Origin of the sequence: Curtobacterium sp. NPDC090217 (assembly GCF_044746705.1) — a bacterium.
Lineage (GTDB): Bacteria > Actinomycetota > Actinomycetes > Actinomycetales > Microbacteriaceae > Curtobacterium.
On the sequence record NZ_JBIVCR010000001.1, the window covers coordinates 168,078 to 282,268 of the forward strand.

The following is a 114,191-nucleotide window of genomic DNA, read 5'->3' on the forward strand; positions in this document are numbered from 1 at the left end:
GGATCACCGTCCGCATGAGGTAGATCCGCCAGAGCGCGCCTGGCAGGGTGTGTGCCCCCACACGGGCCCAGAGCTCCGCCACGGCCTCGATGCCGTGCACGTCCGTGTAGGTCACGAGTCGCTCGACCACCGCGGGATCCGGGTCCTGCCGGACGCGGTGGAGCAGCGCGTTCGCGGTCTCGTGCGCGACACGGTTCACCAGCGCAGGGTCCTCGCCACCCTGGATGGCGGCGAACTCGGCGTCGGTGAAGTGGACGGGACGGTGGTGATCGCGAGGCACCGCAGCAGTGTAGGCGCCGCCGGTGACACGCCCGCCCTCCGTTCGCCCCGAACGGACAGCGGCGGTGACGGGTACCGTGCTCGTGCGTAAGGGAGGCACTCCTCCTGGACGTGGAAGAGAGGAACCCCGTGAACGCCCTGCTCATCATCCTGGCCGTGATCGCCGTCATCCTGCTGTTCGTCGGCGGGTTCGCCGCGAGCCTGAAGTTCTTGCTGTGGGTCGGCGTCGTGCTGCTCGTCATCGCGATCATCGCCTGGCTGCTCCGGACCTTGACCGGTCGTCGGAGCTGACCTCGCCGGCACCCGACGTGGTGCCGGTCTGAGATCGAACGAGTGCGCAGTAGCTGGGGGCTCCCATCGCGTGGAGGCCCCAGTACTGCGCACTCGTTCGTTGTCGGCGCGCCCGTCCCGGTAGCCTGGACACCGAGGGCCTCTAGCTCAGTTGGTAGAGCACCGGACTTTTAATCCGAGGGTCGTGGGTTCGAGCCCCACGGGGCCCACCGAGGCAACGAACGGCCGTCCTCGTCAGGGCGCGACCGACGGATGCGATGGACCACGGCGGCACCGCCGGTGACAGCAGCGACTGCCAGGATCGCCGTCCACAGCTCCCAGGAACCGGGCGGTTGCCAAGCCGGAGCCCGGAGCATGGTGCCCCACTCGCCGTTCGCTCCGACGGCGTAGCGCCGCGCGACCCACAGGAACGTGTGGACGTGCATGAAGGCGAGCAGGAACGTGCCCGCAGCGGCCATCACGACCATCCTCGGGGCCGCGAACGCGTCTGGGAAGGCCGCGTCGAGTGCCGAGCCGGCGGCGAGCATCAGACCGAGCAGCAGGGCGATGTTGTACCGTCCCTGCCAGATCAGGCCGAAGTCGTGTGCGGTCCGCCCCTGGACGACTGCTGGTACCAGGACGAGCGCAGCGGCCATCAGCACGGTCGTCCGCCACGCTCGCCCGCGACCGAAGACGATCGCCGCGCCGACGGGCAGCAGGAACGCTGCTCCCCACGCCACCGTCGTCCCGGTCGGGATCGTGGTGTCGAACCACCCGAAGATCCCGACGTAGTCACGGATGTAGTCGAGTGAAAGCCCCACCATGTAGACGAACGCCCGCGGGAACGACATCCCTGCGCCCGGGCCCGGATGGGAGACGGAGAGGGAAGCAGTGGAGATCGTCCACGCTGCCGACCCCGCGACGGCAGCGCCGATGACGAGCACACCGCCCCAGAACACCCGGCTCCGGACGAGCATGCGGATGACGCCGAGGTCGGCGAGCGTCGCGACGATGAAGACGGCCAACCACGCGATCGCGATGGGCCGGGTGTTGACGAGCACGATCGCGGCACCGACCACGCACGCGACCTCCCGCCACGGGACCCTGCCGAGCCGAGCCGAGCGAGCCAGCTGGTGCAGCCAGGCGAACGCCATCGCGGCGGAGGCGAACTCGGTGCCGCTCGGGTTGACCGCTCCGCTGAGGAACAGCACCATCGGAGAGACCCCGACCGCGAGCGCGAGCAGCGTGAAGCCGCTGGACCGGGTGCGGGTCACGGCGACGACGGCACCGGCCAGCAACAGGGCGCTGATGAGACAGGAGACGAGGCGCATCGCGTAGATCGCCGCGGGACCCGAGAGCCAGAGACTGGGGAGACCGACCGCGGCGTAGTACAGCGGGTTGTAGGTGCCGGCGGTGGTGCGTGCTCGGACGAGCTCGGCCGAGTGGGTCAACGGCGCGGCGCAGGCGGCGCTCACTTCCGGGTGCTGCGCGAAGCAGAGTTGCGACTCGGCGCGCTCGACGTACTCGGGCACCTGGACGTACTTCCAGCTCGGATGCGTGCCGGGTTCTCCGGTGAGCTGACCGCGGACCACCGCCGCGGCGTGGATCGTGTGCGACGGCTCGTCGGGCACGGCCATCAGCGGGGACACCATGGCCCAGCTCATCGACAACCCGAGGAAGACGGCGAACGCCGACAGGAAGACGCGCATCCACGGAGTGGCGGAGCCATCACGATGGCGAGCGACGATCACTCGGGGATGCTAGCCGAGATGGACGCCGCTCCTGGGTCCGTCGCCAGTCGTGTCACGTCGCGCCGATGTCGCCCCCACGTGCCGGGGTACAAGGCGCCCACAGCGAGCTCATGGCGTTCGCACTGCACAGTCCAGGTCTCGTTCAGCGCTCTGTTGGGATGCCGCCGATAGTGTCGTTCCCGCATCCACTCCTCGTGGATCGCCAGCACCACCTGAAGCAGAACGAACGGGGTACACCGTGATCGAGCACATCGACGCCACGCAGTCCAGCACCAGCGGAGACGCGCGCCGCATCGTCGAGCTCGCAGCAGCGACCAACACCACGATGAGCGACCAGCTGCTGCTGGACACGCTCCGCCGGAACGCCCAGGTCACCACCCGGCACATCCGCAAGGACTTCGTCGAGGTCGCGACCGCCTCCAGCGTGCTCGGCTACGTGTGCCGGCAGCGCAAGCAGTTCATCGCCCTCCGCGGCGACGACCCCGCGTGGGCGCACGAGATCGGGCGCTACGGCACCGAATCGCTCGCGGTGGAAGCCCTGCGGATGCGCCGCGGCTGATCAGCCCGCGAGGGTCAGGACCAGACGCGGCGGATGCCCCAGGAACCGGTCCAGGTCTCGTCGGGTTCGAGCCATCGGAGCCCCTCGCCGGAGTTCAGGGCATCGGCGGGCGCGGTCATCGGCTCGACGGCGACGGCCAGACCCTTGCCGTCGCCACGCGGGAACTCCCGCGACGTGAACACCTGCACGTAGGGGAACGACTCGTCCTGCCAGAGCTGGACGCCGTCACCCTCCGGCCCGTGCATGGTCGTGCGCCGGACCCCGTCGGCGTCCGGCGTCACGTCGGTGTACGCGGTGTCGAGGTCCGAGTCACCCGCACGACGACCGACGCGGAGATCGACACCGGTGCCCGCCACGGGCTCGGTGCCGTTCGGGATGCGCTTGTCGTCGACGGTGAACGCCGTCGCGGCGTCGAGCGTGATGACGAGGTCCTCTGCCGGGGTGTCGCCGGCGCGCAGGTACGGGTGCGCCCCGACCGCGAACGGGGCACGCACGCCGGAGCGGTTCGTGATCTCGTGCGTGATGCGGATCCCGTCGTCCACCAGCTCGTGGTGCACCCGCGTCTCGAGGGTGAACGGCCAGCCGTGCTGCGGGTGGATCGTCGCCTCCTGCAGGACGCTGGTCTCCGTCTGCGACACCACGCGGTACGGCGAGAACCGGAGCAGCCCGTGCGAGGCGTTGCCGTACTTCGGCTCGGAGACGTCGAGCTGCTGGGCCGTGCCGTCCAGCTCCCACTTCCCCCCGGCGACGCGGTTCGGCCACGGGACGAGCACGATGCCGTTCGCACCGGCCGGCGCCTCCGACGCCGGGAAGGGCTCGGTCAGGTCGAACCCGGCGACCCGGAGTTCGCGGATACCGGCTGCGACCTCGGTGACGACCGCCTCGACGACCCCGTCCGGGCCGGCGTGACGGAGGTGGTACTGGCCCCCGGTGGGTGCTGCGGTCATGCGCTGTGGTTCCTTCCCGATGCGGTGGTGTCCGACTGTCCGCCGTCGGCCACGACGACCTCGACCCCGGCGGCACGCACCGGCTCGACGAGCTCCGGTGGCGCTTCCGCGGTCACGACGACGTCGATGTCCCCGAGGCCGCTGACGACCCCGACGTGGGCGCGCCCGAACTTCGAGCCGTCCGCCACCACGACCGTACGCCCGGCGTGGGCGGCGAGCATGCGCTTCGCCTCGGTCTCGGGCAGGTTCACGTTCGTCAGCCCGTGCTCGACGTCCACGCCCGTCCCGCCGAGGAACACCACGTCGGCGGCGATCATCGGCAACAGGGTGTTGTTGAAGGGTGCGACGAGCGAGTGCTGGAGCGGGCGGAGCGTCCCGCCGGTGACGATGACCGTGAACCGGGGGACGGCGCGTTCGAGTGCGAGGGCGGTCGTCAGCGAGTTCGTGACGACGGTGACGTCCACGAGGTCCTCGCGCGCGACCAGTGCCTCGGCCACGGCGGCCGGGGTGGTGCCGACGTCGAGCACGACGCACTGGCCGGACCGCACGAGCGCGGCCGCGGCGCGGCCGATGGCGGCCTTCGCGACCTGGTGCTCGACGGCGGTCTCCTCGAACGGCCGCTCGCCGGAACCGACCCCGAGGCGGAGCGCGCCGCCGTGCACCCGCTTGACCCGAGCCTCCCGGTCGAGGACCGCGAGGTCCTGGCGGACGGTCACCTCACTCGTGCCGAGCGCCGCGGCGAGCGCCGTCGTGCGCACCATGCCGGGTGCGCCGTCGACGATGGCGACGATGCGCTCCTGGCGCAGTGGGGCCGGCATCGTGCCGGCGAGGAAGAGGTCGTCGTCGCTCACACGGGTAGTTTCGTCTGCTTCCGATCACTTTCGCAATCCTTCGTTCATCGAGTAGGCTCGTCCGGTGATCACCAAGCGCGCGACGAAGCTCGCGGACGGCCGCGACCTCATCTACTTCGACGATGCGGACACGACGCTGCCCGCCGAACGTCGCATCGACGAGCGGACACTCGACCCGCGTCCGGCGACCGCGCAGATGCGCCAGGACGTCCTCACGGGCGAGTGGGTCTCCATCGCCAGCAGCCGGCAGAACCGCGTGTTCCTGCCCCCGGCCGACCAGGACCCCCTCGCGCCCCAGTCCGCGGCGAACCCGTCGGAGATCCCGAGCGTGTACGACGTCGCGGTGTTCGAGAACCGGTCGCCCTCGTTCGGTCCGGCGCTGCAGGCCGACGACGCTCCTGGCTCGCTGGACTCGCTGGACTCGCTGACCGAGGTCGGCCTGAACCGGACGTTCCGGTCGGTCGGTCGGTGCGAGGTCGTGTGCTTCTCCCCCGAGACCGCCGGGTCGTTCGCGTCCATCTCCGAGTCGCGGGCCCGCACCGTGGTCGAAGCGTGGGCCGACCGCACTGCTGCGCTCTCCGCGATGCCCGGCATCCAGCAGGTGTTCCCGTTCGAGAACCGGGGCGAAGCGATCGGGGTCACGCTGCACCACCCCCACGGGCAGATCTACGCGTACCCGTACGTGACACCGCGCACGCAGCGGCTCCTCGACTCGATCGAGCGCTTCGGCCCGGACCTGTTCGAGCAGCACCTCGCGAACGAGCGCGACTCCGACCGGGTCGTCCTCGCCGGCGAGCACTTCACCGCCTTCGTGCCGTTCGCCGCTCGCTGGCCGCTCGAGATCCACATGCTCCCGCACCGCCACGTGCCGGACTTCGCCGGCCTGACCGATGCCGAGAAGGACGAGCTCGCGCACATGCACCTGCGGCTGACCCGCGGGATGGACCAGCTGTACGGCGACCCCACGCCCTACATCGCCGCGTGGCACCAGGCCCCGGTGCACACCGCGCGTGACACCGTGCGGCTGATGCTGCAGATCACGTCGCCGCGTCGGGCGGAGACGAAGTTGAAGTTCCTGGCCGGCAGCGAAGCCGCCATGGGGGCCTGGATCGGGGACGTCGTCCCCGAGCAGCAGGCCGAGTTCATCCGAGGAGGGATCGAACGAGCATGACGTTCCAGCAGGTGTTCGGGTACGAGCCGACGGTGCGGTACTCCGCCCCGGGGCGGGTCAACCTGATCGGTGAGCACACCGACTACAACGAGGGCTACGTCCTGCCGTTCGCGATCGACCGTCGCACGACGGCGTCCATCGCTCCGCGGACCGACCGGGTGCTCCGTGTCGCCTCGGCCTTCGACCCGGAGTCCGTCGTCTCGCTCGCACTCGACGACCTCGAACCGGACGCGATGAACGGCTGGTCGGCGTACGTGCTCGGCATCGCGTGGGCCCTCCAGGAGCAGGGAGCGGATCTGTCGGACAAGACCGGCTTCGACGTCTTCATCGAGTCCGACGTGCCCGTGGGTGCTGGCCTGTCGTCGAGCGCCGCGATCGAGTGCGGCGTCGCGCTGGCGTTCAACGACCTGTGGGAGCTCGGCCTCGACCGCAAGCAGCTCGCACGCGTCGGGCAGTACTCCGAGAACCACGCGGTCGGCGCACCGACCGGGATCATGGACCAGTCCGCGTCGCTCCTGGGCGAGCGCGACGCCGTCGTGTTCCTCGACTGCCGCACGCTCGACACCGCCGTGGTCGACATGGCGCTGTCGGCGAACGGACTCGAAGTGCTGGTGATCGACACCCGCGTCGAGCACGCCCACGCGACCGGCGGGTACAAGGCCCGTCGGGAGTCCTGCGAGCGAGGCGCCCAGGTGCTCGGCGTCGAGGCACTCCGTGACGTGACGGTGGAGGACCTCCCCCGTGCCGCTGCGCTGCTGGACGACGAGACCTTCCGCCGTGTGCGCCACGTCGTCACCGAGGACCAGCGCGTCCTCGACACCGTTCGCACGCTCCGCGAGCACGGCCCGCGGGCGATCGGTGAGCTGCTCGTCGCATCGCACGCGTCGATGCGCGACGACTTCGAGATCTCGGTGCCCGAGCTCGACCTCGCCGTGGCCACCGCGATGGCGAACGGAGCCGTTGGGGCACGCATGACCGGCGGTGGGTTCGGGGGCGCGGCGATCGCGCTCGTCGATGCCGCACAGCGCGAGGCGATCGGCGCCGCGGTGACGGCCGCCTTCGCCGAAGCCGGGTACCGGGAGCCCTCGGTGTTCACCGTGCACGCGGACCAGGGCGCGCGCCGAGACGGCTGAGCGGCGCGTCAGCGGGTCATGTGCCCCACGGTGACGGTCGCGCCGCCCCACGGGAAGGACGTGAGCGGCAGCGTCTGGCGCTGGACCTGTTCCAGCACGAACTCGGACTGCCAGAACGAGTACACCCCGACGCCGACGAAGACGAGCACCGGGATCGCGACGAGGGCCACGACCCGGACGATCCGGCCGGCGCGATCCCGGCCGTACCGGGCGAGCGTCGCCGGGAGCGTCACACCGAGGACACCGGCGAGCACGATCAGCACGAGGACGAGCGGCGACGCGTGTCCGACCACCGACACCGATGGTGGGGCGCTCGGCACGACGGCACCCTGCGCATCGATCCAGTGCCCGTCTGCGTCGACGCCGCCGTAGTCCGCGCTGACGCTCCAGACCGAGACGGCACGGAACACGAACACCGCGACGACGGCGACCGCCGCGACCATCCATCCGCGGATCCGGAATCGACGCCCCTCGACGGACATGACCGGCGCGGTCACCAGTTGCTCCCCCATGGCGCGACGCTAGCACGCTCGTGACCACGCGAAAGCGACAGTTCCCGGCCGGAATGCGGCGGGGAACTGTCGCTTTCGCGGGACGGACCCGGCGCGCCTACTTCAGGTGGCGCTCCGCGGCCTCGACCACGTTCTTCATCAGCATCGCGCGGGTCATCGGTCCGACGCCACCCGGCGTCGGGGACAGGAACCCGGCGACCTCTGCGACCGCGGGGTCGACGTCGCCGCGCAGCTTCGCCTTGCCGGTTGACTCGTCGACCACACGACTGATGCCGACGTCGATCACGGCCGCGCCCGGCTTGACCCATTCCGGCTGCACGAGCCCGGCGACACCGGCGGCCGCGACGATGATGTCGGCGCGACGGCACTCTGCGGCGACGTCCTCGGTCAGGGAGTGCGTCAGGGTGGCGGTGGCCTCGAGCCGGGTGAGCAGCAAGCCCAGCGGCCGGCCGACCGTCAGCCCCTGCCCGATGATCGTGACGTGCTGCCCGCGGATCGGGACGCCGTAGGCGTCGAGCATGGCGACGATGCCGCGCGGGGTGCACGGCAGCGGGGCGTCGATCGTGCCGGCACCACCGGGGACCGCGAGCACGAGCTCACCGAGGTTGGTCGGGTGCAGGCCGTCGGCGTCCTTCGCCGGGTTCATCAGCTCGAGCATCGGGATCGGGTCGATGCCCTGCGGCAGCGGCAGCTGCACGATGAACGCGGTGACCCGGGGGTCGTCGTTCATCTGCAGGATCGCCGCCCGGATGTCCGCCGGGGCCGCCGACGACGGGAGGTCGATGCGGACCGAGTCGAGTCCGATCTGCGCCGAGTCCCTGTGCTTCCCGGCCACGTAGGACACCGAGCCCGGGTTCTCGCCGACCATGATCGTGCCGAGCCCTGGCCGGAACCCGTGGTCGTGCAGCCGGTCGATCCGGACCTTCAGGTCGTCGAGCGTCCGGGCGGCGAGGGCGGTTCCGTCGATGCGGACGGCACTGCCCTCACCCGCCCAGAGCACCCGCGGCAGGTCGGTCACGGCGCCGCTCACGCGTAGAGCGGGAACGCGTCGGTCAGCGCCTTCACCCGCGCGGACAGCGCCGACACGTCCGGGTTCGGCATGAGCGTCAGCGCGATGATGTCGGCGACCTCGGTGAACTCGGCGTCCCCGAAGCCGCGCGTCGCGAGCGCCGGGGTACCGATGCGGACTCCCGAGGTGACCATCGGCGGGCGCGGGTCGAACGGCACCGAGTTGCGGTTCACGGTGATGCCGACCTCGTGCAGCAGGTCCTCGGCTTGCTTGCCGTCGACCTCGGATTCGCGCAGGTCGACGAGCACCAGGTGCACGTCGGTGCCGCCGGTGAGCACGTCGATACCGGCCGCGCGCGCATCGGGCTGCGTGAGGCGCTCCGCAAGGAGGCGAGCACCGCGGAGCGTGCGCTCCTGACGGTCCTTGAACTCCGGCTGACCGGCGAGCAGGAACGCGGTCGCCTTGGCGGCGATCACGTGCATGAGCGGGCCGCCCTGCTGGCCCGGGAACACCGCGGAGTTCAGCTTCTTGAAGAGCGACTCCTCGTTGGACAGGATGATGCCGGAGCGAGGACCGGCGAGCGTCTTGTGCACCGTCGACGACACGACGTGGGCGTGCGGCAGCGGCGACGGGTGGAGGCCTGCGGCGACGAGCCCGGCGAAGTGCGCCATGTCCACCCAGAGGAACGCACCGACCTCGTCCGCGATCTCGCGGAACTTCGCGAAGTCGAGCTGGCGCGGGTACGCCGACCAGCCGGCGATGAGGACCTTCGGCTGGTGCTCGATCGCCTTCGCGCGGATGTCGTCGTAGTCGACCTCGAACGTCTCCGGGTCGACGCCGTAGGACACGGCGTTGTAGATGCGACCGGAGAAGTTGAGCTTCATGCCGTGGGTCAGGTGGCCGCCGTGAGCGAGCTCGAGGCCGAGGATCGTGTCGCCGGCGGAGGCGATGGCGTGCAGGACCGCGGCGTTCGCACTGGCGCCGGAGTGCGGCTGCACGTTCGCGTAGGCGGCACCGAACAGGGCCTTCGCCCGGTCGATGGCGAGCTGCTCGGCGACGTCGACGAACTCGCAGCCGCCGTAGTAGCGCTTGCCCGGGTAGCCCTCGGCGTACTTGTTCGTCAGGACGGAGCCCTGCGACTCGAGGACGGCGCGCGGGACGAAGTTCTCAGACGCGATCATCTCGAGGGTGTCGCGCTGGCGGCCGAGCTCGTTCTGCAGGACCGCGGCGATCTCGGGGTCGACCTCGGCGAGCGGGGCGTTGAAGGTGGACTGCGCGGTGTTCGACGGAGCGGACGGCGCGGGCAGATCGGTGATGGACACGGGACTCCTACGGTGTGCGGACGACCATGCGGTCGTGCTCGGACGGTCGGTGCGCGCTGCCCAGGCGTACGGCAGCGCACCGTGTCAGGTGTCGCTTCCCGATGGTGACCCATCCAACGCCAGTCGCGACGTGACGATCGTACCGAGCCGCCCAGCCTGTGTCACCCTGGAGACATGACCATGCTGTCGCCGGACGTGGACGAAGCCACGAGCACGCGCGCCGACGTGCCGTGGGTCACCGTGGTCTGGGACGACCCGGTGAACCTGATGTCCTACGTCACCTACGTCTTCCAGAGCTACTTCGGGTTCCCGGTGGCCAAGGCGGAGCGGCTGATGCACCAGGTCGACTCCGAGGGACGGGCGATCGTGGCGACCGGCCACCGCGAGGAGATGGAGCGGCACGTCGAGGCGATGCACGGCTACGGACTCCAGGCCACCGTCGACCGGGCGCCCGAAGCGTGAACGGGTACCGCGCGTGATCCCGTTCGTTCGGCGCCGGGACGGCATCCACCTCGGCCTGGCGTCCGGCGAGCGCGACGTGCTGATGAGCCTCACCGAGCAGCTCCGGCAGATCCTCGACGGCGACATGGACTCCGACCCGGTGACGCTCCGGATGTTCCCGGACGCCTACCCGGGCGATCGGGCGGCGAGCGCAGAGTTCCGCCGGTACACGCAGAGCGACCTCCGGACGGCGAAGTCCGCGAACGCGCAGGTCGTCCACGACTGGCTCACGGGTGCGAAGGACGGCGCGCTCACCGCGGCCGACGAGCAGTCCTGGCTCCGGTGCCTGACCGATCTGCGACTGACGATCGCGGACCGGCTGGGGATCGTGGACCAGGCGACGGAGGACGCGACGCGCACGTCGGCCGCCGCCGTCGGCCTCCGCGACGTCTACGACTGGCTCGGGTACGTCCAGGAACACCTGGTCACGACGATGACCGACAAGAGATGACAGGCCAGCGGTGACGCTCACCTTCCGCGCGTCCACGGGATCCGACCTGGAGGCCCTGCTCGCCTTCTCGACGTCGGAACCGGTCGCGTGGACCGTGGCGGACCGGTACCGGCAGGAGTCGGCCGCGCGGAACCACCGCCCGGGGTGGTCGTTCCTCGCTGAGCGCGACGGTCGCCCGGTCGGGCGGGCGATCTGGTGGGGCGGTGCCGACGGGGGAGCGCCGAGCACGCTCGACGACGTGATCGTGTCCGCGTCGGAGCACGGCGACCGCGTGGCGATCGCCGCGGGTCTGATCCGGACGGGCGCGCAGGCGTTCGGGGTGCTCCCGGAGTGGATCGTCGACGTCGCGGTCGACTGGCACGACGACCCGTCCGCCGTCGCCGCGGTCTCGTGGCGGGCGGACGCAGCGCAGGCGGCAGGACTGGTCAGGACGACCGAGCGCGTGAGCGTCGCCTGGACGCCGTCGGCGGGGGTGCCGGACACCGGCCCGTTCCGCTTCCGCGAGGGCGACGACGCCGAGTTCACGGACCTGTTCGCCCGGGTCACGGTCGGGTCGCTCGACGCGCACACCGTCGCCACCGTCGAACGGCTCGGCGCCAGGGGCACCGCGGCCGACGACCTCGACTTCTACCGGTCGCTGCCCGGCCGGCGCGAGGACTGGCGGATCGCGGTCGACACGGACGGCCTCACGGTCGGGTTCGTCCTGGCCACGCGGACGGCCTACGACGCCGCGATCAGCTCCATCGGCGTCCTGCCACAGCACCGGGGGCGCGGGGTGGTCGACGCGCTCCTCAGCGAGGGGCTCCGGGTCCACGCCGACGCCGGGGAGACCCGGGTGGTCGGCACCACGGACGCGGCGAACACCCCGATGCGCCGGGCGTTCGAGCGCGCCGGGTTCGTCGTCACGAAGCGCCGGATCGTCTTCGACACCTGAGCTGCCGCTCGTCAGGCGTTCGCGATGAGCAGCGACGCGAACACTGCGATGATCGCCGTCGAGTAGGCGAAGGCGACGACGGAGTGCACGGTCGCCAGGCTCCGCGCCGATCGCCGGACGAGTTGCACGTCCGACGAGGAGAACGTCGTGGACATCTGCACGGCCAGGTAGACGAAGTCCCGGAACGAACGCTCCTCGGCCCCGGGGAACGCGATGCCGTCGTCCTCCGCCCACGACCGCATGTACTCGACCGCGAACACGGCCACCATCACCACCCAGGTGCCGATGACGCCGAGCACGCAGATCCCGACGAGCCACAGGCTCTGCCGGGCATCGTTGGCCGTGAGGACGACCACGGAGACCAGTCCGGCGACGATGACGAGCATCGCCCATGACTTCGGTCCGGCCAGGAGTAGCATCCGCACGGCCCGACTCCGTTCGTCGGTGCGGACGAGGAGCGCGCGCAGCCGGTACCCCTCCGCGTCCCGGAACGCGAGGTACGAGAGCACCAGGAACACCGGGCCGTAGATCCCGAAGAGCAGCGACGTGACGGCGCTCGAGGCCCGACGCGTGACGTCCGGATCATCGGTCGTCACGCCGGCCAGCACGATCAGGCCGAACGCCACGGCGAGGGCGATCACGCTCGCCACCGTGTGCCGGACCACTTCGCGCTGCAACCATCCAGTCATACGCGACATGCACTCACCGTAGACAACGGCTCCAATGCGCGCGCGATCAGAAGGCAAACTTGCAAGTTCGCCTTCTGAAGCGTACCGTCGGCGACGTGGACAGGCGTGTGGAGACCGAGACCGACCTGGCTGACGAGATCCTCGCCATGCACGGCCGGATCCGCCGGACCCTCATCGCCGGGAAGGCCGACGACGTCACCGCGTCACAGTCGGCAGCCCTCGGACGGCTCGTCCGCGACGGCGCCTCCACGACCGCGGCACTCGCCCGCGCCGAAGGGGTCCGCCCGCAGTCCATGGGCGCGACGGTCCAGGCGCTGGAGGACCTCGGGCTCGTCGAGCGCACGCAAGACCCGACCGACGGCCGTCGCACGATCGTCAGCGCGACCGACGCCGGGCACGCTGCCCGCAGGGACTCCCAGCGTTCCCGCACCCGTCTGCTCGCCGAGCGCCTCGCCGCGCTCGACCCCGACGACCGCGCGACCGTCGCGCGGTCCCTCACCATCCTCGGAACCCTCGTCGAGCGGTGACCGCCCGCCAGGCGTGACGGGCGTCCCCGACGCGCGCCGAGCCTCCAGGCCGCACCTCCCCGACCACGTCGAAAAGGCACCCCACCACGTCCACCGCAACCGCTCCCACCCCCGTCTCCTCGGCGCGCGGACCGAAGGGCTCCGGCTTCGGGCCGAAGCTCCTCGTCCCGATCCTCGTCGGACCACTGCTCAACCCGATCAACACGACGATGGTCTCCGTCGCCCTCGCGCCGATCTCCCGCGACCTCGGGATCGGCGCGTCGCAGGCGATCTGGCTCGTCGCGGCGCTGTACCTGGCGAGCGCGATCGCCCAGCCGACGATGGGGAAGCTCGCTGACCGGTTCGGGCCGAAGAAGGTCTTCATGGCAGGACTCGTCGTCGTCGGGATCGCCGGCGTCGTGCCCGAGGTCCTGACGGGGTTCGGCGGCGCGGTGTTCGCGCGCGTGCTCATCGGCATCGGGACCTCGTCCGCGTACCCGGCGGCGCTCACCACGCTCCGGCAGCACTCCGCCCGGATCGGCAAACCCACCCCGCCGCTCGTCCTCGGTGCGCTCTCGATCACCTCGCTGGTCTCGGCCGCGGCGGGGCCGCCCCTCGGCGGGGCACTCATCGCGGCGTTCGGGTGGCACGCGATCTTCCTCGTGAACGTCCCGCTGGCGGCGTTCGGCCTCGTCGTCGCCGGGCTCTGGCTGCCGGCCGACCGGCTCCGACCCCGCTACGACGCGGACGTCCCGGTGCTGACGGCGCTCGACCCGTTCGGCATGGTCCTCATGACGGGCACGGTGTCGGCGCTCCTGGTGTTCCTGCTCGACATCTCGGCCGGGCTCTGGTGGCTCCTCGGTGTGGCGATCGTGCTGTTGGCGGCGCTGATCGTCTGGGAGCTCCGGGCGGCGAAGCCGTTCATCGACGTGCGGATGCTCGCGCGGAACGGGGCGCTGTCCCGCACCTACGTCCGGCTGTTCCTCGTCTACATGCTCGCGTACACGATGACGTACGGGTTCTCGCAGTGGGTGCAGGACGTCGCGGGGTACTCGAGCGACCAGGCCGGGTACATCCAGCTCCCCGCGGCGATCGTCGCCGGGATCGTGTCGTTCCTCGTCGCCCGGAAGACCGCCGTCCGCGGGCCGCTCGTCGTCGCCGCGGTCGTACCGATCGTCGGCGGGCTGCTGCTCCTCGGGCTGCACACCGGATCGCCCGTCGTGCTGCTCGCTCTTGCGCCGGCGCTGTTCGGCATCCCCCAGGCACTCGCGTCGGTGTCGAACCAGGCGGCGCTGTACAAGATCGTCCCGCCGGAGTCGATCGGCACCGCTGCCGGGCTCTCGCGCACGAGCGTCTACATCGGGGCGATCGCCGCGTCGTCGCTCATCGGCGGGGTGTTCGGCCAGGGTCCGACCACGGCGGACCTGCACGTCCTCGGGTGGGTCATCGTGGGGATCGCGGTCCTGCTCACCGCGCTGACGGTCTCCGACCGCGCGCTGGGGTCCCGCGCAGCGCGCTGAGCGCAGCGCGCTGCGCCGCGCGCGCCGCGGGCGCGAGCCGGGGGGCGCCGGGCCGCCGCCCGCGCGCCGGACCCGCACCGAGCCTCCCGTCCGCACCGCGCAGCGGCCCCGCCCCGGTACCCTGAACCGGTGACCGACCCGACGCCCGCGAGCACCCCCACGCACTGGACCCTCACGCTGGTCTGCGACGACCAGCCCGGGATCGTGCACGCCGTCTCCGGGGCCGTCGTGCAGGCGCAGGGCAACATCACCGAGTCGCAGCAGTTCTCCAGCCACGACACGAACACGTTCTTCATGCGCCTGCAGGTGATGGCGCCCGTCGACCGCGCGACCTTCGAGCAGGCACTCGCCCCGGTTGTCGAGCGGTACGGCATGCGCGTCCAGCTCGACGTCGTCGGCCGGCCGATGCGCACGCTCGTCCTCGTGTCGAAGGCCGGGCACTGCATGAACGACCTGCTCTACCGGCAGCGCGGCGGCCAGCTCCCGATCGACGTGCCGCTGGTGCTGTCGAACCACGCGGACCTGTCCGAGCTCGCGTCGTTCTACTCCGTCCCGTTCGAGCACCGTCCGGTCACCGACGCGGCCAGCAAGGAAGCGATGGAGCGCCGTATCCTCGAGGCGGTGGAGGAACACGACATCGAGCTCGTCGTCCTCGCGCGCTACATGCAGATCCTGTCGCCGGAGCTCTGCGCCGCACTCCAGGGCCGCGCCGTCAACATCCACCACTCGTTCCTGCCCGGCTTCAAGGGTGCGAACCCGTACCGGCAGGCACACGCCCGCGGCGTGAAACTGATCGGTGCGACGGCGCACTTCGTCACGAGCGACCTCGACGAGGGGCCGATCATCGAGCAGAACGTCGTCCGCGTCGACCACACGAAGGACCCGTCCGAGCTGGTGTCGATCGGCCAGGACGAGGAGTCCAGGACCCTCACCCAGGCGGTGCGCTGGATCGCGGAGGACCGCGTCCTGCTCGACGGCGCCCGCACGATCATCTTCAAGTAGGCACCATGAGCAACGCACCGCGCTCCCCCATGGACTGGGGCGACACGCCTGACCCGTCGGCGATCGGCAAGCCCCGACGCGAGTTCGACGCCTGGAAGGTGCTGCGGGTGGTCGTCTGCACCTTCGGTCTGCTCTCCCTGGCGTACTGGGGCTACATCGCGTGGCCGTTCCCGATGCCCGGGATCCTGTTCATGATCGGCGCGCCCGTCTTCGCGATCGTCGTCTGGTACCTGTTCCGGTCGCCACGGTCCCCGATCGAGACGGACGCGGTCGGCAAGACCATCGTCGAGGTGGCCCTGATCGTCGCGGCCGGGGGCTGCTGGATCTCGATCGGGCACCCGGTGGTGGGTCTGGTCTTCATCGTCGTGGCCGCGGTCTCCGGGATCGTCACGTTCCGGCGGGAGACGCGGTGAGCGGCGGGTCCGGCGCATCCGGCCTGGAGGCTCGGCGCACGCTGGTCCGCGCCCGTCACGTCGTCGACGTGTCCGGGTCCACCGCCGACGGCTGGGTCCTGGTCACCGGTGACACCGTCCACGCGGTCGGCTCCGGTCCCGAAGCACCTGCCGCGGACGAGGTCGTCGAGCTCGGCGACGCGATCCTGACCCCCGGGTTCATCGACCTGCACGGGCACGGTGGGGCGACGGAGTCCTACGAGGACGACTCGTTCGCCGAGTCGCTCGCGATGCACCGGTCCCACGGCACGACCCGATCGGTACTGTCACTCGTCGCGAACCCCGTCCCGGCCATCGCCGACTCGCTCGCACGGATCCGCACCGTGATGGACGCCGACCCGCTCGTGCTCGGTGTGCACCTGGAAGGGCCGTTCCTCTCCCCGCACAACAAGGGCGCCCACAACGAGTCGTTCCTGATCGACCCGACCCCGGCCGCGGTCGACGAGCTGCTGTCGGCCGGCGACGGTGTCGTCCGCCAGGTCACCATCGCACCCGAGCTGCCCGGCGCCCTCGACGCGGTCCGCACCTTCGTGTCCGGCGGCGTGGTCGTCGCGGTCGGGCACACCGTCGGCACGTTCGACCAGGCACGCGCCGCGTTCGACGCCGGCGCGACGGTGCTCACCCACGCGTGCAACGCGATGCCGGGCCTGCACCACCGCGCGCCGGGTCCGATCGGGGCCGCCGTGGCGGACGACCGTGTGACCCTCGAGCTCATCCTCGACGGCGTCCACGTGCACCCCGTCGTCGCGGAGACCCTGTTCCGCGCGGCCCCGGGGCGGGTCGCACTGATCACGGACGCGATGGGGGCCGCCGGCGCCGCGGACGGTTCCTACACGCTGGGATCCCTCGACGTGACCGTGACGGACGGTGTCGCCCACGTCGCCGGGACGGAGACCATCGCGGGGTCGACGCTCACGCAGGACGTCGCGCTGCGGAACGCCGTCACCCTCGCCGGGCAGCCGCTCCCCGCTGCCGTCGCGGCGCTGACGAGCGTGCCCGCCGCGGCGCTCGGGATCGGCGACCGCCTGGGCCGTCTCGCACCGGGGTTCGCCGCGGACCTCGTGGCGCTGTCGCCGTCGTTCGAGGTGCAGCGGGTGTGGGCCGACGGGCAGCCGGTAGACACGGCATAAGCGCAAAAAAGAAGCGGGGAGCGGCCCGAGATCGGGCGGCTCCCCAGCTTTAGCGTGTGGGTCCTGTGGACAAGCTTCATGGTACACGAATCGTCCGCAATGATGGCGTGGTGATCTCACCTCCATCCGTGTCCGACGAACCTGCGCTCTTCCGCGCACGACTCAGTGAGCTCGTCGATGACACTGCTCCTTGGCCCCGACGGGTATGGGGTGCAGGAGCCGTGCTCTCGCTTCGCGAACTGCACTCGGCCATCACTTGGGCGGGCCAGAAGGTGTTGTCACCAGCGACGGCAACATGGCTCGCGCGGGATGTCGAGGCGGACGTGGGGAGGGATCGTGGACTCGGCGATCGCGAGCTTCGAAAGCAGCTCACCGCGGGGCTCCGCGCGAAGCCGACGAGTGGTAATCATGCCCACCGCTCGCTCGCGCGACTCACAGACCTTGTCGATGAGACCTACCTTCTCCGCTGGGCGGATGCGGCGCGCTCCGACCAAACCCCGTCGATCGAGCGCATGAGCCGTGCGATTGCGACACATCTGCTCGATGCTGGATATCACATCGACTTTCTTCACGATTGGGTGAGCGCTCTCGGGGATGCTGACCCGGCGACCGTGGCCGAAGCCGCTCACGCGCTGGCTTCCGAGCCCGAGTACTCATGGTCGGTCTTCGTGCCGTTCGTCGCCATCCCAGCGATGGATGGCAATCGCGACAGCGCTCCAGGATGGATTTCGCCCGGGAAAGTAGCCGGATGGCTGGCAGCATCAAATGTCGAGAGCACGGTTCGCCACAACGGCGGATTCCTCTACGAGGTAAGTGCCCACGACCCGCACGGCGCGGTGGAGAGCGTCAGTGAGATCGTCGATCGCATGACTGCTCGCGCGCGGTACAGCCGCAAGCGTGTCGAGCTTGAGCCGGCTGGCGTCGCGATCGTGGCGGAGCACGGCGAACTCCCACTGCGAACGCGGCGCCGCCACGCCTGCGTCCTGTCTTTGTTGGCGGAGAAGCGTCTGTACGACGTCGGAAGCAACTCGCTCCTCGATGCCGCACTGGAGCTCGCAGCACCGCTCAACGACGGCCCAGCTGGACCGGCGATCTCGGGTGCCTGGGCAGCCATCGAGTCACTTCTCCTCTCGTCAGTCGACGAAAGCGAGGAGGGAAGAGGCGTCCTCGCCGCAGATCGAATGGCTGCACTCATCACTTGCTCTTGGCCTCGCGCGGAACTCACCGCCCTCTCCTACAAACACAGAGCCGACCCGGCGGACAGACTTGCTGTCCAGCTCCGGAACGCAGAACTCAATCGGGATCGCGCCCGGGCCGTCGCGGCCGCGATGCGCCGGGACAGCACACTGAGCCTCAGGCGAGGGAGAGACAAAGCGGCGGAGCACCGCCTCCTTGAACTGGTGCACAGGCCCCGACTGACCCTGCGTGAGATCGAGACGCACATGCAACGCGCAACTCGTCGTCTCTACCGTCACCGTAACCTCTTGATGCACGGAGGAGCGGTCGATGTCGTCAGTCTGCCGATGACACTCAGAACCGTGGCACCTCTCCTGGGGGCCGGCCTCGACCGAGTCACGCATGCGCACCTCACGACCGCTCTCGCACCGCTCGACCTCGCTGCCCGTGCGCGCACCAGCATAGATCTCGCCGGGAGCCCGGATGGACGCGACCTTGCCGACCTTCTGGAGTGAGACAGGCATCGAAACACGAAGCGGGTCACCGCCCGATCGGAACGGCGCCTGGAACGAGGGTCACACGCGATCGCGCACGGGCAGAGCGGAGTCCCGGCGCAGACGGACGACGCTCGCCAACGTCGACGCGGCCATCGCCACCAGGATGACCACGAGCGACACCCACGTCGGGATCTCCGGCGCCCAGGCGAAGCCGTCCCCGCCGTTGAGGAAGGGCAGCTCGTTGCCGTGCAGTGCGTGCAGCACGAGCTTCACGCCGATGAAGGCGAGGATGAACGCGATCCCGTACTTCAGGTAGACGAGCCGCTCGAGGAGTCCACCGAGCAGGAAGTACAGCTGCCGCAGGCCCATCAGGGCGAACACGTTCGCGGTGAACACGATGAACGCGCTCTCGGTGATGCCGAAGATCGCGGGGATCGAGTCGAGCGCGAAGAGCAGGTCGGTCGTGCCGATGGCGATCAGGACGACGAGCAGCGGTGTGAAGTGCCGGACGCCGTCCTTCGTGGTGCGGAACTTCATCCCGTCGAAGGTGTCGGTGAGGCGCACGCGTCGGCGCAGCAGCCGGACGACGAGGCCGTCCTTCTGGTCGTCGCCGTCCTCGTCCCGGAGCTGCTGGATCGCCGTCCAGATCAGCCAGGCGCCGAAGAGGTAGAAGATCCAGGAGAAGTCCTCGATCAGCTGGGCACCGACGAGGATGAAGACGCCTCGGAGCACCAGCGCGATGATGATCCCCAGCATGAGGACCTCTTGCTGGATCTGCTTCGGGACCGAGAACCGCGCCATGATGATGACGAAGACGAAGAGGTTGTCGATGCTGAGGCTGTACTCGGTCAGCCATCCGGCGACGAACTGCCCGGCGGGCTCCCCGCCCGCGAAGACGAACATCGCCACGGCGAAGACCAGCGCGAGCCCGACGTAGAGCCCGACCCAGATCGCCGACTCCTTGAGCGTCGGCACGTGCGGACGACGGGCGACGATGAGCAGGTCAGCGAGCAGGATCGCGACGAGGGCGATCATCGAGCCGACTTCGAACACGACAGGAAGTTCCGGCATGCCTCCAGTCTGAGGCACCGCTCAGCACATCGCGACCACGGTGCGAGGATGAGTCCCATGAGCGTCATGGTCTCCGTGTTCGATGCCAGCCGGTCCCGCACGAGCGAGAAGTACACCGCCTACCCGCCGGACGTGCTGCCGATGTTCGTCGCGGAGATGGACAGCATGCTCGCTGAACCCGTGCGGGACGCCCTCGTGGCCGCCGTCACCGCCGGGGACACCGGGTACGTCGGGCACGGCAGGGCCCTGCCCGAGGCGTTCGCGGACTTCGCAGGCGACCGCTGGGGATGGAAGGTGGACCCCGACATGGTCCGGACCACCACGGACGTGTCCGTCGCCGCGGTGGAGGTGCTCCGCCGGGTGATCGAGCCGGGCGACCAGGTCGTCATCATGCCGCCCGTGTACCCGCCGTTCTGGGAGTACGTCAGCGAAGCCGGCGGCTCCGTGACCGAGGTGCCGCTCATCGCGCCGGACGGCCACGCGGACCCGTTCGACACCACGGCCGGGTGGCGGATGGACCTCGACGGCGTCCGTCGTGCGTTCGCCGACGGCGCCCGGACGGTCCTGCTCTGCAACCCCCACAACCCGCTCGGACTCGTCCACGACCGCGCGTCGCTCGAGGCACTCGCGCAGCTCGCCGCGGAGTGGGACGCCGTGGTCGTCTCCGACGAGATCCACGCACCGCTCGTGCACGCCGACGCGACGTTCACCCCGTTCCTCGACTCCTGCCAGGAGGCAGCCGCGCTCGGCGTCGCGTTGACGAGCGCGAGCAAGGCGTGGAACCTCGCCGGGACCAAGTGCGCGCTGATGGTCGGCGCGTCGGACCGGGCACGCGGGTGGTTCGACGGGCTCCCGGGCGAGGTCGTCGAGCGCACGGGCATCCTCGGGTACACCGCGAGCGTCGCCGCCTTCCGCGAGGGCGGTCCGTGGCTCGCGTCGCTGCTCGCCGAACTCGCCGCGAACCGGCGGATCCTCGCCGAGGAGCTCGGGACCGCACTGCCGGGAGCAGTGCACCGGCAGCCGCAGGCGTCCTACCTGTCGTGGATCGACCTCGGGGCGCTGCCGTGGGGGGACGACCCCGCAGCCGCACTCGTCGACGAGGCGAAGGTGGCGCTCGCCAGCGGACCGGCGTTCGGGCGGCAGGGGCGCGGGTTCGCCCGGCTCAACTTCGGGTGTTCGGCGGAGACACTGCGCGAGGGACTCAGCCGACTGCACTCGGCGTATGCCGCCCGATCGGTGTGACGCCTACTCGAACAGCTGCCAGGACGGCTTGTTCGCGTACGTGTACTTGTAGTAGTCCGACAGCTGGAGTCCGGCGGCTGCTTCCTCGTCGACCACGACGGTCGCGTGCTCGTGGAGCTGCAGCGCACTGCCGGGCACGAAGGAGCTGAGCGGCCCTTCCACCGCGGCGGCGATCGCGTCGGCCTTCGCCGACCCCTGCGCCACGAGGACCAGCTGCTGCGCCTCGAGGATGGTGCCGAGCCCCTGCGTCATGCAGTGCGTCGGCACCTGGTCCAGACTGTCGAAGAACCGGGCATTGGCCGCACGCGTGGACGGCGCCAACGTCTTGATGCGGGTCCGCGACGCGAACGAGGACGTCGGCTCGTTGAAGCCGATGTGCCCGTTCGCCCCGATCCCGAGGATCTGCACGTCGATCCCCCCAGCAGCACGGATCGCGGCGTCGTACTCCTTCGCCGCGAACTCGATGTCCGCAGCACGACCGTCCGGCACCCGGACCCGCGACGGGTCGAAGCACAGCGGCGCCACCACGTCACGGGCGATGACGGACGCGTAGGACTCGGGGTGCTCCAGCGGGATCCCGACGTACTCGTCCAGGGCGAACCCGCGTGCCTCGGCGAAGGAGATCTCCCCCGCGTCCACGCGGCGCTGCAGGTCGGTGTAGATGCCCTGGGGGCTGGACCCGGTCGCGAGACCGATGACGGCTGACGGCTTCTTCGCCACGACCGAGGCGATCTTCGCCGCGGCGACGCGACCGACCTCAGCGGGCGTGGGCAGGATGATGATCTCCACGGGCACATCCTACTGGTCATGACCAGTCCGCGACAGGGCCGATCAGTCCTCCAGCGCCACGAGCTCCGGCGTCGACCCGAGCGCGCGGAGCGCACCGCGGAGCGACCACGCCGACACCGCCACGATCAGCACGGCGAGCACGAGCACGACGATCCCGGCCGACCCGGCGAACGCCTCGAGGGCGGCGAGCAGCACACCGACGCTGACCCCGAGCACGTGGACCAGGACGGTCGCGGGGAGCGCGGTCTGCTGCACCCGGGCGAACCGCACGAGTGCGCGGCGGTCGGCGGGCTCGACCGACGACGCGTGCCCGTCGGCGATCGCCTGCTGCACCCGTCCGAGCCGTTCCGGGTCGACGTCGGTCGGGGCGACCCGACGACGATCCGCCATCGTCCAGAGCACGAGTTCGACCGCGACGACGAGGTACGCCAGGAGCGCCGCGGTCCCGATCAGGACAGCGACCGAAGCCGGCGACGCGGACCCGCGGACGAGTCCGACGACGACCGCGACGACGAGCCCGACCACCACGAGACCGAGCGAGACGAACAACGCGATTCGCCGACCCGGGGTCACGGCGCGCACCACCCCGGCGAGCGCGAGTCGCCATCCTGCGGCCCAGACCCCGTGGTCCGCCCGCACCTCGAGCGCCCTGCTTGCGCGTGCCATGGTCCGAGCGTATCGACGCATCGGTAGCGTGGTCGCATGCCGACGCCCGACTTCGTCTTGTCCCTGCGCGAGAAGATCGGGAACGCCCCGCTCTGGCTGACCGGCGTGACGGCCGTCGTCACCCGCGGCGAGGGGGACGACCGCGAACTGCTCGTGGTCCGCCGGGCGGACAACGGCGCCCTGACCCCGGTGACCGGCATCGTCGACCCCGGTGAGGAGCCCGCGGTCGCGGTTGAGCGCGAGGTCCTCGAGGAAGCGGGCGTCGTCGCGGTCGCCGAACGCCTGGTGTGGGTGCAGACCCTGCCGGAGACGACCTACGCGAACGGGGACCGTGCGCAGTACATGGACCTCGTCTTCGCGTGCCGGTGGTCGTCCGGTGAGCCGTACCCGGCCGACGGCGAGAACACCGAGGCGTTCTGGGCCCCGGTCTCCGCGCTGCCGGCGATGTCCGAGAACATGCGGGAGCGTGTGCGGGTCGCCCTGGCGGGCGAACCGGAGGCGCGCTTCCAGCGCTGACCGGCACCGCATCGGACGGGAGGCTCGGGGCGGGCCCGCACCGAGCCTCCCGTCCGGCGGCGGTCGCCACCAGAGCCGCGGAAGCGACAGATCGTGCCCAGATTCCTGCGGCATTCTGTCGCTTTCGCGACCCTGGACCTGGCCCGGACCGCGGACAGTCAGGCGATCGGTGCGATCGCGACGGGTGCGCCGAGGAGGCGCACGGCGACGGCGTCGCCGGTCGCGTGGCGGTCGCCGACCTCGTGCTGGACCGTGACGACGGTGTCGTCGTCGAGGCGGACGGTGGTCCGTCGGATCGATCCGAGGAAGCTCGACGAGACCACGGTGCCGGTGACGCCGTCCGACGCGAACGCGATGTCCTCCGGCCGGACGTAGGCGAGCACCGGGCCGTCGGCGGCCGACTGGTCGAGCGCCGGCACGCGGAACCCGTACACGAAGACGTCTCCGCCGCGGAGGTCCCCGCGGAGCCGGTTCGACTGCCCGACGAAGTCCGCGGTGAACGCCGACGACGGCGAGCGGTAGAGCGCTTCGGGCGTGCCGATCTGCTCGATGCCGCCCGCGTTCATCACGGCGATCCGGTCGGAGACGGCGAGCGCTTCCTCTTGGTCGTGGGTGACGAACACCGTCGTGATGCCGAGGTCGGTCTGGATGCGTCGGATCTCGTCGCGCAACGACACCCGGACCTTTGCGTCGAGGGCGGACAGCGGCTCGTCGAGGAGCAGCACCCGCGGCCGGGTGACGAGCGCACGCGCGAGAGCCACACGCTGCTGCTGCCCGCCGGAGAGCTGGTGCGGGAAGCGGTCCGCGAAGTCCGCGAGGTGCACCATGTCGAGCGCGTCGACCACACGGGTCTTCCGTTCGCCCGTCGGCACGCGGCGCATCTCGAGGCCGAAGGCGACGTTCTGGCGCACCGTCATGTGCGGGAACAGCGAGTACTGCTGGAAGACCATCCCCATGTCGCGCTTGTTCGCCGGGGTGCTCGCGACGTCGGCGCCGTCGATGCGGATCGCGCCGGCGTCGATGCCCTCGAGTCCGGCGAGCGCGCGGAGCGCCGTCGTCTTGCCGCAGCCCGACGGGCCGAGGAGCGACAGGAACTCCCCCGGCTCGATGCGGAGCGACAGCCCCGCGAGGGCGAGGTGGGTGCCGTAGCGCTTCTCGACCGCCTCGAGCTCGACGACGGCGCCGGTCGCTCGGAGGGACGCGGGTGCAGCGGGGGCGATGGCGGTCATGCGGACTCCTTGGAGGTGCGGCGCGTGCCGATCCGGCCGATGGCGACGAGCAGCACGAACCCGAACACCAGGGCGCCGAGCGAGAAGACCGCCGCGACGTACGGGTCGGTCTGCTGCACGAGCACGAGCCCGGTCTGGAACGTCGTGCGGGAGAGGAACGATGCGAGCGTGTACTCGCCGAGGACGACGGTGATCGTCAGGAAGCACGCCGCGAGGATGCCGCGTCGGAGGTTCGGCAGGAGGACCCGCCAGGTCACCGTCCACCACGAGGCGCCGAGCGAGCGTGCGGCCTCGGACAGGGTGGTCATGTCGGTCGCGGTGATGGCGGCGGCGATCGGGCGGAACGCGAACGGCAGCGCGATGATCCCCACCGCGAACGCCAGGGTCCAGGCGCCGGAACCGAAGACCTGTGAGACGACCTGGTAGACGGGCACGAAGCCGACGACGAGGACCACCGCGGGGACCGTGATCGGCACGATGCAGACGAACTCCAGGATCCGGCGGAGCCTCGGGTACCGCAGCGCGGTGATGATCTGCGCGGGCAGGAGCACGAGCAGAACGATCGCCACGGTGATGAGCGCGATCACGAGCGAGGCGCCGAGGCCGTCGAACACCGGCTGGTAGGTCGCCCGGTTGACCGGGTCGGCGATGGCGGCGTAGTGCGCGCCGGTCAGGGCACCTGAGGGCCCCTGGCGGAAGGTGAACTGCACGAGCGCGGCGATCGGGACGGCGAAGACCACTCCGATCACGGCCAGGACGATCGCGGCGGTGACCCGGGACGGGGCGGCGCCGAAGCGTGCCGTGGTGCGCCGCGACCGGCGCTGGCCGGTCTGCGTGACGCGGGGCGAGCCTCCCGTCCTGGTCATCGCTGCCACCTGGATGCGCGACGCTGCAGGAGCGAGTACGCGCCCATCACGACCGCCATCACGACGACCATGCCGAACGCCAGCACGCCGGCGACGTTCTGCAGGCCGATGATCGTCTCGCTCGTGAGCTGGGCGCGGATCGTCAGCGGGACGATGCCGCCCTGCGAGATGAGCGCAGCGGCCGTGGCGAACGACGAGAAGCCGTTGGCGAAGAGCAGGAGCAGCGATCCCCAGAACGCCGGTGCGAGGACGGGCAGGGCGATCCGGCGCCAGTAGGTCCAGCGGCTCGCCCCGAGGGTCGCGGCGGCTTCGCCCCACTGGGTCTTCACGCCCTCGAACGCCGGCATGAAGGTCAGCACCATCAGCGGCACCTGGAAGTACACGTAGGGGAGCACGAGACCGGGGACCGTGTAGAGGAACGCACCGCCGGAGTTGATGTCCCAGTGGAACGTCGACGCCAGCCACGTCGTCACGAGACCCTGGGCGCCGATCGTGGCGATGAACGCGAAGGCGAGCATCACGCCGCCGAACTGCGCGAGGACGCTCGCGGCGGAGTCGATCATCGAGCGCACGATGCCGTCGGGGGCGAGCGACGACATCGCCCAGCAGACGATCGCACCGACGACCGCACCGACGATCGCGGAAACCGCGGAGAGCCCGAACGATGCGCCGAACGCCCGGAGCACGCTCGGGTCCGCGAACGCGGCGAGGTTCGCCGGCGTCGGGCGTCCGGTCGCGTCGAAGAACCCACTGCCGACCGCGATCACCGCGGGGACGGCGAGGAAGAGCACCACGTAGGCGGCGAACGGGGTGAGTCCGAGCCACGCGACGCCGCCGCGGCGCCGGACACGGGGTCCGGCACCGCGGCGGGTGGTGGCATCGGCGTGCTCGCTCGAGACGAGCGTCGCCGCGGGCGTGATGCTCGCGGCGGCCGGCGCGCCTGGTGCCGATGCGGTGGTCATGCTGGTCAGGAGCCCATCGTGGCGGACCACTTGGCGGCGAGGACCTTCGATGCCGCTGCGACCTGGTCGTCCGTCAGCTCGACGTAGTCCTTCGGCGCACCGCCGGCGGCGTCGAGGGCGTCCTGGTCGACCTTGCCCGACTTCTCGAGTGCGGCGAGCGTCGACGGGAAGGCACCGGCCTGCAGGTAGAGGTTCTGCACGTCGGCGCTTGCGATCCACTCCTGCCACAGGCGGGCTGCCGCGGGGTGCGGGGCGTCCTTGTTGATGGCTTGCGAGTAGTAGGAACCGAGCGCCTGGCCCTTCGGGACGACGGTCTTCCAGTTCTTGTTCCCACTCGTCCCCGCAGCAGGGCCCCACGCCAGGTTGTTGTACGACCACTGGACCACGACGGGGGTCTCCCCAGAGGCGACCGTGGCCTGCGTCGGCAGCACGTTCTGGAAGTTGCCGGCCTGCTTGAGCTTGCCGAAGTACTCGACGCCCTTGGTGATGTCGTCGGCCGAGCCGCCGTTCTCGAGCGCCGCCAGGTACACGGCGGACGCTGCCTGGTTCGCCTGCGTCGGGTCGCCCGAGATCGAGACCTTGCCCTTGTACTCGGAGCCGAGCAGGTCGTCCAGGTCCTCCGGGGCCGACTTGATCTTCGAGGAGTCGTAGCCGATCGACATGAGGCCCGTGTAGTCACGCGTCCACTTGCCGTCCGCGTCCTTCAGGTTCGTCGGGATGTCGCTCCAGTTCGCGACCTTGTAGTCCGTGAGCAGGTCGAGGTTCTGCTGCATGACGGCGTTGCCGAGGTCGAGCACGTCCGGTGCCGTCGACTGGCCCTTCTGCGACTTCACGGCGGCGACCTCGTCGGCGCTCGACCCGTTCGGGTTCGCGGAGTTGACCGTGATACCGTACTTCTTGGTGAAGCCGTCGATGATCTTGCCGTAGTTCGCCCACGACGGCGGCAGCGCGATGACGTTGAGCTGCCCCTCCGCCTTCGCTGCCTTGACGAGGGCGTCCATGCCGCCGGCGCTCTCGGCGCTCGTGGCGGTCTTCCAGTCGGCGTCGCCGCCGCTGCCGGTGGACGCGGAGCTCGTCGCGGAGCAGCCGGCGAGGGTGACGACTGCGGCTGCGGCCAGGGCGAGGCCGGCCAGGGTGCGCTTGTACTGCACGGAGAGGTGCCTTTCGGGTGGCGTTCGGTGTGACGTCGTGTGGTGCGCCGGCGTCGCGTTCGGTGCTGCGGCCGGCGCCTCGTTCGGTGTTGCGTTCGGTGTTGCGTTCGGTGTTGCGTTCGGTGTTGCGTTCGGGATGATCGTGGACGCGGCCGGTTTCGCGTTCGTGCTGCGACGGTGAACGGTGGCGGAACGTCGGGGAGCGGTTGTACGTTCTGCCTGTGGAGTTCACGACGACGGTGCTGCAGGCACGCAAGACGGCGACGGGCCTGCCCGTGCCGGCCGAGGTCATCGACGCGCTCGGCTCGGGGAAGCGCCCGCCGGTGGTGGTCACCCTGAACGGCGGGTACTCCTACCGGTCGACGGTGGGCGTGATGAACGAGCAGTTCCTCGTCCCGCTCTCGGCCGAACACCGCGCGGCATCCGGCCTCGCCGCGGGTGACACCGTCACCGTCTCGCTCGTGGTCGATGCACAACCCCGGACCGTGGACCTGCCGGAGGACCTGGCGGCGGCGCTGACCGAGGCGGGCGTCCGTGCGGCGTTCGACACGCTGTCGAACTCCCGGCAGCGGGCGCTCGTCGACCCGGTGGTGCAGGCGAAGGCACCGGAGACCCGACTCCGGCGCATCGAGAAGGCCGTGGAGTCACTGCGCGCCTGAGTGGTGCGTGCCGCGGGGGTGGATCAAATCGCGCGTAGGAGGCCGAATCGCGCGTAGGAGGCCCGATGTTTCGGCTCTCTACGCCCGATTCAGCTTTCTCCTACACGCGCGATGGGTTCGGTCGCGCGCTCGGGCACCTGTCGGATCGTTCAGGGAGAGTCCTGCTCCCGCCGATCACTCGCGAAGGACCCCGTGACCGACACGCTCGAGCAAACCCCCGCCCGCCCGACCCCCAGCACCGTCGAACGCCCCACGCGCCCCGCCGCACGCGCGATCGGTTCGTTGATCTTCCTGTCCCGATGGCTGCAGGCGCCGCTCTACCTCGGGCTCATCGTGGCGCAGATCGTCTACGTCGTCGTCTTCATGGTCGAGCTCTGGCACCTCGCCGAGACGGTCATCGCCGACCCGTCGCACATCGACGAGGCGACCATCATGCTCTCGGTGCTCGGGCTGATCGATGTCGTGATGATCGCGAACCTGCTCATCATGGTGATCATCGGCGGCTACGAGACGTTCGTGTCCCGCGTCAACGTCGACGGGCACCCGGACCAGCCCGAGTGGCTCTCGCATGTGAACGCGAACGTCCTCAAGGTGAAGCTCGCGATGGCGATCATCGGCATCTCGTCGATCCACCTGCTCAAGACGTTCATCGCGGTCGGCGACCTCGGCCGCGCGGGCGGCGGAGCGCTCGCCGGCGAGAGCTACACGTCAGAGGGCGTGCTGTGGCAGGTCGTCATCCACATGGTGTTCATCGTCTCCGCGGTCGCCCTGGCGTTCATCGACCGGATCTCCCGCCCGAAGGCCCACTGACCCGGCCCGACGACGCACCGATCCGACCCGACGGCGCCGGAGTCGGCGTGCGTCCGGCGACATCGCGAGCACTGTGAACGGGTCGCGCCGGGCAGGGCAGGCCGGCCGCACGAAGCCGACCGGTCAGCGCGTCGAGATCGAACAGATCGCGCCATTCGAGCCGGACCACCGTGCGCACCCCTGGCACCGTCAAGAGGTCTTCGTGACGCCGCTTCTCGTCGATGAAGACCTGATCCGGTGTCCGGCCGTTGCGGAAGGCGGCATCCGTGTACTTGGCGCGACCGTCGATCTCGATGACGACGCCCTGTTCGGGGAACCAGAAGTCGACGGCGTAGCGATGCCCGCGCACCACGAACTCCTGTTGGAGGACCGGGGAGGGCAGGTTGAGCTCACGGAACACGACCCGTGCCAGCGATTCAGCCGGCGATCCCGATCGCCCGTCGGCGAGTTCGATCGACAGGCTTGCGGCGAGACGCCCCCGGTGGTGTGGCAGTCCGTTCACGGACTGCGTCAGTTGTCGCTTCGTGACGCCTCGCCGAAGGGCTGCGTCCGCCACCATCACGGTCTGGCGGATGTCTCCCGTGAGGGCGATGTCCGCGACCGTCCGTGACAGGCTCGTCACCGAGAGCCCCTCGTGCCGAACGACATCGTCGGATGTGATCGGTCGTGTGTGGAGCGCGAGTGACACGGTTCTGGCCCGGTACTGGTTCTTCGGCACCGTCAGGTGCACGTCCTCTGGCCACGGACCGAGCCAAGGGAGCCCGTGGATGGCGGCCGCGGACGCGTGCGACGCCACCGCCGCTGCACTTCGCCGCCCGAGTCTGGCGTAGACCCGCGTGACGTACCGCCGACGTGCTCCGGCCGCATCCCACTCGGCACCGCGCACGAACGCGTTCGGACCGACGCGAACGAGGCGGTCGGGCCCGTCGCCCGCGGCTCGTCGGCGCATGGCGGAACCCGATCGTCCGGGTTCGCGCATCTCGTTCGCACGGAAGATGGCGAGTGGTCGTTCCATGCCCCCACGATCGCGGCCGGACACGAGGCGGACCGCACAGAACGCGCCAACTGTGGACGAGCCTCCAGGTAGGCGCCTCTGTGCAGGGATGACGTTCCTGCCCATCGCCCGGGCGATGGAAAGCACTTTCGCGCGTAGGAGGTCGGAACAACCGACCTCCTACGCGCGTTTCGGCCTCCCACGCGCGAAACAGCTGCCTACGCGCGAAACGCCCCCACGCACGCGGAGCTGCCACTCCGCGCGACACGACGCCGGACGAGCGCACCCGTGCCCGTCCGGCGTCGCGGTCCCTACGCCCGCTGCACCCGCAGCGTGACGATCTCGAACGGCCGCAGCGTCAGCGCCACGGGCGAGCCCGCGTCCCACGACGTACCGAGCGGCCGTTCGAGCAGGTCCACCTGGGCCACCGAGGCGACGTCGAACCCGAAGTCCACGCCGACGTCCGTGGCACGACCGCCGAGTCCCTCGTAGAGCCGCACGATGACGTCCCCCGACCGGTCCTCGGCGAGCTTCACGGCCTCGACGAACACCTGCGGCGACGACACGACGACGAGCGGCGACACCGGGGCCGAACCGGCGACCGTGCGCACCGGCAGGTTGAGCCGGTACCCGGAGTCGGCGGCGTCCAGCACCGACTCCCCGACGCGCAGCACCGTGCGGAACACGTGGTGCCCCTGGTCGGCGTGCGGATCCGGGAACGTCGGGCCGCGGAGGAGCGACTCGCGGACGAGCGTCGTCGTCCCGCCGTCGGCACGCGTCGACCGGGTGATGTCGTGCCCGTAGGTCGAGTCGTTCGCGACGGCGACACCGAACCCGGGCTCCGCGACGTGCACCCACCGGTGCGCCGAGGTCTCGAAGCGGGCGAAGTCCCACGACGTGTTCTGGTGGGTCGGCCGGTCGATGTGCCCGAACTGGATCTCGCTCGAGGCGACGCTGGCCCGCACGTCGAGCGGGAACGCCAGCTTCAGGAGCTTCTGCTGCTCGTGCCAGTCGACCTCGGTCTCGATGGTGAGCTCCGGTTGCCCGGCGACGGCCGAGTAGCGCGTGGTCACGGTCGACGAGCCGACCGGACGGACCACGACGAGCGAGTCTCCCTCGACCGACACCGACGTGGCCGACAGGGCGTTCCCGTTGCGCTGGTACGCGCGGTCGATGTCCCACGCCTCCCACTGGTTCGGGGTGTCGCGGAACACGGTGTACTCCGCGGCGACCGTCCCGGGCGCGATGGCGTCGCGTCCGGAGGTGTGCTCGATGAACGACACGACGTGGCCGGCCGCGTCGACGGTCGCCACGACCGCGCCGGTGTCGAACACGAAGTGGTCGCCGGAGCGGACGGGAGGCACGGCTTCCGCCTCCGACCCCAGGGAACCACCCAGGGCGGTTGCGTCCCCCGCACTGACGGGCGACGCGTTGAACCGCACGACGGTCCCGTCGGTCGAGCCGCCCGCGAGCGCGGTCGTCGCGGTGCCGATCAGCCCCTCGAGCGTCTCGGCGACGAGCCGGTAGTTCTCCTCGGCGTTCTCGTAGACCCACGCGATCGAGGAGCCGGGCAGGATGTCGTGGAACTGCTGCAGCAGGACGGTGTGCCATGCCGCTTCGAGCTGCTCGTAGGGGTACTCGAGCCCGAGCCGCACGGCAGCGGTCGCCGCCCAGAGCTCGGCCTCGCGGAGCAGGTGCTCGGAGCGTCGGTTGCCCTGCTTCGTGCGGATCTGCGACGTGTAGGTCCCGCGGTGGAACTCGAGGTACATCTCGCCGGACCAGACGCCGGGGACCGGGAGCTCCTGCTCGAGCTGCTCGAACACCTGCGCCGGCGTCCCGAGGTCGACTCGGGGCGAGCCGTCCAGGTCGTGCTGACGGTGGGCTGCTGCGACCATCTCGCGCGTGGGACCACCACCGCCGTCGCCGAAGCCGTAGAGCAGCATCGACGTGTTCGCGGTGCCGCGCTCCTTGTTCTGCCGCTCCCCGCGGTGCAGGTCGGCGGGCGAGACGTCGGAGTTGTACGTGTCCGCCGGGGGCAGGTGCGTCAGGATGCGGGAGCCGTCGATCCCCTCCCAGTGGAACGACGTGTGCGGGATGACGTTCGTCTCGTTCCACGAGGGCTTCTGCGTGACGAACCACTTCGACCCGGCTGCCCGGACGATCTGCGGCAGCGCCCCGGTGTACCCGAACGAGTCCGGGAGCCATGCCTCCGGGGTGTCGATGCCGAACTCCTCGAGGAAGAACCGCTTGCCCGCGACGAACTGCCGGGCGAGCGCCTCACCGCCGGGCAGGTTCGTGTCCGACTCGACCCACATGCCGCCGACCGGGATCCACCGTCCTTCGGCGACCCGCTGCTTGATGCGCGCGAAGATCGACGGGTACTCGTCCCGGATCCACGCGTACTGCTGGGCTGAAGAACACGCGAAGGTGAAGTCGGGATCGCGGTCCATCAGGTCGAGCACGTTCGAGAACGTCCTGGCGCACTTGCGCTTCGTCTCGCGCACCGGCCAGAGCCAGGCGGAGTCGATGTGGGCGTGCCCGACGGCGATCGCCCGGTGCGCCGCTCCACTCGCGGGGACGGCGAGCACCGGTGCGAGCACCTCGCGGGTGGCTGCGGCCGTCCCGGCGACGTCGTCCGGGTCGAGCGCATCGGCGGCACGCTCGAGCGCCCGGAGGATGTCCGCGCCACGGGTGCCGTCGGTCGGCAGCTCCGCCATGAGCCCGCGGAGCACCCAGAAGTCCTGCTGGAGCTCCCACACCGTGTCGTCGCGCTCGACGACCTCGAGCGCGCGCAGCCGGTAGATCGGCTTGTCGCCGGCGGTCGTCCGGGAGCCGAGCGGCGTCGCGCCCTGGAACGAGTCGCCGCCGATGTCCGGGTTCGCTCCGGCCTCGACGTAGAGCTCGAACGACTCCCCTGGTCCGACGGCGAGCGGCACGGCGTTGTTCCGCGGCTCGATGGCCTTGATCGTGGTGCCGTCCGGCCGGTACGCGAGTCCCTCGGCCTGGAACCCGGGGTGGCGCTTCGTGAACCCGAGGTCGACGAGCAGCTCGACGGTGGTGCCGTCAGCGGTGCCGAAGTCCTCGGGCACCGTGCCCGTCACCTTGAACCACGTCGTGCCCCACGGACGGCCGCCCCACGCCGAGCCCACCGTGAACGGCGTGAACTCCTGCGTGACGGCGTCGGCGAACGGCACGGGTTCGTCGGGCACCTCCCACGCCGTCACCGTCACGGGTGCCGACCGGCGGTGGACCGCCGGGTCGATCCGGTCGCGGACGAGGCGGGCGATGCGGGCCTCGACGAGCGGTTCGTCCTTGTGCATGGAGTTGCTTCCTTTCGCAGGGAGTTCGATCAGCCCTTGATGCCGCCGGCGAGGGCGTTGCCGCCGCCGAGGCCTCGAGAGACGACCACGTAGAGCGCGATCACGGGCACGGAGTAGAGGATCGAGAACGCCGCGAGCTGCCCGTAGGCCACGGCGCCGTACTGCCCGAAGAAGTTGAAGATGCTCACCGCGGCGGGCACCTTGTCGGGCGACAGGAGCAGGACGAAGGGGACGAAGAAGTTCCCCCAGGCCTGGATGAACACGAAGATGAACACCACGGCGATCCCGGGGCGCATGAGCGGCACGACGATGCGCGTCAGCGTGGTCATCATCGAGGCGCCGTCGGTCCACGCCGCCTCCTCGAGCGAGATCGGCACGGAGTCCATGAAGTTCTTCGCCATCCAGATCGCCATCGGCAGGCTGGACGCGGCGAGGAAGAAGATGCAGCCCCACACGTTGTCGATCAGGTTGAGCGACACGAACAGGCTGTAGACGGGCACCATCATCGCCGTGATCGGCAGGCAGGTGCCGAACAGGATCCCGTAGAGGAACGGCTTGTTCACCCGCATCTTGTACCGGGACAGCGGGTACGCCGCCAGCAGCGCGACGACCACCGTGATGAGCGCGCACCCGCCGGAGAGCAGCAGGCTGTTCGCGAGCGGGATGAACGACAGCTCCGGTGTGAGCACCTTCGTGAAGTTGTCGAGCGTGAACTGCGACGGCACCTTCACCGACAGTGAGGCGTTCGCGTCGACCGATGCGAGCACGAGCCACAGCAGCGGCACCGCGAAGCAGATCGCCACGATGAGCAGCACGATGTTCGACACCCAGCGCATGGTCCGCCCGCGGGGCGAGGTCATGTGCAGCGCACCGGGAGCGGTCACGGATCGGGTGGTCGTGTCGGGACGAGCAGCGGTGATCGCCATCAGTCCACCTCCGGCTTCAGCGCCCGGATGTAGACGATCGAGAAGAGCGCCCCCACCACGAGCAGGATGGTCGCGATCGCGGTCCCGAAGCCGAGCTGCGAGAACTTGAACGCCTCCTGGTACGCCAGGATCGGCAGGGTCGACGAGTCCGTTCCCGGACCGCCGGCGGTCATCACGTAGATGAGGGTGAACACCGACAGCGTCTGCAGCGTCGTCAGCATGAGGTTGGTGGAGATGGACCGCCGGATGACCGGGAGCGTGATGTAGACGAGGCGCTGCCAGCCGGTCGCGCCGTCGACCTCGGCCGACTCGGTGATCTCCTCGGGGACCTCCTGGACGGCGGCGGAGTACACGAGCATCGAGAACGCGGTGCCGCGCCAGATGTTCGCCAGGATGATGCTGAGCATCGGGAGCGCGTACAGCCAGTTCGGCCCGGTGATCCCGATCAGCCCGAGGAACGAGTTGAGCGTGCCCTTGTCGTTGAAGAACGCGTACGCGGCGAACGCGGCGACGATCTCCGGCAGGACCCAGGCGGCGACGACGAAGGTGCCGACGAGCCCGCGGATGACCCTGTTGGCGTTCCGCATGAGGAGCGCGAGCCCGAGGCCGACGACGTTCTGGCCGACGACGGCCGAGGCGATGAGGAAGACCAGCGTCAGGACGACCGACTTCGGGAAGTCCTTGTCCTGGAACAGGTCGATGTAGTTCTTGAAGCCGATGAACTCCTGGTTCGCGGCGCCGGCGCCGGTCAGTGCGGAGTTCGTGAACGACCCGTAGAACGACGAGATCACGGGGCCGAGCAGGAAGATGACGAGGAGGACCACCGCGGGGAGGAGCGGGACCGCTCGTCCCACGTTCCGCAGTGGGCGCCGCTTGCGCGGCACGGGTGGGTCGGTGCGCTTCGGCGAACCGGGCGCCGACAGCGTCGGCGCGATCGGGGTGCTGGTCATGCGGGTGCCGCCTTCATGGGGTGCTGACGGAGCTCAAAAGGGGAGAGACGGACTGGAGGCTCGGGGCACGTGGCGAGCCGTGCCTCCAGTCCGTCATGTGGTCACGTCAGCCGACGTCGACCGTCTTGTCCTTGCCGACCACGCCGATCAGGGACTGGTCGTACGTCGCAGCCGCCTGTTTCGGCGTCTGCTGGCCGGTCATCACCGATTCCATGGCGACCTGGATGGCGTTCGAGATCTGCGAGTAGTCACTCGTCGCCGGGCGGAAGTTCGTGTGTTCCACGAGCCCGGAGAAGAACTTGAACGTCGGGTTGGACGCGTCGTACTTCGGGTCCTCGGAGACGTCCTTGCGAACAGCGATCTGCGAGTTCTCGATGTCGTACTTCATCGAGCCGTCCTTGTTGAGGAACGTCGAGATGAAGTCGAAGGCGGCCTGCGGGTTCTTCGAGTTCTTGCCCACCGCGAGCGTCCAGCCACCGGACATGCTGTTGTAGCCGGGAGCCTGGCCGTTCTGCGTCGGCATCGGCGCCTGGCCCATCACCGTCGACCAGTCGGCCCACGGAGCGGTGCCGGACTTCAGCCACGTGCCGGACTGCCACGACCCGTCGAGGTCGATCGCGAGCTGGCCCTTGGGGAGCCAGGTCTGCGCGATCGTGGTGCCGACGTTGGTGTCGAGCGCCTGCTGCGGTGTCGGGCCGAGGCCGCCCTGGTAGACGTCCTTGATGAACTGCAGGGAGTCCTCGAACTGCTTCGAGCCGGTGACCCACTTGCCGTTCTTGTAGAGCGTGTTGCCCTTGCCGTCGGCGCCGTACAGGAGCATCTCGAAGCCCTGCATCGTCGACGCCTCACCCTGCGGCTTGCCGGAGTAGACGTTGAACGGGATGACGTCTGGCTTCTTCTCCTTGATGGTCTTCGCCGCCGCGAGCACGTCGTCCCAGGTCTTGGGCTGCCACGGGACGGGGAGGCCGACCTCCTTGAAGATGTCCTTGTTGTACCAGAGCGCACGGGTGTCGGTGCCCATCGGGACGCCGTAGATCTTGCCGTCGTCGCCCTGACCCGCCTGCTTGGCGTTGTCGTAGAACTGATCCCACTCCTTCCACTTCGCCGTGTACTTGTCGAGCGGCAGGAGGTAGCCGGCCTCGGCGTCGGCCTTCACGAGGAAGGTGTCTTCGTACATGACGTCGGGAGCGGTGGCCGGGGCCTTGTTCATCAGCGCGAGCTTCGTGTAGTAGTCGTTCTCCTGCGCCTGGATCGGCACGAGGGTGACCTTGACGCCAGGGTGCTCCTTCTCGTAGGTCTTCTTGACGACCTTCATCTGGGCGTCGAGCTGTTGGAAGGAACCGAACTTCTGGTACGCGATCTTGATCGTGTCACTCGAGGCGGACCCCGAGCTCGAGCAGCCCGCCAGGCCGAGCGCGGCGACTGCCACGGCTGCGAGTCCGGCGATGATTCGGGTGCGTTTCATCGGTGCTCCTTTGCACAGGTGATGTGTGCGCGGGCCCCATCGCTCGCGTACAGGGGTTACTCCAGCGTATGGACTTATTGCTTGTCAAGGGGTTCCCAGAGATTGACGCACGGTTCGTGACCGAGGGTGCGCTGTCTCGCGCAGGGCCGGAGGGTCGAATCGCGCGTAGGAGGTCGAATCGCGCGTAGGAGGTCGGTTTTTCCGACCTCCTACGCGCGATCTGGCTTCCTATCGCAGGCGTTGTGGGCGAGTTCGCGCGTCAGATCGGGGTCGCGCCGCCCCGGACGGTGATGCCGCCGGACGCGGGGACGTCCACGTGCAGGATGCTCGGGCGACCGACGTGGCGGCCCTGCCGGATCACGACGTGGTCCCCGGCGCCGGCCTTGCCGATCGCGCGGAGGTAGGCGCCCGTCGACGCCGCAGCGGATCCCGTCGCGGGGTCCTCGGTGATGCGGCCGACCGGGAAGAGGTTCCGCGCCTCGTACTCCCCCGGGCCTGTCGGGTGCAGCACGGTGACCGTGCCCGCCCAGCCGCGCTCGCGCTTGAGGTCGGCGAGCGCCGCCGGGTCGAAGCGGAACTGGTGGAAGCGCTCCGCGTCGTCGAGCACCACGACGGGGTGCCAGTTGCCGGCGTAGGACTCGAGCAGCGGGTACCCGTCGGCGACGTCGTCCGCGGTCAGGCCGAGCAGCTCGAGGAGCGCAGTGGGATCGAAGTCCCGGGTGGCCGGTTCGACGCTCGTCATCGCGACCTGGACCGCCCCGTGCTCGTCCCGCGTCGCGTCGAGAGCGATGTCGCCGGCGATGGTGGTGAACGTCCGCGGGCCGGTACCGTGCCGTTCTGCGAGGGCCACCGCGAGCGCGACGGTCGCGTGGCCGCAGAACGGGACCTCGGCGCCCGGCGAGAAGTACCGCACGCGGAGGCCGTGTGCGGTCTCGCCCGTGACGAACGCGGTCTCGGGATACCCGACCTCGGCAGCGATCGCGAGCATCTCCTCGGCGGACAACGCGCTGGCGTCGAGGACCAGTCCGGCGGGGTTGCCGCCCCCGGGTTCGGAAGCGAACGCGGTGTAGCGGAGGACGTCTGGCTGCATGCTCCCAGCGTGCCACGGACCGGTCGCTCGGGCTGGCTGGCCGAATTGCGCTTGGGAGGCGGAAACGCGCGTAGGTGGCCCGAACTTCCGACCTCCTACGCGCGTTTCGACTTGCCAGCGCGAGCGACGCTGGCGCGGCGGCGGCGCACGATCAGCACGCCGGCACCCGCGGCCACCAGCAGCAGGGCCGCGGCGATGCCACCCGTCAGGTCGGCACCCGTGAACGCCAACGCACCCGTCACCGGGTCGATCGTGATCGTCGTCCACCCGATCAGCGTCCCGTCAGCAGCCGTCACCACGATCCGGTGCGACCCCGCCGGCGCGTCCGCCGGGATCGTCACCCGCACGCTCCCGTCAGCCGCGACCGTCACCGTCCCGAGCAACGTCGGCGTGGAGAACATCCACACGTTCACCCGCTGCCCCGCGTACTGCGTCCCCACACCGATCGTGATCGTCTCCCCCGGACGCGCCGACGACGGCGCCGTGACCGTCCCACGGTTCGCATCCGTCAGCGACGACTCCGACGGAGCAACCGGCGCCGAACCAGCACCAGGAGTCGGAACGGGCGTCTGACCGGCACCCGGAACCGTGCCAGGATCCGACGGGCCGGTCGGGTCCATGCCGGGGTCGGTCGGCGCCGTGCCACCGTCGTCGGTGCCCGGGTAGGTGCCCGTCCGCAGCGAGAACCCGTCGGTGTCGTTGTCGTCCGCGTAGAACGTCCGCCGGACCCCGTCGGTGCTGCCGTCCGTGATCGCGAAGCCCTCGTTGGCGAGCGTGCGGTCGGCGTTCGCCGGCGCCTCGTACACGGTGTCGAGCGTGAAGACGCCGTTCTGGTCGCTGTACAGCGCGGTCCGGCCGGCGCAGGCGTCGTCGCAGACCACCCAGAGCGCGTCGAGCGTCGGGTCGAACTGCACGTCGGCGACGACCGCGAACGGCGAGGCGATCGTGGCGACCCGCTGGAACGAGCCGTCTTCCATCAGGGCGTAGGCGTAGGTGCTCGCAGTGCCCTCGACGCCGACGAAGAAGAGTCCGGCACCGTGCCCGGCGTAGGTCGCCGGGGAGTACGCCGCGCCGGTGTGCTCGTCGGTGAAACCGTGTGCGGTGAGCCAGGCGTCGGGGATCCAGCTGACGCCCTCGAGGCCGGAGTTCGCACCGAGGCCGGGGAAGTCGGCCGCGAGGTTCCACTCGTCCGTGGCGTTCAGCGTCCGCTCGGAGCCGTCGGACGTGGCGAAGCGCAGGACCGCCGGACGACTCGTCGAGGACACGTCGTTGTCGCGCTCCGTCGAGACGTAGACGGCGCCGGGGTCGTCCGACGTCACCGTGACGCCCTCGGCGTCGGGCGTCCCGGAGCCGTCGGCGTAGTGCAGCGTGGTGCCCGCCGCGTTCGACGGCGCCCAGCCCCCCGCGCCGTCGGAGACCATGCGGTAGAGCAGGCCGTCGCCGTTCTGGACACCCCAGAGCACCCCGCCGTCCTTCGCGGTCGGAGAGGGCTGCCAGTCGAGGCCGCTCAGGTCGCCGGAGAAGGTGTCTTCGTCGTCGAGCACCGTCTCGTCCGGGCTCCCGGGCCAGGCCTTCGCCGTGATGACGCCGGCGAACTCGTTCGCGGCGCCCTTCGTCGGCGAAGCGGTCACGGCGAAGTCGCCCGTGCCGTCCGGGTTCCGGCCGTAGGTCGTGGCGGCGTGCGCGGTCCACGAGTACGAGTCGACGAGCGCGCCGGTCGGGCCGAACAGCCGCGCGGAGTCGGCCTTGCCGAGCCCGAAGCCGAAGTCGGCCTCGTCGAGGACGGTGAACCCGCCGGCGGCGATGGTCGTGCCGGCCGGGATCGGGTAGCCGTGGGAGTCGTCGTCGTCCTTGAAGACGTACCCGCCGAGGTCGACCGAGGTCGTACCCGTGTTCGTCAGCTCCACCCAGTCACCCGGGACACCGTCCTGCGACTCGACCTCGTTGATGCGCACGGGCGACGAGCAGTCGTTCGCCGCACCCTTGGTCGACTTCGTGGTGTCGACGAGGGCGCCGGTGCCGTCCGGGCAGCGGCCGTACGTGACCTTCGCGTGCTGCTGGTATGCGTAGTCGAGGACGAGCGCGCCCGTGGTGTCGAAGATCCGGACCTCGTCCGGGTTCCCGAGCCCGAAGTCGAAGCCGTCCGCGGTGGTCGACTTCCCGTTGAGCACGAAGTACCCGCCGGGTGCGACGACCGATCCCGCGGGGCGCACGTAGGGGGTGTGCGCGTCGCTGTCGTCGAGCATCGAGTACCCGCTGATGTCGATCGCTGCGGCCGAGGTGTTCTTCAGCTCCACCCAGTCGACGTCGTCGCCGTTGGACTCGACCTCGTTGATGACGAGGCCGTCGGGTGCGGCGGCAGCAGTCGGCGTCGCGGCGGGGGCAGTCGGCGTCGCGGCGGTGCTCGGCGTCGCGGCGACCGCCGGAGCGCTGGCGAGGACGCCGGCGACGAGCACGGCACAGGTCGCGGCTGCTGCGCCGAGGCGGAGGACAGGGGTGGGCATGCAGGATCCTTCGAGCGGGACGGCGGGGACCTGCACGACTGTTCAGCACCCGGGCGTCCGGCCGGTGTCGCGGCGGTGAACGACAGGTGTCGCCACGAACGCCTCGGCAACGGACGTACCGGGCGCCCGCGCGTCAGCGCCGGAAGGACCAGGCCCCCGTCAGCGCCGGATGAGCAACGCGCTCGCCCGCGGCGACAACGCGGCGTCGAGCACCAGGCAAGCGGCACCCACCGCGGCGACGTCCGCCCCACGGTCGCTCTCCACGACGGTGACCGGGTGCTTCGGGACGAGGAGCGGCGACCCCGTGATCGCCGCACGGGCAGCGGGCAGCGCAGCAGCCGAGATGCGGGACCAGAACGGCCCGCCGAACACGACGCGGTCGATGTCGAGCAGGTTCACGATGAGCACGGCAGCGCGCCCCATGACGGTGCCGGCGTCGGCAGCGAGCTCGAGCGCCGTCTGGTCGCCGTCGTCGATCGCCGCCGCCAGCGCGTCCCACGCGCGGTCGACCGCCTCGACGTCCGACGGTGCGACGGCCCCGAGGTCGAGCCCTCGCGATGCGGCGATGCCGACGAGACGCTCTGGCGCGACGGCGGATCCCACCTCGCCCCGGTCGGCAGCGCTGTCCGGCGTCCCGCTGAGGACACCGAGCTCGACCATCAGGTGTCCGGCGTCACCCGCGTTCGCGCCGGTCCCGCGCACGGGTTCGTGGTCGATGACGAGCCCGACGCCGAACCCGGTCCCGAAGTACACGAACGCGAAGTTCCTGGCCGACGACTCCCCCGCCAGGAACATCTCGCCGACCGCGGCCGCGGTGACGTCCTTCTCGAGGAGCACGGGGTGTCCGGTGGCCTCGGCGAGGGCGTCCCGCAGGGGCACGTCCCGCCACCGGGGCAGGAACGGCGGGTCGACGACGATGCCGGCGTCGATGTCGATCGGACCAGGACTGGCGATGCCGACACCGAGCACGGAGTCGCGATCCACCTCGGCGTCCGCGATGAGGCGGTCGACCGCCGAGGCCATCGTCCGCACCACCTGCTCGGGGTCGTCCGCGGTCGGGGTGGAGGTGGTGGTCGACCCGACGACGGTGCCGGCGAGGTCGAGCAGGACGTAGGTGACGACGGCCGGGTCGACGTGCACACCGACCGCGAACCGGCTGCCCGGTTCGAGCCGGAGGATGGTCCGGGGCTTGCCGCGCCCGGACACGATCGTGCCCGACTCGACGATCATCCCCGCGTCGATGAGGAAGCGCGTGACGTTCGACACCGTCTGCGCGCTGAGTCCGGTGCGACCGGCGAGCTCCACGCGGCTCAGCCCGTCGGGCGACCGTCGGACCGCGTCGAGCACGACGGTGCGGTTGAACCCGCCGATCGACGGCAGGTTCGCGCCGCGCCGGTGTTCCGCCATGTCTGGACCATATCGTGCCGACTCCGCCGTGCGACCCACCGTGTCGCCGACCCCCTCCGCCTCACCCGGGACGGGCGACCCACTGGCCCCCGCACGGGTACCACCGTTAGCCTGACCGCATGACGGACCTCCGCCTCGAAGAACTCTCCGCAGCGACCGCCGCCGCGGCCAACTCCCTGACGCTCAAGCCGGGGCAGGAGCAGTTCGTGCAGCCCACGACCTACGGCGTCGCCGAGTCCGACGTCAAGCCGAGCGCGTCGTGGCCCCGTGTCGTGCTCGACGGCGACGAGGTCGTCGGACTGATCATCGGCAGCTTCGACGCCGAGAACCCGCAGGAGGAACTGCAGGCGTGCATCTGGCGTGTCAACGTGTCCGCCACCGCACAGGGCAGGGGCATCGGGCGTTTCGCGGTGCACGGTCTCGCGGACGAGGCCCGCAGCCGCGGCTTCGAACGCCTCACCGTCGTGTACGAACCCGGCGAGGGCAGCCCGGAGGAGTTCTTCCGCGCGGTCGGCTTCGACCTCGTCCGCGAGACCCAGTACGGCGACCACTTCGCGGTGCTCTCGCTGTAGTGGAACCGGCAGCACCGCTGGAACCGGCAGCACCGCTGGAACCGGCAGCACCGATCGACGACTTCGGCATCGCCGTCGCCGAGGTGGTGCGCACGATCCCACCGGGTCGCGTGATGACCTACGGCGACGTCGCCGCAGCCCTCGGCTCGAAGGCGTCCCGCGCCGTCGGCAAGGTGATGGCGCACGAGGGCGCAGACCTGCCGTGGTGGCGCGTGGTGCGGTCCGGCGGGCTCCCGCCCGTCCACCACGAGGCGCGCGCGCTCGAGCAGTACCGGGTCGAGGGCACGCCGCTCACGTGGCGCGACACGACCTGGAGGCTCGACATGCGTCGGGCGCGCTGGTCACCCGACACCATTGGTCGCGACGAGCGCGACCCGAACTTCCCCCGCGACCCGTTCTAGAGGTCGAAGCGGGTGCCCTTCGGGTTCGACGGCAGCAGGAACATCACGAAGAGGACGAGCGACCCGATGCCGGGGAGCACGTGCAGGAACTGCCAGAAGCCGGAGCGGTTCGCGTCGTGGAGCCGGCGGGCACCCAGCGCGAGGGAACCGACGAGCGTCGCGAGCGCCCAGAGCACGAACAGGTACGAACCGACCGGGTTCTCGAGCATCGCGGTGTCCGGCGTGAAGATCTGCGGCACGAGCTGCAGCACGAGGCCGATGGCCAACGACGTGATCCACCACCACCAGAACTCCGCGCGCGACGCCCGCCCGGTGAACACGGTGTACTTCCGCCAGAAGCGCCGGACGGCCTCGGCGAAGGGCGCTCCGTAGAAGGGGTCGCGCAGGGCCACGCCGCCGGGCTGCGGACTGTCGTTGGTCATCCCCCAAGCCAACCACGTCCTCCAGCCCGGCAGCGCGCTACACCAGCGAGTCGCGCCAGGCCGCGTGCAGCTGGGCGAAGCGCCCGGTACCCGCGATCAGGTCGTCCGGCGTGCCGTCCTCGACGATCTTGCCGTACTCCATCACGAGCACCCGGTGGGCGATCGCCACGGTCGACAACCGGTGCGCGATGATCACCGCGGTCCGGTCGGCGAGCAACGTCTCGAGGCCCTCCTGCACGAGCCGCTCGGACGGGATGTCGAGCGACGCCGTGGCCTCGTCGAGGATGAGCACCTTCGGGTCCGCGATGAACGCCCGGGCGAACGAGAGCAGCTGCCGCTGGCCCGCCGAGACACGACCGCCGCGCTTGTTCACGTCGGTGTCGTACCCGTCTGGGAGCGCCATGATGAACTCGTGCGCGCCGACGGCCTTCGCCGCGGCCTCGATCTCGTGGCGCTCCGCCCCCGGCTTGCCGAGCGCGATGTTGTCCGCCACGGTCCCGGAGAACAGGTACGCCTCTTGCGTCACCATGACGATCGCACGGCGCATGTCCCGCGAGTCGAGGTCGCGGAGGTCGACACCGTCGAGCTTCACGGACCCCTGCGACGGGTCGTAGAAGCGCGCCATCAGCTTCGCGAGCGTCGACTTCCCCGCACCGGTGGACCCGACGAGCGCGATGGTCTGCCCTGCCGGGATGTGCAGGTCGAACTCCGGGAGCACGACCTTGCCCTTGTTGTAGGCGAACACGACGTCGTCGAAGTCCATCTTGCCGTGGGCGTCGGCGAGCTTCGTCGGCTTCACGGGCTCCGGCACGCTCGGCCGTTCCTCGAGGACGCCGGAGATCTTCTCCATCGCCGCCGATGCCGACTGGTACCCGTTGTAGAACATCGCGAGTTCCTGCGCCGGGTCGAAGAAGCGCTTGGCGTACAGCGCCACCGCGAGCAGCGCACCGACCTCGAGCGTCCCGCCGACGACCCGGAAGCCACCGACGATGACCACGGCGGCGAGCGTCGCGTTGCCGATGAGCACGAGCACCGGGTCGAACGTCCCGAACAGGTTGAACACCTTCGTGTTCGCCACCCGGTAGTCCTCGACGTAGCCGCCGTACTCGTCCCGGTTGCGCGACTCCTTGCGGAACGCCTGCACCGCCCTGATGCCGGTCATCGTCTCGACGAAGTGCACGATCACCCGTGCCGAGGTGACACGGGTCGCCCGGAACAGCGTCTGCGAGTTCGTCTGGAACCAGCGGATCAGGAACCAGAGCGGGACGAGCGACACCGCGAGCACCAGCCCGGACGTCGGGTCGAGCGAGACGAGGGCCACCGCGGTGAAGCCCATGTAGAGCACGCCCTGGATGAGCTGGTTCAGCCCCGAGTCGAGGAGCTCGCGGATGGAGTCCAGGTCGCTCGTCTGGCGGGAGATGATCCGGCCGGACGTGTACGTCTCGTGGAACTCGAGCGACAGCCGCTGCGTGTGCAGGAACACCCGCTTGCGGAGGTCGAACAGGATCGCCTGGCTGATGCGCGCCGCGAGCACGGTGTACCACGCGGTGAGCACCGCGCCGGCGATCGCCACGACGATGTAGGTCGCGACGACTCCGAACGCCGGCACCCAGTCGTTCTGGTCGAGCACCGCCGGCAGGGCGTTGTCGATGCCCCAGGCGATGAGTGCCGGGCCGGCGACCTGTCCGCCCGTCGACACCACCACGACGATGCCGAGCAGGACGAGCCGGAGCTTCAGCGGAGCCGCGAGCGACCCGAGCAGGGCGAGGGAGCGGCGCCGCAGGCGCTTGCTCTCCGCCTTGGTGAAGTCCTCGCGCTCCTCGCCGCGCACGCCCAGGGTGGTGATGGATGCGGTGATCGGCGCGGCAGTCTGCGTGTCCGCAGCGTCGTCGCTGACCGGTGCCGTGCCTCCAGGCAGGTTCTGGTCGGTCTGCTGGCTCATGCCATCGCCTCCTCTCGGGTGTTCGCGTCGTCGTCGTCGAGCGACGAGATGACGTAGCGGTAGTGCTCGTTGGTGGCCATCAGCTCCGAGTGGGTGCCGACGGCGGTGATGACGCCGTTCTCCATGAGCGCCACGCGGTCGGCGAGCGTCACGGTGGACGGACGGTGCGCGACGATGAGCGACGTGGTCTCCGCGAGGACCCGGCGGAGCCCCGCCTCGACCCTGGCCTCGGTGTCGACGTCGAGCGCCGACAGCGGGTCGTCGAGGACCAGCACCGACGGTCGCGCGGCGATCGCGCGGGCCAGTGCCAGACGCTGCCGCTGCCCACCGGACAGCGAGAGCCCCTCTTCCCCGACGCGGGTGTCGACGCCGTCCGGCAGGTCGTCCACGAAGGACGCCTGCGCGATGTCGAGCGCCTCGCGCATCAGGACCTCGGCTTCCTCACCCTCGACGTCGGGGCGACCGAGCAGCACGTTCTGCCGCACCGTCGTCGAGAACAGGGTGGCGTCCTCGAACGCGACACCGACGTGGCGACGGAGTTCCTCGCGGGTCAGGTCGCGGATGTCGACGCCGTCGATCGTCACCGACCCACCCGTCACGTCGTAGAGCCGCGGCACGAGCGACAGGAGCGTCGTCTTGCCGCACCCGGTCAACCCGACGAGCGCCATCGTCTCGCCGGGCTGCAGCTGCAGCTCGACGCCGTTGATCAGGTCCGCGTACTGCGGCGGCGAGTCCTGGTACCGGAAGTGCACCGCGTTGAACGACAGCGCCCCGTGCGGCTCGGCGATCGTCTTCGGTTCCTTCGGGTCCGTGATCGTGTTCTCGGAGTCCATGACCTCGAAGAAGCGGTCGACCGCCGTGCGGGTGTCGAACGTCATCGAGAGCAGGAAGCCGATCGACTCGATCGGGAACCGCAGCACCGTCGCCGTCGCGAAGAACGCGAACAGCTGCCCGACGCTGAGCTGCCCCTGGCTCGCCAGGTAGATGCCCGCGAGGAGGCACAGCGCGAACGCGACGTCCGGCACGAGCAGCAGCCACAGCCAGATGCTCGCGATGGCCTTCGCCTTCTTGATCTCCGTGCCGCGGAGCGCCTCGGCCTGCTCGCTGAACTCCTCGAGCTTGTAGCCGCCGCGACCGAACGCCTTGAGCACGCGGATGCCGTGCACCGACTGCTCGACACTGGTCGCGAGGTCACCGACCTGGTCCTGGCTGCGGCGCGCGACGACGGAGTACCGGCGCTCGAACAACAGCCCGTTGATCCAGAGCGGGATCGAGGCGATGAGGAAGATCAGCCCGAGCAGCCACCCGAAGGTGAACAGCACGACGAAGCCGACGACGATCGTGACGATGTTCACCACGAGCAGCACGACGCCGAACGCCAGCCACCGACGGATCAGTGACAGGTCGGAGACTGACCGGGACAGCAGCTGCCCGGACTCCCAACGGTCGTGGAACGCCACGGGCAGGTCCTGCAGCTTGGCGTACAGCGCGTTCCGCATGCTGGTCTCGATGCGGGTCGACGGGCGCATCACCATCCGGCGGCGCGAGGCGATGAAGAACGCCTCGAGCACGCCGAGGGCGAGCACGCCGAGGCCGGCCGGCCAGATCTGGGCGGAGTCCTTGGAGGACAGCGGCCCGTCGACGAGCCACTGCAGGACGTAGGGGATTGCGAGCGCCACCAGGGAGGCACCCATCGCCGCGGCCATGCCGGCGATGAGGCGGCCCTGGTAGGGCTTCACGTAGGGGTAGATCCGCGCGATGGCACGGAAGGTGGACGGGCGCGCCGTGGTGGGCGACTTGGACATGCGTTGCGTCCTCATGCGTCTGCCGAGACGGGCAGGTCGGTCCGTCGGTTGCTCGGATCCGGCCTGGAGGCTCGGTGTGCGTTGCGTGGTCATCATCAGCCGGGCGCGTGGTCGCGCGCCACCGCCGTCGCTTCCGTGACGTCGGTCGGGCCGGTAGGCGCCGAGGGACACCCGTCCCCCGGGTTCTCAGCGGGGTGGTTCGCGGTCGCCGAGCTGCTGTCGTGTGCAGGTGCGGCGCCGCGAGGCCGTGGGAACGGCCTGGCTAGGCGGCGGCCGCGGCCCGTCGGGGTCGCGGAGCGGGAGTGGTCCCCACGAGGGACACGAGACCTGCCCGGGCAGCCGTCGCCACTGTTCCGGTCGTCGTGTTCATCGTCACTCCAGTCGTCGTCTTCGTCACCGTTGTGTCCGCGGTGCCGCCGGCTCCTGGGAGTCGTCGGCGTGCCTGTCGCGGAGCCTTACAGAGTATTCGCAGCGACTCTCAGCGCGCAATAGGCTTCGTCCGCTTTTGCCAAATCCGTGGACGAAACCCCGCCCTGCCCGCGCTGCCCCGGAGGCCTGACTGGTCACAACACCCCGCTCACCTCTGCGGAGTGGTCACGATCCGTCGCTCCCACGCCGCGCGCGCGACGATTCCTGACCACTCGACGACGCACACGCGGGGTGTCGTGACCAGTCGGTCTCAGTGGAAGAAGTGGCGCTCGCCCGTGAAGTACATCGTCACGCCGGCGGCCTTCGCAGCGGCGATGACCTCCTCGTCGCGGACGCTGCCCCCGGGCTGCGCCACCGCACGGACGCCGGCGTCGAGCAGCACCTGGAGCCCGTCGGCGAACGGGAAGAAGGCGTCGGACGCGGCGACCGACCCGGCAGCGCGGTCCCCGGCACGGTTCACGGCGAGGTGGCACGAGTCGACCCGGTTGACCTGCCCCATGCCGACACCGACGGACGCGCCGGCGTTCGCGAGCAGGATCGCGTTCGACTTCACCGCGCGCGAGGCCTTCCACGCGAACGCCAGGTCCGCCAGGGTGGCGTCGTCCGCGGGCTCGCCCGAGACGAGGTTCCAGGTGGACTGGTCGAACGTCGTGAAGCGGTCGGCATCCTGCACGAGGAACCCACCGGAGATCTGCTTGACCTCCCGCGGGGCGAGCGCGAAGTCCGCGGGCAGCGTGAGCAGGCGGATGTTCTTCTTGCGCGAGAGGATCTCGAGCGCCTCGGGGTCGAACCCGGGTGCGACGACGACCTCGGTGAAGATGTCCTTGACCGTCTCGGCCATCGCGACGGTGACGGGACGGTTCGCCGCGATCACCCCGCCGAACGCCGACAGCGGGTCGCAGGCGTGCGCGGCGGCGTGGGCGGCGGCGATGGGGTCCGCCGCGTCGACGGGTGCGATGGCGATGCCGCAGGGATTGGCGTGCTTGATGATCGCCACGGCTGGTGTGTCGAAGTCGAACGCCGCGCGGACGGCCGCGTCGGCGTCGACGTAGTTGTTGTAGGACATCTCCTTGCCGTGCAGCTGCGTCGCCTGCGCGATGCCCGTGCCGCCGTCGGAGGTGTACAGCGCCGCCGCCTGGTGCGCGTTCTCGCCGTAGCGGAGGGTGGCGTGCAGCGAACCGCCGAGCGACAGCGTCTCGTCGAACGCTCCGGGGGTCTCGATGTCGTGACCGGCGGCTGCGACCACGTCGGACGCGAAGTACGACGCCACCGCGGTGTCGTACGCCGCCGTGTGCGCGAACGCCTGCGCGGCGAGGCGCTTCCGGAGCTCGAGCGAGGTCCCGCCGGCACGGACGGCCTCGACGACCTCGGCGTAGGAGGACGGTGACACGACGATCGCCACGTTCGGGTGGTTCTTCGCCGAGGCGCGGACCATCGCGGGGCCGCCGATGTCGACGTTCTCGACGACGGTCGCGGTGTCGGCACCGGACGCGACGGTCTCGACGAACGGGTACAGGTTCACGACGACGAGCTGGAACGGCTCGATGCCGAGCTCACCGAGCTGCTGCTCGTGCGACTCGAGGCGCAGGTCGGCGAGGAGCCCCGCGTGCACCGACGGGTGCAGGGTCTTCACCCGACCGTCGAGCGACTCGGGGAAGCCCGTCACGCTCGCGACGTCGGTCACGGCGTAGCCCGCGTCACGGATCGTCTGCGCGGTGGACCCCGTCGACACGATCTCGACACCGGAGTCGGCGAGGGCTCCGGCGAGCTCGAGCAGGCCGGACTTGTCGCTCACCGAGATGAGCGCGCGACGCACGGGCACGACGTCCCGGTCGCGGTACAGGCTGGGGTCGGCTGCGTGCACGCTCATGCGCTCGTTGTGCCCTTCAGGTCGGTGGTGCCGTTGGCGATGTCGAGGATGGTCTGGATGAGCAGGCGCCGCTCGACCGGTTTGATGCGGTCGTGGAGCGTCGACTCGGAGTCGCCGGGGAGCACGGGGACGCGCTCCTGGGCGAGGATCGGGCCGCTGTCGACGCCGTCGTCGACCTTGATGACGCTCGCGCCGGTCTGCCCGACCCCGGCCGCCAACGCGTCACGCACGCCGTGGGCACCGGGGAACTCCGGCAGGTACGCGGGGTGCGTGTTGATGATCGCGGGACCGAACTCGGACACGACGGCCGGCGGCAGCAGGCGCATCAGCCCGGAGAGGACGAGGAGGTCTGGCGACCAGGGCCGGATCTGCTCGGCGAGCGCCTGACCCCACTCGGCACGGGTCTCGTACCGGGAGAACGGCACCGTGAAGGTCGGGATCGAGTACTCCTCGCCGAGACCGAGTCCCTCGGCGTCACGGTCGGCCCCGATGGCGACGACCCGCGCGGGGTACTCCGCATCGCGGGTCGCTTCGAGCAGGGCCCGGAGGTTCGATCCGGCACCGGAGATCAGGACCACCAGTTCGAGCACGGGGACAAGCCTACCGGCGGTGCTGCGCTGCTACGCCCGGTCGTCCTTGGGACGGCGCCACCACGGCAGTTCGTCCTCGGCGATCTGGTCGGTGGCGTCCCACCGCGGCTTCGCGGGCGGTGCCACCGGGACGGCGGGCTGTTCGTCCACGTCATCGCGGCCGGCGACGAACTCCTCGGTGCTCCAGGGGAACGCCGGCTGTTCGTCGCGTGCGCCGGCGACCTCAGGCCGCTCGGGACGGTGCCGGTCCGGGCGGTCGTCCGGTGCGCTGTCCGGCCGCTCGGCATCCGCACCCGTCACCCGGTCGCGCAGGTCTCCGGCTCGGTCGCGGATCCCGCTGGCCCGCTCACGCAGGTCGCCGGCACGTCCGCGGACGCCGTCGGCAGCGCCACGCAGGCGGTCGCGGATGCTACTGCCTCGGCGGAGCGGCTCGGACGACGCCGGCGCGGTCGTCGGGGACACGACGGCACCGGTGCGCGCCCACTCGGGGATCTCCACATCGGCATCAGCGTCGTGTTCCGGGGCCGACGCCGGACGGGAGGCCCGTGGTCCGTCCGCCTCGCCCCGCACGTCGTCCTCGATGGTCTCGGTCACCGCATCGCCCGGCTCCGGCGCTCCGGCTCGCGACGGCACGTCCGCGGGGCGCGCACCGTCGTGCGCTTCCTCGACCACGAAGCGGTGCACGTCGGTCGTCCGCCCGGCGCCCGCACGATCGAGCGCGTCGAGCAGCGAGCCCTCGGCCTGCACGGATGCAGCGTCCTGGTCGTCCTCGGACTCGTGCCAGCGCTCGCGGGTCCAGGTGCGCTCGGGCATCCGCACGAGGTCCTGCCCGACGGCGAGGGCCACGATCGCCGGCACGCCGACCTCGAGCGCGGCGAGCGAGCCGACGACCAGCGCGTGCGGTCCCACGTCGGCCAGACGCCCCGGCCCGAACGACCCGGACGACAACCAGGCGACGAGACCGGTGAGCACACCGGCGACGATCCCGGTCGCGAGCCCGCCGGCAGCGCGGTGCAGCGCGCTGTCCTCGGACCCGAGTGCGCGGACCAGGCGCGGTCGCAGCAACCCGCCGACCGCGAACCCGGCGAGGACGGGGACGAGGACCCACAGCAGACCGAACGTGTGTCCTGACGACGGCAGCGCACCGAAGACGGGGATGCTCGGGATCGGCCCGAGGGTGGTACCGATCGGCGAGACGCTCGAGCCGGTGCCGATCGCGAACCCGGGGCCGACGAGCCACGAGGTCGCCCAGCCGACGAAGTCCGGCAGGAACGCCAGCTGCCCGATCGTCAGCGAGATCCCGCCGACGACCCCGGCGTGCGAGCGCTCGTACAGGGTGATGACCTCGGCGAAGGAGCCGAAGAGCAGGAAGCCGACGACGACCGCGGCGGCGGCGACGACCATCGCGCTCGCAGCGGTACCGGCTCGCAGCCCGAAGCCCGCGACCGAACGCCACACCGCCGGCACGCGGTCGAGCTGCCCGATGACCCACGCGGTGACCGGATCGGCCGGCATGGAGCGACGACGACGACAGACCTCTGCCGCGACGAGCGCCGGGATCCCGAACCACAGCGCCGGGAACACCACGGCCTGCCACACGGTCGGCTGCGTCGCCGCGGACGTGGAGGACAGCGCGAGGCCGAGCCCGAGGGCGGCGACCACCCCGGTGCCGACGAGCACGCCCGTGACGCGGTGTTCCGTCTCGGCGAAGCGTCGTCCGGCACGGCCACCGAGCCATGCCGTGACGAGTGCGAACCCGAGTGCCGCGAGCGTCACCGAGATCGGGTCGGCAGCACCGCTGACCCCGGAGGCCTTCGCGGTGGCGGCCCCGAGCACGAACGTCACGTCGACGCCGTGCCCGACGAGCCACACGCTGCCCGCGGCCTTCCAGAACACGTCCCAGTCGACCTGCAGGCCGTACTCGAAGCCCCAGAGCAGCGTCAGTGGCACGAGCGCGATCCCGACGCCCACGCCGACCGTCACGATCGCTTCGACAGCGGCGAGCAGTGCGGTTCCCAGGCGGTTCATCGCAGTGAGAATACGTGGCGATCCGTGACCGACGGGTGAGCCGCGCGGCTCCTGTGGAGAGTCAGCAGCGTGTGGACACCTGTGGAGCGTCAGCGCCGTCCGGTGAGCGACCAGACCTGCGCTGTCACCACGGCGACGATCGTCGCGAGGCCGTACGCCTCCACCCGTCCGACGGCGAAGGCTCCGCACACGAACAGCGTCGCGAACCCGGCGACCACGGCGACCACGACCGAGATGGGCGTCGTGTTCGTCCGACCGGACACGTCCGTGACGTACCCGGCCCTGGGCTCGTAGTCCGCCGGGTCGTAGATCGCCGGGTCCCGTGGCATCGACGTCGCCTCGGGGTCGAGCGGGACGTCACCCGCACGACGGGGTCTGGCGATGACCGCGTAGACGACGAACCATGCGCCGGTCGCCAGCAGGACGACGGCGAGGAACCACACGGGCACGTTGCCGGTCACCGACGACCGCAGCGGAGAGACGAGGGCGGCGAGTGCGATCACGCCCGACGCCGCACCCGCCACGATCCACGGCCGGGCGGGACCCGGTCGACGCGCGCGCTGCTCCCCCACGCCGCGATGCTACCGGTGGCCGGGAACGACGGGAGGCCCGGTGCGGAACCCGCACCGAGCCTCCCGGCAGTCCTGACGTGGACGCGACCCGCTAGCGGGCGGCGACCACCTCGCGCAGCAGCGCAGCCGTCTCGGACGGCGTCTTGCCGACCTTGACACCGGCTGCCTCGAGCGCCTGCTTCTTCGCCTCGGCCGTGCCGGCCGAGCCGGACACGATCGCGCCCGCGTGGCCCATCGTCTTGCCCTCGGGCGCGGTGAAGCCCGCGACGTAGCCGACGACCGGCTTCGTGACGTGTGCCTTGATGTAGTCAGCCGCACGCTCCTCGGCGTCGCCACCGATCTCGCCGATCATGACGATCGCCTCGGTCTCGGGGTCGGCCTCGAACGCGGCGAGCGCGTCGATGTGCGTGGTACCGATGACCGGGTCGCCGCCGATGCCGATGGCGGTCGAGAAGCCGAGGTCACGGAGCTCGTACATCATCTGGTAGGTCAGGGTGCCCGACTTCGAGACGAGGCCGATCGGGCCCTTGCCGGTGATCGTCGCCGGGGTGATGCCGACGAGCGACTCCCCCGGGGTGATGATGCCGGGGCAGTTCGGACCGATGATGCGGGTCGTCCCGCCCTTCGCCTTGGCGTGCGCCCAGAACTCCGCCGAGTCCTGCACGGGGATGCCCTCGGTGATCACGACGACGAGCGGGATCTCCGCGTCGATCGCTTCGAGCACGGCGTCCTTCGCGAACGCCGGCGGGACGAAGACGATCGAGACGTCGGCACCCGTGGTGTCGATGGCCTCGCGCACCGAGCCGAACACCGGCAGGGTGACGTCGCCGTGGGTGACGGTCGTGCCGGCCTTGCGTGCGTTCACGCCACCGACGACCTGGGTGCCGGCCTTGAGCATGAGGGCGGTGTGCTTCGTGCCCTCGCCACCGGTGATGCCCTGGACGATGACCTTGGAGTCCTTGTTGAGGAAGATCGACATGGTCAGTCCCTTCAGGCCGCTGCTGCAGCGAGTTCGGCGGCCTGCTCGGCCGCATCGTCCATGGTCGCGGCGACGGTGACGAGCGGGTGCGCCGCCTCCGCCAGGATCCGGCGACCCTCTTCCACGTTGTTGCCGTCGAGGCGCACGACGAGCGGCTTGGTGGCCGCGTCGCCGAGGATGCCGAGCGCGGCGACGATGCCGTTCGCGACGGCGTCGCAGGCGGTGATGCCGCCGAAGACGTTCACGAAGACGCTCTTCACCTGCGGGTCGCCGAGGATCACGTCGAGGCCGTTCGCCATGACCTCTGCCGATGCGCCGCCGCCGATGTCGAGGAAGTTGGCGGGCTTCACACCGCCGTGACGTTCTCCGGCGTACGCGACGACGTCGAGCGTCGACATGACGAGCCCCGCGCCGTTGCCGATGACGCCGACCTGGCCGTCGAGCTTCACGTAGTTGAGGCCGTGGGCCTTCGCCTTGGCCTCGAGCGGGTCCTCGCTCGCGGTGTCCTCGAGCGCCTTGTGGGCGTCGTGACGGAAGTCCGCGTTCTCGTCGAGGGAGACCTTGCCGTCGAGCGCCAGGATCTGGCCGTCGCCGGTGCGGACGAGGGGGTTCACCTCGACCAGGGTGGCGTCCTCGCCCTTGTAGACGTCGTAGAGCTTCACGAACACGTCGGCGACCTGGTCGCGGAGCGCCTCGGGGAAGTTCGCCTGCGTCGCGATGTCGAGCGCAGCCGCCTTGTCGATCCCGGTCAGCGGGTCGACCTCGACGCGTGCGAGCGCCTCGGGCTTCTCGACCGCGAGCTGCTCGATCTCCATGCCGCCCTCGACGCTGACGAGCGACAGGTAGGAGCGGTTGGCGCGGTCGAGGAGCACCGAGAAGTAGAACTCCTCGGCGATGTCCGCACCCTGCGCGATCATGACGCGCTTGACGGTGTGGCCCTTGATGTCGAGGCCGAGGATGGCCTGGGCGTGCTCGAACGCCTCGTCGGGGGTCTTCGCGACCTTCACGCCGCCCGCCTTGCCGCGGCCGCCGACCTTCACCTGGGCCTTCACGACGACGACGCCGCCGATCTTCTCGGCCGCTGCCCTCGCCTCCTCTGGGGTGTCGGCGATGATCCCCTGCAGAACGGGGACGCCGTAGGACTCGAAGAGGTCCCTGGCCTGATACTCGAAAAGATCCACGCTGTTCTTCTTCCCGCACTCGTCGTGCGATCGGCATCGGTTTCGCAGGTCGCAGCGCTCAGCATCGAGGGTCGCTCGATGTCGAGACAACGGCCGTGACAGAGCCTAGCGCCGCCACATGGACGTCGAGACAACGGACAGCACCAGCCCGCACAGACAGCAACGGGTCGCCACATGGACGTCGAGACAACGGACAGCACCAGCCCGCACAGACAGCAACGGGTCGCGACATGGACGCGCGATCCGGGGGACGGCATCCCGGAAACCGTCCCAGGCATGGGACGGCACGGTGGTCCGGTGCACGATCGACTCCGAACCCGAGCCGCCGAGGTCTTCGGCTGGCACCTCCACCCCGATCAGGAGACCGTCGTCGACGCGGTCCTCGACGGCAGGGACGCCCTCGCGGTGATGCCCACCGGCGCCGGCAAGTCCGCGATCTACCAGGTCGCCGGCCTCGCCCTCGACGGCCTGGTGGTCGTCGTCTCGCCGTTGGTCGCCCTGCAGGAGGACCAGGTGGTCGGTCTCGCCGAGCACCCGGACGCTCCTCGAGCCGTGACGGTGAACGCCACGAAGGGCACGCGCGACCTGACCGAGGCGTGGGACGACGTCGCCGCCGGCGCGGTCCGGTACGTGTTCCTCGCCCCGGAGCAGCTCGTGAAGGACACCGTCATCGAGCGACTCCTGAAGGTCGGCGTGGCGCTGGTGGCCGTCGACGAGGCGCACTGCGTGTCGTCGTGGGGGCACGACTTCCGCCCGGACTACCTGGCACTCGGCGAGGTGGTCGAGCGCCTCGGCCACCCGCCAGTGCTGGCGCTGACGGCGACGGGCTCCGGCCCCGTGCGTGACGACGTCGTCGAGCGGCTCCGGATGCGCGACCCGCTCGTCCTCGCCACCGGCTTCGACCGCCCGGAACTCCGGCTCGAGGTGCGCCGCCACGGGGACGACGAGGGCAAGCGGGAGGCGGTCGTCGACCAGGTCGCCGGCCTCGAGGGAACCGGCATCGTCTACGTCGCGACCCGTGCGGAGACGCTCGTGTACGCCGACGAGATCGTCGAGCGCGGCCGGGTCGCCAAGCCGTACCACGCCGGACTGCGGGTGGCGGACCGCGAGCAGGTCCTCACCGGGTTCCACGACGGATCGGTCGAGGTCGTCGTGGCGACGAGCGCGTTCGGCATGGGTATCGACAAGCCGGACGTGCGCTTCGTGGTGCACGCCGACGTACCGGAGTCGGTCGACGCCTACCACCAGGAGATCGGCCGCGCCGGGCGGGACGGTGCGCCGGGGCTCGCCACGCTGCACTACCGCGAGGAAGACCTCGGGCTCCGTCGGTTCTTCGCCTCCGGCAGCCCGCGTCCGGCATCGCTCCGCTCCGTGTTCGACGCGGTCCCGGCCACCGGGTCGATCGCCCGCGCCGACCTGGCGGACGCGTCCGGACTGTCGGCGCGCACCGCGGGACGGGCGGCGAACGCGCTCCTCGACGCCGGTGTCCTCTCGGACGACGGCGAGGGGCTGGCGCGCGCGGCCGACGCTCCGCGCGACGCGTCCGCTGCCGCGAAGGCCGCACGGGACCGCGCCGCCCAGCTCGTGACGATCGAGGAGTCCCGCATCGCGATGATGCGCCGGTTCGCCGAGACGTCTGGTTGCCGCCGCCAGTTCCTGCTCGGGTACTTCGGCGACGAGCTCCGCGAGCCATGCGGGAACTGCGACACCTGCTCAGCCGGGACCGCGGACGCGACCACGGGCGTCGACGGTGCACACGACGCCGAGTGGCCGCCCGACGCAGCGGTGGAGCACACCGAGTGGGGTCGGGGTGTCGTGATGAGCACCGAGGACGACCGGCTCACCGTCTTCTTCGACGACGCCGGGTACCGGACCCTGGCCCTCGCGGACGTCGCCGAACGGCACCTGCTCGAACGGGTCTGAGTCCCCCACATCCTGGGCGACCCGCCAGGGCCCCTGGCGTACACCAGGAGGCCCGACGGAAGGAGCGCCATGACGGCGGAACAGAACCAGCAGGCACAGGAACGACTCGGCGAGATCCTCGAGGCGCGCGCGTTCGACCGGTTCAGCGAGGTCTGGGCCGAGGACGTCGTCGACCACGACCCGGCGCCGGACCAGGCACCTGGGCTCGCGGGCATCGTGGACTTCTGGACCGAGTTCACGACGGCGTTCCCCGACCTCTCGCTCGAACCGGACCCGCTCGTCGTGACGGACGACTACATCACCGCCGTCTTCACGATCCGCGGGACCCACACCGGCCCGTTCCAGGGCCACGAGCCCACCGGCCGCGACTTCACGGTGCGCGGCATCCAGGTGTCGAAGTTCCGCGACGGCAAGATCGTCGAGCGCTGGGGCTCCACCGACGAGAAGGGCCTGGCGGAGCAGCTGCGCCTCGGCGAGCACGACACCAAGTTCGTCAGCGCCTGACCCCGGCACGACCCGACCACGAAGGAGCAGCACCATGACCGATCCCGGCATCAGCCCGATCGACGACTTCGACGCAGAGGAGCGCCGCGACGACGACGTCGACCGCGAGCACGTCGGCCCGTACGAAGTCGACGAGACCGACGAGTCCCTCGAGACGGTGACGAACGACGCCGTGGCCGGCGAGACCGTCGAACCGCAGCCGGGTGACGGCACCGACGACGGCCCCACCGGCGGAGCGCCCCGCGAGGGCTCGCCGGACCTGTGGGAGCACGACGGCGACTCCGAGCTGCCCGACCTGGGCAACGACCTCGGCACGAAGCCGCTGTAGCCAGCACCGCCCAGCACCACATCGACCACGGAGCACGGCTCGGTACCATCGAGCCGTGTTCCGTCGTGTCCAGGCCAGTGTCCACGGCATGCCAGCGGTCGCACGGCTGCTGGCGATCGCGTCACTGCTGCTCGTGGCCGCCTCGGCGCACACGGGTGTCCGCTCGGGCGTGACCGCGTGCGGCCCGTCCACCTACGGCCCCTCCTGCGGCACGAACCTCCTCTGGTTGCCCCTGCTGATCGGCGGAGTGCTCGTCGCCGTGGTCGCCGCGACGCCGTCGCACTGCTGGCCGCTCCCCGCGATCTGGCTCGTCGCGACGCTCGTCGCGATGAGCACCGGCCCGGTCGGCAGCGTCGCCTTCGTCGTCACCGCGCTCGTCGGCGGCGCAGCCGCCCTGGCCGGCGCCGTCGCGATCGACGTGGTGCCGCGCCGACGCGAGCGGGGCACGAGACGGTGACCAGCGAACGGACGGGAGGCTCGGCGCCGGACGTGCGCCGAGCCTCCCGTCCGCCCCGTGGTCGGGACCGGGTGCTCGACCGGTTCCTGGCGGACAGCACCCCCGTCGTCGCCGGCGGGCGTGCGATCCTGCTGCAGATCGCCGATCCGGTGGTCGCGGCCGGCGTCCACCGGCACTCGGACTTCGCGCGACGGCCGCAGCAGCGGCTCGCCCACACGCTCATGTACGTCTACGCCGTGATGCTCGGCTCGCCCTCGGACGCGGCGATCGCGACGTCGTTCGTGCACCGCGCGCACGCACCGGTCACGGGCGCGGACGACGCCGACCGGCAGCTCTGGGTGGCGGCGACGCTGTACGACTCGGCGCTCCGGGCGCACGAGGCGTTCGGTGACCCGGTGCCGCCGGAACTCGCCCAGCGCGTGCTGGCGGCCTACGAACCGCTCGGGGTGGCGCTCCGGGTGCCGGCGGGACGGTGGCCCGACTCCGTCGCCGCCTTCGAGGAGTACTGGGCCGGCACGCTCGCCGGGCTGCACGTCACCGACGACGCGAGGGCCGTGGTTCGCGACCTGCTGCACCCGCGGTTCGCGCCGTTCTGGGTCCGTGCTGCGATGCCGCTCGTGCGGATCGTGACCGTCGGCATGCTCCCCGATGCCGTCCGCGCGCAGTACGGCTTCGCGTGGGGCCCGCGCGAGCGACGGCGGTACGCACGGGTGACCGCGGGGCTCCGGCGCGTCCGGGCCGTCGTGCCGGGACCACTGCTCCGCCTCCCCGGCCCGCTGCTGCTCCGGCAGATGCGACGGATCGCGAAGCGGTACTTGTCACACTGACAATTACCGTGCTACGGTCGGGTCATGGCAGTCGAACTCACCACCCGGAACGCTTCCGGAACCAGCGTGACCCCGACGTTCTCCACCATGCGGTTCCCCGCTGGCGAAGCACACGTCAAGGTCGCGAACGACGACGCCGACACGGGGGAGACGACCGAGATCGCGACCCTGCGGGGCGCGAGCGGCGACGACCTCCTCATGCTCGGCATGTGGGCGGACGCCGTGCGACAGCGCGGCTCGAAGTCGGTCGCACTCATCCCGTACCTCCCAGGCGCTCGGCAGGACCGCGGACTCCCCTTCGGGGCGAAGGTCTACGCGGACGTCATCAACGGCTTCGGCATCGACCAGGTGATCGCCTTCGACCCGCACTCGCCGGTCATCGTCGGGCTGGTCGACAACCTGACGGTCGTCACGAGCGAACGGGTCGTCCGTGACGCCGTGGTCGCCGGTTCCGACTACGTCGGCATCATCGCCCCGGACAAGGGCGCCGTCGCACGGGCCACCGCGGTCGCCGACGCCTGCGGTCTGCCGGTCTACCGGGCCGAGAAGCACCGCAACCCCGACACCGGCAAGCTCGACGGGTTCACTTGCGAGCCCCTCCCCGAGTCTGGACGGCTGCTCGTGGTCGACGACATCTGCGACGGCGGCGGAACGTTCATGGGCCTCGCCGGCGCGACAGGCCTTCCGAAGGAACGCCTCGGCCTCTGGGTCTCGCACGGCGTCTTCTCCGGCCGGGCACCGGCACTCGCCGAGCACTTCGGCGAGATCGTCACCACCGACTCCTACCCGGCGCAGAGCGACGTGCCCGGGCTCACGACCGTTCCCCTGACCCCCTTCCTGACGGAGCAGATCCGATGACCACCACCGACACCACCGCGACCGGCACCTCGACCACCGCCGACATCGAGCCCCGCATCACCGGCCCGAGCCCCATCGCGCCGCTCCTCGCCGTCGACGGGTACAAGCACTCGCACCGGCAGGTGTACCCGCAGGGGACCACGCGGATCCTCATCAACTGGACGAACCGCTCGAACGCACACATGCCCGAGTCCACGCACGCCGTGGTGTTCGGCCTGCAGGCGTTCATCCAGCGCTCCCTGGTCGAGGCGTGGGCGCCGTTCTTCGCCGCGGACGAGGACCTCGTCGCCGACCTGTTCCAGCAGGCGCTCGAGGGGTACTTCGGCCCGAACCACATCGGCGTCGACCACGTCCGCGCCCTGCACCGCCTCGGGTACCTCCCGCTGACGATCAAGGCCCTGCCCGAGGGGACCCTCGCGCCGATCGGTGTCGCCACGCTCACGGTCGAGAACACCGTCGACGAGTTCTTCTGGCTGCCGAACTACATCGAGACCGCCCTGTCCGCGTCGATCTGGCACCCCTCGACCGTCGCCACGAAGGCCCTGGAGTACCGGGACCTGATGGAGGACTGGGCGGCGCGCACCGGTGCCGTCCCGGAGAGCATCGACTTCGCCGCGCACGACTTCTCGTTCCGCGGGCAGTCCAGCATCGAGTCCGCAGCGGCCGGTGGCGCCGGACACCTGCTCTCGTTCCTCGGCACCGACTCGATGCCGTCGCTCGACTTCATCGACCGGTACTACCCGGGCGACAACGGACTCGTTGCGGCGAGCGTCCCGGCGACCGAGCACAGCGTGATGTGCGTCCGCGGGGCCGACGGGGAGCTCGAGACGTTCGAGCAGATCCTCGACGTCTACCCGACGGGCATCGTGTCGGCGGTCAGCGACGGCTTCGACCTGTTCAAGGTCATCACCGAGACGCTCCCGCAGCTCGAGGACCGGATCACCGGGCGCGAGGGCAAGCTCGTGATCCGCCCGGACTCGGGTGACCCGGTCGACATCGTCACCGGCACCGTGCACGGGGTGGGTGCCGACGCACTCGCCGACCCGGCCCGCAGCCACGAGGAGAAGGGCGTCGTCGAGCTCCTCGACGAGATCTTCGGCCACACCGTGAACGACGCCGGGTACAAGGTCCTCGACCAGCACATCGGCGTGATCTACGGCGACAGCATCACCCTCGACCGGGCGCGTCGGATCTACGAGCGCCTCGAGGCCAAGGGCTACTCGAGCGACAACATCGTGCTCGGCATCGGGTCGTACACGTACCAGTTCATGACCCGCGACAACCTCGGCAGCGCGGTCAAGGCGACGTGGGCGCTGGTGGACGGCGAGCCCGTCGACATCCAGAAGGACCCGAAGACGGGCAGCGGCAAGAAGAGCGCGAAGGGCCGCATCGCCCTGCACCGTGACGAGACCGGCGAGATCCGGCAGAGCGACCAGGCGAGCGCGGCGGACGAGGCGACGAGCCTGCTCCAGCCGGTCTGGACCGACGGCCGGTTCCTCGTGCACCAGTCCTTCGCCGACGTGCGTGCGACGCTCCGCCGCGAACGCGCCGAACGCGCCGACCGTGCCGCACGCCGGGCGGCATCGGCGTGACCGACGGCGCCGTGGCGGCCCGCGACCAGCCGCTCATCGCGATCGACGTCGTCCCGATGTCGTTCACGGCGGGCGACGGCCTGCTGGTCGCCACCGCGCGCCGGCCGTACGACCCGTACGCCGGACAGGAGGCACTCCCCGGCGTGCTCCTGGACGGTACGGAACTGCTCACCGACGGGGCGCGGCGCGCGCTCCGCACCAAGACCGGGATCGACGACGCGTCGATCCGGCACCTCGCGCAGATCGGCGCGTTCGACGGACCAGAGCGGGACCCGCGGTCGACGGCGATCAGCATCGCGTTCGTCGCGGTGGTGGCGGGATCCGATCGCGGCGCCGAGTCGTCCGCCGGACCCGGCGGGGGCCCTGGAGTCGCGTCGTCGGCGGTCTGGCGCGACCCTGCCCAGGCCGAGCCGGGCCTCCCGTTCGACCACGACCGGATCATCCAGGCCGCGCTCGACCACGTCCGCACCCGGCTGTGGCGGGACCTGCCGCTCACCCGCGCCCTCCTCGGAACGCGGTTCACGACGGCGGACGCGAGCCGGCTGCAGACCGCGGTGACCGGCGTCGCCCCCGATCCCGGCAACCTGAACCGGGCGCTGCGGACCAACCCGGCGCTCGTCCGGGCGGCGGCGACCACGACGTCGGGCCAGCGTGGCGGACGTCCCCCGGTCTCCTGGACGTGGGCGGACTGACCGGGGTTGGCTGAGGGGATGCCAACCGCACCCCTCTCCGGCGACCCGTCGTTCGCGTTCCCCGAGTTCACCGATCCGCCCGCCACGCCGATGGCCGCCGCGCGGGCCTGGCTGGCGACGGCCGACGACGTCTCCGAACCGCTGTCGATGACACTCGCGACCGCGGCGGACGGGGTCGTCAGCGCCAGGACCGTCGACGTCAAGCGGCTCGACGACGAGGGGCTCGTGTTCGGGTCGTCCACCGAGAGCCCGAAGGGACGGCAGCTCGCAGCCAACCCGGCGGCCGCGCTGCAGGTGTACTGGCGCGAGACCATGCAGCAGATGCGGTTCGAGGGGGTCGTCGTGGTGCTCTCCGACGACGAGTCCGACGCCCTCTTCGCCGACCGGTCGCCGAAGTCCCGGGCAGCGACGGCTGCAGCACACCAGTCCGAGCCGCTCGACGGCACGTTCGACGACCTGCTGTCCGCTGCCGGGGCCCTCGGTGACGATGCCTCCCGTCCGGCGTCGTGGGTCGCCTACCGGCTCGAACCGGTCGTCGTGGAGTTCTGGCACGGCAGCCGCGACCGCATGCACCGACGCCTGCAGTACCGCCGGTCGGATGACGGGTGGACGACACGCGTGTTGCAACCGTGAGCCATCTTCGGACAGGGCGCGCGGGTGGTGATTCGCTGAGGTGACCGAGGCAGACGATCCGGTCTGCCCCGGCCGGACATCGTCGTCATCGTCACTGTCACCGTCGCAAGGAGCGTCATGAGTTCCGAACGTCCCGTCGCAGCATCCACCTCCGAGCAGATCGTCGAGGACGCCCCGGCGCGCTCCGCGATCCAGCTCTACGCCGCCGAGTTCTTCGGCACCTTCCTGCTCGTCTTCGGCGGGCTTGGCACCGCGCTGTTCGCCGCCGCGTTCCCGGATGCCGGCAACGCGCTCGGCGTCGGGTTCCTCGGCGTCGCCCTGGCGTTCGGCCTGACCCTCGTCGCCGGGATCAGCGCAGTCGGACACATCTCCGGCGGCCACTTCAACCCCGCGGTGTCGCTCGGGCTCCGGTTCGCCGGGCGCACCGACGCCAAGCACCTCGCCGGGTACTGGATCTCGCAGATCGTCGGCGGTGCGGTGGCGACGAGCATCCTCGCGGCGATCTTGGCCGGCAAGCCAGGGGCGTTCTCGGCAGCGCACGACGCCGGCTTCGCGTCGAACGGCTACGGCTCCGCATCACCAGGCGGCTTCGGGCTCTGGTCGGTGTTCCTCACCGAGGTGGTGCTGACGGCCGTGTTCCTCGGGGTGATCCTCTCCGTGACGGCGAAGCCCGAGTACCGCGCGCTCGCGCCGATCGCGATCGGACTCACGCTGACGCTGATCCACCTCATCTCGATCCCGGTCAGCAACACGTCGGTGAACCCGGCGCGGTCCATCGCGGCGGCGATCTACGGCGGCGGGACCCCGCTCGCGCAGCTGTGGGTGTTCATCGTGGCGCCGCTCGTGGGCGCGGCGATCGCCGGGCTCGTCGTGCGGGTCGGCGGCCGGAGCGTTGTGCGGTAGCGGGCGCGCGGCGCCCGCGCCGCGCGCCCGCGCCGCGCGCGGCCGCGCCGCGCGCGGCCGCGCCGCGCGCGGCCGCGGCGCCGCGCGCCCGCGGCGCCGCGCGCACCGTTTGCGCCCCCACACGAACATCGCGCCCCGTCACGACGGGGCGCGATGTTCGTCACGGGGCGCGATCCCGGTGGCTCGGTCGACCCGACCGGCGAGCCCGCCGCCCGCCCTACGCCCGCGCGACGGGGTTCGGCATCGACCCGGCGCGGATGAGCGACGACGACTGGTCCGCCAGGTCGACCATCGACAGGGTGTTCCGCAGCTGCAGCCGGTTCAGGCAGGAGTGCTCGAACGTCGGCGCACGCAGGTCGAGCGGGCGGCGCCGGTCCGGATGGGCCGCAGCGTGCCGGTCGATGCACGCGCCGACGAGCTCCCAGAAGCGGGACTCCGGCAGGACTCCGTCGTCGTCGAGGATCGCCGCGACGAACCGCAGCACCCCGTCGAACACGTCCGTGAACACGGCGAGGGCCGCCTCGTCGTCGTCGACCGGGTGCACGATGCGCTCGATCCCGGCCGGCACGGCGACCGGAGCGAGCACCGCGACCTCTTCCCCGATGTCCTTCATGACCGCGCGGACCACGACACCGTCGCGGAGCACCAGCACGAGGTTCTCCCCGTGCGGCATGAACACCAGGTCGTGCACGGTCAGGCAGTGCACCACGGGGAGCAGGTACGCGTCGAGGTACCGCCGCACCCACTCGTCCGCCGGCAGCCCCGACCGGGCGACCAGCGCCGAGGCCACCGCCGCACCGGAGGCATCGCGGTGCAGCAGCGCCGCCATCGTCATGAGCTGCTCGCCGTCGGACAGCCGCGGCACCGGGCTCTCCCGCCAGAGCGCCGCGAGCATCTTCCGCTGCGGCGACGACACGTCCACCCGGTGGTACGCGTCGCCCGTGTACCCGATCGCCGCGTGTTCCCGCAGCACCTCGAAGCCCGCTGACCGCAGCGTCGGGTCGGCCGAGACGATCCCGGCGACCCAGTCGTTCACTGCAGGGGTGTTCCGCATGTACGCCGGCGACATCCCACGGAGGAACCCCATGTTCTGCACCGCCAACGCCGTCTTGACGTACGACCGCGTCGGGTCCGTCCGGTCGAACGCCGTCCGGATCGACTGCTGCGGCTGGTGCTCGTCCGGCCCCTCCCCGAGGTCGACGAGGTCCTGTCGTCCGAGGTCCGGCGCGAACGTCACGGCGATCCGGTGCTGCCACTGCCACGGGTGCACCGGCAGCCACACGTAGTCGTCCGGGTCGAGCCCGCGGCGTGCCAGCGTCTGCCGGAACCCGTGCACGGTCGCCGCGGGCAGCTCGGCCGCCCAGTGGGCGTCCTCGGTCCGGTCCGCGGCGAACGCCAGGTGCGTGTGCTCCCGGCGTGCCGCGAGCCACCGGTACCGGAACGTCCGCCCGGACTCCGGCGCGTACGCCCGGTACTCGTCGAGCCCGAACCCGATGCGGCCGTTCGACGCCACGAACGCCGGGTGCCCCTCGGTCATCGCCGCCTCGGTCGCCTGGAACGCCGCGACCGCATCCGCTCGTCCTCGCGCGAGCTGGGCAGCCGAGGGCCCGCCCCGTCGGTGCTTGGCGGCGGCACTGGCGAGGGTCGAGGCGATCTCCTCGAGGTACGTGCCGAGCAGCTCGTCGGGGATGCCGAGGAGGTCGCGGAGCTCGAGCACGAGGTCCTGTGCGCTGAGCGGCACGGCGTCGCCGTCACGGGTCCTGGTCAGCGAGGCCTCGTCGATCGACCAGTGCTCGAGCGCGTGCAGCCGCGCCCGGAACCGGTAGGTCGACGGCCCTGCCGCAAGGCGCCAGCCGTCGCCGTCGGCCACCGGTGCGATCAGACGCTCGTGGGTGAACTCGGCGATCGCCTTCGCCACGAGGTGCCGCTCCGCGACGTCGAGGTGCTCCGGCCGCAGGTGCGCAGCAGGGCCGTCGTCGTCCGACACCCCGATCCGGTCGGTGTCGAGCACCGAGAGCAGCGCGCGCTTGCCGTCGACGTCGACCTCGCGGAGCACCCGGAACCCGACCTCGGCGTTCTTCGCGTGCACCGCGGTGTTCCGGACGTCGGGCTCGACCACGACGCGACGTGCGCCGAGGGCGTCCCGACAGTGCTCCACCACGGTCCGCATCACCGCGCTCGTGAGTCCGTGCACCCGCCCGTCGGCAGGCGGCGGTGCGACGAGCAGGTGCATGCCGACGTCGCCGGGTTCGGCCGGCCAGACGTCGGTCAGCAGCACGGCACCCGGGTTGTAGGTCTCGGCGAGGAAGCACGGCTCGCCGTCGTGGCGCCCCAACCACGCGGCCTGCGCCGGGTCCGCCTGCACGCCGGCCAGGTACGCGCGCACGGCGTCGACGTCGAGGTGGCCCATCTCCCACCAGCTCGACGCCGGGTGGGCGAGCCACGCCTGCACGACGGCGGCGTCGCGATCCGGGTCCACGGGTTCGACGGACAGGAGGCTCGGGGTCGCGCCCGCCTCGCGGGGCACGTCGAGCAGGACGGTTCCGTTCTCGGTCATGCGCGCACCTCCGCGCGCTCGGCGCCGCGCCGTTCCGGCGCGGTGCCCGGGGCCCCGGGCTGCCGTGTGGCGGGCAGGCCGAACTCCTGGAAGGCGATCCGGTCCTCCAGTCCGTGGACGGGGCGACCCGTGACGGACCGGATGATCGACGCGTTCCGCCACGCACCCATGCCGAGGTCGGGGGCGGTCAGCCCGTGCGTGTGCTCCTCGGCGTTCTGCACCCAGATCCGACCACCGATGGTGTCCACGTGGTGGTCGCGCGCAACGGCGAACCGACCGCGGGAGTCCCGCGCGACGAGGTGCTCGACCGGGTCGAGGAACCGCGTCGGGCGCGGGGCGTACCCGGTCGCGAGGACGAGCCGCTCCACCTCGTGCTCGTAGGTCTCGCCGAGCTGCTCGTGCCGGAGGGTCAGTCGGTACCTGCCCCGGTCGGTGAGCCAGGACGCGTCCACGACGCTCGTCTCGGTCCGCAGCGACGTCGGGATCGGGCCGCTCGCGCTGATCCGGTACAGCGCGTCGTAGAGGTCGTCGACCAGGTCGGCGCTGATGCCCTTGTACAGCCCGCGCTGTTCGCGTCCCAGGCGGTCGCGGAGGTCCTCGGGCAGCCCGTGGAAGTGGTCCGTGTACTCGGGGCTCGTCATCTCGAGCGTGAGCTTGGTGTCCTCCATCGGGAAGAACCGCGGCGAGCGGGTGATCCAGTCGAGCGCGTAGTCGTGCGTGCGGATGTCCTCGAGCAGGTCGCGGTAGACCTCGGCGGCGGACTGCCCGCTGCCGATCACCGCGATGCTGCCGGCGCTCCGGAGCGCGTCGCGGTTCGGTACGTACTCGGCGGAGTGGATCACCGGGCCCGGCAGGTCGCGGAGCGCCGGCGGGACGGACGGCGCCGAGCCGACGCCGATGACGACGTGGCGGGCGCGGTACGTCTCCGGGCCGTGGTCGGTGTCGGCGTGCACGGCGAACAGGTCCGTCGCCTCGTCGTGCTCGACCGCCGTGACCGTCCGGCCCCAGCGCAGGGTGTCGAGGCGCTCGGCGGCCCAGCGGCAGTACGCGTCGTACTCGCTGCGGAGGGGGTGGAAGTCCTCGCGGATGTAGAAGGGGTAGAGCCGGTTCGTCTCCTTGAGCCACGCCAGGAACGAGAACGGGGACGTCGGGTCGGCCATCGTGACGAGGTCCGCCATGAAGGGCACCTGGATCGTGGCGTCGTCGAGCATCATGCCGTGGTGCCAGGCGAAGCCGTCCGCGGCGTCGAGGAACACCGCGTCGAGGTCGTCGAGGGGGTCGGTCAGGCAGGCGAGGCCGAGGTTGAACGGGCCGATGCCGATGGCGACGAGGTCGAGGGGGTCGTTCGTGGTCGTGGTCATCGTGCTGCTCCTGCTGTTGCGGCTGTCTCGGCTGCGGCGGCTGCTGCGGTTGTGGCGGCCGTTCTGGCCACGTGGTCGAGGGAAGCCCGCATCTGCTCCGCGGTGGTCTCCGGGTTCAGGAGCGTGAGCTTGTTGCACGGCCGCCCGTCGATCACCGTCTTGGCGACGAGGACCCGCCCCTCGGCGAGGAGCGCTGCCCGGAGCGGTGCCACCAGGGCATCGGCCTCGGCGTCGGACATCCCCGCCGGCTGCCAGCGGAACAGCACCGTGCTGAGCTGCGTCGGCGCGACGAGGTGCAGGTCTTGGTGGTCGGCGACGATGGCGTGGGTGGCCTCGGCGAGGTCGATGACCGCGTCGAACGCTCGGCCGATCGCGTCAGCGCCCGTCGCTCGGAGCGTCGCCCAGAGCTTCAACGCGTCGAAGCGCCTCGTCGTCTGCAGGGACTTGTCCACCTGGTTCGGTTCCGCCGCGTCCTCGGGGTTCAGGTAGTCGGCGTGCCAGGCGATCCTGCGGAGGTCGGCGGGGTCACGGACCAGCAGGGCACTCGAGGAGACCGGCTGGAAGAACGACTTGTGCAGGTCGGTGGTCACGCTGTCGGCCCGCTCGATGCCGTCCAGCAGGTGTCGTCGGGTGGGCGAGACGAGCAGGCCGCAGCCGTACGCGGCGTCGACGTGCAGCCAGACGTCCTCGAGGTCGCAGACGTCGGCGACGGGTTCGAGCGGGTCGATCACACCGCGGTCGGTCGTGCCGGCCGTGGCGACGACGGCCATCGGGGTGCGGCCTGCGGCGCGGGTCTCCGCGATCGCCGTGGCGAGGGCGGAGGGGAGCATGCGACCGGCGGGGTCGGTGGGGACGGTCACGACTGCGTCGAGGCCGAGGAGCCGGGCGGACTTGGCGATGCTGAAGTGGGTCTCCGCCGTGGTGAAGACGGTTCCGGTGCCCCGTCGCTCCCGCGCGATGAGGAGCGCCTGCAGGTTCGACTGCGAGCCGCCCGACGTGAAGATGCCGTCGCCCGCCGCGAAGCCGATCCGGCGTGCCAGCCAGTCGACGACGTGTCGCTCGATCTCGGTGCCGATCCGCGACTGGTCCCAGGTGTCGACGGACGGGTTCACCGCCGCGAGCACGGCCTCGGCAGCGACAGCGGGCAGGGCCACCGGACAGTTCAGGTGTGCGAGGGAACCGGGATGGTGGAACCACACGGCCTCCCGGACGAACAGCTCGTCGAGCTCCGCGAGCGCCCGATCCGTCCCGAGCGGTACGCCGTCGAGATCGATCCCGGCCACCCGGTCCCGGAGTTCGGCGGCGGAGGTGCTCGTCGTCGGCGTCGTCACCCCGGCGACGCGGTCGGCGAGACGGTCCACGGTCGATCCGACGAGGTCTCGGTAGCGGGCGGCGGTGGCGTTGGTCAGCATTTCGATCACAGGTGTCACGTTAGGTAAGGCTAACCTCACCTCCGTTCGGCTGTCACCCGAACAGGGGCCCGGGCGTGGCGGCGGCCAGTTGCGGCATCATCGTTGGATGAACAACCCCGTGGTCCGTCCGGCGAACGTCTCGGATGCCGACCGCATCGCGCGCGTGCACGTCCAGGCCTGGCAGGAGGCGTACGCACACCTGTTGCCGGCGCCCTTCCTGGCGGCACTCGACGTCGATGCGCGGGCGGATCGATGGCGGACGATCATCACCGACCCGCAGACCGACGTGCTCGTCGCCACGATCGACGACGTCGTCGTGGGCTGGGCCTCAGCCGGACCGGGACGCGAGCCCGGGGCTCCACGCGACCGGGAGCTCGAGGGCATCTACGTGCTGGCGTCGACGTACGGCTCCGGTGCCGGGCAGGCGTTGCTCGACGGGGCCGTCGGCGACGCGCCCGCGTACCTGTGGATGGCGGACGACAACCCGCGCGCCGAGGCGTTTTACCGGCGCAACGGGTTCCACCGGGACGGCGCGGCGAAGCGCGAGCGCCTCGGCCCGCACCCGCTCGATGCCGTGCGGTTGGTGCGCTGAGCGGTCGGGTACCGCCGAGCGCTACAGCTTCTCGATGGGGGCGATCTTGATCAGGAGCTTCTTCCGCCCGGCCGAGTCGAACGCGATCTCGGCGATGCGCTTGGCCCCCTGACCGGTCACCGCCGACACCGTGCCCTCACCGAAGTCGACGTGCTTGATGCGGTCGCCGGATGCGAGCTCCATGTCGCCGTTGTCACGAACCTGCCCGGAGACACGGTTCGCCCACTCGGTCTTCGGCCGGGTCTTCGCCGCCGCCGCAGCACGGTCGTAGGAGCCGCCGCCCCAGCCACCACCGCCGCGGTAGCCGCCACCGCCGCCTCCGCCACCGAATCCACCGGGTCCGGCGCCGTCACGCTTGGCGTTGAGCGCACGCGGCTGCGTCCCACCACGGCTGTTCGCCATGCCGGGTGACTGCTTCCACTCGATGAGCCCCTCGGGGATCTCCTGCAGGAAGCGGGACGGCATCGCCACGTTGACGTCGCCGAACTGCGCACGGGTCATCGCCAGCGACAGGAACAACGACTTCTTGGCACGGGTGATGCCGACGTAGAACAACCGGCGTTCCTCGGACGGTCCGCCTGGTTCGTTCGCCGACATCCGGTGCGGCAGCAGGTCTTCCTCGACGCCGGTCAGGAACACCGCGTCGTACTCGAGGCCCTTCGCCGTGTGCAGTGTCATGAGCGACACCGTTCCGGAGGAGTCGTCGAGCTCGTCCGCCGCGGCGACCAGGGAGACCTCGGTCAGGAAGTCGCTCAGTGTGCCGTCTGGGTTGTTCTTCTGGAACTCCCGCGTCACCGCGACGAGCTCGTCGATGTTGTCGGCGCGCGCCGAGTCCTGCGCGTCCGGGGACTTCCGGAGCTGTTCGAGCAGTCCGGACCCGTCCAGGAGCTGCGTGAGCGTGTCGACGACGGGCTGGTCCTGCGCCTTGGCGGACACCTCGTCGAGGAGCGCCGCGAAGGCCGTGATCGCGTTCCGGACCTTCGGCCCGAACCCGAGCTCGTCCGCGTGCCGGAGCGACTCGCGCATGGTGACGTCGTGCTCGTCGGCGTAGCGCTGCAACGTCGTCTCGGTCACCGCGCCGATGCCCCGCTTCGGGACGTTGAGCACACGGCGGAGCGCCATCGGGTCTGCAGGGTTCGCGACGGTGATCAGGTACGCCATCGCGTCCTTGATCTCGGCACGTTCGTAGAACTTCGTGCCGCCGAGCACCCGGTACGGGATCGCCGCGCGGATGAAGATCTCCTCGAGTGCACGCGTCTGCGAGTTCGTCCGGTAGAACACCGCCATGTCGCGGTAGTCCGTGCCGTCCTCGTGCAGGCGCTGGATCTCGTCCGCGACGAACTGGGCTTCGTCGTGTCCGGTGTAGCCCGTGAAGCCGACGATCTTGTCGCCGGCGCCGACCTCGGTGAACAGGTTCTTCACCTGGCGGTCGAAGTTGTTCGCGATGACGGCGTTTGCCGCGTCGAGGATGTTCTGCGTCGAGCGGTAGTTCTGTTCGAGCAGGATCACCTTGGAGTTCGGGAAGTCCCGCTCGAACTCGACGATGTTACGGATGTCGGCGCCGCGGAAGGCGTAGATCGACTGGTCGGAGTCGCCGACGACGGTCAGCGACGCACCGGCGATCGAGCCGTCCGCCTCGCGCATCCTGGCGACGTGCTGGCCTTCGTCCTCGAGCCGGTCGACCTGCTCCACCGGGACCGGACGCGTCAGCTCGCGGATGAGCGAGTACTGCGCGTGGTTCGTGTCCTGGTACTCGTCGACGAGGATGAACCGGAAGCGCCGCTGGTAGAGCGCAGCGACCTCGGGGAACGCGCGGAACAGGAACACCGTCTGGCCGATGAGGTCGTCGAAGTCGAACGCGTTGGCGCGACGGAGGTCGTTCGTGTACCGCCGGAACACCTCGGTGAACATGACTTCCTGCGGGTCGTTCGCGTTGATGTTCCGCGCGTACGAGTCGATGTCCTGCAGTTCGTTCTTGAGCTTCGAGATCTTCGACGCCGCCGCACCGACCGTCAGACCGAGCGAGTCCGCTTCGAGGTCCTTGATGATCCGCTTGAGCAGCGCCCGCGAGTCGGCGGAGTCGTAGATGGTGAACGACTGCGGGAACCCGAAGCGCTCGGCTTCACGACGCAGGATCCGCACGCATGCCGAGTGGAACGTCGAGATCCACATGCCCTCTGACGCCTGGCCGACGAGGGCACGGACGCGCTCGCGCATCTCGGCGGCCGCCTTGTTCGTGAACGTGATCGCGAGGATCTGCGACGGCCATGCTTCACGGTTCGCGAGCAGCAGGGCGATGCGACGCGTGAGGACGCTGGTCTTGCCGGAACCGGCGCCGGCCACGATGAGCAGGGACTCGCCGCGGTACTCGACGGCTTCCTTCTGCTGGGGGTTCAGACCGGCGGTGAACGGGTCGTCGTACGGGCGGGCCCCGGCACCCGGCTCGGGCGTCGAGTCGAATGGGTCGAGCACGATCGTCATGTCCGGGACAGTCTAGGCCGGACCCCCGACACCGGCACCCCGCTCCTCGACCAGCGAACGCGCCCGGACCGCGAGGTCGGTGTGGTCCGCGAAGACCCCGTCGACCCCCGTCCGCACCACCGAGGTGAACCACCGCTCCCAGTCGCCGTGCGCCGCGACGTCCCCGCCACGCCGGAGCGGCGCGGGCAGGAACCGGTTCTCCGGCCGGAGGGTCCACGTGAAGACCGCGAGGCCGACCGCCTGCGCACGCTCGACGACGTCGGACCGCACCGGTCGGGGGTCGTCGAGCGCCACCGGATCGGTGCCGGCCATCAGCGTCTTCAGGTCGACGCTGATCCCGTCGAACTCCTCGGCCAGCCGCGCGAGCGCGCCGTCCGTGCGCTCGTCCGCATAGGTCGGAGCCGCACGTCCGTGGGACGCGACCTCGTCCGCGGCGCTGCCCCGGGCCTCCTGGAGGTACACCAGCCGACCACCGGCGCCACGCGAGCCGATGTCGCGGAGGACGCCCTTCTCGAAGCACTCGACCGTCAGTCGTTCGTCACCACGCCACCCGGCTCCCCCGATGACGCCGTCGACCAGCTCCCCCATCGGCAGCCCGATCGAATCGAAGTACGTCGCGTGCTTGACCTCGGCGACGAGCGCGACCGGGCGGGGTGTCGCGTCGAGGATGGCGAGCAGGTCCTCGAGCCGTAGGACCGGGTCCTCGCCGTCATGCTCCGCGGACCGCGGACGCAGCGCCGGAAGCCGCTCGCGCGTGCGGAGCGTGGTGAGTTCGTCCCACGTGAAGTCCTCGGTGAACCAGCCGCTGAGCCGGTTCCCGTCGACGACCTTCTTGGTGCGCCTCGCCGCGAACTCGGGGTGGTCGGCGACGTCCGTCGTGCCCGAGATCTCGTTCTCGTGCCGGAGCACGAGCACGCCGTCCTTCGTGGGGACGAGGTCCGGTTCGATCGCGTCGGCACCGAGGTCGATCGCGAGCTCGTAGGCGCTGCGGGAGTGCTCCGGGCGGTACCCGGAGGCACCGCGGTGGGCGATCACGAGGGTCATGCGGCCGACCCTACTGGGCGGGAGTTGCCGGTCCGTGGGCATCGTGCGCACCGCAGGACGCCCGCACCACGAGCTCGGCCGGGAACTCCCGGTGTTCGGTCTCCGGCTCACCGAGCAGTCGCCCGACGGCAGCAGCGGCCATCGGCACGACCGGCTGCCGGACGGTGGTGAGCGGGGGCCACGTGTACTCGGCTTCCCACGATCCGTCGAACGCGACGACCGCGACGTCGTCGGGGACCCGGACGCCGCACTCGTGGAACGCACGGAGGACTCCGACCGCGGTGCGGTCCGAGGCGGCGAACACCGCATCGGGACGATCGCCCTCGTCCGCGATCTGCAATCCGGACACGTAACCACCTTCGCGCGTGTACCCGCCGTCGTAGACCCGGCCTGGAGGCACGCCCCACCGCTCGCAGGCAGCTCGCCATCCACGATGGCGGGGTTCTCGGGCGTTCGGCTCGCCGACGAACGCCACCTGCTGGGCACCGTGGCCGAGCAGGTGCGCCGTCGCCTGCTCGGCACCGGCCTGCAGGTCGGTGCCGACGCTCGCGACACCCGCTCGCGCCGATGAGACGTTCAGTTCGACCCACGGCAGGCCGACCGGGTCGATGGCACCCGGGTCGGCCGCTCCACTGGAGAGTACGAGCACGCCGTCGACCATGCGCGCCGCGAACTCCTCGAAACGTGCGCGGAGTCGGTCTGGCTCGAAGCTCGTCGCCGTCGTGTAGAGCGCGTACCCGCGCTCCCACGCGGCAGATTCGATCGCCGCCGCGTACTCGGCGAAGAACGGGTTCGCGAACACGGGGTCCTCGCGATCCGGCACGGCGAGCACGAGCGTGCGGGCAGAACCGGATCGGAGGGCCCGCGCGGCCTGGTTCGGCCGGTACCCGAGCTCGGCGACGGCCGCGAGGATCCGTCGCCGAGTCTCGGGAGCGACCGGCGCTCCACCGTTCAGCGCGTAGCTCACGAGCGCATCCGAGACCCCGGCGAGCCGGGCGACGTCCCGCCGCGTGGGCTTCCGGGGTCGCTCGTCGCTCGTTCCGTTCGTCACCGGTCGATCATGACACCCGATCGGCAACGGGCAGCGCCTCACCGACGGCGACGGGAGCGTCACCCTGGTCCGGGACCGGCAGCCGTTCCCCGTCCCGCCGGGCGGACTCGAGTGCGATGAGCCCGGGCAACGTGTACCGCGCTGCCTGCCACGCGTTCACCGGGGGCAGTACTCCGTCGTTGACCGCACGGACGAAGTCGTCGACCAGCAAGTGGTGCGACCCTTCGTGCCCGTTCGGTGCGAACGCGAACTCCTCGGGCAACCGGTCCGTCAGCGCGTCGTGCACGGGCGCGTGTCCGGAGATGAACGAACTGCGGAGCGCCGGGGAGACGTCCGCCAGGCGCGGGTCGTCCTCGGACATGGTCGGACGCGTCGCGATCTGGTCGGAGACATCGGTGACCCCGTCACGGTCCTGCCAGACGGAGTTCGTCACGAGCTGCTCGAAGCTGCCGTCGGTGCCGAACCACCGGAATCGGCTCTCGCGGATGTACGACGGGAAGCCGACGCGACGGAACTCGTTGATGCGCATAGAGCCGCCGCCGTCGAGTTCGAACAGTGCCGTCATGTTGGAGTAGTCGTTGTCGAACATGCTGACCTCGGTGTCGAAGACCCCGTCGCCGCGGTCGTCGTGCACCCCGATGCAGCTCACACTGACCGCGTGCCGCGGCACCGCACCGAGGACACCGCCGATCGCGTGGGTCGGGTACCACATGGGCGGGTAGCTCGCCGTGGCCTTCCATCCGTCGCCGCCGCTGTACTTGTAGGCGTCGTAGAAGCCGAGGTCCATGTCGTGGACGTAGTCACCCTCGGCGTAGAACACCCGGCCGAACGCGCCCTGCTCTGCCTTCTGCCGCGCGAACACCGTCGCCGGGTTGTACTGACTGGTCTCGCCCATCATGTAGGTGAGCCCGGTCTCCTGCACCGCGGCGATGATCGACTCGATCTCGGTCACCGCGGTCGCCATCGGGACGGCCGAGTACACGTGCTTGCCCGCACGCAGCGCCTGCAGCACGAGCGGCCCGTGTGTCCAGCGCTGGGTGAAGATCGCGACGGCGTCGACGTCCGGGCTCGCGAGCATCGCCTCGAAGCTCGGGAAGGTCCCGGCCAGGGCGAGATCGTCGACGAGCTGCTCGGCGCGCTCCGGGATGACGTCCGTGGCGTAGACGTCGGAGATGCCGGGGTGCTTGTCGAACAGGGTCGCGAAGTGGCTGGCGAACTGGCCGGCTCCGACCATGCCGAGGGTGAACGTCATGCTGGCTCCTTGGGTGGGTGTGCGTCGTTGCTCGACCATTGTGGCCATGCGGGTTTACTCGTGTCAACGGCCTTTCCTCGATGTGCAGGGCCATGTAACCGCGGGCACATGTGGAGGAGTGGGCACCCCGGATCCCAGCCGGCGGCGGGACCATCCCGCCATGGCCGATCGATCCCTGTCCACCGCCGTCGAGTCCCGCATCGACCGCGCCGCCCGCCGCGTGCTCGACGCCGGACGGCAGCCCCGGACGCCGATCCGCGAGTTCGTTACCGAGTTCCTGGTCTTCGGCGCGAAGCAGGCGTGGGCGTGCACGTTCGGGGCGCTGCTGCTCGGCGTGATCGCGCTCGCACGCATCGCCTGGCCCGATGACGCCCCGGTCGCCAGGAACGACGCCCTGACGATCGCCGCGATCGCCATCCAGGTCGCGATGCTCGTGTTCGGACTCGAGGCCGTGCGCGAGCTCCGTGTCGTGCTGCTCTTCCACGTCGTCGGCACCGTCATGGAGGTCTTCAAGACCGACGTCGGCTCGTGGGCCTACGACAGCGGTGGCCTGCTGCACGTCGCCGGCGTCCCGCTGTTCTCCGGCTTCATGTACGGCGCGGTCGGTTCGTACATGGTCCGCGTGTACCGCCTCTTCGACCTCCGGTTCTCGCGCTACCCGGCGCAGTGGCACACCGCAGTGGTCGCCGCAGGCATCTACGTGAACTTCTTCGCACATCACTTCGTCTGGGACGCGAGGTACGTGCTGCTCGCGCTCGTGGTGGTGCTGTTCGCCAGGACGACGATGCACGTGCGCGTCTACCGTGCGACGATCCGGATGCCGATCCTCGTGGCGATGGGGCTGGTCGCGGTGTTCATCTGGGTCGCCGAGAACATCGCGACCTGGGCTGGGGCGTGGTCCTACCCGGCACAGGTGGCCGCCTGGCACCCTGTCGCATCGACGAAGATCGTGGCGTGGCTGCTGCTCATGACGATCTCGGTCGCACTCGTCACCTGGCTCTCCCCACCGCGCCCGTTCTCGGCCCGCTCGGTGAACTCCCGACCCGCACCGACCCATCCCGCAGCCCGCGCCCGTAGAGTGCATGCACGGATGCCAGCACCGGCGTCCGCTCGCCGCGAATCCTCAGCCTTTCGGCGCGACGCACACCTAGGCTGAGAGGACGCGAAGGAACGGTCCATCGTTCCCGCTCGACGACCCGAATCCAGAGGAATCACGAGGACACCATGGCTTTCAAGCCCGGTTTCGACCAGTCCCCCGCCTTCAATGACGCGGGCCGGAACGCTTGGGGCGCCGGCGCCAACTCGCAGCAGGCCGGATGGGGCCAGACCCCGCAGCAGTCGGCGGGCATGACGCCCGAGCAGCTGCAGCACATGTACGACCGTCCGTCGGCGAGCACGGTCGACACCGACCGCATGTCGTACGAAGACACCATCGTCAAGACGCTCATGGCGTTCGGTGTGCTCATCGTCGGCGCGGTCGCCGGGTGGAACCTCCCCCCGATCGTCTGGATCGCGGGCGCGATCATCGGGTTCGTCTTGGCGCTCGTCAACACCTTCAAGAAGAAGCCGTCCGGTGGCCTCGTGCTCGCGTACGCCTTCTTCGAGGGACTCTTCGTCGGCGGCATCTCCGGTGCCTACAACTCCATGTGGGACGGCATCGTCACGCAGGCAGTCTTCGGCACCCTCGGCGTGTTCTTCGTCACGCTGCTGCTGTTCCGTTCGGGCAAGGTCCGTGCGACCCCGAAGATGACGCGGTTCTTCCTCGTCGCGATGGTCGGGTACATGGCGTTCTCGCTCGTGAACCTGGTCCTGATGTGGACCGGCGTCACCAACACGGCGTTCGGGCTCCTCGGCACGAAGGTGTTCGGTATCCCCCTCGGCGTCCTGATCGGCATCTTCGTTGTCCTGATGGCCGCGTACTCGCTCGTCCTCGACTTCGACCAGATCAAGACCGGTGTCGAGCGCGGTGCCCCGCGCATCTACGGCTGGACCGCGGCGTTCGGCCTCATCGTGACGCTCGTTTGGCTGTACCTCGAGATCCTGCGCATCCTCGCCATCGTCGCGAGCAGCTCCCGCAACTAGCGGCAGCGCACACACGAAGGGCCCCGGCACTCGCCGGGGCCCTTCGTCGTGGTGGTCCTCCGCGTGCCGCCCGTCGCGCGCCGCCCGACGCCCGACGCCCGACGCCCGACGCCCGACGCCCGACGCCCGACGCCCGACGCGCTGCCCGATGCCCGACGCGCTGCCCGACCGGTCACAACTCCCCGCTCAGGTTCGCCAACCGGTCACGAAACGTCGTTCGGAGCGCCGACGACCGACGGTCTGTGACCACTCCACGAACGTGAGCGGGGTGTTGCGACCACCCGGCACGGGGCGCCCGGCACGCGGACACCCGGCACCGGGCCCGGGGGCACGGGGCACCCGGTACGCGGGCACCCGGCACGGGGGCACGGGGGCACCCGGTACGCGGGCACCCGGCACGGGGGCACGGGTCACCCGGCACGGGGGCACGGGGGCACGGGGGCACGGGGGCACGGGGGCACGGGGGCACGGGGCACGGCACAGGCACTGCGGCATCCGGGGACAGGGGCACCCGCACCCGCGGCGCGCCCCACGCACGACGAAGGCCCGCCGAGCACTGCTCGACGGGCCTCCGACGTCAGGGGAGCATCACTCCCACTCGATCGTCCCCGGCGGCTTCGACGTGACATCGAGCACGACCCGGTTGACGTCGCGCACCTCGTTCGTGATGCGGTTCGAGATCTTCGCGAGCACGTCGTACGGCAGACGCGTCCAGTCGGCGGTCATCGCGTCCTCGGACGAAACCGGGCGGAGCACGATCGGGTGCCCGTACGTGCGCCCGTCGCCCTGGACGCCCACGGAGCGGACGTCCGCGAGGAGCACGACCGGGCACTGCCAGATCTCGTCGTCCAACCCCGCTGCGGTCAGTTCTTCACGCGCGATCTTGTCGGCCGCGCGCAGGATCTCCAACCGCTCCTTGTCGACGGACCCGACGATGCGGATGCCGAGACCGGGGCCGGGGAAGGGCTGGCGGCCGACGATGACCTCGGGGAGCCCGAGCTCGCGGCCGACGGCACGGACCTCGTCCTTGAACAGCGCACGGAGGGGCTCGACGAGCTCGAACGTCATGTCCTCGGGCAGACCACCGACGTTGTGGTGCGACTTGATGTTCGCGGTACCGGAGCCGCCACCGGACTCGACGACGTCCGGGTACAACGTGCCCTGCACGAGGAACTTGACCTCGGCGTCGCCGTCGGACGCGCGGGCTTCGAGCACGAGTGCCTCGGCGGCGGCCTCGAACGTGCGGATGAACTCGCGCCCGATGATCTTGCGCTTCTGCTCCGGATCGCTCACGCCGGCGAGGGCGTCGAGGAACTGCTGCTCGGCGTCGACCGTGATCAGGCGGACGCCGGTCGAGGCGACGTAGTCCTCCTCGACCTGCTTGCGCTCGTCGGCACGGAGGAGCCCGTGGTCGACGAAGACGCAGGTCAGCTGGTCCCCGACGGCCTTGTGGACGATCGCTGCGGCGACGGCGGAGTCGACCCCACCGGACAGCCCGGCGATGACGCGGGAGGACCCGACCTGCGCGCGGATGCGGGCGACCTGCTCCTCGATCACGTTGGACGAGTTCCAGTCGCCGGGGAGCCCGGCGGCCTTGTGCAGGAAGTTCTCGATGATCTCCTGGCCGTGCTCCGAGTGCTTCACCTCGGGGTGCCACTGCACGCCGTAGAGCTTGCGCTCGTCGGACGCGAAGGCCGCGACGGGAGTGGACGCACTCGACGCGAGCACGTCGAAGCCCGCAGGCGCCGCCGACACGGAATCGCCGTGCGACATCCAGGTCGTCTGGGCGGCCGGCTGTCCACCGAGCAGGACGGAATCGGTCCCGCTCACCTCGACGGAAGTGGCGCCGTACTCGCGGAGACCGGTGTTCGCCACCGTCCCACCGAGCGCCGATGCCATGGCCTGGAAGCCGTAGCAGATGCCGAGGACCGGGACGCCGAGCTCGAGGATGTCACCGTCGAGCGACGGTGCGCCGTCCTCGTACACGGACGACGGTCCGCCGGACAGCACGATCGCTGCCGGGGCCTTCGCACGGACCTCGTCCGCGGTGATGGAGTGCGGGACGATCTCGCTGTAGACGTTCGCTTCCCGCACGCGGCGAGCGATGAGCTGCGCGTACTGGGCTCCGAAGTCGACGACGAGGACGGGACGCTGTTCGGTCTCGCTCACCGAGCGGCCTCCTTCTCACGCGCCTGTTGCGCGGTCAGCTCGTGGTAGGTGTCCATGGCGATCTTCTGCATGCGGTGCTCGACCACGAACGACATGAACGGGATGATGCCCCCGAGGGCGATGAGCAGGAACCGGATCGGCTTCCAGCGCATGATGCTCCACAGACGGAAGTCCGTGAACAGGTACAGCACGTACAGCCACCCGTGGGCGATGAGGATGCCGATGGACAGGTTGAAGGTGCCGGGATCCTTGCCCGCAGTGCCCTCCGGCACGAAGAACGCTCCGCCGCCGAGCTGCATCTCGAGGTGCAGCGGCGTGTACTTGATGACCATCTCGACCACCAGGGCGAGCAGCAGCACACCGGTGATGTACGCCGAGACGCGGTACCACTTCACCGCTCCCGGGATCTTCGGGATGTCGCGGGTTCGGACGGTCAGAGCCATATCGGCCATCCTACCGTCGTGCGAGCATGACCTCTTCGTCCTCGTTCTCGCGCTCCCAGGCATCCTTCACGAAGCGCCACCAGAGGAACACGGCGAACCCGGCGAAGACGACCCACTCGACCGCGTAGAACAGGTTCAGCCAGTCGAACTGGACGTCGCGGGTCGGTGCGCGGTCGGCCACGGTGGACAGGTCCGCTGCCTTCGCCGTGGTGCCGTCCGCGACGACGTAGCCGCCGTACATGCGGTCGTCGAACGCCTTCCACGTGTTCACGAACCGCGCGGGTGCGACGGCCGAGTACTCGCTCTGCTGGAAGGAGTCCTGGTCCGGGGACTCTGACGGGTAGTACCGCCCCTGCACCGTGACGGTCGCACCGTCCGCCAGGCGGTCACCGCCGGCGACGGCGGCTGCCTTCTGGTCGGACCAGCCGATGACGACCGGGAGGCTCGCCCCAGTGGTCGTGTCGACCATGTGTCCGACGGTCTGGTACTTCCCACCCCCGCTGCGCCCGGTCAGGACCGTCGTGTCACCTTCCACGAAGCGGCCGGTGACGGTCACCTTCTGACCGGCGAGGCTGTCGCCCACCCCGCGCTCGGGCTTCGACACGTCCGACAACACGTGGCGCGTCTCGGTGGTGGCCGGGAGCGGCTTGCCGTTCTCGATGCTGCGTTCGAGTTGCCACTTACCGAGGAATGCGAACACCGCTGCGAGGACCAGCGCGAGCAGCAGCAGCGCGATCCATCTCGGTCGTCGGGCTACGGCCCACATGCGTATCAGTACTCCGGATCGCGCTGGCGTGCCGGGCGTTCGGGGCGCTCGGCGGGGATCTCGACCGACGACGTCCCCGTGCTCACCGTCTCCGGTTCACGCTCGGATGTCGTCTCCGGTCGACCATTCTCGCGCTCTTCGCTGCCAGCAGCCTCCACGAGGGCGATCTCCTCGGCGAACCGGGCATCGCGTTCGGCCTTGCGCGCAGCCGCTGCCTCGGCGGCGGCGCGCTCGCGCCCGCGCAGTTTGCGCACCCGGGCAGGACGGACCACGAGGCGGCCGATCCGGTCCGAGTTCGAGGCGAGCAACGGCCCGAGGATCGCCATGATGAGGACGTACAGGCCCGCGAACGCGGTGATCCGTGCCTCCAGTCCGGCGGCAGCCGAGAGCGTCGCGAGGATCAGCGCGAACTCGCCACGGTTCACCAGGATCACCGCGGTGTTGATGCCCTGCTGGACGGAGAAGCCGTTCATCCGGGCGACGAGCTGCCCTGCGACGGCGTTCAGCACGACCGTCATGCCGACCGCCGCGAGGACCGGCCAGAGCACCTCGCCGAAGGTGGCGATGTCGAGACCGAGCCCGAAGTTGACGAAGAAGAACGCCGCGAAGACGTCACGCATCGGGAGTGCCAGCTGCTCGATGCGGTCGCGGTAGCGCGTCGCGCCGCAGAGCAGGCCGATCACGAACGCGCCGATCGCGTCGGTCACGCCGAGGAGCTCCCCGATGCCACCGAACATCACGGCGAGGCCGAAGAACAGGATCGTGAAGAGCTCGTCGTCGCGCGTCGCGAAGATCCGCGAGACCTGTTTGCCGCCCCACCGCGCCAGGCTGAACATCACGATGAGGAACCCGAACGCCAGCCCGAGCTTGCCGATCACGCCCCACACGTTCGTGTCGCCGGACAGCACGACGGAGACGATCGCGAGGTAGATCGCGATGAAGACGTCCTCGATCACGGTCACGCCGAGGATCATCGGGGTCTCGTCGTTGGCCAGACGACGGAGTTCGATGAGCAGCTTCGTGACGATCGCGCTGGACGACGTCGCCGTCATCCCGGCGATGATCAGGGCTTCCCGAGTGCCCCAGCCCAGGGAGAACCCGAAGGCGAACCCGACGCCCATGTTGATCGCGACGTACGTGCCGCCGGACACCAGGAGTTTGCCGGCGTTGCCGTAGAACTCTTCCTGGTCGAACTCCAGCCCCAGGTTGAACAGCAGCAGGATCAGGCCGAAGGTGGCGATGAGCTCGATCGTGTGCGATTCGACGCTCAGCCCGATCCACGGCGTGTGCGGGCTCGCGATGAGCCCGACGATCATGTAGATCGGGATGGCGGGCAGGCCGATCAGCTTGCCGAGGCGTCCGAGGACGTAGGCGATGAGGAACAGGCCGCCGATGGTGAGCAGCTCACCACCCAGGTGCATCCGCGCTACCTTCCGGGCGGGGCCTCGGCAGCTGCTGCCGCCGCGAGCTCACCGCTGCGGTAGAACGAGAAGGCCTTCGCGACCTTCTCGGGAGCGCCGGCGACGACGATCGTGTCACCCGGGAAGACGACGAAGTCCGGTGACGGCGCCGGGTTGGCGCTGTCGCCACGGACGACGGCCACGACGGTCAGGCCGATGAAGCCCGAGTCGTGCAGGTCACCGAGCGGCTTGCCGGCGATCGCGTCGTCGTAGTCGACCGAGAACCAGTCGATCGACAGCCCGGGGATCTCGTCGAGCTTGTCGAGCCCCTCGGTGATGCGGGTGCCGCCGAGCAGCTCGGCGAGGGTGTGCGCTTCGTCCTCACTGAGGCGCAGCGACACCTTCTCCGACTTGTCGGCGCCGTCGGAGACGTCCGCGAAGGAGATGAGGTCGGAGTGTCCCGACCGGTGCGTGATGACACCACACTTGCCACCGTCGTCGGTGTAGAAGCTGTGCAGCACGCCGACTCCGGGGAGTTTGACGCGGTGAACGTCGACCATGATGGCTCCCTTTTCGAGTACGCCCATGCTAACCACCGCGAGTGCCCGCGCATTCCACCTGTGGAAAGTCCGTCAGCGCAGGATGCCGAGGCTGCGGGCTGTGGAGACCGCCGCCGTCCGTGACGTCACCCCGAGCTTGGAGAAGACGTGCACGAGGTGCGACTTCACGGTGGCGTCGCTGATGTAGAGCGCCGCAGCGACCTCGCCGTTCGATGCGCCGTCGGCCACGAGCCGGAGGACCTCGATCTCGCGGGTGGAGAGGCTGACCTGCGGGGCACGCATGCGTTCCATCAGGCGCCCGGCGATCGCCGGCGCGAGTGCGCTCTCCCCGGCAGCTGCAGCACGGACGGCCGCGACGAGTTCGTGGGGCGGGGCGTCCTTCAGCAGGTATCCGCTCGCGCCGGCCTCCACCGCGCCGAGGATGTCGCCGTCGGTGTCGTAGTTCGTGAGCACGAGGACGTAGGGCGGTGCGTCGAGCGCCCGGATCCGCCGGGTGGCGTCGGCACCGGTGCGTTCGTGGCCGAACTGCAGGTCCATCAGCACGAGCTCGGGGTTGAACGCCGCCGCGTACTCGAATGCTTCGTCCGGGTCGCCTGCTTCCCCGACGACCTGGATGCCGTCGGCGGCGTCGAGCAGCGCCCGGAGTCCGGCGCGGACGACGGGGTGGTCGTCGGCGATGACGATGCGGATCACGCGGTCACCTCCAGCACGGCGACGAGCGTGGTCCCGCGCCCTGGCGCGGAGTCGACGTCGAGCGTGCCGCCGAACTGCGCGACGCGTTCCCGCATCGCGCGCAGGCCGAACGAATCCGACCACCCGGCGTCGCTCGCCACGGTGACCGGGTCGAATCCGGAACCGTCGTCGGTGATGGTGAGACGGGCCGCCTGTCCGGACGTGGTGAGCTCGATGCAGACCGACGTGGCGCCGGCGTGCTGCACCACGTTCGCAACGGCCCCCTGCGCGATCCGCAGGAGTGCGCTCTGCACCGTCATCGGCAGCTCGACGTCGTCGGGGACTTCAACCCGCACGGAGAGTCCGTCACGTCCCGAGGACTCCGCGAGCCGGTGGAGCGCCGCGGCGATCCCCTGGTCGAGCGTCGGTGGGGAGAGCTCGCGGATGAACCGACGGGTGTCGGCGAGACCATCGGCAGCGGTCTGCCGGGCGAGACGGACGTGCTCGATGCCGGGCCGGTCCCCGTCGACCATCTCGGCCGCGTGCAGCAGCATCTGGATGCTCGAGAGCCCCTGCGCGACGGTGTCGTGGATCTCGCGGGCGAGGCGGGACCGCTCCGCGAGGACGCCCTGCTCGTGCTGGGTGGCGGCGAGCTCGCCCTGCGTCGCCAGGAGCTGGGCGACGAGTTCCTCGCGCTCCGCTGCTTCACGTGCGAGGGCCCGGTACCCGAGCCCGATCAAGAGTGCGACCCCGGCGCCGACGAGCGGACCGATGACACCGCCGACCGTGAACCCGCCGTGGAACCCGAGCGCGACGATCGAGACGCCCGTCGCCACGATCACGGCGACGGGCCCGACGATGCTCGGGAGCACGTGCAGGTACAGGAAGAAGAGCGGGAAGACGAGGTAGGCGGCTTCCGGCACGAGGACCAGGAGCGCGATCCACACCACCGAGAGCGCGACGAGCCACACGGCGCCGGCCAGGGCACGACGATCAGGCCCGGCCGCAGCGACGCGGCCGCCGACCACGTAGACGGCGGCGAAGACCACCACGAGCGCCAGCGCGATCCACATCGACGGCGCACGGACCAGCAGGACACGGACGACGACCAGGACGGTGAGCGTGGCGAAGAGCACGTGCAGCCCCGTCCGGAGCCCTACGAAGACCGGGGTGAGCGTGCTGTGCGCCATTTCCCCACCAGCGTACGGAGCGCCCGAGCGGACGGGATCAACCGAAAGTTCGATCCGAGGACCAACCCCGGCGACGATGCCCGCGGAGCGGTGTCCGGCGAGGCTGATGACTGCGCCGCGGAGGGTCCACGGCGCGGGAAGGAACAGCGTGTTCGTCGCCTGGCGCGATCTCCGGCACGCCCGCGGCCGGTTCGTGCTCATCGCCGCCGTCGTGGCACTCATCACCCTGCTCGTCGGGTTCCTCGCAGGACTCACCGGCGGCCTCGCGTCCCAGAACGTCTCCGCGGTCCTCGGCCTGCCGGGCAGCAAGCTGGTCCTGCAGGCACCGTCGGACGGCACCGCCTCGTTCTCCGAGTCCGCGATCTCGCCGCGCACCGTCGCCGTCTGGCAGGACGCCGACGGGACCGACGACGTGGTCCCGATCGGGATCGTCCAGGGCCGCGCGCACGGCGTGGTCACCGGGTCGGGTGCGTCGGGGTCGCCGGTCGGGGTCGCACTCTTCGGCGTCCCGGACGATGCCGCGCGCTCGGACGATGCCGCACGCCCGGACGATGCCGCACGCTCGACGGTGTCCGACCTCGCGCCGACCTCCGACGCCGAGGTCGGCCTGTCCGCCGGTGCCGCCGACGACCTCGGGGTGACGACCGGCGACCGCATCACGATCACCGGGACGACCTACCGCGTCGCGAGCATCGGCGGCGACGCCTGGTTCAGCCACACGCCGGTCGTCGCGATGACCCCGACGGCCTGGGCCGCGGCCGACCACCGACTCGGCGGCGACGGTGACGTGACGGTCCTCGCCGTGAGCGGTCAGCCCGACTGGGACGCCGTCGCGGACGCCACCGACACCTCGGCCGCGTCGCCGCTGCTGAGCCTCGGCGCGCTCGAGACCTTCAAGTCCGAGGTCGGGTCGCTCGCACTCATGATCGCGATGCTGTTCGGGGTCTCCGCACTGGTCGTCGGCGCGTTCTTCACGGTGTGGACCATGCAGCGGTCAGGAGACGTCGCCGTCCTGAAGGCGCTCGGAGCGAGCACGGGGTCACTCGTCCGCGATGCTCTCGGGCAGGCACTCGTCGTGCTCGTCGTCGGGATCGGGGTCGGCATGCTCGCCGTCGTCGGCCTCGGCGCACTCGCCGGCGGCGCACTGCCGTTCCTCCTCAGCCCGCTGACCACCCTGGTGCCGGCGCTCGCGATGGCCGTGCTCGGCCTCGCCGGCGCAGCAGTCGCGCTCCGCACCGTCACCGCCGCAGACCCCCTCACCGCACTCGGGAGCAACCGATGATCACCCTCGACGACGTCACCCTCACGTTCCCGGACGGCACCGCCCGGGTCACCGCGGTCGACCACGCCACGCTCCGAGCAGAGGCCGGCGTCGTGACCGGCATCACCGGGCCGTCCGGTTCGGGCAAGTCATCGTTGCTCGCGGTCGCGGCGACGCTCATCCGTCCCGACTCCGGTCGGGTGCTCATCGGTGAGGTCGACGCCGCCGGGCTCTCCCGCGACGAGGCCACCACGCTCCGCCGCGAACGGATCGGCATCGTCTTCCAGCAGTCGAACCTGCTGCCGTCGCTCACCGCGCGGGAACAGCTCCTGGTGATGGCCGAGCTCGGCGGTGGTGACCGAGGACGTCGTCGCCGCATCGCCGAGCGCGCCGATGACCTGCTCGACGCCGTCGGTCTCTCCGAGCACGCGGGGAAGCGTCCCGCGCAGCTCTCCGGTGGACAGCGCCAGCGCGTCGCGATCGCCCGGGGGCTCGTCCACGATCCCGACGTCCTGCTGGTGGACGAACCGACGAGTGCCCTCGACCGGGAACGCGGGGCGGCGATCATGGAGCTCGTCGCGCGACTCACGCACGAACGCGGGACGGCGACGCTGCTCGTGACCCACGACCTCGTGCACCGTGGGTCGCTCGATGACCTCGTGACGATCGTCGACGGCAGGATCACCGACCGCGAGACCGCGGCGGTCTGACGCGGGATGACCGCAGACGACCGCTGGCGTGCGGTCAGGCGATCTCGGCTCCGGCTCCGGCACCGCGAGCCGCCGTCAGGAGCGTTCCGTCGACGACGAGCTCGACCGCCGCGGCGATCTCCGGCGCCAACCACCGATCGTCGCCAGGACCGGCCACGCGTTGCCGGAGCGCGGCCCGGACCGCGCCGGTCACGGGTGCCGACGATTCCCCGCGGAAGTCCGCCGCCCGAGCCGCGGTCATGATCTCGATCGCGAGCACACGCCCGAGTCCGTCGACCGCGCGACGGAGCTTCCGCGCGGCGCCCCAGCCCATCGACACGTGGTCCTCCTGCATCGCGGACGTCGGGATCGAGTCCACCGACGCCGGCACCGCGAGCCGCTTCAGCTCGGAGACGATCCCGGCCTGGGTGTACTGCGCGATCATGTGCCCGGAGTCCACGCCGGGGTCGTTCGCCAGGAACGGCGGCAGCCCTCCCGACCGGCTCGCGTCCAGGAACCGGTCCGTCCGTCGCTCCGACATGCTCGCGACGTCAGCCACCGCGATCGCGACGAAGTCGAGCACGTAGCCGACCGGCGCCCCGTGGAAGTTGCCGTTCGACTCCACACGCCCGTCGATCGTCACGACGGGGTTGTCGACCGCCGACGCGAGCTCACGCGAGGCGACGAGCGCCGCGTGGTCGAGGGTGTCGCGCGCCGCTCCGTGCACCTGGGGTGCGCACCGCAGCGAGTAGGCGTCCTGCACCCGGGTGAAGCCGGACGAGCGATGTGCGGCGATGACGGGTGACGCGTCGAGGGCGGCCCGCATGTTCGCTGCCGACCGCGCCTGGCCCGGGTGCGGCCGGAGCGCCTGCAGATCGGCGGCGAACACCGTGTCCGTCCCGGCGAGCCCCTCGACGCTCATGGCGGCGGCGAGGTCGGCGGTGGCGACGAGGTCCCGCAGGTCTGCCAACGCGAGGAGGAGCATCCCGAGCATGCCGTCGGTGCCGTTGATGAGCGCGAGCCCTTCCTTCTCGCGGAGGACGAGCGGCTCGATGCCCGCGGCGACGAGTGCGTCGGCGGCCGGCATCGGGACGCCGTCGACTCGCACCTCGCCCTCGCCCATCGCGGCGAGCGCACAGTGCGCCAGCGGCGCGAGGTCGCCGGAGCAGCCCAGGCTGCCGTACTCGCCGATCACTGGCGTGATCCTGGCGTTCAGCAGCGACGCGTACGTCAGCGCGACGTCCGGCCGGACCCCGGTGCGACCGGTGGCCAGGGTGGAGAGCCGCAGGAGCATGAGCGCACGGACGACCTCGTCCTCGATCGCCGGACCACTCGACGCGGCGTGGCTCCGGACGAGGGACGCCTGCAGCTGCTTCCGTCGGTCGAACGGGATCTGCTTCGTCGCGAGTGCGCCGAACCCCGTCGAGACCCCGTAGTGCGGCGCGGTGTCGTCGGCCAGCGCCTCGATCACCGCGCGGCTGTCGGCCATCGCGACGAGGGACTCCGGGCTGATCTCGACGAGGGCACCGTGCCGTGCCACGGCGACGACGTCAGCCGGGTCGAGGGCGCCGGTGTGGACGGAGACGGGACGAGACGCGGTGACGGTCATGGTGCTCCTTTGCTGTACCGGCTACCCGGTACAGCAATTGAAGCACCCGATCGCCGCCGCGACTACTTCGGCTCGGTGGTCTTCTCGCCGACGACCTGCTCGTCGCTCGCCGTCGCACCGTCGGCGCCCTCGCTCCGCCCGCCGCCGACGACGACGTCGTCCTCCTCGAACCCGAACGCGATGTCCGGCGCCTCGAGACGCACACGGTCAGCAGACGCGTCGTCCGGTTCGAGCTGCGAGGCCCGCTCGGCGGCGACGCGCTTCAGGTAGTTCGACACCTCGGCCTCGGTCTGCTCCTGGTCCCAGCCGAGCACACCGGCCATGAGCTTCGCCGCGACGGGAGCCGCCGACTCGCCACGGTCCCACGCCTCGATGGAGATGCGGGTCCGGCGGGCGAGGACGTCCTCCAGGTGCAGTGCCCCCTCGTGCGAGGCCGCGTACACGACCTCGGCGCCGATGTAGTCGTCCGCCCCCGGGAGCGCCTCGGCGAGCGCGGGGTCCTCCTTCACGAGCTGGAGCACCTCGCTGGTGAGCGTTCCGTACCGGTTGAGCAGGTGCTCGACGCGGACCTTGTGCAGCCCGAACGTGCGGGCGGTGCGTCCGCGCTTGTTCCACGCCGCCGGGTACCCCTCGGCACCGAGCAGCGGGATGTCCTCGGTGGTCGACGACGGGATCTTGCCGTCCATCGCGGCGACCGCCTCGTCGATGGCGTCCTTGCCCATCACCCGGTAGGTGGTCCACTTGCCACCCGCGACGACCACGAGCCCCGGCACCGTGTGCGCGACGACGTGTTCGCGGCTGAGCTTCGACGTCTGGTCGGACTCGCCCGCGAGCAGCGGCCGGAGTCCGGCGTAGACGCCCTCGACGTCCTCACGGGTGAGCGGGACGCGGAGCACCTTGTTGACGTGTTCGAGGATGTAGTCGATGTCCGCCGCGGTGGCTGCCGGGTGCGCCTTGTCGAGGTACCAGTCGGTGTCGGTGGTCCCGACGAGCCAGTGCCGTCCCCACGGGATGACGAACAGCACGCTCTTCTCGGTGCGGAGGATCATGCCCATGTTCGACTGGAAGCGGTCGCGTGGGATGACGAGGTGCACGCCCTTCGACGCCCGCACCTTGAACTGCCCCCGTGTGCCCACCATCGCCTGGGTGTCGTCCGTCCAGACACCCGTCGCGTTGACGACCTGCTTGGCCTTGATGTCGAACTTCTCGCCGGTCTGGATGTCGTGCGCGTGTGCGCCGACGACCCGTTCGCCGACCTTGATGAACCCCTCGATGCGGATGCGGGACGCGGCGTGGGCGCCGTAGGACGCAGCCGTCCGGACGAGTGAGGACACGTAGCGGGCGTCGTCCACCTGGGCGTCGTAGTAGGTCATCCCCCCGACGAAGGCGTCCTTCTTCAGGGACGGCATCGAGCGGAGCACCTGCGTGCGGCTGAGGTGTCGGTGGTGCGGGACACCGGGCGGGCGCCCACCCGACCAGCTGAACGCGTCGTACATCGCCATGCCGATGCCGATGTAGAAGCGCTCCCAGACGCGGTGGTTCAGCGGGTACAGGAACCGGACCGGCTTCACGAGGTGCGGCGCGATGCGCTGGAGCAGCAGGCCGCGCTCGATGAGGGCTTCTCGGACGAGCCCGAAGTTCAGCTGCTCGAGGTAGCGGATGCCGCCGTGGACGAGCTTCGACGAGCGACTCGACGTACCGGATCCCCAGTCACGGGCCTCGACGATGCCGACGCTCAGTCCCCGGGTCACCGCATCGAGCGCGCTCCCACCGCCGACGATCCCGCCGCCGACGACCAGGACGTCCAGCTCCTTGGTCTTCAGCACCTCGATCGCGGCCGCGCGTTCGTCCGGTCCGAGCTTCGCCCGGGGGTCGAACCCCGCCGTGCCGAATGCTCCGGTCGGTGCCTTCTTGCCCGAGACCGTCGTTGCCATCATCGCCTCCGCGCTGCCGTTGCGAGCGGCGCCGGAGCGTCACCCGCGCTGCACGGGTGCCACCGTCACTGCTGGTGGTACGGCGCCACGACCACTTCTACTCGCTGGAACTCCTTGACGTCGGAGTAACCGGTCGTCGCCATCGAGCGACGCAGCGCCCCGACGATGTTCGCGCGGCCGTCCCACGTCGGGGTCGGGCCGTTGAGGATGTTCTCGAGCGGGGCGATCGTGCCGACCTCGACACGGCGGCCGCGCGGCAGCTCCGGGTGGTGCGCCTCGGCGCCCCAGTGGAACCCACCGCCGGGGGCTTCGGTCGCACGGGCGAGTGCCGTGCCGAGCATGACGGCGTCGGCACCCATCGCGATCGCCTTGACGACGTCGCCGGCGGTGTCGAGGCCGCCGTCCGCGATGACGTGCACGTAGCGGCCACCCGACTCGTCCATGTAGTCACGGCGGGCGCCGGCGATGTCGGCGACCGCGGTGGCCATCGGCGCGTGGATGCCGAGCGCGGCACGGGTGGTGGAGGCAGCGCCGCCGCCGAACCCGACGAGCACACCGGCGGCACCGGTCCGCATGAGGTGCAGGGCGGCCGTGTAGGTCGAGGCACCGCCGACGATCACGGGGACGTCGAGCTCGTAGATGAACTTCTTGAGGTTGAGGGGCTCGGTGCTCTGCGACACGTGCTCCGCGGAGACGGTGGTGCCGCGGATGACGAACAGGTCGACACCGGCGTCGACGACGGTCTGCGAGAACTCCTGCGTGCGCTGCGGGCTGAGCGACCCGGCGACCGCGACACCGGCGGCGCGGATCTCCGCGAGCCGCGCGGTGATGAGCTCGGCCTTGACCGGCTCCGCGTAGATCTCCTGCATGCGCTTCGTGACGTTGCCGTCGGTGAGCGCACGGATCTCGGCGTAGTAGGGCTCCGGGTCTTCGTACCGGGTCCAGAGCCCCTCGAGGTCGAGGACACCGAGGATCCCGGCCTTGCCCATCTGGATGACCGTCGCCGGCGAGGCGACGGAGTCCATCGGCGCGGCGAGGATCGGCGCTTCGAACGTGAAGGCGTCGATCGACCACTGCACGTTCACGTCACGCGGGTCACGCGTGCGCCGCGAGGGGACCACCGCGATGTCGTCGAACGCGTACGCCCGACGTCCGCGCTTGCCTGCACCGATCTCGACTTCACTCACCCGGCAAGCCTACCGGTGGCCTACCGCGCGCGTCGTCGGCGGAGCATGCGGAGCGTCAGGCCGAGTGCGAGCGCCAGGACGATGAGCACGACGAGCAGCGCCGCCGCGACCTTCACGAGCAGTGCGGCACCGACGAAGAGCACGGCGAAGACGACCCAGACCAGGATGTCCATCGCGATGCTCGAGACGCGTTCCACCTGCGGAACGCTACCCGCATGGCGGAGCCGAGCCGAGCCTCCAGGCTGGGAGAGGGGCCGTGCGGCGCAGAAGCGACTTCGCACGACCCCTCTCGGTTGCCGGTACCGCCCCCACAGCGGCACCGGCATGCCGACCCCGACTCGCGCTAGCGAGCGGCGTCGACGTCCTTCGCGAGCGTCCCCAGGTAGAGCTCGATGACCTTCGGGTCGTCGGCGAGCTCGCGCCCGGTGCCCGAGTACGCGTTCTTCCCCTGGTCGAGCACGTACCCACGATCGCAGATCTGCAGACAGCGTCGCGCGTTCTGCTCCACCATGATGATCGACACACCGGCCTTGTTGATCCGGCGTGTGCGGATGAACGTCTCGTCCTGGCGCACCGGGGACAGCCCGGCGGACGGCTCGTCGAGCAGCAGCACCTTCGGGTCCATCATCAGCGCCCTGGCCATCGCGACCGACTGCCGCTCGCCGCCGGAGAGCGATCCGGCGCGCTGGCCGCGGCGCTGGCCGAGCACCGGGAACAGGTCGTAGATGACCTCGAGCCGCTCGGCGAACTTCCGCGGCCGCAGGTAGAGCCCCATCTGCAGGTTCTCCTCGATGGACAGCGACGGGAACACGTTGTTCGTCTGCGGCACGAACCCGACGCCCGCCTGCACGAGCTTGTTCGCCTTCATGTTGGTGATGTCCTCGCCCTGCAGCGTCACCGAGCCGTCCCGCACGGAGACCAGCCCGAACAGCGCCTTGAGGAGCGTCGACTTGCCTGCTCCGTTCGGGCCGATGATGCCGATGAGCTCACCCGGGTAGCAGTCCAGGTCGCAACCGTTCAGGATGTTCACCCCCGGCAGGTACCCGGCGACCAGGCCGCTGGCACGCATCACCGGTTCCAGCGTGGCCGTCCCGGTTCCGCCGGTCTGCGCTCCGCCGGTCGGACTGGAGGCACGGGTCGGTTCCGCCCCGTTCGTCGCGTCGGTCATCGGGTCGCCTTCCCGTCGTCGGCGGAGTCCGCCGTGCTGTCTGCTGTCGTGTCCGTTGCGGGTGCCGGCGTCGTGTCCGTCGCGGGTGCCGCCGTCGTGTCCGTCGCGGGTGCCGTCTCGGTGGCACCCTCGACGGCGTCTTCCTCGGCGACCTCTTCGGCGAGTTCCTCGTAGGTCTCCTCGGTGAGGAGCGAGTCGTCACCGAGGTCGGTGTCGTGGTGCGCCCCGAGGTACGCGTCGATGACCGCCTGGTCGTCCATCACCGTGCTTGCCGGCCCCTCGGCGACGACGCGCCCCTCGGCCATGACGACCACCCAGTCCGAGATGTGCCGGACCATGTGCATGTCGTGCTCGACGAAGAGCACGGTCATGCCGTCGTCGCGGAGGGACTGGATGTGCCCGAGCAACGACTGGGTGAGCGCCGGGTTCACGCCGGCCATCGGCTCGTCGAGCATGATCATCGTCGGGTCGGACATCAGTGCCCTGGCCATCTCGAGGAGCTTCCGCTGGCCGCCCGAGAGCGATCCCGCGTAGTCGTCCTTCTTCTCGAGCAGCTTGAACCGGGCGAGGAGTTCCTCGGCCTTGGCGGTGATCTCCCGCTCACGGCGGCGCCAGACCGGCGCGATCAGCGCGGCGAAGAAGTTCTCGCCGGGTTGGTCCTTCGCGCCGAGCAGCATGTTCTGCATCACCGTGAGCCGCGACAGCGCCTTGGTGAGCTGGAAGGTGCGGACCATGCCGGCGCGGGCCACCTTGGCGGCGCCGGTGTTGCCGAGGGTCTTGCCGTTGAAGACCCAGCTCGCGTCCTTGCCGCTCGACGGCTTGTCGAACCCGGTGAGGAGGTTGAAGAACGTCGTCTTGCCGGCACCGTTCGGCCCGATCAACGCGGTGATCGAGCCGCGCTGGACCTCGAGGTGGTCGACGTCGACGGCGGTCATGCCGCCGAACTTCCTGGTGATGTTGTCGACGGTGAGGATGGCGTCGGGCTTCGCGGCGCCCGGCGTGTGCGCGACGGTGCTCGTGGAGGTCTCAGACACTGAACGTCAGCTCCTTCTTGTTCCCGAGGAGTCCCTGTGGACGGAAGACGATGAGCAGCATGAGCGCGACGCCGACGAGCACGTAGGAGAACTGCTCCGCCTGCTGCGCGTTCATGATCGAGTTGGGGATGAAGTCGCTCGCGAGCGTCCTGATCGCGAGCCGGACGACGAAGAACAGCACCGAACCGAGCACCGGCCCGAAGACCGTCGCCGCGCCGCCGAGGATGAGCGCGGTCCAGATGAAGAACGTCATCGAGCGACCCATCGCGTCCGGTTGCACCGAACTCGGCAGGACGTAGATGACCCCGGCGAGCGCTCCGAGCGCACCACCGAAGACGAGCGCCTGCATCTTGTACGAGTACACGCTCTTGCCGAGGGAGCGCACCGCGTCCTCGTCCTCGCGGATGGCCTTCACGACGCGGCCCCACGGGCTGCGCATGAGCAGGAAGAGCACGAGCGTGAAGAGGGCGACGAGTCCCCACCCGACGATGCGGATCCACCAGCCGTTCACGCCGTTGTTCGAGTACGTGAACCACAGGATCGTGGTCGTGCCGTCCGGCAGGAAGCTCAGCGCGTTGAACGGGTCGCGGTAGGCCGATCCGGCGATGCCGTTCGAGCCGCCCGTCGTCGTCGTGAGGAGACTCGACCTGCCGACCATGCGGATGATCTCCGCGCCGGAGATCGTCACGATCGCCAGGTAGTCGCCCCGCAACCGGAGTGTCGGGATGCCGAGGATGATCGCGAAGACGATCGCCACGAGCAGTGCGACGAGGACCGCCATCCCGAACGGCAGCCCGTTCGTGATCGAGATCGCGAAGCCGTAGGCGCCGAGCAGCAGGAACGCCGCCTGCCCCATGTTGACGAGCCCGGTGAGCCCGAAGTGCACGTTCAGCCCGATCGCGGCGAGCGCGAACGCTGCCGTGGTGGGTGCGAGTGCCTCCTGCGTCAGTGCGCTGAGGAGGTTGACGATGTAGTCCATGACGGCGCTCCCTTAACCGATCCGCTCGGCGCGACCGAAGATGCCCTGCGGCCGGAACAGCAGGATGAGGATGAGGATGACGAGTGCCGTGGCGTACTTGAAGTCACCGGGCAGCACCAGGTTCGTGAGCTCGACGACGACGCCGATGATCATCGACCCGACGAGCGCGCCGTAGGCCGTCCCGAGACCACCGAGGGTCACGGCGGCGAACATGAGCAGGAGCAGCTGCAGGCCGGTCTGCCAGTTCACGCCGTTGAGCACGAGGCCGAGCATCACGCCGGACAGTCCGGCGAGCCCGGCGGCGAGCGTCCACACGAACCGGATGACCCGGTCGACGTCGATGCCGGACGCCGACGCGAGCGCCGGGTTGTCGGACACCGCTCGGGTGGCACGGCCGAACCGCGTCTTCGCGAGGAACAACCCGGTCGCGACGAGCACGACGAGCGCGATGCCCATCGCCACGTAGGACTGCACCGTGAGCGTCACGCCGGCGAACGTCACCGTCGCGGGGTTGCTCTGCTGGATGCGGACCGTCGAGGCCCCGAAGAAGTACTGGAACGCGTACTGCGCCGCGATCGACAGACCGATCGTGACGATCATCAGCTGCGTCAGGCTGATCCGTCGGCGGCGCAACGGTTTCCAGATGACCATGTCCTGGAAGTACCCCGTCGCCGCACAGAGGGCCACGACGATGACGCCTGCCACCCAGACGTTCATGCCGAGCTGGTTCGCGAACACGTAGGCGAGGAGCCCACCGAGGGTCACCTGCTCACCGTGCGAGAAGCTCGAGAGGCCCGTCGTGCCGTAGATCAGCGAGAGACCGATCGACGCGAGCGCGAGGAGCAGCCCGAGCCGGATGCCGGAGACGAACTGCTGCCAGGCCCGCGCCGGTGTGACGCTCGTCGAGGCATCGCTCGTCGTCGCACCCTGCTGGTCGGACAGCTGGAAGATCTGCCCGGCGTTGGCGTTGAGGTTCGCCTGCACGGTGCGCTTCGCGTCCGCCGCGTTCGTCAGGAACTGTCCCTTCGGCAGCGTGTCCTGGTCGACGGTCACCGAGTACTGCCCGGCGGCTGGGACGCTGACGGACCAGCGGCCGGCGTCGGTCGTCGTCGACGTCGCGGTGAAGCCGCTCGGGCCGGCCACGTCGACGTCAACGCCCTCGGCCGGCTTCCGCTCGGAGTCGAGGATGGTGCCCTGGATGCAGCCGTTGGTCGGGCTGACGGTGCAGGGCTGGGTGCTCGAGGGCGCGGTGCTGGCGGATGCGCTGGGGGTCGCGCTCGCCGTGGCCGCGGTCGTGGCTCCCTGAGCAGGGAGGGTCACGGCCCAGTCGACGAAGAAGGTCGCCAGGAAGGCCGCGACGAGCACGACGACGAGCACCAGTCGGCGACGACCTGGCGCACCGGGGCGGAATCGGCGCAGCAGCGCAGATCCCGCAGGAGTGATGGATCCCACGGAAGAGCCTCTCGTTCGGATGCCGAGGAACCTATGGGGATTTTGTGTCACCCGTGTTTCCATCTCGTTCCCTGTGGAATTCGTGCCAGAACTGTGATGCTGTGCAGGGAGCTCCGAGGCGGGCCCGCACCGAGCCTCCAGGCCCGTGCCCATCCGGAATGCGCGGTCCGTCGCGCGCGTTAGCATGGTCTATCCGGAACCCACAGCTGCGTTCCCGGTGTCTGAAACCACTTCACTCGCCCACGAAGGGGACCCATGGACCAGCCGGATCCGTTCGGATTCATCGGACTCACGTACGACGACGTCATGCTCCTGCCGGGGTACACCGACGTCATCCCGAGCGAGGCGTCGACCGCGTCCCGGCTCACCAAGCGGATCACGGTCAACGTCCCGCTGCTCTCCGCGGCGATGGACACCGTGACCGAGGCACGCATGGCGATCGCCATGGCGCGCCAGGGCGGCATCGGCATCCTGCACCGCAACATGTCGATCGCCGACCAGGCCGCTGCGGTCGACAAGGTCAAGCGCTCCGAGTCGGGCATGATCACCAACCCGGTGACCACCAACCCGGACGCCACCGTCGCCGAGGTCGATGCGCTCTGTGGACAGTTCCGCGTCTCCGGCCTCCCCGTGGTGGAGGGCGACGGCACCCTCGTCGGGATCATCACCAACCGTGACATGCGGTTCGTGGCGCCGTTCGAGCAGCAGACCACGCTCGTGCGCGACGTCATGACCAAGGCGCCGCTCATCACCGCGCAGGTCGGCATCGACCCGGACGACGCCGTCGCGATCTTCGCCCAGCACAAGATCGAGAAGCTCCCGCTCGTCGACGCCGACGGCAAGCTCCGCGGGCTCATCACCGTCAAGGACTTCGACAAGAGCGAGAAGTACCCGGACGCCACGAAGGACGACGCCGGACGGCTGCGCGTCGGTGCGGCGATCGGCTTCTTCGGTGACGCCTGGGAGCGCGCGACCGCCCTGCTCGAAGCGGGCGTGGACGTGCTCGTCGTCGACACCGCCAACGGCCACAGCGCCGGCGTGCTCGACATGGTCCGTCGTCTGAAGGCCGACCCGGCGTTCGACGGTGTGGACGTCATCGGCGGCCAAGCAGCCACGCGTGAAGGAGCGCAGGCGCTCATCGACGCCGGTGTGGACGCCGTCAAGGTCGGTGTCGGCCCCGGCTCGATCTGCACCACCCGCGTCGTCGCCGGCGTCGGTGTGCCGCAGGTCACCGCGGTCTACGAGGCGTCCCTCGCCGCACGCGAAGCCGGCGTGCCGGTCATCGCCGACGGCGGGCTGCAGTACTCGGGCGACATCGCGAAGGCCCTCGTGGCGGGAGCCGACACCGTGATGCTCGGCTCGCTCCTCGCCGGCACCGACGAGTCCCCCGGCGACCTGGTGTTCGTCGGCGGCAAGCAGTTCAAGGCGTACCGCGGGATGGGCTCCCTCGGCGCTCTGCAGACCCGCGGCAAGAAGACCTCGTACTCGAAGGACCGGTACTTCCAGGCCGACGTCCCCTCCGACGACAAGCTCGTGCCGGAGGGCATCGAGGGCCAGGTGCCGTACCGCGGCTCGGTCGCGAACGTCGTGTACCAGCTCGTCGGTGGGCTCCGGCAGTCGATGTTCTACGTCGGCGGCCGCACGGTCCCCGAGCTCAAGGCGCGCGGCAAGTTCGTCCGCATCACGCCGGCCGGGCTCAAGGAGTCGCACCCGCACGACGTCCAGATGGTCGTCGAGGCGCCGAACTACCGCAGCTGACGCGCTCCGGCGCCCGAGACGCCCCCGTTCCCTCGAGACGCCGCCGAATCCGGCGGCGTCTCAGGCGGACGGGGGCGTCTCGCGTTTCCGAGGGTGCGCCGGCAGGCGTGCCGGAGTCCTCCACACGGGTCCTCAGGGGTGCACGGTCCACTGACGGCGTCGGGGGCCGGATGTGCGGGGCGCGGATCCCGGACGCTGAGGGGATGGACGTGCCGATCATCCGACTCCCGTCGTCGCTCAGCGACCCCGTCCGGCTGTTCCACGGCGCCGCGATGGAGCGTCGGGAGTGGGACGGACTCGACCACCTGGAGCGACGACGGCTCCTCGTGCGCGCTCGGTACGCCGCACTCACCGCGCCGGGGATCGTGTCCCACCGCTCCGCCGCCGCGCTGTGGGGAATGCCCGACGTCGATCCGCCCGACGTCCGGCTGCACCTGATCGTCCCGGGCGCGAAGCGGACGCACAGTGGTCGCGGTGTCGTCCGACACGTCGACGCACGCGGCGACCTCACCGCGACGAGCATCGACGGGGTGCCCGTGACGACCGTCGTCCAGACCGCCGTCGACCTCGCTCGGACCGGCACGTCGACGCAGGCCGTCGTGGTGTTCGACCACGTCCTCCGCCGGGGAGACTGTTCCCGCGACGACCTCGGACGCGCGCTCGACCCGCTCGACGGACTGCGCGGGATCCGGCAGGCCCGGGATGCCCTCGCGTTCGCCGATCCCGGGAGCGACTCACCCGGCGAATCGATCAGCCGTGTGACGCTGCGGAGCCTCCGGGTACCCACACCGGTGCTCCAGCAGGAGTTCACCACCGATGCCGGACGGTTCCGCGTGGACTTCTGGTGGCCCGAGCACGGGGTGGTCGGCGAGTTCGACGGTCGCGTGAAGTACGACGACCACGAGGTGGTCTGGCGCGAGAAGCTCCGAGAAGACGCGCTCCGTCGCCTGCCCCAGGTGCACGGGTTCGCACGGTGGACGATGCGCGAAGCACGCTCTCAGGCGGCTCTGGCCCTAGTCGTGCTCGCCGCCGGATTGCCGGTACCGCGAGCGGGCGTCATGCGTCACTGAGGCGTCGACGACGCGAGCCGGTACGCTCCGGTCATGGTCAGCGCCGTCTCGCACACCTCCATCGACTGCCGTGACGCGTACACGCTCTCCGAGTGGTGGCGGCAGGTGCTCGGCTACATCGACGTCGCCGACGACCCGAACGAGCCGGGCCACGAGGAGTGCATGATCCTCTCCCCCGACGGCTCCCACCACGTGCTGTTCATCCAAGTCCCCGAGGCGAAGTCCGTGAAGAACCGGATCCACTTCGACCTCCGCCCGACCGACCGCACCCGGGACGCGGAGGTCGAACGGCTGATCGGCATCGGCGCCGTCCAGCTCGCCGACCGCCGCACGCCCAGCGGCGGGTGGGTGACGCTCGCCGACCCCGAGGGGAACGAGTTCTGTGTCCTCCGCTCCCAGTCCGAGCTCGACTGACACCTCCGCCTGCCCGAAACACCTCCATCTGCCCGAAGCGCCGCCGAATTGCGCGGCGTCTCGGAACGAAGGCGGCGTCTCGGAACATTGGCGGCGTCTCGCAGCAGGAGCAGCAGTCGCCGCGAACCCGTGGAGACGCACAGCTTCTGTCACGGCTCGGTAACGAAACAGTTTGCGTACCGCCCCGTCACACGGGCGAAACACCCGGACCCTACTTTTGCTCGCATCCCCACACGGAGGCGTCGCACTCGACCCGATGCGGCTCAGCCTCCGTGCCGAGAAAGGGTTCCACGGATGATCAGAACCACCCGCGTCACCACGGCGCTGGCATTGGCGGGAGCGGCAGCGGTGCTGCTCGCGGCGTGTTCCACGGCCGGCAGCGCCGACCCGTCGTCGTCGGCTTCGGCAGCGAAGAAGGACCCGGCGTCGAGCTGCAAGGCACCGTCGTCACCAGGCACCGACGCGCTGAAGATCGGCACGATCCTGCCGCTCACCGGCTCGCTGGCGTACCTCAACCCGCCCGCCGAGTCCGGTGTCGGCCTCGCCGTCGAGGACATCAACTCCGCCGGCGGCGTGCTCGACAAGGACGTCACGATCGAGCCGCAGACGGACTCGGGTGACAGCACCGACATGACCGTCTCGAGCTCCGCTGCGACGAAGCTCGTCAACGCGAAGGTCCCGGTGGCGATCGGCGCCGAGTCGTCCTCGGTGACGCTCAACGTGATCGACCAGCTCACGAGCAACTGCATCGTGGAGATCTCGCCGGCCAACACGGCGACCGACCTCTCGGGCTACTCGTCGTACTACTACCGGACCGCTCCGCCGGACTCGGTGCAGGGTTCGGCGCTCGGCCAGCTCATCACCGGCGACGGCAACGCCAAGGTCGCGTTCCTGGTCTTCAACGACACGTACGGCACGGGCCTCCGCAACTCGGTCCAGAAGGCCGTCGAGGCCTCTGGTGGCCAGGTCGTCTACGGCGGCAAGGGCAAGGGCCAGGAGTTCCCGCCCGGACAGACCACGTTCTCGTCCGAGGTGACGGCCGCACTCGCGACCAAGCCCGACGCGATCGTCGTCCTCGCGTTCGACGAGACGAAGTCGATCATCCCCGAGCTGAAGTCGCAGAACGCCGACATGGCGAAGATCTACATGTCGGACGGCAACACGGCGGACTACTCGAAGGACTTCGACCCGGGCACGCTCGAGGGAGCGCAGGGCACGATCCCCGGTGCTTCGCCGAAGGACGAGCTGAAGCAGCGCCTCGTCGACTACTACAAGACGTCGTCGGGCAAGGACCTCACCGACTACTCGTACGCAGCCGAGTCCTACGACGCCACCACCCTCGCCGCCCTCGCAGCGGTGAAGGGCAAGGGCACCGACTCCGGCACGATCCAGGCCAACATGGCTGCGGTCTCCGGCGCGGACGGCGGCACCGAGTGCTCGACGTTCAAGGACTGCAAGGCACTCCTCGACGACGGCAAGGACATCCACTACACGGGCCCGTCCGGCATCGGCCCGTTCGACAAGAACAACGACCCGTCGACCGCCTACATCGGCATCTACAAGTTCGACGGTGACAACAAGCCGCAGTACCAGAGCGCGATCCAGGGCTCGGTCGCGAAGTAACCGCACCGCACCCCGCGAAAGCGACAGTCCCCGGCAGGGTTTCTGCCGGGGACTGTCGCTTTCACGGAACGACGGCACGCGGCACGCGGCACGACAGGACAGGACAGGCAGGCGGACGGGAGGCTCGGGGCGCGTCCGTCAGGCGGGCGCGGCCGGCAGGACGGTACGTCGGGCGCGGCGCGCGGCGGTGAACGAGTCCACGGACAGGATCACGAGGGCGCACCACACGATCCCGAAGCCGATCCACCGCGAGGTGCTCATCGCCTCGTGCTGGATCGTCACGCCCACGACGAGCTGCATCACGGGCGTCAGGTACTGCGTCAGCCCGAGCGTCGAGAGCGACAGCCGCCTGGCCGACGACGCGAAGAGCAGCAGCGGCACCGCCGTCGCGGGGCCCGCCCCGATCATGATCAGCGCGTGCACCCAGCCCTCGCTGCCGAACGTGATGCCGCCGCCGATCCCGGTGACGCCGAGCACGACCAACGCGCCGACCGCGAGCGGTGTGAGCCACATCGTCTCGATCGTCAGGCCGGAGAGCGCGTCCACGGTGCCGCCGACACGCTTCTTCACCAGGCCGTACAGCCCGAAGGAGAACGCCAGCGCGAGCGAGATCCACGGCATCTGGCCGTACCCGACGGCGATGACGACGACGGCCACGACGCTGATGCCGACCGCGGTCCACTGCGCCGGACGGAGGCGTTCCCGGAGCAGCACGACGCCGAGCGCGATCGTCACGAGCGGGTTGATGAAGTAGCCGAGCGCGGCCTCGACCGTGTGGCCCGTCGTCGTCGCGATGACGTACACGGTCCAGTTCACGACGATGAGCACCGCGGCGATCGCCATGACGCCCATCACCCGACGCTGGACGAGCAGGGACCGCGTCCGGAGCCACGACCGGGTGACGGCGATCGCGATCACGCAGAAGCCCAGGCCGAAGACGATCCGCCAGGCGACGATCTCGAAGGCGCCCGCGGGGGCCATCGCCGCGAAGAGCAGCGGCATGAGTCCCCAGAGCCCGTAGGCGACGATCGCCTGCACGACCCCGACGGATGCTTCGCTCCTGGCCACGCGCTCGGTCACGGACCAATGCTACGGACGTGCGCCGACACGACGGACGTGCCCCGGGCCTCCAGGCCGGAACGGCGAACGCCCCATCAGCCGGGAGCTGACGGGGCGTTCGTTCGTGGAGCGGGGTTCAGTGCTCGATGACCGCGAGGACGTCGCGAGCCGAGAGGACCAGGAGGTCTTCGCCCGAGTACTTGACCTCGGTGCCGCCGTACTTCGAGTAGATGACCTTGTCGCCGACGGCGACGTCGAGCGGGACGCGGTTGCCGTTGTCGTCGATGCGACCCGGACCCACGGCCACGACCTCGCCCTCCTGCGGCTTCTCCTTCGCGGTGTCCGGGATGACGAGACCGGAAGCAGTGGTCTGCTCCGCCTCGACCTGACGGATGACGATGCGATCTTCGAGCGGCTTGATGGTGACGGCCACGGTGACCTCTTCTTTCTCGGTACTGACTCGGTACAGATGAAAACCGGTTGGCACTACGCACACGAGAGTGCCAAGTCCAACTGTAGGGGGCCGCTGGCACTCGGTCAATCCGAGTGCCAGCGCATCCGTTGATGACAGGATCGTCTCATGGACGCCGCCGATCTCGCCCAGCTGTTGACCCCGGACGGGATGGCGCTGCTCGACCGTACGCCGAGCGTCTCCGACGACGGTGAGATCGTCCGCGTCGTCTCCCGGCTGCGGGCGGAGGGGCACGATCCCGGGCTCGTCGCCGCCGTGCTGACCCAGGCGAAGCTCCGGCAGAAGGCCAGGGGGAAGTTCGGCGACTTCGCGTCGCGGATGCTCTTCACCGAATCCGGGCTCGAGCAGGCCACCCGGCTGTCCGTCGCTGCCCAGCACGCCGGACGCTTCGCCGCGGCGGGGCTCCGTCGGGTGGCGGACCTCGGCTGCGGCATCGGCGGGGACGCGATGGCCATGGCGGCGCTCGACCTCGACGTGACGGCGGTCGACCGCGACGAGGTCACGGCGGCGGTCGCCACGTACAACCTCTCGCCGTGGTCCGATGCCCGCGTGGAGCTCGGGGACGCGGCCTCGTTCGACCTGTCGCGCGTCGACGGCGTCTGGATGGACCCCGCACGACGGACGGCCGGCCACGCGAACACGCGACGCCTCGTCGACCCCGACGACTGGTCGCCGTCGCTGGACACCGTGTTCGCGGCGGCGACGACCACGCCGACCGGGGTGAAGCTCGGCCCCGGGATCGACCGCGACCTCGTCCCGGACACCGCGGAAGCGCAGTGGACGTCCGTCGACCGCGAGGTCGTCGAGCTCGCACTCTGGTTCGGGCCGCTCGCACGCCCTGGCATCCGGCGCGCGGCCACCGTGATCGGGCCGCACGGCATCGCGGAGCTGACCGCGGCGGACGACTCCGAGGACGAACCGGCCGGGCCGATCGGCGAGTACCTCTACGAACCGGACGGGGCCGTCATCCGGGCGCGGCTGATCGGTGACCTGGCGCGGTCGATCGACGGGCACATGCTCTCCGACGGGATCGCGTACGTGACGTCCTCACGTGCGGTGACCACGCCGTTCGCGCAGGGCTTCCGGGTGCTGGACACGATGCCCCTCGACGTCAAGCAGCTCGCGGCACGGCTCGCCGCGGACGGGATCGGCACGGTGGAGATCAAGAAGCGCGGCGTGGACGTCGACCCCACCCAGTTCCGGAAGCGACTGCGACTGCGCGGCGGGTCCGGCCGGGTGACCCTGGTGCTCACCAGGCTCGAGGGCCGCCACACGGCGATCCTCTGCGAGCGCCTCACGTAGGGCGGGCGCACCCGACCTGTGCCGCTCTGTCCCCCGAAAGCGACAGTTTCCGCCCGGGTCTCTGGCGGAAACTGTCGCTTTGGCGGATGGTGGAGTGGGATGCGTCCCCGCCTCAGCTGATGAACGCGCCGGTCGAGCCGTAGTCGTAGTTGTCGTCGTAGTACCCGCCGCCGGAGTGCCCGATCGCGAAGACGACGACCACGATCCAGAGGATCCACACGCCGGTCATCACCCACCCGGCGATGATGCCGGTCAGTGCGAGGCCGCGACCCTGCTCGCCGTTCTGCTTGATCTTGCCGAGCGCCACGTGTCCGAGGATCGCACCGGCTGGGCCGAGCAGGATCGCGATGAAGAAGAACGGGATCGCGCCGAGACCGAACACGATCGACAGGATCGCGAGGATGCTCGTCTTCGGGCGCTGCGCGTAGGGCTGGTACCCGGCGTTGGAGTACGCGCCGGCGGGGGCGTAGGGGTTCGCGTAGGGCGCGGAACCGGGAGCGCCCTGCCCGGCGTACGGCGCCGAACCCGGAGCGGATGCGGCGTAGGGGTTCTGCGGTGCGCCGTACTGCGGCTGCTGCGAGGCAGCGTACGGGTTCTGCTGCTGCGGAGCGCCGTACTGCGGCTGCTGGGGAGCGGCGTACGGGTTCTGCTGCGGCGCACCGTACTGCGGCTGCTCCGGAGCACCGTACTGCGACTGCTGCTGCTGCTGCTGCTGCTGCTGCTGCTGCTGCGCACCGTACTGCGGCTGCTGCGGCGCGTACGGGTTCGGCTGCTGCGTGTCCTGGCCGTACCCGTTCGGCTCCGCCGCCGACCCGGGGGCCGGTGCCGATGCGGTCGGGTCCTGCGACGCCGGCTGCTGCCCGTCCGGCTGCTGTTCGCCCGGCTTCGGCCACTGGTTCTGATCGGACACGTTGCACCCCTCCCGACGACCCGTGCGGCCGTCGCTCCCGATCCTCCCACAAGCGCGGGGGCCGGGCTCAGACCTGAACGGTCGTCACCGGCAGCGTCGAGTCCGCGGCGATGCCGAGGTCGCTCGGCGCGTGCCCCTCGGCGACGAGTCGCGCACCGATGGCCGCGATCATCGCCCCGTTGTCGGTGCAGAGGTCGAGCGGGGGGATGCGGAGCTCGACCCCGGCTGCGGCGCAGCGGTCGATCGCGACCGCGCGGAGGCGCGCGTTCGCCACGACGCCGCCGCCGAGCAACAGCCGGTCCACCCCGGTGTCACGGCAGGCGTTGAGGGCCTTGGTGACGAGCACGTCGACGACGGCCTCGCGGAACGAGGCGGCGACGTCGGCCACGGGGACCTCGCGCCCCTCGTCACGGCAGCGCTCGACCCACCGCGCGACGGCGGTCTTCAGCCCCGAGAACGAGAAGTCGTACCGGTGCGCTGCCATGTCCTTCGGCAGGGTCAGCCCCCGCGGGAACCGAATCGCCTTCGGGTCGCCGTCCGCTGCCGCCCGGTCGATCTGCGGCCCGCCCGGGTACGGCAGGCCGAGGAGCCTCGCGACCTTGTCGAACGCCTCTCCCGCGGCGTCGTCGATGGTCTCACCGAGGAGCTCGACGTCACCGACGAGGTCGCGCACGAGCAGCAGCGACGTGTGCCCACCGGACACCAGGAGTGCCACGGTCGGCAGCTCGATCGCGCTGCCGTCGGCGCGCAGGACGTCCGCCCCGACGTGCCCGACCAGGTGGTTCACGCCGTAGAGCGGCTTGCCGGTGGCCACGGCGAGCGCCTTCGCCGCACCGACCCCGACCATCAACGCCCCGGCGAGCCCGGGTCCTGCGGTCACCGCCACGGCGTCGAGCTCGTCGAGCGTGACACCCGCCTGCGACAGCGCCTGCTCCAGCGTCGGGGTCATCGCCTCGAGGTGCGCGCGAGCGGCGACCTCGGGCACGACGCCGCCGTAGCGCGCGTGCTCCTCCATGCTCGACGCGATGACGTTGGCGAGCAGCGTGCTGCCCCGGACGATGCCCACCCCCGTCTCGTCGCAGCTCGTCTCGATGCCGAGCACCAGCGGTTCACGCATCGAGCGTCTCCTGTCCGATCGGGCCGGGCCCCTGCCTCGTGGGCGCGAGCGTCGCCCGCATCACCCACGCGTCGACGCCGTCCGGCTGGTAGTACCGCGGGCGGGTGGCGATGTGCTCGAACCCGAACGCCGTGTACATCGCCTGCGCGACGGGGTTGTCGGCGCGGACCTCGAGGAAGACCTCCTCCACCGCGCGACGACGAGCCTCGTCGAGGAGCTCGGTGAAGAGTGCCCGGCCGATGCCCCTGCCGCGGTGCTCGGCCGACACGGCGATGGTCTGCACGTCGGCGACCGGGTTGCCCGCGAGCGACGACAGTCCCGCGTACCCGACGACCGTCGGAGCGCCGTCGTCGGTGGTCTCGACGACGACGTAGTACCCGTGCGGCGAGTACAGCTCGCCGGACATCTGCGACGCCGACCACGCGTCCGTCGGGAACGAGGCGTGCTCGAGCCACATCACGTCGTCGAGGTCTTGCGGGTGGGCGCGCCGCAGGCGCAGCCCGTCGGGCAGGAGCCCGCCGGAGTCGCTCACTGCTTCACCCGCTTGGGCGCGCCCGGCATGGTGACGTCGGGGTCGCGCAGGTAGAGGGGGGTGTCGTCGGCGAAGGAACCGCCGGAGGCGAGCCGGTCCGCGGCGAGCGAGCCAAGCCTCCCGGCCGGGATCGTGACGGCGGTGACCCGCCGGAACCGACTGGAGGCTCCCAGCACGTCGTCCAGGTCCGCCGGCTTGGCGAGTCCGGGACCTGCGGTGCGCGCGCCGGTCTGGTCGTGGACGCTCCAGTAGACCTCGCGTCGGCGAGCGTCCGTCAGGACGACCAGCGGGCCGTCGTGCTCGGCGGCGACGGCGTCGTGGCTGACGAGCGGCAGGAACGGGACGCCGCGTGCCGCGGCGAACGTCCGTGCGGCCGCGATGCCGACACGCAGACCGGTGAACGGACCTGGACCCATCCCCGCGACGACGCCGGTGACGTCGGCGGCGGTGATCCCCGCGTCGTCGAGCACCCCCTGCAGGAAGGGGCCGATGACCTCGGCGTGCCGACGGGTGTCCTCCGTCGAACGCTCGGCGAGCACCTGTCGTGTCTCCGGATCGACGACGGCGACGCTCGTTCCGGCGGACGTGTCGATGGCGAGCAGCACCCGTCCATCGTAGGCGTCCGGGCGTCGACCAGGCTGTCCACCCTCCCTCTGGGGGCAGGACGACGCTGTCGGACGGATCCGGACGGCCGACAAGGGTCGATGCAGGCCGATCGGGTCGGCTTGCATCGTGCGGATCGTTCGGGTCGGTCCGCGCTGTGCGGGCCGTTCGGGTCGGCCCGCACCCCTCAGGGAGTGGAAGCGCATGCAGAACCGCACCACACGGGCCGCCCTCGCGGCCGTCGTCCTCACCGCGGCGCTGGTCGCCGTGCCGATCGGCAGCGGGTCCGTCGCCCAGGCCGGCACCACTTCCGGGAAGTTCGTGCAGACGTTCCGCGAGGACTTCTCCACGAAGGCGTCGAAGGGCAAGTTCGCCTCGGTCTACGCGAAGTCCTGGCAGCCGTACCCGGACGGGATGGGCGACGGCATGTACTGGTCCGGCACGCAGATCAGCGCGCACGGCGGGATCATGGACGTGTCGCTCGACGGCAAGCGTGGCGCGGCCGGCACCTTCGGGACGCCGAGCGGCGCGTGGAGCCACGTCGGTGGGAAGTTCACCGTCCGGGCCAGGGCCACCGGTGCCGACGGCAACGGCGCGGCCTTCATCCTGTGGCCGACCTCGAACGTGTGGTCGGAGGGCGAGATCGACTTCCCCGAGGGCAACTACGACACGTCGCCGACGTTCTTCCACCACTCGATGACTCCGGGGAACGAGGTCTCTGCCGTCACGGTGCCCACGAAGCTGTCGTGGCGGGACTGGCACACCTACTCGGTCGAGTGGATCCCCGGGAAGTCCGTGACCTACTCGGTCGACGGGCGCGTGCTGTGGACCGTCACGAAGGACGTCCCGACGACCCCGCACCGGTACATGTTCCAGACCGGCAACTGGGGGAAGTCCGGCCACCTCAACATCGACTGGGTGTCGACCGCCGTCTACAAGCCCTGACGGGGCGCGAGCTGCACGCCGGCCTTCCGCAGGTCCTTCCCGATCGCCGCGGCCAGGACCCGCTGCCCGGCGACCGTCGGGTGTTCGCTGTCCGACTGCAGCAGACCGTGCCCGCCCGCGATCGGCTGCCCGATGTCGACGTACTCGCCGTGCACGGCGGTCACCGCGGCCTCGAGCGCGTCGGAGCTCACCGAGACCTCGTCCGGGATGCTCCCCGGCTGGTCCCACAGGGTGCTCAGTCCGACGATCTCGGCGTGCGGGAGCGCCGAGTGGATGTCCTCGATCGTCTCGGAGGTCGCCCGCTGGATGTCCGCCGCGCTCTCGCCCATGTCGTTGTCCGACGACTGCACGATGACGAGCGTCGGCTTCGCGGCGACCGCCTGGGACACGAGTCCGTCGTAGTGGGTGTTGCAGGCGTCGCCGTCGTTGATGAAGCCGGCTCCGCTGCACGCGACGTTCGTGAGGGCGAAGTGCTCCTTCGCGGCGAGCACCGCGGGCCACGCCTGGTCCTCGCTGTCCAGGCCGTAGCCGGCCATGATCGAGTCGCCGATGGTGGCGACGCGCTGCGCTGATGCGGTCGGCGACGCGGTGCCGGAACCGGAGGCCTCTGAACGGATCGAGTGCGCCGCCCCGAGCGCGACCACGACGACCGCGACCCCGGCGGCGACGACGAGGATCCGGCGCATCTGCATGCGTCCACGGTAGCCACCGTCACCGGATCGTGATCGCCCGGCACCGGAACACGCAGGACCTTCATCAGGTCGCTGGTCAGAGCGTGATGCCCTCCCAGCGTGGACCGGTGGCCGTGACGACGACACGGCGGGGCTCGTCGGGGACGTCGTCGGGGTCGAGACCCGGAGCGAGCGTCGCAGCACCGGTCGCGCGGACGATCTCGACGTCGAGCACGCTGTCGCTGATGCCGTCGACGAACCCACGCCCCCACTCGACGACGACGATGGCACCGTCCCAGTCGAGGTCGAGGTCGTCGAGCTCGAGGGGGTCCGAGAGCCGGTAGGCATCGACGTGCACCAGGTCGGGCCCGGCCGTCGTGGGGTGCGTCCGTGCGAGGACGAAGGTCGGACTCGACACCTGGCCCCGCGCGCCGAGCGCCGCACCGAGTCCGCGTGTGAGCGTCGTCTTGCCGGCGCCGAGCGGCCCGGTCAGCACGACGAGGTCGCCGGCGCGCAGGACCGCGGCGATCCGGGCGCCGAGTGTGCCCATGTCGTCGGTCCCCGCGACGGTGGTGTCGAGCAGGACGGTCACGCCGGCTCGCCCCGCAGGTACTCGCCCACGCGCCCCTCGACGGAGTGCCCGGAGTAGACGCGCGGCACGCGGGAGCCGATGCGGCAGACGATCTCCTCGCCGATGGTGCCGAGCGCAGCACCCCACTCGAGCACGGTCGACTCGTCGCGCTCGCCCGTGCCGAAGAGCACCACCGTGTCCCCGGTCCGGACGTCGTCGTCCCCGACGTCGACGAGGAACTGGTCCATCGCGACCCGACCGGCGATCGGGTAGCGCTTGCCGGCGATCGTCACCTCGAGGCGCCCCTGCGCCAGCCGCGGGACACCGTCCGCGTAGCCGACCGGCACCAGCGCGAGGGTCGTCTCCGTCGTCGTGCGGTACGTGTAGTCGTAGGACACACCGGTGTCGACCGGCACGCGCTTGGTCTTCGCGACCGACGCGGTGAGCGTCATCACGGGCTCGAGCCCGAGGTCCGCCGCCGAGACGCCGTCGGCCCCGGGGATGCCGAACAGGTTCGCCCCCATCCGGACCATGTCCTTGCGGAACTCCTTGCGCTCGAGTCCGGCGAGCGATGCGGCGACGTGCTCGATCGGGATGTCGAGCCCGAGGTCCTCGGCGCGTTCGACCGCGTCCTCGAAGCGCCCGACGCTGGCGCTGTCGTCGTCCTCCGACGACTCGGCCAGGTGCGTGTACGCGGCGACGACCTCGATGCGCCCGGCACGCTGGGCGTCCCGTGCGGCCTCGACCAGGGCGGGCCAGTCGTCGACCGACGAACCGTCGCGGTGCAGCCCCGTGTCGAGTCCGAGGTGCACGCGGGCCGGACGCTGGTCGACGGCGTCCACGACGCGCTGCAGCTCGGGGACGTTCGAGACGCCGAGGTCCACGGCGGAGTCGATCGCGTCGCGGAAGTCGAGCGCCGGGTCGTGCTGCCAGGTGAAGAGGTGGACGTCCTCGCCGACGCCGATCGACCGGAGCCGGAGCGCGGCCGGGACGGTGAGGACACCGATCCAGCGGATGCCGGCGTCGACGGCGGCGAGCGCGATCGGTTCGAGGCCGTGCCCGTACGCGTCGGCCTTCATGATCGCCATGACCTCGACGGGGTCCATCCACTCGCGGACCAGGTCGAGGTTGGCGCGGTAGGCGTCGAGGTCGATCTCCGCCTGGCGCAGGGGTGCGCTCACGTCGTCCTCCGTTCGATGCTCCGGCCGAGTCGGGCGACCACCTCGTAGTTGATGGTGCCGACGGCCGCCGCCCAGTCCTCCACAGCAGGATCGCCGTTCGCCGGGTCACCCCAGAGCACGACCTCGTCCCCCACGGCGACGTCGGCGTCCCCGATGTCGATGTGCATGGCGTTCATCGCGACGCGGCCGACCACGGGGAACGTCCGATCGCCGATGCGGACCACGACGCGGTTGCCGAAGGCGCGGTCGAAGCCGTCGGCGTAGCCGAGGCCGATCACCGCGAGGCGGGTGTCCGACTCGGCACGCCAGGTGTAGCCGTAGCTGACGCCGTCGCCGGCCGGCACGACGACCGTGCGCAGCACCGACGCGGTCAGGCGCATCGCGGGTCGGAGCCCGAGGTCGGCCGAGGTGCGGTCGGCGAACGGGCTCAGGCCGTAGAGCGCGATCCCCACACGGGCGAGGTCACGACGGGTCTCGGGGACGGCCAGGCTCGCGGCGCTCGCGGCGAGGTGCACCATCGGCGGCACGATGCCGAACGCGCCGAGGCCGTCGATCGCGCGCTGCAGGGCGGCGTCCTGGTCGAGGTCGTCGGTACGGGAGGCGTTCGACAGGTGGGACATCAGCCCCTCGACCCGGGTCCTCGCGCCGTTCCGTGCGAGTCGCCCCGCGGTCTCGAAGAGCTCAGGCCACTCGGACTCGACGGCGCCGTTCCGGCTGAGCCCGGTGTCGACGCAGATGTGCACCTCGGGCACCTCGGAGTCGGCCGCCGCAGCGAGCTGGGACACGCTCGACACCGCGGGGGTGATGCCGTACTGGGCGGCGCGGCGGAAGTCCTCGTCCGGCGCGTGCAACCAGGCGAGGATCCGGACGCCCTCGTCGATGCCGGCCTGCCGGAGCGCGATGCCCTCGTCGATGTCGGCGACGCCGAGCCACTCGGCGCCGGCGTCCACGAACGCCCGGGCGGCGTCAGCCGCGCCGTGCCCGTAGGCGTTCGCCTTGACGACCGCGATGACGCCGGACGGTGCCACCTGTTCGGCGACCGTCGCGTAGTTGGCGATCAGTGCCTCCCGGTCGACCGTGATCCCGGTGAACGCACTCATCGAACAGTCCCCTCCAACACCACGAACGCCGTGGCGATCCCTCCATCATGGGACAGCGACAGGTGCACGCTCGTGACCCCACGCGCATCGGCGACCCGCCGCGCCTGCTGGTGCAGCGTCAGCGACGGGTTCCGCTGGTCATCGGAGACGACCTCGAGGTCCTGCCAGCTCAGTCCTGCGCTCGAGCCGAACGCCTTGATCAGGGCCTCCTTCGCGGCGAACCGCGCCGCGAGCGAAGCGATCGGGCGTGGTTCGCCGTCCCGGAGCAGCTCCCGCGACGTGAACAGGCGCGTGCGCATCGCGGGCGTGCGTTCCAGCACCTGCCCGAACCGCGAGAGGTCGACGACGTCGACCCCGATCCCGATGATCACCGTCCGACTACTCGACGGTGACCGACTTCGCGAGGTTGCGCGGCTGGTCGACGTCGAGGCCCTTGGCCGCGGCGAGTTCCATGCCGAACATGTGCAGCGGCGCGACCGCGAGCAGCGGCTCGAACAGCGGGGTCGCGAGCGGGATGCGGAGGACCTCGTCGGCGAACGGCAGCACCGCGGCGTCGCCCTCTTCGGCGATCGCGATCACCCGGGCGCCGCGGGCGCGGATCTCCTGGATGTTCGACACCACCTTCGGGTGCAGCGAGCGGGCGTCACGGGGCGACGGCACGATGACGAAGACGATCTGGCCCGGCTCGATGAGCGCGATCGGACCGTGCTTCAGCTCACCGGCGGCGAAGCCCTCGGCGTGGATGTAGGCGAGTTCCTTGAGCTTGAGCGCGCCCTCGAGCGCGATCGGGTAGCCGACGTGGCGGCCGAGGAACAGCACGCTGCGGGTGTCGGCCATCCACTTCGCGAGCTCGGCCACACCGGACGCGTCCTCGATGGTCTGCTGCAGCTTGCCCGACAGCCCCTCGAGCTCGGCGACCTGCTCGGCGATCTGCTCGGCCGTCAGCGTGCCGCGGAGTGTCGCGAGGTGCAGCCCGAGCAGGTACAGCGCGACGCCCTGCGCGAGGAACGCCTTCGTCGACGCGACGGCGACCTCCGGACCGGCGTGCGTGTAGATCACGGCGTCGGACTCGCGCGGGATCGTGGCGCCCTGGGTGTTGCAGATCGACAGGACCTGCGCCCCCTGCTCACGCGCGTACTTCACGGCCATGAGCGTGTCCATCGTCTCGCCGGACTGGCTGATCGAGACGACGAGCGTGCGGTCGTTCAGCACCGGGTCGCGGTAGCGGAACTCGTGCGCGAGCTCGACCTCCACCGGGATGCGGGCCCACTGCTCGATGGCGTACTTGCCGAGGATCCCGGCGTAGGCAGCGGTGCCGCAGGCGATGACGATGACGCGGTCGACCTGCTGCAGGCGCTCCGCGATCGGGTCGAGGTCGGTGAGCGTGACGGCGCCGTCGTGCACGCGGCCGAGGATGGTCTTCGCGACCGCCTCAGGTTCCTCGCTGATCTCCTTCGCCATGAAGGACGACCAGCCGCCCTTGTCCGCGGCCGAGGCGTCCCAGTTCACCTCGAACTCGTTGCGGTCCGCGGGGGTGCCGTCGAAGTGGACGACGTCGACACCGTCGGGGCGGATCGTCGCGATCTCGTCCTGCCCGATCGACAGCGCACGCTGCGTGTAGGCGACGAACGCCGCGACGTCGGAGCCCATGAAGTTCTCGCCGTCGCCGAGACCCACCACCAGCGGTGAGTTCCGGCGGGCGCCGACGACGACGCCCGGCTGGTCGGCGTGCACGACGAGGAGCGTGAACGCCCCCTCGAGCCGTTGCACGGTCTGCTGCATCGCGCTCGTCAGGTCGCCGGTCTCGCGGAGCGCCCGGGCGACGAGGTGTGCCGCGACCTCGGAGTCGGTCTCGCTGAGGAACTCGACGCCCTCCGCCGCGAGTTCGTCGCGGAGCGCGGAGAAGTTCTCGATGATGCCGTTGTGGATGAGCGCGAGCTTGCCGCCGTCGGCGAGGTGTGGGTGCGCGTTCTCGTCCGTCGGGCCGCCGTGGGTCGCCCAGCGGGTGTGGCCGATGCCCGTTCCGCCGTCGGCGATCGGGTGCGCGTCGAGCTCGTCGACGAGCACCTGCAGCTTGCCGGCCTTCTTCGCCGAGCTCAGGTCACCGGCCGGGTCGATGACCGCGATGCCGGCCGAGTCGTACCCGCGGTACTCGAGCCGACGCAGGCCCCCCAGGAGCACCTCGGTGCTGCTGTTGCTCCCGACGTATCCAACGATTCCACACATGGCGTCGATCCTACGATGGAGCCGGGGTCGCTCACTGCGAAGCAGCAGAAGCCGGGGATACCGTGACCGACATGGGACGCTTCGACGAGATCGACATCACGACGCTGCACGGTGAGCACACCACGTTCGGCGCCTTCGCGGACAAGGCGGTGCTCGTGGTGAACGTGGCGTCGCGCTGCGGTCTCGCACCGCAGTACGAGCAGCTCGAGGAGCTGCAGAAGACCTACGGCCCGCGGGGCTTCACGGTGCTCGGGTTCCCGAGCAACCAGTTCCTGCAGGAGCTCGGCTCGTCCGAGGCGATCGACGAGTACTGCTCCACCACGTGGGGCGTGACGTTCCCGATGTCCGAGAAGGTCAAGGTGAACGGCGGTGGCGCGCACCCGCTCTACAAGGAGCTCAAGCAGACACCGGACGCCGCCGGCAAGGCCGGTCGCGTGATCTGGAACTTCGAGAAGTTCCTGGTGGCGCCGGACGGCACCGTCACCCGGTTCCGCCCGACGACGAAGCCAGACTCCCCCGAGGTGATCGCGGCCATCGAGGCGGCCCTGCCCGCCTGAGCCGTCGCGCCCGGCGCGACCACGGTTCCGGACGGGAGGCTCGGATCACGTCCGCCGCGTCGCCCACCTGCACCGCGCCTCCCGTCTACGCTCGTTCCCATGCCGATCCCGGAGACCGCCGTCGCGCACCCCACCCCCTTCGTGGAGATCCCTCGCGGGGAGTGGTCGCAGCTCGCCCCCAAGGAGCACCTCTCCCTGACCGAGACGGAGATCGTGCAGCTCCGAGGCCTCGGTGACCGCCTCGACATGCAGGAGGTGCAGGAGGTCTACCTCCCGCTCTCCCGCCTGCTCACGCTCTACGCCGCCGGCGCGCGGAACCTGCACGCGGAGACGAGCCGCTTCCTCGGGGAACGGGCCGGGCGCACGCCGTTCGTCATCGGCGTCGCGGGCTCGGTCGCCGTCGGCAAGTCCACGGTCGCACGGCTGCTGCGCGAACTCACGAAGCGCTGGCCGGACACCCCGCGCGTGGAGCTCGTCACGACGGACGGGTTCCTGTACCCGAACGCCGAGCTCGAGCGCCGCGGGATCATGGACCGGAAGGGCTTCCCGGAGTCCTACGACCGCCGTTCCCTGCTGCGCTTCGTCAGCCAGGTGAAGAGCGGGGCGACCGAGGTCCGGGCGCCGTACTACTCGCACCTCGTCTACGACATCGTGCCGAACGCCGAGATCGTCGTGCGGCAGCCGGACATCCTCATCGTGGAGGGCCTCAACGTGCTCGCGCCGCCGGTGCACGGGCGGCTGGCGCTGTCCGACCTCTTCGACTTCACGATCTACGTCGACGCGAAGACCAAGGACATCGAGTCCTGGTACGTCGACCGCTTCCTCGCCCTGCAGGAAGAGGCGTTCTCGAGCCCGGACTCGTTCTTCCACCGGTTCGCGTCCCTGTCCCGGTCGGACGCCGTGGAGACCGCCACCCAGGTCTGGCGCGCGATCAACGAGCCGAACCTC

108 protein-coding genes, 1 tRNA gene and 1 riboswitch (2 of these 110 cut by a window edge) are annotated in these 114,191 nt (G+C 70.5%); of the genes, 43 read left to right on the forward strand and 66 right to left on the reverse strand.

The window, feature by feature from the left end:
• Nucleotides 1–280: the beginning of a DNA-directed RNA polymerase subunit beta gene (locus ACIPJ2_RS00825; protein ID WP_402727161.1), read on the reverse strand. 350 nt of this gene lie to the left of the window's left edge; the window shows 280 of its 630 coding nt (coding positions 1–280); the start codon lies at nt 278–280; its stop codon lies beyond the left edge, outside the window.
• A 128-nt stretch (nt 281–408) separates the two neighbouring features.
• Here ACIPJ2_RS00825 and ACIPJ2_RS00830 point away from each other — a divergent pair, with 128 nt between their 5' ends.
• Nucleotides 409–570, forward strand: a complete 162-nt coding sequence (locus ACIPJ2_RS00830) for a hypothetical protein (RefSeq protein ID WP_165931368.1) — start codon at nt 409–411, stop codon at nt 568–570.
• Nucleotides 571–706: 136 nt separating this feature from the next.
• Nucleotides 707–779, forward strand: a tRNA-Lys gene (locus ACIPJ2_RS00835).
• Here the strand turns inward: ACIPJ2_RS00835 and ACIPJ2_RS00840 are convergent.
• The gene (locus ACIPJ2_RS00840; protein WP_402728297.1) at nt 741–2,258 is read right to left on the reverse strand and encodes a DUF2142 domain-containing protein; all 1,518 of its coding nucleotides are present in this window, start codon (nt 2,256–2,258) and stop codon (nt 741–743) included. The two genes, ACIPJ2_RS00835 and ACIPJ2_RS00840, sit on opposite strands and share 39 nt — an antisense overlap.
• Nucleotides 2,259–2,538: 280 nt before the next feature.
• Here ACIPJ2_RS00840 and ACIPJ2_RS00845 point away from each other — a divergent pair, with 280 nt between their 5' ends.
• The gene (locus tag ACIPJ2_RS00845; protein WP_281265897.1) at nt 2,539–2,859 is read left to right on the forward strand and encodes a hypothetical protein; all 321 of its coding nucleotides are present in this window, start codon (nt 2,539–2,541) and stop codon (nt 2,857–2,859) included.
• Between the two features lie 14 nt (nt 2,860–2,873).
• Here the strand turns inward: ACIPJ2_RS00845 and ACIPJ2_RS00850 are convergent, their stop codons facing one another.
• Nucleotides 2,874–3,806: an aldose 1-epimerase family protein gene (locus ACIPJ2_RS00850; protein WP_281265898.1), complete on the reverse strand. Its 933-nt coding sequence runs from the start codon at nt 3,804–3,806 to the stop codon at nt 2,874–2,876.
• Nucleotides 3,803–4,657, reverse strand: coding sequence for a DeoR/GlpR family DNA-binding transcription regulator (locus ACIPJ2_RS00855; protein WP_402727162.1), 855 nt, complete (start codon nt 4,655–4,657; stop codon nt 3,803–3,805). The genes ACIPJ2_RS00850 and ACIPJ2_RS00855 overlap by 4 nt, the downstream gene beginning before the upstream one ends.
• Nucleotides 4,658–4,721: 64 nt before the next feature.
• Here ACIPJ2_RS00855 and galT point away from each other — a divergent pair, with 64 nt between their 5' ends.
• The gene (gene galT / locus ACIPJ2_RS00860; RefSeq protein ID WP_402727163.1) at nt 4,722–5,828 is read left to right on the forward strand and encodes a galactose-1-phosphate uridylyltransferase; all 1,107 of its coding nucleotides are present in this window, start codon (nt 4,722–4,724) and stop codon (nt 5,826–5,828) included.
• Complete coding sequence (galK, locus tag ACIPJ2_RS00865; RefSeq protein WP_402727164.1) at nt 5,825–6,961, forward strand: galactokinase; 1,137 nt, start codon at nt 5,825–5,827, stop codon at nt 6,959–6,961. The genes galT and galK overlap by 4 nt, the downstream gene beginning before the upstream one ends.
• Nucleotides 6,962–6,969: 8 nt before the next feature.
• Here the strand turns inward: galK and ACIPJ2_RS00870 are convergent, their stop codons facing one another.
• The 3 genes from ACIPJ2_RS00870 to glyA all read right to left on the reverse strand — a co-directional run bounded on the left by ACIPJ2_RS00870 (nt 6,970) and on the right by glyA (nt 9,804).
• Complete coding sequence (locus ACIPJ2_RS00870) at nt 6,970–7,473, reverse strand: hypothetical protein (RefSeq protein ID WP_402727165.1); 504 nt, start codon at nt 7,471–7,473, stop codon at nt 6,970–6,972.
• 97 nt (nt 7,474–7,570) lie between these two features.
• Entirely contained in the window at nt 7,571–8,473 is a 903-nt protein-coding gene (locus ACIPJ2_RS00875) for a tetrahydrofolate dehydrogenase/cyclohydrolase catalytic domain-containing protein (RefSeq protein WP_402728298.1), read from the reverse strand.
• 26 nt (nt 8,474–8,499) lie between these two features.
• Complete coding sequence (gene glyA / locus ACIPJ2_RS00880) at nt 8,500–9,804, reverse strand: serine hydroxymethyltransferase (RefSeq protein ID WP_402727166.1); 1,305 nt, start codon at nt 9,802–9,804, stop codon at nt 8,500–8,502.
• 51 nt (nt 9,805–9,855) lie between these two features.
• Nucleotides 9,856–9,941, reverse strand: a riboswitch (ZMP/ZTP riboswitch).
• 37 nt (nt 9,942–9,978) lie between these two features.
• Between glyA and clpS the strand changes: the two genes are divergently transcribed.
• From clpS to ACIPJ2_RS00895, 3 genes are read left to right on the forward strand one after another with little or no spacing between them, the layout of a single operon-like run.
• Nucleotides 9,979–10,266: an ATP-dependent Clp protease adapter ClpS gene (gene clpS, locus ACIPJ2_RS00885; RefSeq protein WP_281265905.1), complete on the forward strand. Its 288-nt coding sequence runs from the start codon at nt 9,979–9,981 to the stop codon at nt 10,264–10,266.
• 13 nt (nt 10,267–10,279) lie between these two features.
• A complete protein-coding gene (locus tag ACIPJ2_RS00890) occupies nt 10,280–10,756 on the forward strand; it encodes a DUF2017 family protein (RefSeq protein WP_402727167.1) in 477 nt (158 codons plus the stop codon).
• A 10-nt stretch (nt 10,757–10,766) separates the two neighbouring features.
• Entirely contained in the window at nt 10,767–11,690 is a 924-nt protein-coding gene (locus ACIPJ2_RS00895) for a GNAT family N-acetyltransferase (RefSeq protein WP_402727168.1), read from the forward strand.
• Nucleotides 11,691–11,701: 11 nt separating this feature from the next.
• Here ACIPJ2_RS00895 and ACIPJ2_RS00900 read toward each other — a convergent pair whose 3' ends face one another.
• Nucleotides 11,702–12,388: a DUF1345 domain-containing protein gene (locus ACIPJ2_RS00900; protein WP_402727169.1), complete on the reverse strand. Its 687-nt coding sequence runs from the start codon at nt 12,386–12,388 to the stop codon at nt 11,702–11,704.
• 86 nt (nt 12,389–12,474) lie between these two features.
• On the opposite strand from ACIPJ2_RS00900, the gene ACIPJ2_RS00905 reads away from it, so the two are divergent.
• From ACIPJ2_RS00905 to ACIPJ2_RS00930, 6 genes are all read left to right on the forward strand, one after another.
• Complete coding sequence (locus ACIPJ2_RS00905; RefSeq protein WP_402727170.1) at nt 12,475–12,906, forward strand: MarR family winged helix-turn-helix transcriptional regulator; 432 nt, start codon at nt 12,475–12,477, stop codon at nt 12,904–12,906.
• Nucleotides 12,907–13,091: 185 nt separating this feature from the next.
• The gene (locus ACIPJ2_RS00910) at nt 13,092–14,405 is read left to right on the forward strand and encodes an MFS transporter (protein ID WP_402728299.1); all 1,314 of its coding nucleotides are present in this window, start codon (nt 13,092–13,094) and stop codon (nt 14,403–14,405) included.
• 129 nt (nt 14,406–14,534) lie between these two features.
• Nucleotides 14,535–15,407, forward strand: coding sequence for a formyltetrahydrofolate deformylase (purU, locus tag ACIPJ2_RS00915; protein WP_402727171.1), 873 nt, complete (start codon nt 14,535–14,537; stop codon nt 15,405–15,407).
• 5 nt (nt 15,408–15,412) lie between these two features.
• Nucleotides 15,413–15,820 (forward strand): YrdB family protein, encoded by a 408-nt coding sequence (locus ACIPJ2_RS00920; RefSeq protein WP_281265910.1) that lies wholly within the window; start codon nt 15,413–15,415, stop codon nt 15,818–15,820.
• On the forward strand, nt 15,817–16,989 hold the full coding sequence (nagA, locus tag ACIPJ2_RS00925; RefSeq protein ID WP_402727172.1) for an N-acetylglucosamine-6-phosphate deacetylase: 1,173 nt from the start codon (nt 15,817–15,819) through the stop codon (nt 16,987–16,989). Before ACIPJ2_RS00920 ends, nagA begins: the two co-directional genes overlap by 4 nt.
• 221 nt (nt 16,990–17,210) lie before the next feature.
• Nucleotides 17,211–18,680, forward strand: coding sequence for an integrase (locus ACIPJ2_RS00930; protein ID WP_402727173.1), 1,470 nt, complete (start codon nt 17,211–17,213; stop codon nt 18,678–18,680).
• A 60-nt stretch (nt 18,681–18,740) separates the two neighbouring features.
• Here ACIPJ2_RS00930 and ACIPJ2_RS00935 read toward each other — a convergent pair whose 3' ends face one another.
• Nucleotides 18,741–19,733 carry a TerC family protein gene (locus ACIPJ2_RS00935; RefSeq protein ID WP_402727174.1) on the reverse strand — a complete coding sequence of 331 codons (993 nt, stop codon included), beginning with the start codon at nt 19,731–19,733 and terminating at the stop codon, nt 18,741–18,743.
• A gap of 57 nt (nt 19,734–19,790) precedes the next feature.
• On the opposite strand from ACIPJ2_RS00935, the gene ACIPJ2_RS00940 reads away from it, so the two are divergent.
• Nucleotides 19,791–20,975, forward strand: coding sequence for a MalY/PatB family protein (locus ACIPJ2_RS00940; RefSeq protein ID WP_402727175.1), 1,185 nt, complete (start codon nt 19,791–19,793; stop codon nt 20,973–20,975).
• 3 nt (nt 20,976–20,978) lie between these two features.
• On the opposite strand, the gene nagB is transcribed toward ACIPJ2_RS00940, so the two are convergent.
• The gene (gene nagB / locus ACIPJ2_RS00945) at nt 20,979–21,764 is read right to left on the reverse strand and encodes a glucosamine-6-phosphate deaminase (RefSeq protein ID WP_402727176.1); all 786 of its coding nucleotides are present in this window, start codon (nt 21,762–21,764) and stop codon (nt 20,979–20,981) included.
• 42 nt (nt 21,765–21,806) lie between these two features.
• Entirely contained in the window at nt 21,807–22,430 is a 624-nt protein-coding gene (locus ACIPJ2_RS00950; protein ID WP_402727177.1) for a hypothetical protein, read from the reverse strand.
• Nucleotides 22,431–22,466: 36 nt separating this feature from the next.
• Here ACIPJ2_RS00950 and ACIPJ2_RS00955 point away from each other — a divergent pair, with 36 nt between their 5' ends.
• A complete protein-coding gene (locus tag ACIPJ2_RS00955) occupies nt 22,467–22,946 on the forward strand; it encodes an NUDIX hydrolase (protein WP_402727178.1) in 480 nt (159 codons plus the stop codon).
• A gap of 158 nt (nt 22,947–23,104) precedes the next feature.
• On the opposite strand, the gene ACIPJ2_RS00960 is transcribed toward ACIPJ2_RS00955, so the two are convergent.
• Genes ACIPJ2_RS00960 through ACIPJ2_RS00975 form a run of 4 tightly spaced genes read right to left on the reverse strand, consistent with a single transcriptional unit; the run spans nt 23,105 to nt 27,154 of the window.
• The gene (locus ACIPJ2_RS00960; protein WP_402727179.1) at nt 23,105–24,175 is read right to left on the reverse strand and encodes an ABC transporter ATP-binding protein; all 1,071 of its coding nucleotides are present in this window, start codon (nt 24,173–24,175) and stop codon (nt 23,105–23,107) included.
• On the reverse strand, nt 24,172–25,041 hold the full coding sequence (locus tag ACIPJ2_RS00965; protein WP_402727180.1) for an ABC transporter permease: 870 nt from the start codon (nt 25,039–25,041) through the stop codon (nt 24,172–24,174). Before ACIPJ2_RS00965 ends, ACIPJ2_RS00960 begins: the two co-directional genes overlap by 4 nt.
• Complete coding sequence (locus ACIPJ2_RS00970) at nt 25,038–26,003, reverse strand: ABC transporter permease (protein WP_402727181.1); 966 nt, start codon at nt 26,001–26,003, stop codon at nt 25,038–25,040. The genes ACIPJ2_RS00965 and ACIPJ2_RS00970 overlap by 4 nt, the downstream gene beginning before the upstream one ends.
• Before the next feature lie 5 nt (nt 26,004–26,008).
• Nucleotides 26,009–27,154, reverse strand: a complete 1,146-nt coding sequence (locus ACIPJ2_RS00975) for an ABC transporter substrate-binding protein (protein WP_402727182.1) — start codon at nt 27,152–27,154, stop codon at nt 26,009–26,011.
• Between the two features lie 221 nt (nt 27,155–27,375).
• Between ACIPJ2_RS00975 and ACIPJ2_RS00980 the strand changes: the two genes are divergently transcribed.
• Both ACIPJ2_RS00980 and ACIPJ2_RS00985 read left to right on the forward strand, forming a co-directional pair.
• Nucleotides 27,376–27,813 carry a YdeI/OmpD-associated family protein gene (locus tag ACIPJ2_RS00980; RefSeq protein WP_402727183.1) on the forward strand — a complete coding sequence of 146 codons (438 nt, stop codon included), beginning with the start codon at nt 27,376–27,378 and terminating at the stop codon, nt 27,811–27,813.
• A 192-nt stretch (nt 27,814–28,005) separates the two neighbouring features.
• A complete protein-coding gene (locus ACIPJ2_RS00985; protein WP_402727184.1) occupies nt 28,006–28,623 on the forward strand; it encodes a TIGR00645 family protein in 618 nt (205 codons plus the stop codon).
• On the opposite strand, the gene ACIPJ2_RS00990 is transcribed toward ACIPJ2_RS00985, so the two are convergent.
• The 8 genes from ACIPJ2_RS00990 to ACIPJ2_RS01025 all read right to left on the reverse strand — a co-directional run bounded on the left by ACIPJ2_RS00990 (nt 28,589) and on the right by ACIPJ2_RS01025 (nt 41,279).
• Nucleotides 28,589–29,353, reverse strand: coding sequence for a hypothetical protein (locus ACIPJ2_RS00990; RefSeq protein ID WP_402727185.1), 765 nt, complete (start codon nt 29,351–29,353; stop codon nt 28,589–28,591). The genes ACIPJ2_RS00985 and ACIPJ2_RS00990 overlap by 35 nt on opposite strands.
• A gap of 575 nt (nt 29,354–29,928) precedes the next feature.
• Nucleotides 29,929–32,937 (reverse strand): alpha-mannosidase, encoded by a 3,009-nt coding sequence (locus tag ACIPJ2_RS00995; protein WP_402727186.1) that lies wholly within the window; start codon nt 32,935–32,937, stop codon nt 29,929–29,931.
• 29 nt (nt 32,938–32,966) lie between these two features.
• On the reverse strand, nt 32,967–33,863 hold the full coding sequence (locus ACIPJ2_RS01000) for a carbohydrate ABC transporter permease (RefSeq protein ID WP_402727187.1): 897 nt from the start codon (nt 33,861–33,863) through the stop codon (nt 32,967–32,969).
• Entirely contained in the window at nt 33,863–34,813 is a 951-nt protein-coding gene (locus ACIPJ2_RS01005) for a carbohydrate ABC transporter permease (RefSeq protein ID WP_402727188.1), read from the reverse strand. Before ACIPJ2_RS01005 ends, ACIPJ2_RS01000 begins: the two co-directional genes overlap by 1 nt.
• A gap of 106 nt (nt 34,814–34,919) precedes the next feature.
• Entirely contained in the window at nt 34,920–36,278 is a 1,359-nt protein-coding gene (locus tag ACIPJ2_RS01010; protein ID WP_281265926.1) for an extracellular solute-binding protein, read from the reverse strand.
• 259 nt (nt 36,279–36,537) lie between these two features.
• Nucleotides 36,538–37,368, reverse strand: a complete 831-nt coding sequence (locus ACIPJ2_RS01015) for a PhzF family phenazine biosynthesis protein (protein ID WP_402727189.1) — start codon at nt 37,366–37,368, stop codon at nt 36,538–36,540.
• A 95-nt stretch (nt 37,369–37,463) separates the two neighbouring features.
• Nucleotides 37,464–39,872 carry a lamin tail domain-containing protein gene (locus ACIPJ2_RS01020; RefSeq protein ID WP_402727190.1) on the reverse strand — a complete coding sequence of 803 codons (2,409 nt, stop codon included), beginning with the start codon at nt 39,870–39,872 and terminating at the stop codon, nt 37,464–37,466.
• A gap of 159 nt (nt 39,873–40,031) precedes the next feature.
• The gene (locus ACIPJ2_RS01025) at nt 40,032–41,279 is read right to left on the reverse strand and encodes an ROK family protein (protein ID WP_402727191.1); all 1,248 of its coding nucleotides are present in this window, start codon (nt 41,277–41,279) and stop codon (nt 40,032–40,034) included.
• 119 nt (nt 41,280–41,398) lie between these two features.
• Between ACIPJ2_RS01025 and ACIPJ2_RS01030 the strand changes: the two genes are divergently transcribed.
• Entirely contained in the window at nt 41,399–41,851 is a 453-nt protein-coding gene (locus ACIPJ2_RS01030) for a GNAT family N-acetyltransferase (protein WP_402727192.1), read from the forward strand.
• Nucleotides 41,851–42,252, forward strand: coding sequence for an MGMT family protein (locus ACIPJ2_RS01035; RefSeq protein WP_402727193.1), 402 nt, complete (start codon nt 41,851–41,853; stop codon nt 42,250–42,252). The genes ACIPJ2_RS01030 and ACIPJ2_RS01035 overlap by 1 nt, the downstream gene beginning before the upstream one ends.
• On the opposite strand, the gene ACIPJ2_RS01040 is transcribed toward ACIPJ2_RS01035, so the two are convergent.
• The 9 genes from ACIPJ2_RS01040 to sucC form a co-directional block, all read right to left on the reverse strand.
• Nucleotides 42,249–42,674, reverse strand: coding sequence for a DUF805 domain-containing protein (locus tag ACIPJ2_RS01040; RefSeq protein ID WP_281265932.1), 426 nt, complete (start codon nt 42,672–42,674; stop codon nt 42,249–42,251). The two genes, ACIPJ2_RS01035 and ACIPJ2_RS01040, sit on opposite strands and share 4 nt — an antisense overlap.
• A 37-nt stretch (nt 42,675–42,711) precedes the next feature.
• Nucleotides 42,712–44,520 (reverse strand): ABC transporter ATP-binding protein, encoded by a 1,809-nt coding sequence (locus ACIPJ2_RS01045; protein ID WP_402728300.1) that lies wholly within the window; start codon nt 44,518–44,520, stop codon nt 42,712–42,714.
• A gap of 92 nt (nt 44,521–44,612) precedes the next feature.
• Nucleotides 44,613–46,421 carry an ABC transporter ATP-binding protein gene (locus tag ACIPJ2_RS01050; protein ID WP_402727194.1) on the reverse strand — a complete coding sequence of 603 codons (1,809 nt, stop codon included), beginning with the start codon at nt 46,419–46,421 and terminating at the stop codon, nt 44,613–44,615.
• A 679-nt stretch (nt 46,422–47,100) separates the two neighbouring features.
• The gene (gene purH, locus ACIPJ2_RS01055) at nt 47,101–48,720 is read right to left on the reverse strand and encodes a bifunctional phosphoribosylaminoimidazolecarboxamide formyltransferase/IMP cyclohydrolase (RefSeq protein WP_402727195.1); all 1,620 of its coding nucleotides are present in this window, start codon (nt 48,718–48,720) and stop codon (nt 47,101–47,103) included.
• Nucleotides 48,717–49,310: a phosphoribosylglycinamide formyltransferase gene (gene purN / locus ACIPJ2_RS01060; protein WP_281265936.1), complete on the reverse strand. Its 594-nt coding sequence runs from the start codon at nt 49,308–49,310 to the stop codon at nt 48,717–48,719. The genes purH and purN overlap by 4 nt, the downstream gene beginning before the upstream one ends.
• Before the next feature lie 30 nt (nt 49,311–49,340).
• A complete protein-coding gene (locus ACIPJ2_RS01065) occupies nt 49,341–51,338 on the reverse strand; it encodes a DUF6350 family protein (protein ID WP_402727196.1) in 1,998 nt (665 codons plus the stop codon).
• 89 nt (nt 51,339–51,427) lie between these two features.
• Nucleotides 51,428–51,910, reverse strand: coding sequence for a hypothetical protein (locus ACIPJ2_RS01070; RefSeq protein WP_402727197.1), 483 nt, complete (start codon nt 51,908–51,910; stop codon nt 51,428–51,430).
• A 91-nt stretch (nt 51,911–52,001) separates the two neighbouring features.
• A complete protein-coding gene (gene sucD, locus ACIPJ2_RS01075; RefSeq protein WP_281265938.1) occupies nt 52,002–52,889 on the reverse strand; it encodes a succinate--CoA ligase subunit alpha in 888 nt (295 codons plus the stop codon).
• An 11-nt stretch (nt 52,890–52,900) separates the two neighbouring features.
• Complete coding sequence (sucC, locus tag ACIPJ2_RS01080; protein WP_281265939.1) at nt 52,901–54,070, reverse strand: ADP-forming succinate--CoA ligase subunit beta; 1,170 nt, start codon at nt 54,068–54,070, stop codon at nt 52,901–52,903.
• 297 nt (nt 54,071–54,367) lie between these two features.
• Between sucC and ACIPJ2_RS01085 the strand changes: the two genes are divergently transcribed.
• The 10 genes from ACIPJ2_RS01085 (at nt 54,368) to aqpZ (ending at nt 62,787) form a co-directional block, all read left to right on the forward strand.
• Complete coding sequence (locus ACIPJ2_RS01085) at nt 54,368–55,993, forward strand: RecQ family ATP-dependent DNA helicase (RefSeq protein WP_402727198.1); 1,626 nt, start codon at nt 54,368–54,370, stop codon at nt 55,991–55,993.
• A gap of 69 nt (nt 55,994–56,062) precedes the next feature.
• On the forward strand, nt 56,063–56,497 hold the full coding sequence (locus tag ACIPJ2_RS01090; RefSeq protein ID WP_281265940.1) for an ester cyclase: 435 nt from the start codon (nt 56,063–56,065) through the stop codon (nt 56,495–56,497).
• 34 nt (nt 56,498–56,531) lie between these two features.
• Nucleotides 56,532–56,825, forward strand: a complete 294-nt coding sequence (locus ACIPJ2_RS01095; RefSeq protein WP_281265941.1) for a hypothetical protein — start codon at nt 56,532–56,534, stop codon at nt 56,823–56,825.
• Between the two features lie 55 nt (nt 56,826–56,880).
• Nucleotides 56,881–57,282, forward strand: a complete 402-nt coding sequence (locus ACIPJ2_RS01100) for a hypothetical protein (protein WP_402727199.1) — start codon at nt 56,881–56,883, stop codon at nt 57,280–57,282.
• Nucleotides 57,279–58,109 carry an oxygenase MpaB family protein gene (locus tag ACIPJ2_RS01105; RefSeq protein ID WP_402727200.1) on the forward strand — a complete coding sequence of 277 codons (831 nt, stop codon included), beginning with the start codon at nt 57,279–57,281 and terminating at the stop codon, nt 58,107–58,109. Before ACIPJ2_RS01100 ends, ACIPJ2_RS01105 begins: the two co-directional genes overlap by 4 nt.
• 24 nt (nt 58,110–58,133) lie before the next feature.
• Complete coding sequence (locus ACIPJ2_RS01110) at nt 58,134–58,967, forward strand: ribose-phosphate pyrophosphokinase (RefSeq protein WP_402727201.1); 834 nt, start codon at nt 58,134–58,136, stop codon at nt 58,965–58,967.
• Complete coding sequence (locus ACIPJ2_RS01115) at nt 58,964–60,559, forward strand: nicotinate phosphoribosyltransferase (RefSeq protein ID WP_402727202.1); 1,596 nt, start codon at nt 58,964–58,966, stop codon at nt 60,557–60,559. Before ACIPJ2_RS01110 ends, ACIPJ2_RS01115 begins: the two co-directional genes overlap by 4 nt.
• The gene (locus tag ACIPJ2_RS01120) at nt 60,556–61,251 is read left to right on the forward strand and encodes an NUDIX domain-containing protein (RefSeq protein WP_402727203.1); all 696 of its coding nucleotides are present in this window, start codon (nt 60,556–60,558) and stop codon (nt 61,249–61,251) included. The genes ACIPJ2_RS01115 and ACIPJ2_RS01120 overlap by 4 nt, the downstream gene beginning before the upstream one ends.
• An 18-nt stretch (nt 61,252–61,269) precedes the next feature.
• Nucleotides 61,270–61,884 (forward strand): pyridoxal 5'-phosphate synthase, encoded by a 615-nt coding sequence (locus ACIPJ2_RS01125; RefSeq protein WP_402727204.1) that lies wholly within the window; start codon nt 61,270–61,272, stop codon nt 61,882–61,884.
• Nucleotides 61,885–62,001: 117 nt separating this feature from the next.
• On the forward strand, nt 62,002–62,787 hold the full coding sequence (gene aqpZ / locus ACIPJ2_RS01130) for an aquaporin Z (RefSeq protein ID WP_402727205.1): 786 nt from the start codon (nt 62,002–62,004) through the stop codon (nt 62,785–62,787).
• A gap of 217 nt (nt 62,788–63,004) precedes the next feature.
• Here the strand turns inward: aqpZ and ACIPJ2_RS01135 are convergent, their stop codons facing one another.
• Genes ACIPJ2_RS01135 through ACIPJ2_RS01145 form a run of 3 tightly spaced genes read right to left on the reverse strand, consistent with a single transcriptional unit; the run spans nt 63,005 to nt 68,117 of the window.
• Nucleotides 63,005–65,344, reverse strand: coding sequence for a GNAT family N-acetyltransferase (locus ACIPJ2_RS01135; RefSeq protein ID WP_402727206.1), 2,340 nt, complete (start codon nt 65,342–65,344; stop codon nt 63,005–63,007).
• Nucleotides 65,341–66,705 (reverse strand): lysine N(6)-hydroxylase/L-ornithine N(5)-oxygenase family protein, encoded by a 1,365-nt coding sequence (locus ACIPJ2_RS01140; protein WP_402727207.1) that lies wholly within the window; start codon nt 66,703–66,705, stop codon nt 65,341–65,343. Before ACIPJ2_RS01140 ends, ACIPJ2_RS01135 begins: the two co-directional genes overlap by 4 nt.
• Nucleotides 66,702–68,117, reverse strand: coding sequence for a pyridoxal phosphate-dependent decarboxylase family protein (locus ACIPJ2_RS01145; RefSeq protein WP_402728301.1), 1,416 nt, complete (start codon nt 68,115–68,117; stop codon nt 66,702–66,704). The genes ACIPJ2_RS01140 and ACIPJ2_RS01145 overlap by 4 nt, the downstream gene beginning before the upstream one ends.
• Before the next feature lie 106 nt (nt 68,118–68,223).
• Here ACIPJ2_RS01145 and ACIPJ2_RS01150 point away from each other — a divergent pair, with 106 nt between their 5' ends.
• Nucleotides 68,224–68,709 (forward strand): GNAT family N-acetyltransferase, encoded by a 486-nt coding sequence (locus tag ACIPJ2_RS01150; protein ID WP_402727208.1) that lies wholly within the window; start codon nt 68,224–68,226, stop codon nt 68,707–68,709.
• A gap of 21 nt (nt 68,710–68,730) precedes the next feature.
• On the opposite strand, the gene ACIPJ2_RS01155 is transcribed toward ACIPJ2_RS01150, so the two are convergent.
• Genes ACIPJ2_RS01155 through ACIPJ2_RS01170 form a run of 4 tightly spaced genes read right to left on the reverse strand, consistent with a single transcriptional unit; the run spans nt 68,731 to nt 74,537 of the window.
• A complete protein-coding gene (locus tag ACIPJ2_RS01155) occupies nt 68,731–71,190 on the reverse strand; it encodes an ATP-dependent helicase (protein ID WP_402727209.1) in 2,460 nt (819 codons plus the stop codon).
• Nucleotides 71,191–71,202: 12 nt separating this feature from the next.
• On the reverse strand, nt 71,203–72,234 hold the full coding sequence (locus tag ACIPJ2_RS01160; protein WP_402727210.1) for a glycerophosphodiester phosphodiesterase family protein: 1,032 nt from the start codon (nt 72,232–72,234) through the stop codon (nt 71,203–71,205).
• 10 nt (nt 72,235–72,244) lie between these two features.
• Nucleotides 72,245–73,285 carry a LacI family DNA-binding transcriptional regulator gene (locus tag ACIPJ2_RS01165; protein WP_402727211.1) on the reverse strand — a complete coding sequence of 347 codons (1,041 nt, stop codon included), beginning with the start codon at nt 73,283–73,285 and terminating at the stop codon, nt 72,245–72,247.
• Nucleotides 73,286–73,292: 7 nt separating this feature from the next.
• Entirely contained in the window at nt 73,293–74,537 is a 1,245-nt protein-coding gene (locus ACIPJ2_RS01170; protein WP_402727212.1) for a Gfo/Idh/MocA family oxidoreductase, read from the reverse strand.
• 160 nt (nt 74,538–74,697) lie between these two features.
• Here ACIPJ2_RS01170 and ACIPJ2_RS01175 point away from each other — a divergent pair, with 160 nt between their 5' ends.
• Together ACIPJ2_RS01175 and ACIPJ2_RS01180 are read left to right on the forward strand one after the other, a co-directional pair.
• Nucleotides 74,698–75,693 carry a DUF817 domain-containing protein gene (locus ACIPJ2_RS01175; RefSeq protein WP_402727213.1) on the forward strand — a complete coding sequence of 332 codons (996 nt, stop codon included), beginning with the start codon at nt 74,698–74,700 and terminating at the stop codon, nt 75,691–75,693.
• A gap of 68 nt (nt 75,694–75,761) precedes the next feature.
• Nucleotides 75,762–76,619: a Bax inhibitor-1/YccA family protein gene (locus tag ACIPJ2_RS01180; protein ID WP_402727214.1), complete on the forward strand. Its 858-nt coding sequence runs from the start codon at nt 75,762–75,764 to the stop codon at nt 76,617–76,619.
• 588 nt (nt 76,620–77,207) lie between these two features.
• Here ACIPJ2_RS01180 and guaA read toward each other — a convergent pair.
• The 7 genes from guaA to ACIPJ2_RS01215 all read right to left on the reverse strand — a co-directional run bounded on the left by guaA (nt 77,208) and on the right by ACIPJ2_RS01215 (nt 83,819).
• A complete protein-coding gene (gene guaA, locus ACIPJ2_RS01185) occupies nt 77,208–78,788 on the reverse strand; it encodes a glutamine-hydrolyzing GMP synthase (RefSeq protein WP_402727215.1) in 1,581 nt (526 codons plus the stop codon).
• The gene (locus ACIPJ2_RS01190; RefSeq protein ID WP_281265959.1) at nt 78,785–79,231 is read right to left on the reverse strand and encodes a DUF3817 domain-containing protein; all 447 of its coding nucleotides are present in this window, start codon (nt 79,229–79,231) and stop codon (nt 78,785–78,787) included. The genes guaA and ACIPJ2_RS01190 overlap by 4 nt, the downstream gene beginning before the upstream one ends.
• Before the next feature lie 10 nt (nt 79,232–79,241).
• A complete protein-coding gene (locus tag ACIPJ2_RS01195; protein WP_402727216.1) occupies nt 79,242–79,997 on the reverse strand; it encodes an SURF1 family cytochrome oxidase biogenesis protein in 756 nt (251 codons plus the stop codon).
• Nucleotides 79,998–80,002: 5 nt separating this feature from the next.
• The gene (locus ACIPJ2_RS01200) at nt 80,003–81,418 is read right to left on the reverse strand and encodes a cation:proton antiporter (protein WP_402727217.1); all 1,416 of its coding nucleotides are present in this window, start codon (nt 81,416–81,418) and stop codon (nt 80,003–80,005) included.
• 5 nt (nt 81,419–81,423) lie between these two features.
• A complete protein-coding gene (locus ACIPJ2_RS01205) occupies nt 81,424–81,957 on the reverse strand; it encodes a cation:proton antiporter regulatory subunit (protein ID WP_144760467.1) in 534 nt (177 codons plus the stop codon).
• A gap of 72 nt (nt 81,958–82,029) precedes the next feature.
• Nucleotides 82,030–82,650 (reverse strand): response regulator, encoded by a 621-nt coding sequence (locus ACIPJ2_RS01210; RefSeq protein ID WP_402727218.1) that lies wholly within the window; start codon nt 82,648–82,650, stop codon nt 82,030–82,032.
• Complete coding sequence (locus ACIPJ2_RS01215) at nt 82,647–83,819, reverse strand: sensor histidine kinase (protein ID WP_402727219.1); 1,173 nt, start codon at nt 83,817–83,819, stop codon at nt 82,647–82,649. Before ACIPJ2_RS01215 ends, ACIPJ2_RS01210 begins: the two co-directional genes overlap by 4 nt.
• A gap of 148 nt (nt 83,820–83,967) precedes the next feature.
• On the opposite strand from ACIPJ2_RS01215, the gene ACIPJ2_RS01220 reads away from it, so the two are divergent.
• Nucleotides 83,968–85,101, forward strand: coding sequence for an ABC transporter permease (locus ACIPJ2_RS01220; RefSeq protein ID WP_402727220.1), 1,134 nt, complete (start codon nt 83,968–83,970; stop codon nt 85,099–85,101).
• Nucleotides 85,098–85,790 carry an ABC transporter ATP-binding protein gene (locus ACIPJ2_RS01225; RefSeq protein ID WP_402727221.1) on the forward strand — a complete coding sequence of 231 codons (693 nt, stop codon included), beginning with the start codon at nt 85,098–85,100 and terminating at the stop codon, nt 85,788–85,790. Before ACIPJ2_RS01220 ends, ACIPJ2_RS01225 begins: the two co-directional genes overlap by 4 nt.
• A gap of 34 nt (nt 85,791–85,824) precedes the next feature.
• Here the strand turns inward: ACIPJ2_RS01225 and hutH are convergent, their stop codons facing one another.
• The 8 genes from hutH to ACIPJ2_RS01265 all read right to left on the reverse strand — a co-directional run bounded on the left by hutH (nt 85,825) and on the right by ACIPJ2_RS01265 (nt 95,045).
• A complete protein-coding gene (gene hutH / locus ACIPJ2_RS01230) occupies nt 85,825–87,378 on the reverse strand; it encodes a histidine ammonia-lyase (RefSeq protein ID WP_402727222.1) in 1,554 nt (517 codons plus the stop codon).
• A 62-nt stretch (nt 87,379–87,440) separates the two neighbouring features.
• A complete protein-coding gene (locus ACIPJ2_RS01235) occupies nt 87,441–89,312 on the reverse strand; it encodes a glycerol-3-phosphate dehydrogenase/oxidase (RefSeq protein WP_402727223.1) in 1,872 nt (623 codons plus the stop codon).
• 65 nt (nt 89,313–89,377) lie between these two features.
• A complete protein-coding gene (locus ACIPJ2_RS01240; RefSeq protein ID WP_402727224.1) occupies nt 89,378–90,499 on the reverse strand; it encodes a GuaB3 family IMP dehydrogenase-related protein in 1,122 nt (373 codons plus the stop codon).
• Between the two features lie 20 nt (nt 90,500–90,519).
• Nucleotides 90,520–90,696 carry a hypothetical protein gene (locus tag ACIPJ2_RS01245; protein ID WP_281265965.1) on the reverse strand — a complete coding sequence of 59 codons (177 nt, stop codon included), beginning with the start codon at nt 90,694–90,696 and terminating at the stop codon, nt 90,520–90,522.
• 146 nt (nt 90,697–90,842) lie between these two features.
• Complete coding sequence (locus ACIPJ2_RS01250; RefSeq protein ID WP_281267638.1) at nt 90,843–91,568, reverse strand: ABC transporter ATP-binding protein; 726 nt, start codon at nt 91,566–91,568, stop codon at nt 90,843–90,845.
• A 95-nt stretch (nt 91,569–91,663) separates the two neighbouring features.
• Entirely contained in the window at nt 91,664–92,701 is a 1,038-nt protein-coding gene (locus tag ACIPJ2_RS01255) for an ABC transporter ATP-binding protein (protein ID WP_402727225.1), read from the reverse strand.
• Entirely contained in the window at nt 92,694–93,680 is a 987-nt protein-coding gene (locus tag ACIPJ2_RS01260; RefSeq protein WP_281265967.1) for a branched-chain amino acid ABC transporter permease, read from the reverse strand. The genes ACIPJ2_RS01255 and ACIPJ2_RS01260 overlap by 8 nt, the downstream gene beginning before the upstream one ends.
• A gap of 12 nt (nt 93,681–93,692) precedes the next feature.
• Entirely contained in the window at nt 93,693–95,045 is a 1,353-nt protein-coding gene (locus tag ACIPJ2_RS01265) for a branched-chain amino acid ABC transporter permease (protein ID WP_402728302.1), read from the reverse strand.
• A 342-nt stretch (nt 95,046–95,387) separates the two neighbouring features.
• Between ACIPJ2_RS01265 and guaB the strand changes: the two genes are divergently transcribed.
• From guaB to ACIPJ2_RS01285, 4 genes are all read left to right on the forward strand, one after another.
• Nucleotides 95,388–96,890 carry an IMP dehydrogenase gene (guaB, locus tag ACIPJ2_RS01270; protein ID WP_281265968.1) on the forward strand — a complete coding sequence of 501 codons (1,503 nt, stop codon included), beginning with the start codon at nt 95,388–95,390 and terminating at the stop codon, nt 96,888–96,890.
• A gap of 209 nt (nt 96,891–97,099) precedes the next feature.
• Nucleotides 97,100–97,960 (forward strand): hypothetical protein, encoded by an 861-nt coding sequence (locus tag ACIPJ2_RS01275; protein WP_402727226.1) that lies wholly within the window; start codon nt 97,100–97,102, stop codon nt 97,958–97,960.
• A 33-nt stretch (nt 97,961–97,993) separates the two neighbouring features.
• Entirely contained in the window at nt 97,994–98,374 is a 381-nt protein-coding gene (locus ACIPJ2_RS01280) for a VOC family protein (protein ID WP_402727227.1), read from the forward strand.
• Nucleotides 98,375–98,668: 294 nt separating this feature from the next.
• A complete protein-coding gene (locus ACIPJ2_RS01285) occupies nt 98,669–99,997 on the forward strand; it encodes an ABC transporter substrate-binding protein (RefSeq protein WP_281265971.1) in 1,329 nt (442 codons plus the stop codon).
• Between the two features lie 138 nt (nt 99,998–100,135).
• Here ACIPJ2_RS01285 and rarD read toward each other — a convergent pair whose 3' ends face one another.
• The gene (rarD, locus tag ACIPJ2_RS01290; RefSeq protein WP_402727228.1) at nt 100,136–101,077 is read right to left on the reverse strand and encodes an EamA family transporter RarD; all 942 of its coding nucleotides are present in this window, start codon (nt 101,075–101,077) and stop codon (nt 100,136–100,138) included.
• Nucleotides 101,078–101,192: 115 nt separating this feature from the next.
• The gene (groES, locus tag ACIPJ2_RS01295; protein WP_056121496.1) at nt 101,193–101,489 is read right to left on the reverse strand and encodes a co-chaperone GroES; all 297 of its coding nucleotides are present in this window, start codon (nt 101,487–101,489) and stop codon (nt 101,193–101,195) included.
• Nucleotides 101,490–101,636: 147 nt separating this feature from the next.
• Here groES and ACIPJ2_RS01300 point away from each other — a divergent pair, with 147 nt between their 5' ends.
• Nucleotides 101,637–102,830 (forward strand): SAM-dependent methyltransferase, encoded by a 1,194-nt coding sequence (locus ACIPJ2_RS01300; protein ID WP_402727229.1) that lies wholly within the window; start codon nt 101,637–101,639, stop codon nt 102,828–102,830.
• 112 nt (nt 102,831–102,942) lie between these two features.
• On the opposite strand, the gene ACIPJ2_RS01305 is transcribed toward ACIPJ2_RS01300, so the two are convergent.
• The 4 genes from ACIPJ2_RS01305 to tsaB all read right to left on the reverse strand — a co-directional run bounded on the left by ACIPJ2_RS01305 (nt 102,943) and on the right by tsaB (nt 105,994).
• A complete protein-coding gene (locus ACIPJ2_RS01305; RefSeq protein ID WP_402727230.1) occupies nt 102,943–103,740 on the reverse strand; it encodes a DUF4190 domain-containing protein in 798 nt (265 codons plus the stop codon).
• A 67-nt stretch (nt 103,741–103,807) separates the two neighbouring features.
• Nucleotides 103,808–104,857 carry a tRNA (adenosine(37)-N6)-threonylcarbamoyltransferase complex transferase subunit TsaD gene (gene tsaD / locus ACIPJ2_RS01310; protein WP_402727231.1) on the reverse strand — a complete coding sequence of 350 codons (1,050 nt, stop codon included), beginning with the start codon at nt 104,855–104,857 and terminating at the stop codon, nt 103,808–103,810.
• The gene (rimI, locus tag ACIPJ2_RS01315; RefSeq protein ID WP_402727232.1) at nt 104,850–105,389 is read right to left on the reverse strand and encodes a ribosomal protein S18-alanine N-acetyltransferase; all 540 of its coding nucleotides are present in this window, start codon (nt 105,387–105,389) and stop codon (nt 104,850–104,852) included. The genes tsaD and rimI overlap by 8 nt, the downstream gene beginning before the upstream one ends.
• Nucleotides 105,386–105,994, reverse strand: coding sequence for a tRNA (adenosine(37)-N6)-threonylcarbamoyltransferase complex dimerization subunit type 1 TsaB (gene tsaB / locus ACIPJ2_RS01320; protein ID WP_402727233.1), 609 nt, complete (start codon nt 105,992–105,994; stop codon nt 105,386–105,388). Before tsaB ends, rimI begins: the two co-directional genes overlap by 4 nt.
• 202 nt (nt 105,995–106,196) lie before the next feature.
• On the opposite strand from tsaB, the gene ACIPJ2_RS01325 reads away from it, so the two are divergent.
• Nucleotides 106,197–106,937 carry a glycoside hydrolase family 16 protein gene (locus tag ACIPJ2_RS01325; protein ID WP_402727234.1) on the forward strand — a complete coding sequence of 247 codons (741 nt, stop codon included), beginning with the start codon at nt 106,197–106,199 and terminating at the stop codon, nt 106,935–106,937.
• Here the strand turns inward: ACIPJ2_RS01325 and ACIPJ2_RS01330 are convergent.
• The 6 genes from ACIPJ2_RS01330 to glmS all read right to left on the reverse strand — a co-directional run bounded on the left by ACIPJ2_RS01330 (nt 106,925) and on the right by glmS (nt 112,686).
• A complete protein-coding gene (locus ACIPJ2_RS01330) occupies nt 106,925–107,629 on the reverse strand; it encodes an SGNH/GDSL hydrolase family protein (RefSeq protein ID WP_402727235.1) in 705 nt (234 codons plus the stop codon). The two genes, ACIPJ2_RS01325 and ACIPJ2_RS01330, sit on opposite strands and share 13 nt — an antisense overlap.
• A 76-nt stretch (nt 107,630–107,705) precedes the next feature.
• Nucleotides 107,706–108,158, reverse strand: a complete 453-nt coding sequence (gene tsaE, locus ACIPJ2_RS01335; RefSeq protein ID WP_402728303.1) for a tRNA (adenosine(37)-N6)-threonylcarbamoyltransferase complex ATPase subunit type 1 TsaE — start codon at nt 108,156–108,158, stop codon at nt 107,706–107,708.
• 38 nt (nt 108,159–108,196) lie between these two features.
• Nucleotides 108,197–109,360, reverse strand: a complete 1,164-nt coding sequence (alr, locus tag ACIPJ2_RS01340; RefSeq protein ID WP_402727236.1) for an alanine racemase — start codon at nt 109,358–109,360, stop codon at nt 108,197–108,199.
• The gene (gene alr, locus ACIPJ2_RS01345; RefSeq protein ID WP_402727237.1) at nt 109,357–110,460 is read right to left on the reverse strand and encodes an alanine racemase; all 1,104 of its coding nucleotides are present in this window, start codon (nt 110,458–110,460) and stop codon (nt 109,357–109,359) included. The genes alr (ACIPJ2_RS01340) and alr (ACIPJ2_RS01345) overlap by 4 nt, the downstream gene beginning before the upstream one ends.
• On the reverse strand, nt 110,457–110,831 hold the full coding sequence (locus ACIPJ2_RS01350; RefSeq protein WP_402727238.1) for a holo-ACP synthase: 375 nt from the start codon (nt 110,829–110,831) through the stop codon (nt 110,457–110,459). Before ACIPJ2_RS01350 ends, alr (ACIPJ2_RS01345) begins: the two co-directional genes overlap by 4 nt.
• 7 nt (nt 110,832–110,838) lie before the next feature.
• The gene (glmS, locus tag ACIPJ2_RS01355) at nt 110,839–112,686 is read right to left on the reverse strand and encodes a glutamine--fructose-6-phosphate transaminase (isomerizing) (protein ID WP_402727239.1); all 1,848 of its coding nucleotides are present in this window, start codon (nt 112,684–112,686) and stop codon (nt 110,839–110,841) included.
• Between the two features lie 71 nt (nt 112,687–112,757).
• Between glmS and ACIPJ2_RS01360 the strand changes: the two genes are divergently transcribed.
• Nucleotides 112,758–113,243 (forward strand): glutathione peroxidase, encoded by a 486-nt coding sequence (locus tag ACIPJ2_RS01360; RefSeq protein ID WP_402727240.1) that lies wholly within the window; start codon nt 112,758–112,760, stop codon nt 113,241–113,243.
• A 99-nt stretch (nt 113,244–113,342) separates the two neighbouring features.
• A protein-coding gene (coaA, locus tag ACIPJ2_RS01365) for a type I pantothenate kinase (protein ID WP_402727241.1) crosses the window boundary here: on the forward strand, nt 113,343–114,191 show its 5' portion. 96 nt of this gene lie beyond the right edge of the window; only the first 849 of its 945 coding nucleotides appear in the window; it begins with the start codon at nt 113,343–113,345; its stop codon lies off the right edge, out of view.

Bases quoted from the DNA above. Each gene is read 5' to 3' on its own strand.
- ACIPJ2_RS00840 (WP_402728297.1), bottom strand. From the start codon at position 2,258: ATGCGCGTCTTCCTGTCGGCGTTCGCCGTCTTCCTCGGGTTGTCGATG.
- ACIPJ2_RS00850 (WP_281265898.1), bottom strand. From the start codon at position 3,806: ATGACCGCAGCACCCACCGGGGGCCAGTACCACCTCCGTCACGCCGGC.
- galK (WP_402727164.1), top strand. From the start codon at position 5,825: ATGACGTTCCAGCAGGTGTTCGGGTACGAGCCGACGGTGCGGTACTCC.
- ACIPJ2_RS00870 (WP_402727165.1), bottom strand. From the start codon at position 7,473: ATGGGGGAGCAACTGGTGACCGCGCCGGTCATGTCCGTCGAGGGGCGT.
- clpS (WP_281265905.1), top strand. From the start codon at position 9,979: ATGACCATGCTGTCGCCGGACGTGGACGAAGCCACGAGCACGCGCGCC.
- ACIPJ2_RS00900 (WP_402727169.1), bottom strand. From the start codon at position 12,388: ATGTCGCGTATGACTGGATGGTTGCAGCGCGAAGTGGTCCGGCACACG.
- ACIPJ2_RS00920 (WP_281265910.1), top strand. From the start codon at position 15,413: ATGAGCAACGCACCGCGCTCCCCCATGGACTGGGGCGACACGCCTGAC.
- ACIPJ2_RS00935 (WP_402727174.1), bottom strand. From the start codon at position 19,733: ATGCCGGAACTTCCTGTCGTGTTCGAAGTCGGCTCGATGATCGCCCTC.
- ACIPJ2_RS00940 (WP_402727175.1), top strand. From the start codon at position 19,791: ATGAGCGTCATGGTCTCCGTGTTCGATGCCAGCCGGTCCCGCACGAGC.
- ACIPJ2_RS00950 (WP_402727177.1), bottom strand. From the start codon at position 22,430: ATGGCACGCGCAAGCAGGGCGCTCGAGGTGCGGGCGGACCACGGGGTC.
- ACIPJ2_RS00955 (WP_402727178.1), top strand. From the start codon at position 22,467: ATGCCGACGCCCGACTTCGTCTTGTCCCTGCGCGAGAAGATCGGGAAC.
- ACIPJ2_RS00960 (WP_402727179.1), bottom strand. From the start codon at position 24,175: ATGACCGCCATCGCCCCCGCTGCACCCGCGTCCCTCCGAGCGACCGGC.
- ACIPJ2_RS00965 (WP_402727180.1), bottom strand. From the start codon at position 25,041: ATGACCAGGACGGGAGGCTCGCCCCGCGTCACGCAGACCGGCCAGCGC.
- ACIPJ2_RS00970 (WP_402727181.1), bottom strand. From the start codon at position 26,003: ATGACCACCGCATCGGCACCAGGCGCGCCGGCCGCCGCGAGCATCACG.
- ACIPJ2_RS00995 (WP_402727186.1), bottom strand. From the start codon at position 32,937: ATGCACAAGGACGAACCGCTCGTCGAGGCCCGCATCGCCCGCCTCGTC.
- ACIPJ2_RS01000 (WP_402727187.1), bottom strand. From the start codon at position 33,863: ATGGCGATCACCGCTGCTCGTCCCGACACGACCACCCGATCCGTGACC.
- ACIPJ2_RS01005 (WP_402727188.1), bottom strand. From the start codon at position 34,813: ATGACCAGCACCCCGATCGCGCCGACGCTGTCGGCGCCCGGTTCGCCG.
- ACIPJ2_RS01010 (WP_281265926.1), bottom strand. From the start codon at position 36,278: ATGAAACGCACCCGAATCATCGCCGGACTCGCAGCCGTGGCAGTCGCC.
- ACIPJ2_RS01015 (WP_402727189.1), bottom strand. From the start codon at position 37,368: ATGCAGCCAGACGTCCTCCGCTACACCGCGTTCGCTTCCGAACCCGGG.
- ACIPJ2_RS01020 (WP_402727190.1), bottom strand. From the start codon at position 39,872: ATGCCCACCCCTGTCCTCCGCCTCGGCGCAGCAGCCGCGACCTGTGCC.
- ACIPJ2_RS01025 (WP_402727191.1), bottom strand. From the start codon at position 41,279: ATGGCGGAACACCGGCGCGGCGCGAACCTGCCGTCGATCGGCGGGTTC.
- ACIPJ2_RS01030 (WP_402727192.1), top strand. From the start codon at position 41,399: ATGACGGACCTCCGCCTCGAAGAACTCTCCGCAGCGACCGCCGCCGCG.
- ACIPJ2_RS01040 (WP_281265932.1), bottom strand. From the start codon at position 42,674: ATGACCAACGACAGTCCGCAGCCCGGCGGCGTGGCCCTGCGCGACCCC.
- ACIPJ2_RS01050 (WP_402727194.1), bottom strand. From the start codon at position 46,421: ATGTCCAAGTCGCCCACCACGGCGCGCCCGTCCACCTTCCGTGCCATC.
- purH (WP_402727195.1), bottom strand. From the start codon at position 48,720: ATGAGCGTGCACGCAGCCGACCCCAGCCTGTACCGCGACCGGGACGTC.
- ACIPJ2_RS01065 (WP_402727196.1), bottom strand. From the start codon at position 51,338: ATGAACCGCCTGGGAACCGCACTGCTCGCCGCTGTCGAAGCGATCGTG.
- sucD (WP_281265938.1), bottom strand. From the start codon at position 52,889: ATGTCGATCTTCCTCAACAAGGACTCCAAGGTCATCGTCCAGGGCATC.
- ACIPJ2_RS01090 (WP_281265940.1), top strand. From the start codon at position 56,063: ATGACGGCGGAACAGAACCAGCAGGCACAGGAACGACTCGGCGAGATC.
- ACIPJ2_RS01095 (WP_281265941.1), top strand. From the start codon at position 56,532: ATGACCGATCCCGGCATCAGCCCGATCGACGACTTCGACGCAGAGGAG.
- ACIPJ2_RS01110 (WP_402727201.1), top strand. From the start codon at position 58,134: ATGGCAGTCGAACTCACCACCCGGAACGCTTCCGGAACCAGCGTGACC.
- ACIPJ2_RS01115 (WP_402727202.1), top strand. From the start codon at position 58,964: ATGACCACCACCGACACCACCGCGACCGGCACCTCGACCACCGCCGAC.
- ACIPJ2_RS01125 (WP_402727204.1), top strand. From the start codon at position 61,270: ATGCCAACCGCACCCCTCTCCGGCGACCCGTCGTTCGCGTTCCCCGAG.
- aqpZ (WP_402727205.1), top strand. From the start codon at position 62,002: ATGAGTTCCGAACGTCCCGTCGCAGCATCCACCTCCGAGCAGATCGTC.
- ACIPJ2_RS01135 (WP_402727206.1), bottom strand. From the start codon at position 65,344: ATGACCGAGAACGGAACCGTCCTGCTCGACGTGCCCCGCGAGGCGGGC.
- ACIPJ2_RS01140 (WP_402727207.1), bottom strand. From the start codon at position 66,705: ATGACCACGACCACGAACGACCCCCTCGACCTCGTCGCCATCGGCATC.
- ACIPJ2_RS01145 (WP_402728301.1), bottom strand. From the start codon at position 68,117: ATGCTGACCAACGCCACCGCCGCCCGCTACCGAGACCTCGTCGGATCG.
- ACIPJ2_RS01150 (WP_402727208.1), top strand. From the start codon at position 68,224: ATGAACAACCCCGTGGTCCGTCCGGCGAACGTCTCGGATGCCGACCGC.
- ACIPJ2_RS01155 (WP_402727209.1), bottom strand. From the start codon at position 71,190: ATGACGATCGTGCTCGACCCATTCGACTCGACGCCCGAGCCGGGTGCC.
- ACIPJ2_RS01160 (WP_402727210.1), bottom strand. From the start codon at position 72,234: ATGACCCTCGTGATCGCCCACCGCGGTGCCTCCGGGTACCGCCCGGAG.
- ACIPJ2_RS01170 (WP_402727212.1), bottom strand. From the start codon at position 74,537: ATGACGTTCACCCTCGGCATGGTCGGAGCCGGCCAGTTCGCCAGCCAC.
- ACIPJ2_RS01175 (WP_402727213.1), top strand. From the start codon at position 74,698: ATGGCCGATCGATCCCTGTCCACCGCCGTCGAGTCCCGCATCGACCGC.
- ACIPJ2_RS01180 (WP_402727214.1), top strand. From the start codon at position 75,762: ATGGCTTTCAAGCCCGGTTTCGACCAGTCCCCCGCCTTCAATGACGCG.
- ACIPJ2_RS01190 (WP_281265959.1), bottom strand. From the start codon at position 79,231: ATGGCTCTGACCGTCCGAACCCGCGACATCCCGAAGATCCCGGGAGCG.
- ACIPJ2_RS01195 (WP_402727216.1), bottom strand. From the start codon at position 79,997: ATGTGGGCCGTAGCCCGACGACCGAGATGGATCGCGCTGCTGCTGCTC.
- ACIPJ2_RS01200 (WP_402727217.1), bottom strand. From the start codon at position 81,418: ATGCACCTGGGTGGTGAGCTGCTCACCATCGGCGGCCTGTTCCTCATC.
- ACIPJ2_RS01205 (WP_144760467.1), bottom strand. From the start codon at position 81,957: ATGGTCGACGTTCACCGCGTCAAACTCCCCGGAGTCGGCGTGCTGCAC.
- ACIPJ2_RS01215 (WP_402727219.1), bottom strand. From the start codon at position 83,819: ATGGCGCACAGCACGCTCACCCCGGTCTTCGTAGGGCTCCGGACGGGG.
- ACIPJ2_RS01225 (WP_402727221.1), top strand. From the start codon at position 85,098: ATGATCACCCTCGACGACGTCACCCTCACGTTCCCGGACGGCACCGCC.
- hutH (WP_402727222.1), bottom strand. From the start codon at position 87,378: ATGACCGTCACCGCGTCTCGTCCCGTCTCCGTCCACACCGGCGCCCTC.
- ACIPJ2_RS01235 (WP_402727223.1), bottom strand. From the start codon at position 89,312: ATGGCAACGACGGTCTCGGGCAAGAAGGCACCGACCGGAGCATTCGGC.
- ACIPJ2_RS01250 (WP_281267638.1), bottom strand. From the start codon at position 91,568: ATGCGTGCCAGCGGCCTGGTCGCCGGGTACCTGCCGGGGGTGAACATC.
- ACIPJ2_RS01260 (WP_281265967.1), bottom strand. From the start codon at position 93,680: ATGGACTACATCGTCAACCTCCTCAGCGCACTGACGCAGGAGGCACTC.
- guaB (WP_281265968.1), top strand. From the start codon at position 95,388: ATGGACCAGCCGGATCCGTTCGGATTCATCGGACTCACGTACGACGAC.
- ACIPJ2_RS01280 (WP_402727227.1), top strand. From the start codon at position 97,994: ATGGTCAGCGCCGTCTCGCACACCTCCATCGACTGCCGTGACGCGTAC.
- ACIPJ2_RS01285 (WP_281265971.1), top strand. From the start codon at position 98,669: ATGATCAGAACCACCCGCGTCACCACGGCGCTGGCATTGGCGGGAGCG.
- ACIPJ2_RS01300 (WP_402727229.1), top strand. From the start codon at position 101,637: ATGGACGCCGCCGATCTCGCCCAGCTGTTGACCCCGGACGGGATGGCG.
- tsaD (WP_402727231.1), bottom strand. From the start codon at position 104,857: ATGCGTGAACCGCTGGTGCTCGGCATCGAGACGAGCTGCGACGAGACG.
- ACIPJ2_RS01325 (WP_402727234.1), top strand. From the start codon at position 106,197: ATGCAGAACCGCACCACACGGGCCGCCCTCGCGGCCGTCGTCCTCACC.
- ACIPJ2_RS01330 (WP_402727235.1), bottom strand. From the start codon at position 107,629: ATGCAGATGCGCCGGATCCTCGTCGTCGCCGCCGGGGTCGCGGTCGTC.
- tsaE (WP_402728303.1), bottom strand. From the start codon at position 108,158: ATGGGCACACTCGGCGCCCGGATCGCCGCGGTCCTGCGCGCCGGCGAC.
- alr (WP_402727237.1), bottom strand. From the start codon at position 110,460: ATGAGTGCGTTCACCGGGATCACGGTCGACCGGGAGGCACTGATCGCC.
- glmS (WP_402727239.1), bottom strand. From the start codon at position 112,686: ATGTGTGGAATCGTTGGATACGTCGGGAGCAACAGCAGCACCGAGGTG.
- ACIPJ2_RS01360 (WP_402727240.1), top strand. From the start codon at position 112,758: ATGGGACGCTTCGACGAGATCGACATCACGACGCTGCACGGTGAGCAC.